Below are 113,160 nucleotides of genomic sequence, written 5' to 3'. Positions count from 1 at the left end.
GTCTGTGAGCCGGGAAACCGGCCGTAGTGGCCGAAACTGAGGAATCCAAAAGCCTTCATAGAAGTTTCAACTACCTGGGGCGGCGATCTGTTCCGGTACCAGGCCCTCTCGATACCTCGGAAGCACGGTCACGGGGCGCCCGCCAGGCCCTTCCTCGATCGCCGCAGCGAGCCGGCCCGTCTGGGCGGTCAGGATGGATGACGGTTGTTCACCGAACCGGTCGCGGAATGCGCGGGCGAAATGTCCCAGATGATGCAATCCGGTGGCGCGGGCCACACTGGTAACCGTGACTTCTTGGCCGGGGACCGCCCGGCTCAGCAGGCCGTGCGCCGCATCCAGGCGCCGATCGCGCAGCCATCGCATGGGCGTCTGGTTCAGCTCACGTTGGAACGCCAGTTGTAGACCGCGCGCGGTCACGCCCACCTGCGTTGCTACCTCGGAGATGGTCAGTGGCTCGGCCAGGTGGTCGTCCATGTAGGCCATCGCCGCGCCCACTTTCCGCGAAGGGACGAAGGCCGCCGAAGGTAGTTGTCGGCGGAAATCCGGCAGGGCCAGCAGGATCGACTCGATCAGCAGATCTTCCAGTCTCAGGAGCACGTCACGCGACTGTGCGTTGAGATCCTCGGTCGCCATGAGAACGACGGTTTCCACCTGGGCGATCACGGAGGCCGGCACGCGAACGTTGGCCAGCGCCGGTTCTACTTCTTCACGTCCACGCCCCAGGAGGCGGGCGGCCAGGATCTCCAACCGGGACCGCGGGATGGTCACGATGATCTGCTCGTGATCGGCCCGGATCTCAGAGCGGAACACCCGGTACGGCGCGATCACAGTGGCGGTCTGGCTTTTCGCGATCAAGGTGTCGTCGCCGTAGGTCAGCCGTGCGGAGCCCGACAACGAGACGGGGAACAGAAAGGTCTCAACGTCGACGTCGGCCGGCGTCACAATGACGTCGGCGCCGTAGCTCACGTGCGAAAGACTGATGTTCGCGGCGACGACCGACTCGACCCGGGCATCGAGGACGGCGGTCGCCTGCACCGGCACGACTCGATGGGGCCTGGTCAGCGGCGTGAGGATGTCGACGAGTTCCTCCGCGTCCTGCACACCCGAGGCCACCGACACACCGCGCGCCTGGATCAAGTCAACGAGCCTGCCGGAGTCCATTGACGCCCCTTCGTGAAGTGGGACCGACGATGCCCGACCCCTCTTCGATCGTAGAGTCCCGAAGCAGGAGTACTGCGCATTTGCGACGACGCTTCTTCGTTCTTGGGATTGCCCAGCACGCGAGGAAACGCGACCATGTATCCGATCAGGGATTGCCTGGACAAATAGGGGTTTTTGGACCATGGCACAAGAGGACTCGTCAAGAATTTGGCCCCGCTGCGGCGCCACGTCCATTGCCGCAATCAGGTGTAAGAATGTCGGCAGCGGCCCCCCAAGGCCGCGATCTCATAGCCTCTCTATCTCCGGATGCGATAGCGGGCAGCCGGGATCACGTCGCACTTCCCCCGATCAGAGGACAGCATGACAGCCACCGACGCTTCGACAGCCGCCCCGACGACAAACGGCGCCAACTTGCTGGTCGACGCATTGCAAAACAATGGAATAGAAACAATCTATGGGCTGGTCGGTATCCCGGTAACTGATTTCGCCCGGTTGGCGCAATCCCGCGGGATGCGCTACATCGGTTTCCGGCATGAGGCGTCGGCCGGAAACGCCGCCGCCATTGCGGGATTCCTGACTGGGAAGCCGGGAGTCTGCCTCACGGTGTCGGCGCCGGGCTTCTTGAACGGCCTGGTGTCCCTGGCTGCGGCCACCGTCAACTGCTTTCCCATGATCCAGATCTCCGGTTCCTCCGATCGGCACATCATCGACCTGCAGCGCGGCGACTACGAGGAACTGGACCAACTGGCCACCGCCAAACCGCTGGTCAAGGCGGCCTATCGGATCGACCGCCCGGAAGACGTCGGGCTCGGTGTGGCCCGGGCCATCAGAACTGCGGTGTCCGGTCGACCGGGTGGCGTCTACCTCGACGTTCCCGCCGATGTCCTGTCCGCGGCACTCGACGCCGACCAGGGCGCCCGCTCGATCATCACTCTCGTCGACCCGGCGCCGGCCCAGTTGCCGGCCCCCTCCGCCGTGGACCGGGCCCTCGAGGTGCTGCGCAGCGCCGAGAAACCGTTGCTGGTGATCGGCAAGGGCGCGGCCTACGCGCAGGCCGATGAGGCCATCACCACCTTCGTGGAGTCCACCGGTATCCCCTTCCTGCCCATGTCGATGGCCAAGGGCCTCATCCCGGACGGACATCCGCAATCCGCTGCAGCAGCCCGATCGCTGGCGATGACCAACGCCGACGTCGTCGTGCTGCTCGGTGCGCGACTGAATTGGTTGTTGTCCCATGGCAATTCGCCCAAGTGGAACGCAGACGCCACCTTCGTCCAGGTGGACATCTCCGCGACGGAGATCGACTCCAACCAGCCCATCGCCGCGCCGCTCGTGGGTGACATCGCTTCGGTGGTCGGGCTGCTGAACGACCGGTTGGCCAAAGAACCGTGGACCGTGCCGCAACAGTGGCGGGACCAGCTGGCGGAGAAGACCGCCACGAACGTGGCCAAGATGGCCACCCGGCTCGACGCACCGCACTCTCCGATGGGGTTCTACGGCGCGCTCAAGGTGCTCAAACAGGTTTTCCAGGACTTCCCGGAGACCTACCTGGTCAACGAGGGCGCCAACACGCTGGACATGACCCGCGACATCGTCGACATGCACAAGCCGCGGCACCGGCTCGACACCGGCACGTGGGGGGTCATGGGCGTGGGCATGGGATACGCCATCGCGGCGGCTGTCGAGACCGGTCAACCGGTCATCGCCGTCGAAGGCGACTCGGCGTTTGGCTTCTCCGGCATGGAGTTGGAGACGATCTGCCGCTACAAGCTGCCGATCATCACCATCATCTTCAACAACGGCGGCATCTACAAAGGCGACTACGTCAACAACGCCTCCAGCGACCCGGGCCCGACGGTCCTCGATGCCAGTGCTCACTACGAGAAGCTGATCGAAGCGTTCGACGGGACCGGCTATTACGCGACCACGCCGCAGGAATTGGATGACGCCGTGCGCGCAGCGCTCGCGGCCGGCACACCGGCCGTCATCAATGCGGTCATCGACCCGACGGTGGGCACCGAGTCCGGTCACCTGACCAGCCTCAACCCCTCGGTCACCATCGCGGCACCGCCCCACCAGTGAGTAATTGTCCATATCGGCACAGCTAAGGGAGCTACGCATGTCAACAGCCGAACCCGAGTACGAGAATCTCGAACTCAAGAACGCCCACCTCGACCGCAGCAAGCCCTATCCGCTGGACGGAATCCTCGTGGTCGACCTGACCCGGGTGCTATCCGGACCCACCTGCGCCCGGATGCTGGCCGACGGTGGCGCCCGGGTGATCCACGTCGAACGACCGCCCAAAGGCGACGACACCCGTGCGATGGGTCCCTACCTGCCGGACGGTTCGAGCGAGTACTTCCGGCTCGCCAACGTGGGCAAGGAGTCCATCGCCCTGGACTTCACCGACGCCGACGACTTCGCCTTTCTGAAGAAGCTCATCAGCCAGGCCGACGTGGTCGTCGAGAACTTCCGCCCGGGGGTGATGGCCAAACTGGGCATCGACCCCGTTGACCTGGTCAAGGAGCACCCCCGGTTGATCGTGGCCTCGATCTCGGGCTTCGGTCAGTACGGCCCGATGCACCAGCAGGCGGCGTACGACACCATCATCCAGGCGCTGTCGGGAGTGATGGCCTCGACTGGCTTCCCGGACGGCCCTGCGACCCGCGTGGGGACGTCGCTGTCCGACATCGCTGCAGGAATCTTCGGTTACTGCGGCATCGTCACCGCTCTGGTCGCCCGCGAGCGCACCGGCAAGGGCAGCACCGTCGACATCGCCATGCTCGACTCCACCTTCGCATTGCTCGAGCATGGGCTGATGGACGCGCTCGGCGTGCACGAGCGCCCGGAACGGATCGGCAACCGCCACCCGTTCATGTATCCCTTCGACACGTTCGAGTGCTCCGACCAGCCGCTGGCTGTCTGCGTCGGCAACAACCACCTCTGGCAGCTCTTCTCCGAGGCGCTGGGCCACCCCGAGTGGCCGACCCAGGAGGGCTTCGTCGAGAACTCCGACCGCGCGACCAACTGGGCCCAGGTGAAGGCCGCGATCGAGTCGGTGACCACGACCGATGTCGCGGAGACGTGGCGCGCGAAGTTGGAGGCGGCCGGGGTTCCCGTCGGCATCGTGCTGAACGTCGACGACACGCGGCGGCTTCCGCAGATCATCGAGCGCGGAATGGTCAAGGTCGTGGACGGCCAGGAGGTCCCGGGAAGTCCGATGAAGTACAGCACCTGGAATTCCTATGGTGCCCAACATGATGCGCCGGTCTACAACGCGAACGGCGACAGTATCCGAGCCGAGTTCGATTCGTAACGAAGGGATCCATCATGTCGACAGTCGAAGAGGTCGAGGACCGCTCAGAGGCCGGTCCCCATCCGTTCACCGAATGGCCCTGGGTGGGCGCAGCCATGGCCTTCGTGGCCGGCAGCTGCAACGCCTGGACGCTTTTCAACGCCTCCACGTTCGCCACGGTCCAGTCGGGCAACGTGGCCTCCAGCGGCATCTTCCTGGCCGACGGGAACTGGCCGAAGTTCTGGTTCGCGTGGTGCTCGGTCCTGTCGTTCGGACTGGGATCGCTGATCTGCGGCATCCTGATGACCAAGTTCAAGGACCGGGGCCGGAGCTTCTCGGTCGCCGTCCTGCTGTCCGAGGCGGTGATCCTGCTGATCCTCGCCCTGGTGGTGATCGTCTCGGATGCATCCAACAACCACGACACCGTCGGGCTGTTCGGTCAGCAGACGTCCTGGCACGGGCACTACATCGCGCTCGGCATCTCCTTCGTGGCCGGCGCCCAAGGCAACGCATTCCACAAGGTGCACGGGATGCTCTACGGCAACGTCGCGGTGACCTTCGTTGTGCAGATGGCCTTCAACTTCCTGATCCAGGCCAGGTTCAAGCGGGACGGCATCCACGGTGAGCCGAACATCATGTGGTCGGGGATCTTCTTCTTCGTCCTCTTCGGTTTCGCATCGGGCGGGTTCGTCGGATCCCTTCTGGTGCATTGGCTCGGCGGGTCCGGATCGAAGTCCGGCTGGGAACTCCTCCTGCCGATCGTGGTCCTGATCGGACTGGCCGGCATGGCTGCCTCGCAGCGGACGAACGCCGACCCCAGCCCCGGCGGCAGCTTCGCCTGAGCTCGGTACCTTCGCCACATCTCGTCCCCCGGTCGATCCTGACCGGGGGACGAGATGTCGTGGCAGCCACACGCAAATCTCAATCAATTGGCGGCAGTTATGGTGAAGCCGAACGACCCGTTCGGGAGTAGGCAAGGAGTGGCGTGATGCCTCAAGGGATCCGAGTATTGCCCCGACCCGACTCGGTCGGACCGGCGCTGGGTCTGCCCGGACCAGACTCGCGGACCCTGTCGTACGACGAGTTGAGGAGTCAGATCGCCACGACCAGTGCGGCGCTGATCACCAGCGGCGTGCCCGAGGGCAGCGTCATCGGACTGGGGATCGCCAACCGTCTCGAATTCGTACTGGGTCTGCTGGGCGCCGCCAACGCGGGCGCGGTGGTGGCCGTCATCGACCCCGGTCTGGCGGTCGATGACATCCGTGCCCGGCTGCACGACGCGGGAGCGGTCGCCTGGCTCACGACGTCCGACGGCCCCGAGGTCGACACCCTCCCCCGCTGGTGATCGATGCGACGGGATCCGGTGAACCCACGATCGCCGGCACGGTGGACGCGGCCGCAGCGCACGAGTCCGTGCCGTTGCCCGACGACACGCAACTGATCATGTTCACGTCCGGGACCACCGGGCGCGCCAAGGCCGTGCCGCTGACGGCAGCCAACGTGCAGGCCTCGATCGACGGCATCGCGACCACCCTCGAGCTGGGCCCCACCGACCGGACCCTCGCGGTCATGCCGCTCTTCCACGGCCACGGGCTGTTCACCACCTTGTTGGCCACCTTGGCCACTGGTGGCCTGGTCCAGCTGCCCGCGAAGTACCGCTTCTCCGCGAGCACGTTCTGGCCGCAGATGCAGCAGGCCGGCGCGACGTGGTTCACGGCCGTCCCGACCATGCACCAGATCCTGTTGATGAGAGCGCAGGAGGAGTTCCCGGGCGCTTCGGTGGTGCCCCTGCGTTTCATCCGCAGCTGCAGCGCGCCGCTGGCTGCCCCTGTGGCGACCGAACTGGAGACCACCTTCGGCGCGCCCGTCGTCTCCGCGTACGGCATGACCGAGACGGCGCACCAGACCGCCTCGACGACGCTGCCGGATCGTGGACCGCGGGTCCCGCAGTCGGTGGGCAAGCCCGTCGGCGTGACCGTCCGCGTGATCGCCGACGACGGATCCGACCTGCCGCCGGAGACCGACGGTGAGGTAGTACTCAAGGGCGCGACCCTGACCCCCGGCTACCTCGGTGGGGTCGGGTCATCGAGCTTCGAGGACGGCTGGTTCCACACCGGTGACGTCGGCCGACTGGACAAGGACGGCAACCTCTTCATCACCGGCCGGATCAAAGACCTGATCAACCGCGGCGGTGAGAAGATCGCCCCCGCGGCGGTGCAGCAGGTGCTGCTGTCGCACTCCGCCATCGAAGAGGCAGTGGTCTTCGGGCAACCTGACCCGCTCTACGGCGAGACCGTGGCGGCCGCCATCGTGCCGGCCGACGGCGCCGAGATCGACGTGGACGAAATCCGAAGCTTCTGCGCCGCGCACCTGGCCGCGTTCGCCGTGCCAGCGCACATCTTCCTGGTGACCAGCATCCCGCACACGGCCAAAGGGGCGCCGGACCGAACGGCGCTGGCTGAGCAACTGGCGAGCCGGAGCAGCTGAGCTGTCACCCCCGCGTGAGCCTGCTCAGCGCCAGGGCCGCAACCGGTAGATACGGCAGTACGACGATCGCGGGACCGTCCGCGATCAGCGTGGCGACGCTTCGGTCGCCGTCCGTGCCCAGCAGGTGAGTCATCGTGACCTTCGCCCCGCCCATGTTGACCCGCCACTTCCATTGTCTGGCAGCGGTATCCACGGCCAGAACCTCGAACGCCACCTGGATCCCGACCGGCCCGACCACCGTCCCGCGCAGACCCTCAACCAGCCGCCGCGACGAGGCACGCACCTCGCGGATCTGCGGGGACCACGTCTGCCACTGGTCCAGATCGGCGTACCGCTGCCAGCAGTCCTCCACCGTGAGCCGGCCCCGCGCGGCGACGCTTCGTTGCACCACTTCTAAACCACCTGCCAACGCCCGTCGGCGTCCCTGCCCGCGAGGCCACGGCTCGCGAAGGCGTCGAGCCAGCCATGCATCGGCCACCAGCCCCATCGGTCATGGAAGAGGTTGGCGTTGCGCACAATGTCGACCAGGTGGCCGACGGGTGGCGACTGGCTGTCATGCCACTGGTGATGTGCGATCGCTCCGCCCAGCCACACCATCGACCCACCGGCGCGCCCCAGGCGCTGCGCAAAGTCGGTGTCCTCTCCCCCGTATCCGACGTACGCCTCGTCGAAGCCACCGGTAGCACACCAATCACTTTGTCCCAGAGCAAAATTCAGCGACCAGAACCTGGTCAGATCGGGCTCGACCCGCGCCTGGCCCGGGTCAAGCACGGGCCGACCGGCATCGGGAACCGCCATCGCCGACAGGACCTCCGGCGCGGCGATCGGGTAGTCACCCGGACCGTCCAGTCGAGGCAGCCGAGCCGTCGCGCCACACCACACCGCCGGCGACCGGCCGGCGCCATCGCGCGCCCGGACCGACCCGGCATACTGACCGATCAGCGACGGTGTCGGCACACAGTCGACGTCAAGGAACACCAGAACGTCAGCGCCGGCGGCGAGCGCCACCTCGGCCGCCCGATTCCTGGCCGCCGCCAGGGGCAGTCGACCCGGATCGGTCACCAACTCCTCCAGCAGGATCGGTGGGCCGTAGCCCTCGACGTCAGTCAGCGCACGGCGTACCTGCGGATCGCCCATGGCGACCACGACGTGCAGATCGGCGGCGCTGGTACTGGTCAGCAACCCCCGGCGCTGATTACGCAGATGGTCATGGCGGCCGTGAACGATCGTCAGCACGGCGATCACGCCGCCACCTCCCGCAGCACCCGTGCCGCCCCCGCAGCGCCGCTACCGAGCCAGGCTGACCAGCGCCGGCCGCCGAGGTTGGCCGCCTCCGACAACAAGCCCGGCCAGTCCTCATCGCGCGGCCACCGCTGCACCCCGATGGCCAGGCCCAACCGCCGTAACTCCTGGGCAGTGGCTCGTTGCTCACCGTGCGGACGATCGGCGGCCACGACCACCGCCGGGGCGCCCGCGATAGCGAGGTCGGCGATGGCACCCTGCCCGGCGTGGGAGACGACCACCCGGGCCTGCTGCAACTCCTGCCATAGCCGCTCCGCCGGCAGCTCCGTCGCAAAGACCCAGTCCCACCCGGGCATCGCCGTGGTCATCGCGTTTCGTTGCGACACAGACAGATCCGCGCCTCCAGAACCCCACAGCACCACGCCGCGCCGGAGCTCACGCAGACCCGGGTCCGGGTAGCGACCGGCAAACCGGGAGATACCCCCGACGTACGTCGTGCGCTCACCTCGCGCGGCAGACCCCGGGTGCGCCGCGGACGGCCAAGGGGCGATGACGGCGCTGGCCAGGTCGTACCCCAGCCGGTGGACGCGGTCGTTTCGATCACCTGGCATCGCGGTGACCACGACCGGTACGGCCAACAAGCGGAACAGGGCCGCCACCTCGACGGATACGTCCACCAGGACCGCACGCGGTGCCGCAGCGCTGACCCACTGGGCGATTGCGCGTTGCCGGTCCCGGAAGCCGGGGCGCAGCGGCGCGAAGTGCAACGCCCCTCCGGCGTCGGCCTGTGCGGCAGGGTCCCCCGGGTTATCCCCGGGTGAATCATCGGGCGGCAGTTGAAGCCACTGACCGGGCCAGTCGTGCGGCCGCGGCAGCGTGCTCAATCCGGTGACGGGCACGTCCAGTTCGCCGGCGATCTGGAGCGCCCGGGTCACGTGCCCGCCGCCCACGTGGTGAACGTAGAAGCCGATCATGTCACCGACGCCCGCGCCCGTTCGGCGACGATCTGTGCGGGTACGGGCTCGGTGGCCTGCGGCGGCAGCGCCCGCACCTGTCGCGGGGTGAGGCCCAGGAGTGCCAATGCACGGTCGCGGCTGTGCTCCACCGTGACCGGCGCGGTCTCCCGGTGGCCGCTAGCGGCGATGGCGTCGCGCCAGCTGGTCAGCAACCGGACCGGCGAATCGACTCGCACCCGGAAGCGGCACCGGGCGGTGACGTGCTGCGGTGGCGGGCCGGCGTGGACCCGCGGATCAGCACCCAGAGCTCGCAGCGACGCCGCGTCGGCGGTGTCGTCGAACCACACGCCGGCGTCGTTGGCGCCGAGCCAGCTGGGCACGGCCACCAAGATCTGACCCAACGACCACTGACCGACGTCCGCCTCGATCACCACGTCCGGGATGGCATGCACCAGACCGTTGCCGCGGATCAGCGGGTGGGTCAATCTCGTCGCGAGATGGGCGGTTTCGTAGTTCTTCAATGCCACCAGGTCATTGCCTCGGCCGCCCGCGTCGGGCCCGTCGTGCCAGGCCACTGCACCCGGAAGGTGCCGCAGGGTGGCGCCGGCCAACCAACAGCGCTGTGCCAACTCCCAGTCCTCGCCCCCGTAGGCCACAAAGGTCTCGTCGAAACCCCCGACGCGGCAAAGGAATTGACGATCGGCACTCATCACGGCACTGATGACGAAACGGAACGACAGGTCATCGGCGGACCTCAGGTCGTCGGTCTCGTGATAACCCCACTCCAGCCAGTCCGGATCGGTCAACCGCGCTGGCGCCGGACCGTCGCTGAGCAGCCACGCCCGGACCTGCCGTGGCGACCAGTCCGTCAGGTCGACGTGCCGACGAGCGCCCACGACGACGCAGCGCTCCTGGGTTGCGGCGGCCATCTGCTCCAGGTAGTCCGGCGCCGGCACCAGATCCGCGTCGAGGAAGCAGACCACCGCACCGGTCGCCGCCCGCAGTCCGAGGTTGCGGGCCGCGGCCGCCCGGAAGCCGCGGCGGGCCTGGCGCACCACCTGACCGTCGAGCTCACCCCAATCGATGTGCGGTGTGTGCGGGGATCCGTCGTCGGCGACGATCACCTCGAAGCGGTCGGTGCCGAGGGTTTGCTGACGCAAGCCCTCCAACAACCGCTCGAGCCGCGCCGGCGCGTCGTAGTACGGCACCACCACACTCACCAGAGGCCCGCTCACGCCGTTTCCTCTCCTGCCAGTTCTTCTCTTGCCAGTTCTTCGAGTTGCCGTGCCACCTGAGCGCTCGAGGGCCCGATGTGCGCCACGTCCAGCCGGCTCAGCTCCGGCTGGGCAAGGGCCGCCACGACGGCACCCCTCAGCTGGTGTGATCCGGCAACGACGGTCAGCGCCCCGGGTATCCGATCGACCAGCTCATCGACGTACGGCGATGTGATGACGATCGGTCGGCGGCCGGCCGCGAGCCAGGAGTTGATGGATCCGGACGCCGAGATGTGCTGATGCGCCGCGACCGGCACGTCGACCGCCGCGATGGCCCCGGCGAACTCGGCATCGTCCAACCATCCGGTGATGCTCAGGGTCACACCGAGCGCTCGCGCCCGGGCCTGCAGGGTCGCGACCTGGTCTTCGTGCCCGGCGGCCGCAGTTCCCACGTTGACGACCCTGACCGGTAGCCCCGCGACCGCGTCGAGGACCTGTTCCAGGCCCTTACCCGGGTAGAGATACCCGAGCACGCCGACAACCGCCTCGCCGGGCGCCGGGGCGGCGGTTGGCACGGGAGGCAACCCATCGGCGTACGGCGATGGGTCGATGGGCAGCGGGATGACGACGGGACGTACGCCGGGTGCTGCGTCGGTCAGCAAACCCGCCTCGTGCGCGCTGCTGACCACGACGACGTCGGCTTGCGCTGCCACGCGGGCGTATCCGGCCCGGCGCCGCTGCCAAGCGGCACCGTCGCTGGCCTGGGGCAGATCGTGCAGCACCACCACGCGACGCTCCGCCCGCGCCAGCATCCGCTCGAGCGTTGCGGCGGCGTGCAGAGCGTCGGTGCCGAAGATCCGGTCGGTGAACTGCACGATCACCCTGCGCCCGCTCAACACACCCGGATCGAGGGGCTCGGCGCTGGTCTGTAGCCGCCCGGTGCCGGCACCTGCCACCACGGCGCCGTGCCGCACGACGCCGTGGCGGGCCGGACCGATCACCACGTGCACCGGTCGGTCGTTCACGAGGCCACCGAGTACTGTCCGGACCAGCCGACGGCGGCTCGGATTGCCAACTCCAGGGCCTGCGGCTGGGAACGCAGCCAGCTCAGATGCGTCTGCGCCACCTCTTCGTCGTCGACCGGCTCGCCGCCCACAATCCAGTGCGTCCGGGGTGCACCAGCCAGCGCCAACGCGTCAAGGGTCTCGGCCTCCATGGGTGCGTAGACCGACCGCAGGAGTTCCCGGCCGGGGTCGGCGACCTGCTCCGCGGCGCCCAGCCGGTGCAGGATCCGGCGCGCGACGCCCATGAGCACGCTGTTGCCGGGGTGATTGATCGTGTTGGTCGCCCCCGCCCCGGCCGCAGCGAAAAGGTCATCGGCGCGGATGGTCCGCGAACGCGCCTGGCGCACAGCTAGTTCCGCGCGACTGCGGGTGGCCACCTGGCGGATGCCGCGCACGGTCAACCGCGGCTGCGGCAATCCGGCGGCCCGTGCGATCGTCCGGACGTCGTAGTAGGGCACCAACGGTGGATCGCTCACCTCGGCGGATCGCGCGAGCAGGTGATAGGGATGCAGAGCACTCCATCGCAGCACCGGGAACATCACCAGCGCAGCGTCCGTGGGCAACAAGGCATGCACCTGCGCTGTGCCGATCGGCAGACCCCGGTAGCCGTCCCGCACGGGCTGAGCAACCAGGGCCCGCGCCGCGCGGTAGGTGCGTTCGAGATATGACAGATCGTCCGCGGTGAGTTCGTGCACCGGCGGGACCCGCACCGTCGCCGCAAGAGCGCCGTCCAACAACACCCTGATCGCCTCGGCCTGGCAGTTGCCATGCACCACGACAAAGTTATCCGGCAGCGGTGTCAGTCGGTAGAACGTGCCGTAGTGCGCAGTCCGCGCATCGGGGGCCACGAGTGCGCTCACCCTCGTCCCGCGATCGTGGTCAGGCTCTGATAGATCCGGCGATGCACCTGCTGGCTGCCCCGATCGGTGCGCTCCCGGTGCCCAGCCCAGGTGGTGGCCGCCGTGACACTCCGTCCGCGGGCGGCTTCAGCCACAGCAGCGGACAAGGCGTGGTGCAGGGAATTGCGGTCCGGGGCGTCACCGTCCCAACAGAAGGTGTGGGCTCCGGACTGTTCGGCCAGGTAGCCGACGTCCCCGACGACCGGCACCACCCCGAGGTCACGACATTCCTCCAACCATCCGGAGTGGGTTCCCCACCGGTGGGGCAGTACCGACACCTGCAAACCGCGCAGGTAGTCCCACAGCTCGCGGTCGGTGAACCGCTCGTGCCACACGACCCCGACGCCATCGTGGGCGGCGACCCGATCCAGCATTTCCAGGGTGGGCGCGTCGTACCGCGGGAACGTCACGTCACGCAGCTCCGGGTGGGCGTGAATGGTCAGCTCCACAGGCTGTCCGCTCGCCCTCAGCCGCCCGACGACGTCCGCCACCGCTGGCACGCACGCGCGAGCGACATTGGCGCGCAAGCTCTTCAGATGGATGCCTACCCGGATGCGTTCAGGGGCGGTGCGAGCAGCTGCCTGGATCATGGCCAGCGGAACCATCCGGGGATGCGGCACCACCCAGGCCTCGCGGCCGAACTCCCAACGGATCTGTCGGGCCGCGCCGGGCGTCAGGGTCAGGACGGCGTCCGCGGCAGGGAGGATGGCGCCCAACTGCTGCCGGTAGCGACGTTGGTCCTGCGCGTGCGGCAGCTGGAGGTCGTGGACGGTGAGCACCAGCGGGACCTGCAAATCACGCAGGGTTGCCACCCACTCGGCAAGCTCCTGCGGGGAGCGACCCTCGAAACCGAAGTGCACGTGGACCACATCGAACTCATCCCGGTGCGCGCGCAGCCACTGTGGGGTCAACGCGGGCGAGGGTGACCATTGGTCTTCATCGCCACCACGATCGGCGCGCAGCCGCGCAGCGCGATCGGTGATGGCAAAACGGACGTACCGATGCTCTCCCGGGATCATCACGACGCGCGGGAGCTGGCCGCGATCAGGCCGAATAGGTGTGCGCTCCAGCAGACGCAAAGTCACTGCCTCCCAACAGAATCCGCCGATAGATACGCAGATAGTCGGTACTCATCCGCTGCACGGAGAAGTAGCGCTCGGCCCGGTGCCGGATTCGGATCCGGGACAGGGTCCGCGCCTCGGACACCGCCCTGGCTGCCGCTGAGAGGTCCTCAGCGGGAACCGCGATGCCGCCCTCGGATCCGAGGATCTCGGGCAGCCCGCCTCGAGCGAACGCCACCACCGGGGTGCCGCACGCCATGGCTTCGGCCGCCACCAGCCCGAACGGCTCGTCCCACACCGGGGTCACGAGCGCGGCGGCGCAGCGACCGACCAACTCAGCAAGCTCCTCCTCGGCGAGATGACCCGCGTACCGGATCGGGCCGCCCAGGAGCGGCATCACCTGCTCGGTGAAGTAGCGCCGGTCACTGATCGGACCGGCGAGGTGCAGCGCCCGACCCGCACGACGAGCGATCTCCACGGCCAGATGTGGCGCCTTCTCCGGGACCATCCGCCCGGACCACACCAGGTCGTCACCGCCGGGACCCGGTCGCCACACGTTGGTGTCGACGCCGTTGTGAACCACGTCGGCGCTGACGGCGTGCTGCCAAGAACTTGCCGTGAAACCACTTACTGCGCAGGCGTGTTGGCCCATCGTGGGGGCCAGTTGGAAGGCGGACTCCATCCACGCGATCGGTGGGGTGTGCAACGTGGTCAGCATGGGTACGTCGAGCAGCCCGCTCAGCGCGATCGGCAGGTAATGCAGGCTGTGGTTGTGCACGATGTCGAACGGTTCGGAGCGTTGTAACCGCAGCATCAACTGCAGGTACGCATGATGAACGACAACATGGTCGCCGCTGCCCATCGATTCCACCGAGCGCGATTCCGGCTGCGGGGCAACGGGATTGATGACCGTGACCGACGGCCCACAGCGGGTACCCGGTGCAGCAAAGACCGTGACGTCGTGTCCGTCCGCCGCCAACTGGTCGGCCAGGTGCCAGGTCGCACTCTCCAACCCGCCAGCGAACGGAGCACCGAGCGCGAAGCGCGTGTGACCGATCAGCAGGATGCGCACTCACACCTCCGACCCGTCGATAACAAGCCGACCGTCGGCCCTCTGGCAAGTTACCCAGCCAAAGACCCGATCAGGGATCGATAAGCCGCCAGCGCATCCTTTGGCATATCACCCGCACGGGTGAGTTGGTCCAGGCAGCGCAGCGCCAGGCCGACCGACCGGTAGACGCCATGGGCAATGAGGGCAAGGGAATTCAGCTGGTGCACGCTCCACTCAGGCATCGTGGTGAGGTCTCGGACGTAGAGCAGGTCCGCCTCGACCAGTTGCCGTGCGTCCGCCTCCCAGGGGTCAGCCCACTGGGTCGGGGCCAGCGGCCAGGTCCGAACACTGACGAAGGCAGCGGGTCGCATGCCCAATCCGCGCAGCACGCGATCAACGTCGCCGAACGTCGGGGCACCCTCGTAGAGACGGTGGAACCCGACCTCTGTCTGCACCGCCACGCAGTCGCGCAGGCGTTCCTGGCCCCCGTCAAGCACCGCCAGCTCTCCGCCCTGCAGGTCCATCTTGAGCAGGTCCACCCCGTCGATCTCGGCGATGTCGTCCAGTCGCGCGGTCGGGACCGGCTGCCGGTCGACCACCTGCGCCAGGCGGGGGAAGTCGGTGAGCAGGTCCAGTTGGCGGGGATCGGGTTCGAAGAGACTGCTGAAGCCGTCGGAGGCGCAGATCCGCAGCTCGTGACTGGCGCCGTCGCCCACGGCGTACGGCAGATAGGTCTCCTGGGGCCCGGCCAATTCGTGCAGCCGCGCCAGGGCATCGCGTTGCGGTTCGAAGCCGACCACGCGCCCGAGTCCGGTGGCCAGCAGGGTCGCGTACTGCGGCCGGTCGTCGATCGGATTGGCGCCGATGTCCACGATCCGCACCGGGTCCGGATCGGTCAGCAGGCCAGCCAGGGTCCGCAGGCTGTCGGCGTCACTGGCGGTGCGGTGCTCCTCCAACGCCGGCCGCGGTCGGTCCGTCACGCGACACCGTCTTCCGACCCGCGCAACGCCATCCAGCCGCCCACGATCCAGTCCGCGCCCCACAGCGAGCCGATGACCTGCCCATCGAGGTACTCCCGCAACAGGGTGACCCGCGCCTGACCGTCCAACCGAGCGATCTTGGCGTCGGACGATATCTGGGACAGGTACGGCGCGTGGTCGTCCACCAGCCAGATCGAGCGACCTGTGCGGGATCGGATCGCGACCTCGAGCGACGGCAGCTGAGGGCCCAGGTCCGAACCGAAGACGACCGGGACTGCTCCGTCCATCGGTCGTAAGCGTTGCACGACTCCGACCGCATCGGCCTGTCCCACAACGACTTCCAACGCCATCGCCCGGTCGACGGACTCGTGGATCCGATCCCAGCGTTCGGCGTCGTCCGGCGGACAGTGCGCGATCAGCCAGTCCCGCAGCCGGGGATCGGCGAGCCGCTGCGGCGCCGGATCGAAGCATCGGCGGCGTACGACACGGTGCGGTGAGAGCAGTGATCCGCCAGCCGGCTGCCCCACCAGGTCGGTGACCACTTCCACCCCGGCGCGAGCGTGCACGTTCAGCAGGTCCAGATCCATCGGTGCCCGCTCGGCGTAGGCGGCGAGCACGTTGAGCATCCGCCAGCCCGGCTCCGGGTCGTTGGCCTCGCGCGGCAACAGCCGGGTGTCCAGCAGGAGCGTCCGGTGATCGCGCACGAACTCGATGAAGAGCTGTTGGGCGCGCGCGTCCGGGCCGAGTCGGCCGCCGACGGAGGCGTAGTAATGCGCGAGTTCGTCACGACCCCGCCGTTGCAGCAGTGTGTAATGAACCGCGCGGAACAACTCGTCCACATCGACTGGGTCCTCTACCGGCCAGCCACGGGCGGCGAGGGACTCGAAGGCTTCGCGCTCGGCGTACGAGCCCTGCGCAATCCCCCGGCACAGCGCACGGTAGAGCGCACTGGTGGGGTAGTCCGGCGTCGCGGCAGCGAACGCCCGCAGGGTCGCGGACGCGTCGTACCAACCGGTCATCCACCCAGCCTACGGTGGCAGGATGTGAGCGTGATCTCATCGAACCAAGCCCTGTCCGATCTGCTCGGTGTCGACGACCAGTTGACCGAGTCCGAGCGTGACTTGATCGCTCTCGTACGCCGATTCGCGGACGACCGCCTGCGACCGCACCTGGCGCAGTGGTTCGAGGAGGGGACCGTTCCCGCGCGCGATCTGGCCAAGGAACTCGGTGCGCTGGGGCTGCTCGGCATGCACCTGGAAGGGTATGGCTGCGCGGGATCGACGGCCACCGAGTACGGCCTGGCCTGCCTGGAGATGGAGGCTGCCGACTCCGGTCTGCGCAGTCTGGTGTCGGTGCAGGGATCGTTGGCGATGAAGGCGATTCACGCGTTCGGCAGTGAGGAGCAGAAACAGGAGTGGCTGCCGCGGATGGCGGCGGGAGAGGCGCTCGGCTGTTTCGGTCTGACCGAGCCGGACTTCGGCTCCGACCCCGGCGGTATGCGCACTCGGGCCACCCGCGACGGCGACGACTGGATCCTCAACGGGTCGAAGATGTGGATCACCAACGGGTCGGTCGCCGACGTGGCCGTTGTGTGGGCGCAGACCGACGACAAGATCCGCGGCTTCGTGGTCCCCACGGACACAAAGGGTTTCGAGGCTCACCCGATCAAGCACAAGATGTCCCTGCGGGCGTCGGTGACCGCGGAGCTGTCGTTCAGTGACCTGCGGCTGCCGGCGGATGCGGTCCTGCCCGAGGTGAAGGGTTTGCGTGGCCCGCTGACCTGTCTGTCCGAAGCGCGGTTCGGGATCGTCTTCGGCTCGATCGGCGCGGCCCGCGACTGTTTGGAGACGGCGATCGACTACGCCCAGACGCGGATCGTCTTCGACAAGTCTCTTGCGAGTTACCAACTGACACAGGCGAAGCTGGCCGACATGGCCGTCGAATTGCAGAAGGGGATCCTGCTCGCGCTGCACCTTGGCCGGGCCAAGGACAACGGCGGTGTCAGCAATGAGCAGGTCAGCGTGGGCAAGCTGAACAACACCCGCGAGGCCATCCAGATCGCCCGCACCTGTCGCACGATCCTGGCCGCCAACGGCATCACGCTGGACTACCCGGTGATCCGGCACGAGAACAACCTGGAGTCCGTGCTGACCTACGAAGGCACGCCCGAGGTGCACCAGCTGATCATCGGCCAGGCGTTGACCGGAGCGAACGCCTTCCGCTGATGACCTCGTAGGGTTGGAGCATGTTCAAGGTCATGCTCTTCCTGCACCTGCTGACGGCCATCTTCGCGATCGGCCCGCTCGTCCACGCGGTCACCACCGCGTCCCGAGGGTTGCGCCGCTCCGACCCGGAAGCGATCGCCGCGTCCTCGCGCATGACCAAGATCTACGCCGGTGCGTCGATCCTGACCGTGATCTTCGGCTTCGGCCTGATGTCGTCGACGTCGCCGTACACCGGCAAGAAGGTTGCGTCGTTCAGTGAGCCGTGGATCTGGATCTCCTTGCTGCTGTGGCTGATTGCTGCAGCGGTCTCGATCGCAGTGGTCGTTCCGGCGCTCGACAAAGCCAGCGACACCTTCGCTCTGACCGGTGGCGAATCTGCTGCCGGCACCGAAACCACGCCTTCCTCAGCAGTCGCCCGAGTGGCTGCCAGTGGCGGCGTGGTCGGAATCTTGATGGCCGTGGTGGTCGCACTGATGGTCTGGCAACCAGGTCACTGAACAACCACCACCACCGACCTTTGAACCGGTAGTCACGCCGATCCGACGATCGGCGTGGCTACCGCTTCATAGTTGGGCAGGGAACGACCCGCCCGCTCAGGCGCGCGCAGCCAGGATGTGCTCGGCGATCTGCACGGTGTTCAGTGCCGCGCCCTTGCGCAGGTTGTCGTTGCTGACGAAGAGCACCAGCCCCTTGCCGTCCGCGACCGCCTGGTCCTGACGGATCCGTCCGACGTACGACGGGTCGGCGCCTGCCGCTTCCAGCGGAGTGGGCACGTCGACGACTTCCACTCCTGTTGCAGCGATGAGGATCTCGGTCGCACGCTCCGGCGAGATCGGTGAGGAGAACTCGGCGTGGATCGACAGCGAGTGGCCGCTGAAGACCGGCACCCGCACGCAGGTCCCGGAGACCAGCAAATCCGGCAGTCCGAGGATCTTGCGCGACTCGTTGCGCAGCTTCTGCTCCTCGTCAGTTTCGCCGGAGCCGTCCTCGACGATCGAACCGGCGAGCGCCAGCACGTTGAAGGCGATCGGCGCGACGTACTTCTTGGCCGGTCCGAGATCAACGGCTGACCCGTCGTACGTCAATCCTTCGAGGTTGCCCGCCACACCCTGGCGGACCTGACCGGCCAACTCCTCGACCCCGGCCAACCCGGAGCCGGACACGGCCTGGTAGCTGGAGATGAACAGGCGCACCAGCCCGGCCTCGTCGGCCAGCGGCTTCAGCACCGGCATCGCGGCCATGGTGGTGCAATTCGGGTTGGCGATGATGCCCTTGGGCGGGTCCGCGATCTCGGCGGCGTTGACCTCGGTGACCACCAGCGGCACTTCGGGATCCTTGCGCCACGCAGAGGAGTTGTCGATCACGGTGACGCCGGCAGCGGCGAACCGGGGCGCTTGCGCCAGCGATGTCGCCCCGCCGGCGGAGAAGATCGCGATGTCCAGACCACTCGGGTCGGCAGTCGCGGCATCTTCGACGACCAGCCGGTTCGAGCCGAACTCGATCTCGCGGCCGGCCGAACGCGCCGACGCGAACAACCGCAGTGAGGCCAGCGGGAAGTCGCGGTCCTGCAGCAGCTGCAGCACCACCCCGCCCACCTGACCGGTGGCGCCGACGACGCCGACGTGCAGACCGTTCTCGTCTCCCAGGCTCATCGCCCGCTCCCTCCGTAGACGACGGCTTCTCCGTCAGTGGAGTCCAGCCCGAAGGCGGAGTGCACTGCGCGGACGGCGTCGTCGAGTTGGTCATCACGCGTCACGACGGACACGCGGATCTCCGAGGAGGAGATCATTTCGATGTTGATGCCGGCGTCGGCGAGCGCCTGGAAGAGCGTCGCGGAGACACCGGGGTGGCTGCGCATCCCCGAACCGATCAGCGACAGCTTGCCGACCTGGTCATCGAATTGCAGTGTGTCGAAACCGATTTCGTCACGGTGCGCCTGCAGCGCCTGCACGGCGAGCTGCCCGTCGGTCTTCGGCAACGTGAAGGAGATGTCAGTGCGGTTGGTGTCCAGCGCGGACACGTTCTGCACGATCATGTCGACGTTGATCTGCTCCTGGGCGATGATCTGGAAGACCTGGGCGGCCTTGCCCGGCTCATCCTTCAAACCAACCATGGTGATCTTGGCTTCGCTGCGGTCGTGTGCGACACCGGCGATGATCGGGTCTTCCACTCCAGATTCTCCTTCGTTGTCGATGACCCAGGTGCCTTCGTGGTGGCTGAACGAGCTGCGTACGTGGATCGGCACGCCGAACCGGCGGGCGTACTCCACACAACGCAGCATCAGCACCTTGGCTCCCGAGGCCGCCATCTCCTGCATCTCCTCGTTGGTGATGCGATCGATCTTGTGAGCGGTGGGCACGATGCGCGGGTCGGCGGTGAAGATGCCGTCGACGTCGGTGTAGATCTCGCAGACGTCGGCCTTCAGCGCCGCGGCCAGCGCGACGGCGGTGGTGTCGGAGCCGCCACGACCCAGCGTGGTGATCTCCTTGGTGTTCTGGCTGACGCCCTGGAAGCCCGCGACGATGACGATGTCGCCGGCGTCGAGCGCCTCGACGATCCGGCCGGGGGTGACGTCGATGATCCGCGCCTTGCCGTGCACATCCTCGGTGATCACACCGGCCTGCGACCCGGTGAAGGAGCGCGCGCGGTCGCCCAGGTTGGCGATCGCCATCGCCACCAGCGCCATCGAGATCCGCTCGCCGGCGGTCAGCAGCATGTCGAGTTCGCGCTCCGGCGGCGCCGGGGAGACGGCATCGGCGAGATCGAGAAGGTCGTCGGTGGTGTCACCCATGGCCGAGACCACGACGCACACCTGGTTGCCCGCTTTGCGGGTGTCGACGATGCGCCGCGCGACACGCTTGATGCTGTCGGCGTCGGACAGGGATGAGCCGCCGTACTTCTGGACAACAAGGCTCACGAGATGGGGCACTTTCGGATCAGGACACGCACGGACACCCCGTGCACCGAAGATTTTACGGCCCTCTGACCAGTGCCTTTTCCGCCGGACCAGATGACGGGACCGGGCGGAAGTCTTACACCTGGATCGCGCGGCGGCCTTCGAATGCCCGTCCCAGGGTCACCTCGTCGGCAAATTCCAGATCGCTGCCCACCGGCAGCCCCGAGGCCGGGCGGCTGACCGTCAGACCCATCCCCTGCACCTGGCGCATCAGGTACGTCGCGGTGGCCTCTCCCGTGATCGTCGGGTTGGTGGCGATGATGAGTTCCGCGACGGGTTCGCTGCCCAGCCGGCGCATCAGCTCCGTCAGATGCAGATCGTTCGGGCCGATGCCGTCGATCGGATTGATCGCGCCGCCGAGCACGTGATACCGCCCCTTGAACTCACCGGTGCGCTCGATCGCCACGATGTCCTTGGGCTCCTCCACCACGCACAGCAGCGTGTCGTCGCGGCGCGGGTCGATGCAGATCCGGCACAGCGGGCCCTCGGCGATGTTGAAGCAGCGCTCGCAGAACCGCACCTCTTTGACGGTGCCGAGCACGTCGATCAGCCGCTGCACATCGGCCGGTTCGGCCTGCAGCAGGTGGAAGGCGATGCGTCCCGCGGACTTCGGGCCGACGCCGGGCAACCGGCCGAGTTCGTCGATCAAGTCCTGCAGAACGCCTTCATACACACCCGCCAGCGTAATGCGCTCAGGTTTCGACCGGGTGCTCGTTGTACTCCGCGACCCGTTCCTGGCTGGTCAGCGCCGCGATGGCGTCCATCACGTCGTCCGTCGCCAGGCGCCGGGCCTTGCCAGCCGGCAGATCGGCGTACGTCGTGTGCGGCGTCTGCGGGGCACCGAACCGGACCGTCACCGGGGCTCGGTGCAGTCGGTTGGAGCCGACGGGCTGGACCTGCGGGGTTCCGATCAGGCCGACCGGCACGATCGGGACCTGCGCGGTGATCGCCAGATATGCGACTCCGGTGTGGCCGCGGTACAGCCGGCCGTCGCGGGACCGGGTGCCTTCGGGGTAGATGCCGAACGCATCGCCGTCCTGCAGGATCTTCAGGCCCACTTCCAGCGACTCGATCGCAGCGCGCGAGTCGTCACGATTGACCGGGACCATGCCCATGCTGGTGAAGAAGACGCGTGACGCGGTCCCTTTGACGCCGGTGCCGGTGAAATAGGCGTCCTTGGCGAGGAAATGCACCTGGCGGGGCGCGGCGAGCGGGATCACGACCGAGTCGATGAACGACAGGTGATTGCTGGCCAGGATGACCCCGCCGCTCGTCGGGACGTTCTCGCGGCCTTCGACCGTGGGTCGCCAGATGGCTTTGATCAGCGGCGCAACAACCGCCCGGGAGGTGAGGTAGAGCATTACGGTCGCCCATCGACCTGTTCGTCGATGATCTTGGCACCCAGCAGGCTCTGCACGACCGGAATCCCCAGTTCACCTTGTACGTCGATGTTTTCGTCGTCGAGGGATTCGATCGGATCGGGATCGGGGACCGGCTCGCCGTCCTTCGCGCCGCGGTCTCGCTGGCGGGCCATCGCTTCGCGAGCTGCAGAGCGGGCCTTGTCAGCGCCGCTGGCGGCACTGGCCCGACGAGCGTCGGCGTCTGTCCCGCCGGGAGCCCACGGGCCAGTGCCAACGTTAGTGGCGGGGACGTCGCTGGCCGGAACCAGATCGGCTTCGCCGGCCGTGTCCTGCGCCCAGTCAGGGGCGGCGGCGGTATTGGCCGACCATTCGGGCGACTGCGGCTGGGCGGGTCGAGCGTCCCTCGCGGGCGGGGCGGGTGAGGTCGAGGGTGCTGGTTGAGCGGGCCGAGTGTCCCGGTCTTGTGGGGGCGGGCTGGTGTCCGTGCGCGAAGCCGGGTCGAGGGTCCCGGTGTCGTCGGGCGCGGTGGTGCCGGGCGCCGCGTGGCCGGCGGTTTCGAAGCGCGCGGTCACGCGGACGTCGGCGCCGAGTTCGTCGCGGATCGCCTGCTGGATCAGCGCCGCGTGCGAACCGCCGTCGAAGCCGCTCGCCAGGCCCTGGTTGCTGATTCCGAGGACGACCGTGCGGCCGTCGAATTCACTGACCCGCGCGTGCTGGGTCACCATCGACCAGGTCACGCGGCGCATTCCCTTGACTCGCTCCACGACATCGGGCCAGGCGCGGCGCACCATGTCCACGGTCACCGCTCCCGGATCCGCGGCCTGTGCGACAGCCGGTTCCGGGGCCTTGGCGGCGGGCGCGGCCGGTTCGGGCGCCACCGCAGGCCGAGGGGGTGCGGCTGCTCGTGCGGACTCGGCCGGTGGCTGCGTGACCGGCGCGGCCGTCGCGGCTGTCGGTGCGGGTGCTTGTGTCGGCGCCGGTGTCGGTGCTGGGCCGGCTGGGACGGTCGCTGCTGGCGTATTCGCCGGGGTCGAAGCGGCGGTGGCTCCGGCCATGTCGAGGCGACGCTCGACGCGATCCAGACGCGCGGCGTACCCCTGCTCCCCGGACACGGCCGGCAGCAGGACGCGAGCGCAGATCAACTCCAGCTGCAGACGAGGACTGGTGGCGCCGGTCATTTCGGTCAGCCCGGTGTTGACCACGTCCGCGGCCCGCGAGAGGGAGGCCGCGCCGTACGCCGCTGCCTGCTCCCGCATCCGCGCCAACTGGTCCTCGGGCACTTCGCGCAACACCTGCGCGGCGTCCTGCGGAGCAGCCGCGACCACGATCAGGTCGCGCAGGCGCTCGAGCAGGTCTTCGACGAAGCGGCGAGGGTCGTGCCCGGACTCGATGACCTTGTCGACCTGGCCGAAGACCGCTCCCCCGTCGCCGGCGATGAACGCGTCGATGGTCGCATCAAGCAGTTCGGAGTCGGTGAAACCCAGCAGGCTCGCCGCCCCGGCGTACGTCAGCCCCTCGGGACCGGACCCGGCGATCAACTGGTCGAGCACGGACAGGGAGTCACGTACCGAGCCGCCGCCGGCGCGGGTCACGAAGGACAGCACGCCGGGCTCGACCGCGATGCCCTCGGCTTCGCAGAGAGCGGCGAGGTACTCGGCCAGCCGCGCGGGCGGCACGAGTCGGAAGGGGTAGTGGTGGGTCCGGGACCGGATGGTGCCGATGACCTTTTCCGGCTCGGTCGTCGCGAAGACGAACTTCACGTGCTCCGGCGGCTCCTCGACGACCTTGAGCAGCGCGTTGAAACCCGCGGAGGTCACCATGTGCGCTTCGTCGATGATGTAGACCTTGTAGCGGCTCTGCGCGGGCCCGAAGGCGGCACGTTCGCGCAGGTCACGGGCATCATCGACGCCACCATGGCTGGCTGCGTCGATCTCGATGACATCGACTGTGCCCGGACCTCCGCGGGCCAGAGCCACACACGATTCGCAGACACCGCAGGGCGTCGGCGTCGGGCCCTGTTCGCAGTTCAGGCAGCGGGCCAGGATCCGGGCGCTGGTGGTCTTGCCGCAGCCGCGCGGACCGCTGAAGAGGTAGGCGTGGTTGACCCGGCCGGTCTCGAGAGCACGCATCAGCGGCACCGTGACGTGCTCCTGGCCGATCACGTCCGCGAAGGTCTCGGGACGGTAGCGGCGGTACAGGGCGATGCTCACCCCGCCAATCTAGTAGCGGTCACCGACAGGCTGGGAGCGCGGACGTGAAGATCCCTCACGCACCTGGAAGAGCTCACCTGCCCTTGCTGCATTCCTGCCCTGGGGGAGTTCAGTGAGGTACCACCGCGTGAGGGACCACTTGCAGAGTAATGCTCGGGGTGACGCGGTTCCAACTCCACCGCCGATTCGGCGCATCGCCCCGCGACGGGTAGCATCGTGCGTCGCCTGGAGGATTCGCATAGTGGCCTAGTGCGCACGCTTGGAAAGCGTGTTGAGTGAAAGCTCTCGGGGGTTCGAATCCCCCATCCTCCGCCAACGCTCAGAGGACCAGACACGTCTTTCCGTCTGGTCCTCTGAGCGTTTCTCGGGCGCTGTGGATTCGGGAGGAGCGACGGTTCCTCCATCCTGCGCCCATGCAACGAACTGCAACTCTTCTGCCGCGTCGTCACCGCTCCTAGCGTGAAACTCCCAGATCACTCAATGAGGAGTTCGTCATGACTGTCGCTCACGTCACCGGTGCCGCACGAGGAATCGGTCAAGCCATCGCCTTCCGCCTGGCCGAGGACGGCCACGATGTTGCCGTCTCCGACCTCGCTTCCATGAGTGAGGAACTCGAAGCGACCCGCGCCAAGATCGAATCGACCGGCGTGCGGTCGATCGCGCTGACCGGGGACGTCTCCGAGCACGACTCAGTGCGATCTCTCGTGAGCGACACTGCCGCACAGTTGGGTTCGCTGGATGTCATGGTCGCGAACGCCGGCATCGCGCAGACCAAAGCGCTGCTCGATGTCACGCCCGAGGAGTTCGACAAGGTGCTGGCGGTCAATGCTCGCGGAGCGTTCCTGTGTTACACCGAGGCGGCGCGGCAGATGATCGAGCAAGGTTCGGGCGGCAAAATCATCGGCGCCGCATCCATCGCCGCCCACAAGGGCTTTCCGCTGCTCGGGGTCTACTGCTCCTCGAAGTTCGCGTTGCGCGCTCTGACTCAGGCCGCCGCACAGGAGTGGGCACCGCACAAGATCACCGTCAACGCCTACTGCCCCGGGATCGTCGACACCACTATGTGGGAGGAAATCGATCACGACCTGGGTGAGATCAACCAGGTGGGTAAGGGCGAGTCCATGAAGGCGATGGCCGCCGGCATCACCCTCGGTCGGGTCTCGACCGGAGACGACGTCGCGAAACTCGTCTCGTTCCTGGCCGGGCCCGACTCGGACTACATCACCGGTCAGTCAATTCTTGTGGATGGCGGCATGATCTTCGTCTGAGCAGCCCAGCACAACGTACGGCGTTCGCTCACCAGCCGAATCCGGCGCCGTCGTTGCGGACTACCCGATCAGCCCGCTCCGCAGCGGCGGCAATTCGCTGCGCATTGGGTTGATCGACGTTGGCAACCCATTCCCGTGCTTGCGCAGGCGTTTTGCCGAACTCAACGTGCCGGGACACCAGCCGTTCGAGCCGGACGCGATCGTCTCCAGCGACGTACCAAACCTCATCCAACTGCGCGCGAGCGGCGACCCAACGACCCTCCTGCAACAACAGGTAGTTGCCCTCGGTCACGACCAGCCGCGCTTCGGCCGGGACCACCATGTCCGCGGCGATCGGCTGCTCCAGCGCCCGGTCGAACCCGGGCACGAAGACCGGACCGGTCGCCGTACGCACTCGGCCAAGGGTCGCGGCGTAGCCGTCGGCATCAAAGGTGTCCGGCGCCCCCTTGCGGTCCAGAAAACCGAGGCGCGCCAACTGTCGATCACCGATGTGAAACCCATCCATGGGCAGATGCGCTGCCCACCCCGGGCCGCGCAGGTCACATAGCCGCTGCACGAGAAGTTGAGCGAACGTCGTCTTCCCCGCACCCGGCGTCCCAGCCACTCCGAGGACCACGCGGCGGTCACCGACCAGGTCGGTGACCGCCGCGAGAATCTCGTCGGCGACCGTCAGCGACGTGTCGCCAGAGGAAGTCATCGGGTGTACGCCGCGTGCATCCCCTGGCGCATATAGCCCAGTGCGTGCCGCGCCAGATCGTCTCCGTCGTCCCACAAGTTGCGCCAGATCGCCAAGTCGTTGGAAAGACCGCTTGCGAGAACAGCAGACGAGAACGACTCGAAGGTCAGTGTCCCGGAATACCCGATCCGGGCGAGGGCGCCGAAGAAGCTGGTGAAGTCCAGGTGCCCGGATCCCATGTAACCACGGTGGTTTTCGCCGATGTGGACGTAGCCCAGTCGATCAGCAGCGTCGAGCACGGGCGTCACGAAATCGGACTCCTCGATGTTCATGTGATAGGTGTCGAGATGGATTACGACATTGTCAGACCCGATGTCGTCGGCAAGTCGGAGGGCGTCGCGGGTCGTGTTGACCACATTGGTCTCGTATCGGTTGCAGATTTCCAGACCAAGGGTCACCCCGGTCTGTTCCGCCTCCTTCGACAGGTCCTGCAGGACACTGACGACGTTCTCCCGGCCCTTGCGGGACAGCGGCGCTGGCGCCTTACCGAAGGCGCTGTAGAGGGCGCCAGTCAGCAGTTCGCCACCGATCGCCGCGGTGAGCTCCAAGGAGTCCGCCAACAGTTGAGCACCGCGTGACACGACCGCTGGGTCTTCGCTCGACACGTCGGCGTCGAGGGCGAGCCCACGTGAGCAAGTGACTCGTAGCCCATTGCTCTGCAGTGCTTTCCGCGCATGATCAACATCCATGTTGACCGAGTCATGCAGGGAGAACTCGACCAGGTCGTATCCAGCGGCGGCCGTTTGCTCGGCGATCGCTGTCACGTCGTCCGGCGTCGTCCCACCCCGCCATACGAGGGCGTGAACACCGAAGCTGTTGGTCGCGACACTCATGTCAGATCTCCTTGTAGTTTCTCCGCCGGCAGGTCACCGGGTCGTGCGCCCGTCACCAACCCGACAATCTCGTCGCCGTCGATTTCGGCTGTGCGTCTCCCAGCGACACATCGGCCAGCGCGCATGACCCAGACCGCATCACTGAGCCGCAACACCTGATCGAAGTTGTGGCTGATCAGGATGATTGCGTGCCCTTCGTCCCGCAGGCGTTGGATGAGCTCCTCGACGCGCGCGGTCTCTTGCACCCCCAGGGCCGCAGTGGGCTCATCCATGATGATCAGCTTGGAGGTGAAACCCGCTGCACGGCAGATAGATACAGCCTGACGCTGACCGCCGGACAGGCGGCGGACCCTCGATGCAACCGGCGGTACGTTCACCGCCAAGGAACTGACCATGGTTGCTGCCTCACGCTTCATGGCCCGTCGGTCAAGGAATTTGACCGGCCCGAATCCACGCATCAACTCCCGGTTCAGGAAGAGGTTCTGCCAGACGGTGAGGTCTTCGACCAGCGCCAGGTTCTGGTGGACCGTTTCGATGCCCTCCTCGCGCGCGTCCTCAGGGCTGCGGAAGTTGACAGGTGCTCCGTCGAACTCGATGACGCCCGAGTCCGGACGGTGCACCCCGCTGATGCAGCGCACGAGGGTTGACTTGCCGGCACCGTTGTCTCCGACGATGGCAGTCACCTCACCCCGCCGAGCGTGCATCGTGACGGTCTTCAGGGCACGTACCTGGCCGAACGAAAGGGCAACATCCTCGACCCGAAGCAGCGCGTCGGATGGGGCTTGGAACATCAGCGGAGCCGTCTCCGCAGTCGCGTTACTCATTTCTGGAACCTCGTCAGGAATGCGGCGAGCACCACGACGATGCCGACCGCGAGTGGCTGGTAGAACTGCGAAACACCAAGCAGGGTCAAACCATTGACCAGGGCGGTCAGCAGGAGAGCACCGATGACCGGACCGGCAATCGTTGCGCGGCCACCGAACAGGCTGACCCCACCGAGGACCACCGCTGCAACGGAGTTGAGCAGGAAGGATGTGTTCGCTGCCGGCTCAGCGGCGCCCACTCGTGCGACGAGCAGGATCGCCCCAACTCCGGCGAGTAGCCCACTGATGGCATAGACCGCGGTCTTGATTCGCTTGGTGTTGATGCCTGAGGCGTTGGCCGCCTCGCTATTGCCACCGGTGGCGAGCACGTAGGTGCCGAACCGGGTGTGGAAGAGGACTACGTGGGCGACCACCGCGATCGCCAGGGCGATCAGGAAGCTGTACCCGAAGATGCCGACGGTCCCGGTGGATAGTCGGAGCAACGGCTCGCTGATGATGGTCACCGGTTTACCGTTCGCGATCACCAGAGCGAGCCCGGACGCGGCCGACAAGGTACCCAGCGTCACGATGAAGTCCGTGATCTTTCCACGGGAGATCAAGGTGCCGTTGAGAATGCCGACGAACGCCCCTGCGCAAATGGCCAGCAGGATCGCTGCGACAAGACCCCAACCGTGAACGAATGCGAACCCGAAAACGACCGCGGCAAGCGTCATCGTCGAGGCGATCGACAGGTCGATACCGGCGGTGGCGATCACGAACGTCTGCCCAACGGACAGCACGATCAGGATCGCGGAGGCGACCAGCATCGCTTGGATGTTGGTGCTGCTCAGGAAGGTCGAATTCAGCGACTGGAAGACGATGACAAGGACGACGAGACCGATGAGCGCAGCCCAGTCGGCCCACCGACCGGGATCACGCAACGCTTCGGAGACCCGCGTTCCGAGGGAAGGTCCACCCAGCGCCAACTCGGCACCGGCTCGGTCGGTGGGCAACGACGGCTGCTGCATGACTGCCTTCTCAGGGTGGAGGGTCGATGGGGATGAAGTCATTGCGTGCTCACTTCAACAGGTCAGCGATCGGGTCCGCGTAGGACTCGGCTGGCTTGGGCGCGGACGACAGAGCTTTGTCCACATTGGCTGAGGTGACGACCTGCACGGGTGCGGTCACCTTGGTCGGCAGAGTCTTTCCCTCGTGGGCCGCCTTGCAGGCTTCAGCGCCCATCTGCCCGATCACGAAGGGGTACTGCGCAACGACAGCGGAGATGTCGCCCGACTTCACGCCCTCAAGGCCGTCCTTGATGCCGTCGACGGAGATGACCTTGATCTGACCCTTCTTGTTCGCATTGGCGATGGCCTTCGCGACGCCCAGCCCCATGTCGTCGTTGGCCACGAAGAAGGCCTTGAGGTTGGGCTGTGCCGTGATGAGATCGGTCGCCTTGGTCAAGGCGGTCTGGCGGTCCCAGTCGGCGGCAACGGTCTGAACGACGTTGATGTTCGCGGGGATCCCCTTCTTGAACCCATCAAGGCGCGCCGCCGACGTGACGTCGCCGCTGGTGCCGCCGATGAGGGCGACATCCCCGCCGGAGGGCAACAACTTGGCCATCTCCGCACCACCCATTTCGCCGGCCGCCGTGTTATCGGTTCCGATGTACGTCGCGATGTTCGCCCCGGCTGCCTTGGCCGCAGCTGCATCGATCGGGCTGTCGATGTTGATCAACGGCACCTTCTTGGTCGACAACTGTGCCAACCCCTGCACCAGGTTCGTGCCAGTGATGGGGTTGATGATGAAGCAGTTGTAGTCCTGGCCGGCCATGCTGCTGAGCTTGTCTGCCTGTCCGGTGGTGTCACTGATGGACGCAGCCGCCTGCACGCTCACCGACGCGTTCTCGGTCTTGCTGCCCTCTTGGATCCCCGACTCCATGGCCTGGAAGAACGGGTTGTCCAGCCCCTTGATGACCGCGCCGATCTTGAGCGAGTCCGTCGCCGACCCACCGCCGGAGGAGCCGGTGCTGCTGGTGCTGCCACAAGCGGCGACCGTCAAGAGCGCGACGGTGCTGCCCGCGGCGAGAACGGACCGGCCAAGCAACGTGTGATTCATGGGTGCCTCTTCGCTGAGCGGAGCCGGCCCTATGCCGGTCTCGATGTGACACCGATTACAGTCCTATTTATGACTGATGTCAAGCAAAATTACGTCTAGCATCATGCAGAAATTTGTGAAAGCGTGTCCCCGTAGTTCGGACCATGGACTTTGGGAGGGTGAACTCGTGGCTGATCAAAGCCCTGTGACGAGCGGACTGCCGGACGCCGGAGGGAGCAGCACGCCGCCACGATCTGCCGCATCAGCTCGCGTGATCGACATGGGCTCCGCAGGTCACGTGTTGGCGTTGATCAGGCACTTCGGCAGCCTTACCCGCGCCGACATCCTGCGCAGTACGGGCCTGGCCCGCTCCACGGTGACGTCCCGGATCGATGCCCTCGAGGGCGCCGGCCTGATCACCACCAAGGAAGCTGTTGCGCACGGCCGCGGCCGACCAGCAGAGCGGTTTTCGTTCAACCGAGCTGGTGGCGTGTTCCTCATCGCCCATGCTGGCGCTACCGGCGTACAGGTAGCTGCCACCGACCTTGAGGGCACCGAGTTATGGCGCGAACACGTCAATGCGGCGGTCACCGAACTGAGTCCCACCCAATGGTTGAGCCAGGTCTCCCGGCGCTTTACCGCTGCTCTACAGGCCACGGGCCACAACGCCTCCGCGGTGCGTGGGATCGGGCTCGCCCTGCCCGGACCCGTCGATTTCGAGGCGCGCACCCTGGTGCGCCCGCCGATCATGTCCGGATGGGACAGCTACCCACTGGCGGACTGGTTCGCTGATGCATACGAGGCGCCCGTCGTGGTGGAGAACGACGTCAACGCGATGGCCCTGGGCGAGCAACGGGTGAGATTCCGACAGGACCAGGCTCTGGTCATGGTCAAGTTGGCTACCGGCGTCGGGGCTGGGATCGTCATCGGCGGCGAGATCTACCGGGGCGCGGACGGTGCCGCAGGCGACATCGGTCATATTCAGCTGGCCGATAGTGGCGAAGACCCGCCACTGTGTCGTTGCGGGAACTTCGGATGCATCGAGGCGTACGCCGGGGGGTGGGCACTCATCCGCGACCTGCGTGCCGCCGGACGCCAGATCGATACCGTCGCAGAGGCAGTGTCGCTGATCCATTCCGGCGACCAGGAGGCAATGCGGCTGTCACGACGGGCCGGACGCATCCTGGGGGTGGCGCTTTCGGATGTCGTGAGCCTGCTCAACCCCGGTCGATTGGTCATCGGCGGCGAGCTTGCAGATGCCGCGTCGCACCTGTTCGCGGGAATCAGGGAACAGATCTACGCGCGGTCCTTGCCGCTGGCGACGCGCCAACTGGACATCGTCCCCTCCACTCTCGGCCCGAGCGCTGGGCTCAGCGGTCTGGCCGCGGCGATCGCCGACCAGGTGTTCGCGCCGAGCCGGATAGACGCCCGTCTCGGCGATCACTGAGCGGCAGCCACCCCAGGACGACGCGAATAACGACTGCGTCACGTTCATCCTTTCGCCATATGGATGTGGCATGGATTCGTCAGGTGGCCTATCTACGATGAGCGCGGAGGTCCGGTATGCGGTTGAGAGGCACAGGGGCGGCGTCGGCCGTGCTCGTTGCGCTGCTCGGATGCTCCGCCGTGACGGCGTGCGGGTCTTCCGATGAACCCAAGGCCTCCACGAAGGCGACCAACTCCTGCACACCGCTGCCGAAACCGACCGCAGCCATCGCCGCGAACACCATCCCCGTTCGCGTCTTCAATGCCAGCGACACCGGCGGCCTGGCCCAGGACATCGCGATCGAGCTGCGGGCCCGCCAGTTCCGGGTGCTGAGCGCGGGCAACTACACCGGGGACGCGACGCCTGCGCCGTACGCCATGATCATCTACGGATCGGTCGGCAAGCAGGTGGCACTCACGCTCGCCCAGCAGGTCAAGAATCCACAACTGGTCGAGGACAACCGGGTGGATCCGTCGGTGGATCTGGTCCTCGGGGCGAAGTTCGCGCTGATCCCCGTTCCCCCGCCGCCCGCCGCCAAGGTTCAGTTGAACGTCTACAACACGACGGCCGTCACAGGACTGGCCAGCGACGTCGCGAACCAACTCAAGGCGCGCGGATTCAAAGTGCTCGACACCGGCAACGACCCGGCCGGTCGCTTCTGGCCGACGGACACAGCCGTCATCCTCTACGGCAAGGAGGGCGAGCCCTACGCCCGCCGAGTTGCTTTGCAGATCAAGGGATCACGGATGGTGGAGGACGACCGTTCAGGAACCGTCGTCGACCTTGACCTAGCCGCCAAATGGACCGGTCTGGTGCCGGTTGCCCAAGCAACCCCGGCCCCCAGCCCGAGCAACTCCTCCTGCTGAGCGGACTACTTCCGCAACAACGTCCCGAAGATGGTCCGCGACAGTTCGCGGCCGATGACGGTGCCCGCGGAACGCATCGCTGACTTCATCGGCGCGGAGTTCAACACCTGGTCCAGCGCCGACGGCTCCGGTTTCGGCTCCTTCTTGGGCGCCGGCTGTCGGGGCGCCGCCGGCTGCGCCGGGGCGGTGGGGGTCACGGACTGATCCGGAACCGGGGCAGCTTGACCTCCAGCGGCCGCGCGCCCCGACAGGATCTCGTACGCCGATTCCCGGTCTACCGCGTCGCGGTACTTGGGTGCCAGCTGGGAGGCCGAGACGACTGCATCGATGGTGCTGTCCGGTGAGGGCGCCATCAACGACTGCGGCGCGATCATCCGGGTCCACGCGACCGGGGTCGGCGCACCCTTCTCCGACAACACGGTCACGACGGCCTCACCGGTGCCCAGCTCGGTCAGCAGCTTCCCCAGGTCGTAATCGCTGTGCGGGAACGTGCTGACGGTCGCCTTGAGCGCCTTCGCATCGTCCGGAGTGAAGGCACGCATCGCGTGTTGCACCCGACTACCCAACTGCGCCAACACATTTGCCGGAACATCCTTGGGCACCTGCGTCACGAAGAAAATGCCGACACCCTTGGACCGGATCAGCTTCACAGTCTGCTCGATCGAGGCGAGGAACGCCTTGGACGCGTCGTTGAAGAGCAGGTGCGCTTCGTCGAAGAAGAACACCAGTTTCGGCTTGTCGACGTCACCCACCTCGGGCAGTTCCTGGAACAGATCGGCCAGCAGCCACATCAGGAAGGTCGAGAAGAGCGCCGGTTTGTCGCCAACCGCTGGCAACTCCAGCACGTTGATGAGCCCACGCCCGTCCGGCGACAGCCTCAGCAGGTCCGCGGTCTGGAACTGCGGCTCACCGAAGAACACGTCGGCGCCCTGGTCGGTGAAGGCGATCAGATTGCGCAGGATCACCCCGGCCGTCGCCGACGACAGACCACCGAGCCCCTTGAGTTCCGCCTTGCCCTCATCTGACAGCAGGTACTGGATCACCGCCGTCAGGTCCTTGATGTCCAGCAGCAGCCAGCCCTTGCTGTCCGCGAAGTGGAAAATGAGCCCGAGGCTTGACTCCTGAGTCGCGTTGAGCCCCAAAACCTTTGACAGCAACGTCGGCCCGAAGTCGCTGACCGTAGCCCGCATCGGGATGCCCTTGCCCTGACCGCCGAGGGAGAAGAATTCGGTCGGGTACGCCGTGGGCGTCCATTTCTGCCCGAGCGCAGCGGTGCGAGCCAAAATCTTCTCGTTCGACTCGCCGGGGCTGGCGACGCCCGAAACGTCCCCTTTGATGTCGGCGATGAAGGTGGGTACGCCGTGCAGGGACAACTGCTCGGCCATCACCTGAAGCGTCTTGGTCTTGCCGGTGCCCGTCGCACCGGCCACCAGACCGTGCCGGTTCAGTGTGGACAGCGGAATCCGCACGATGGCCTCGGGATAGATCGTCCCGTCGAACAGGGCCGGACCGAGCCCGAGGGCCGCTCCATCAGTCTTGTAGCCAGCAGCGACGGTAGCGATCCACTCCGGCTGCTGCGTGGGCGTCTCCGGCGCGCTGGTTGCCTCGGCCGCGGCAGGTGCGTCCGACGTCGCCGCAGGAGCAGCTGGAGCCTCGGGCGAAGCGGCCGTCTCTGCAGCCTCCGGCTGAGCGGCCGGCTGTGCAACCTCCGGCTGAGCGGCTGGTTCTGCAGCGTCCGGGCCCGTGTCAGGAGTTGAATCGTTGGTCACGCTGACGAGACTAGCGATCGCGTCTGCGTGTCACCCCGGACAACGCCGGGTGAGGTTCGTACAATCTGGCAGTGATCTTCAAGGCTGTCGGGGAGGGCCGCCCCTACCCACCGCACGACCTCGTGACCCCGCGGGACTGGCGGGACATCACGCCTCGCATGGTCCGCCTCGATGAGTTGATCACCACCAAGCGAACCCTTGACCTCGGCGCGCTGCTGTCCGAGGACTCCACCTTCTACGGCGACATCTTCGCCCACGTCGTGCAGTGGAACGGTGACCTCTACCTCGAAGACGGACTGCACCGGGCGCTGCGGGCGGCGCTGCACCAGCGACCCGTGCTGCACGCCCGGGTGCTCGTCCTCTGACGCCGGGGATCGTTGATGCCCGCCAACCGACCGACCACGGGTCTGGAGCGCGCTCGCCGACGCCGCGAGCGCCGTACGCTCATTGCCATCGTCGGTGCCCTGATCCTGGTGGGCGTTGCGGTGACGTACGCCGCGGCGTACGTCACGGGGCTGGCCCCCGGTAGTAAGCCGCCGGCCCCGCCGGCCAGTTGTGTGCGGACAACCCCGCCCCCCGCGCCGCAGTCGCTCTTCACGCTGAACGTCTACAACGCCTCGAAGGATCAGGGTGTGGCGAAGCGGACCGCCGCAGCACTGCGCTCCCGGGACTTCACGGTGGGTGCGGTGAGTAATGACCCGTACGGCGAGCAGCTCGACGGCGTGGGTGAGTTGCGATTCGGGGCTGCGGGCGCGGCGTACGCCAAGCAGTACGTGTTGCCGCTCTTCCCCGGGGCGACGCTGCAGCAGGACGGACGCACGGGCACCTCGGTGGACGTGGTGTTGGGTGGCGACGCGCCGTCGGTCAGCGAAGGTACGCCGACCCCCACCCAGACCTTGCCGGCCGACTGCGCACAGTACGAGTAGGCGAGTCCAACTCGGGCCCGAGAGCACCAGGACACTCGACCCACGTTTTGGGCGGCACGGCGCCGGTCGGGTACCCTCGTCGGCGGTGGCGTGTCCGAGCGGCCTAAGGAGAACGCCTCGAAAGCGTTTGTGGGTGAAAGTCCACCGAGGGTTCAAATCCCTCCGCCACCGCCAAACGAAGTAGGCAGGCTCCCAAGCGAAGCGAGGGTGCCTGCCTACTTCGTTTTATTGGAGTCGGGGATTTGGGAGGAGGGAGCGCAGCGACCGACGGTTCCCTCCGCCACCGCAGCATCACCAGCGGCCCCGACTGTCGTCGAACAATCGACGAAACCGCCACGAATCGCTGCGTCCCCGCGACGGAGCACCTCGATATGTGACGAGATCGCCACGAGTGCGACATGGTCGCTTGAGACGGCCTTCCGGATCCGGCTACGCGCTGACTGACTCAGCCCGCCTGGGGCTGGCCGGTGCGTGCAGCCTGGACCCGCGCCGTACGTTCCCGGCGCATGCGCTCCCGCGGATCGCGGTGCAACGGCATCTGCGCCGGACCACCCCAGGCGAGCAACGTGTACTGCAAGCGCCAGACGAACCGATAGCCCAACGACAACCCGGCCTTGTCGGTCGGGATCGGTGTCGGTCGCGCCTCGCTCATGGGTAGGAGTTTACACCAATTGTTGGTGCACCAACTATCGCTAGACTCATCGCGTGACCGACGACCCGCTCGCCCTGGAGAACCAGGTCTGTTACGGCTTGGCCCTCGCTGCCCGCGGCATCATCGGTGCCTATCGCCCGGTGCTGGAGCCGCTCGGTCTGACCCATCCGCAGTACCTGGTGATGCTCGCGCTGTGGGAGCACCATCCGCAGTCCAACCGGCAGCTCAGCGATGCCCTGCGACTGGATCCGGGCACGATCACTCCGCTGATCAAACGGCTGGAGCGGGAGGGGTACGTGACCCGGCAGCGCCAACCGGGCAACGAGCGCACCTTGGACATCGACCTCACCGAGCGCGGAATCGCCCTGCGAGAGCGAGCAATACACGTCCCCAGCATCATGATTCGGCGCCTCGGCCTTCAGCAGGCGGAGCTGCCCGCCCTCGCCGAAACCCTCCACGGCCTGATCGCGGCCGCCGATGACCCGCTGCCCCTCACCGACGACGAGCAGGCCGCGCTCACTCCACCTCGCTGATCGGGGCGGCAATGTCCTCCAACGACTTCTGCGCCGCATCCACCGACAAGAAGAGCGCCAGGATCCCGCCGACCACCATCAAGGCCGCGCCCAGGTAGTAACCGGGGGCGATACCCGTGATGTCCTTGGCCGCCGACGCGTTGTCGATCAGTTTGCCGAAGAGCAGCGGACCGCTGATGCCGCCGGCCGCCGTACCGATCGCATAGAAGAACGCGATGCACAGCGCCCGCGTCTCCATCGGGAAGATCTCCGACGCCGTCAAGTACGCCGAGCTGGCACCCGCCGAGGCTACGAAGAAGGCGACCATGCCGAAGATCGTCAGCGTGACTGCGGTGAGATTGCCGAGCAGGAGACCGGCGATCGCCAGGATGACGCCCGAGACGATGTACGTCGCGGAGATCATGATCTTGCGCCCCACCTTGTCGAAGAGTGGACCGAGGATCAATGCGCCGGCGAAGTTACTGATCGCGAACGCCGCCAGGTACCAACCGGTTTGACCGACTCCGAGGAAGGTTTGGAGCGTGTCGCCGAAGGTGAAGAAGAACGCGTTGTAGAGGAACGCCTGACCGATGAACATGCCCAGGCACAAGATGGTGCGGCGGGGGTACTCGGTGAAGACGGTCCGAGCGATGGTCGTCAGCCCGATGGTGTGCCGCTGCCGGATTTTGAGCGTCTTGTCGACGTCCGGCAACGACACGTGATCCTCGTGCTCGACCCGCTTCTCGATCCCGCCGACGATCTCCTCGGCCTCGTCCTCGCGACCGTGGATGAACAACCAGCGTGGCGACTCGGGCACGTTGCGCCGCACGAAGAGCACCCCGACCCCGAGGATCGCGCCGAGTGCGAAGCAGAACCGCCAGCCGAATTCCGGGTTCACCAACTGCGGGTCCAGCAATGGGATCGTCAGAAGCGAACCAGCCGCCGCCCCAAGCCAATACGACCCGTTGATGGTGATGTCGATCCGTCCCCGGAAGGCCGCCGGGATGAGTTCGTCGATCGCGGAGTTCACCGCGGCGTACTCCCCTCCGATACCCAACCCGGTGATGAAGCGGCAGGCGAAGTACCACGCCGGGTTCATCGACGCAGCGGTGAGCACGGTGCCCACCAGGTAGACCAGGAGCGTGATGATGAACAGCTTCTTGCGGCCGAACCGGTCGGTGAGCTGACCGAAGAAGAGCGCGCCGATGCACGATCCGGCGACGTACACCGCACCGGCCAGACCGATCTGCGAACTGCTCAGCCCGAGCCCGTGCGTCGAGTCCTTGAGGACGTCGGACAGGTTGCCGACGATGGTGACTTCGAGCCCGTCGAGCACCCATACGGTGCCCAATCCGATGACGATGATCCAATGCCATCGGGCCCACGGCAGCCGGTCCAATCGAGCCGGTATGTCCGTGGTGATCGTGCCGAGTTCCTGGTCCCCCTGCGTTTGTGCCATTGCCCCCTTCTACTCCTGCCAGGGGTAGCTGGCACCACCCGTCAGTGGCGACCCTGGAAATCAGCCAAGCGCGGCGAGATCAGCCTTCAGCTCAGCCATGTTGAAGCCTTCCGGCGAATGACCCTGCCGTAGATACTCTTTCGAGACGTAGGCGTAGCTCTCGTCGTTGTACTCCTGCAGGAACGCATCGGTCATCGGCTGCTCCCGACCCCAGGTCACGATGATGAAGCGACCGTTGCGTCGTGCCACGGCCGGGATGTAGTGACCACCTTCGATCCGCGACCCGGGCACGACGTCCCAGGGCTGGTGGTCACGGAACTGTTGCATCGCCGACTCCGGGAAACGCACGCCCACCCCGATCGCACCGAACAGGTAGATCGCGAGCAGGTGCTCCTGCACGTCCCCTGGTGTCAACGCCAGGTACGCCGCGATCTTGTGCCGGTGGCCGCTGGCGTCCACGAGACCGGTGTGTCGGCGGTACGACGCCGCCACCGCCATGTCCGTGCCGCGGTCAGTGTCCGGCTGCCCCGGGACGTACCCGGTGATCGCTGAGTAGTTGTTGATCGCGGCGTCAGTGCTCACTGCGACCTCCTGGGATCCGTTCTTGGTCCAGAGCATCGTCTCGTGCAGGCCACCGGCGATGACGCAGTCCCCTACCCGGTCGTTGCCCAACATCTGCCACGGCGCCACGCCCGTGTCGTGGCCGAAATGAGCCGGTGGGGTCGGCAGGCGCCGGGGTTCGAGGTACTTCGACAGTTTGAAGCTGACGGCGTCAGGACGCGCCGGAAGTTTGCCGAGTTTGAAGTCGCCGACGGCGGCGGATGTGGTGCTCATGGTGACCTCCTTGGATGGGACCTGCATCTATGACGAGATCCGTTGCGCGAGAGGAATACACGAGCGCCGAGATCTCAGCGAACTCCCAGGATCAGGCCAGCGCCGACCGCGCTGCACCGGCCACCAACTCGGTCACGGTGTCCAGCAGCGTCGAGGCAACCTTCCAGCGTTGCCAGTGCAACGGGACGTCGAGGGTGCGACCGGGCGTCAGGTCCACCAACGCACCCTCCGCCAGCAACGACGAGCAGAAGATCTCCGGGATCATGCCCCAGCCAAGTCCCAGCAGGACCGCCGTGCGGTGCTCCGTCGTCGACGGGATGTAGTGCCGTGGAGCACCCAGAGCATTGCCGGTACTAGTACGGAAGTAGTTGTGCTGCAGGTCATCTGACCGATCGAAGGTCACGATCGGGGCGCCCTGCGCGAGGTGCGGGCGCCCGGAGAGCCAATCATCGACGTACGCCGGGCTGGCCACTGCGCGGTACCGCATCACTCCCAGCCGGGTACTTCGGCAGCCGACCACGGGGCGACGATCGGCGGTCACGGCGGCCATCACGCGCCCCGCCCGCAGCATCGCTGCCTTGGATTGCTCATCCTCACGATGCAGCTCGAGCGTGATCGCGTGCTCGCGAGTTACCCGGTCGAACGCGGGAAGGAACCAGGTCGCCAGTGAATCCGCGTTGACCGAGATGCTCACGACGCGAATCCCGACGGACGCGGCGTCCAGATCGCCCTCGAGGTCATCGTGAAGCACCTGCACCTGGCGTGCGTAGCGCAGCAAGCGTTCGCCTGCGGCGGTCGCTCGAGCCGGCAGGGCCCGCTCGACCAACGTCTGCCCCAGGGCGTTCTCCAGACCACGAATACGTTGAGATACCGCCGACGGCGTGACGTTGAGTACCCGCGCCGCCGCATCGAAACTTCCGTGATCGACCACGGCGACGAAGGTCTGCACCTGGACGGCATCGGGGGTCATGAAGCGATTCTAATGTTTCTGAAGAATCATTCGCTGGACTTCATTACGGGCAGCGCCCACGCTGGAGCGGTGAGTTCCTATCTGATCGGGCTGGTGACCGGCCTCAGCCTCATCGTGGCGATCGGCGCGCAGAACGCCTACGTCTGCGCCTCGGGCTCAGCCAGCCCGCTCGCATTGTGGTGCCGGCGGTCATCCTCTGTATCGCGTCGGACGCCGCGCTCATCGTCGCCGGGGTCGCCGGACTCGGCGCACTGACGGCCCGCGCGCCCTGGCTGCTCACGGTGCTGCAGTGGCTCGGGGTCACCTGGCTGATCGGCTACGCAGTGCTGTCCGCCCGGCGGTGCCTACACGGCGTACGCGCACCGGCCAGCCTGGAGGCGACGGCGGTCGCCCCCGCCGCACTGCGCACGGTGCTGCTGACCACCGCCGCGTTCACCTGGCTGAACCCGCACGTCTACCTCGACACGATGTTGCTGATCGGATCGCTGGCCAACGCCCACCCGGGCGGCCGCTGGTGGGTCGCCGCCGGCGCGATCACCGCCAGCGCGGTGTGGTTCGCGGCACTGGGCGGCGGCGCTCGGTTGCTGCGCCCGCTCTTCCGTCGCCCGTTCACCTGGCCGGTGATCGACGGCACCATCGCGGCCACCATGGGCGTCTTGGCGCTGAAACTCGCCTTCCACTGAAGGCGTTACGGAAGGATGCCGAGGGACCGGGCGCGAGCGACGGCAGCGGTCCGCGACGTCACATCGAGCTTCGAAAAGACATGCACCAGATGGGATTTGACCGTCGCCTCGGAGATGAACAGCGCCGCGGCGATCTCGCCGTTTGACGCACCGTCGGCCACCTTGCCCAGGACGTCGATCTCCCTGGCCGACAAGCTCACCGCCGGCGACCGTAGCCGCGACAGCAACCGCGCCGCGACCGCCGGGGCAAGTGCGCTCTCACCACTGGCCGCCGCCCGGATCGCCGCGAGCAACTCCTGCGGCGGCGCATCCTTGAGCAGGTAGCCACTCGCGCCCGCCTCAACGGCACCGAGAATGTCCCCGTCGGTGTCGTAGTTGGTCAGCACCAGCACGTACGGCGCCGCCTCCTGTGCTCGGATCTGCCGGGTCGCGTCGGCGCCAGTGGCTTCTTCGCCGAACCGCAGATCCATCAACACCAGCTCCGGGGACAACTGCTGCGCCAGGAACACCGCTTCCTGCGGCGTGCCCGCCTCACCGACGACCTCCAGGTCTGGTTCGCCCGCCAGCATCGCGCGCAAGCCAGTACGCACCACCGGATGGTCGTCGGCGATCAGGATCCGAATCATGCTGCGGCCCGTGGAATCCGCGCCGTCACCGTGGTCCCCCGGCCCGGAGCCGAGGTGACGTTGAGCGTGCCACCCCACTGGTCGACCCGCTCCTGGATCGCGTGCAGCCCAAAGGAGTCGCTGCTTCCTGCCTTGCGAGCAGCCGGGTCGAATCCGGTTCCGTCGTCGCTGATCTCGAGCGCGAGTTCCTGCTCGCTCAGCCCGAGGCGGACGCGAGCGTGGGCCGCGCCCGCGTGCTGGACGACGTTGGCCATCGCGCCCTGGACGATGCGCAGGACGGTCGTCTGCAGATCCATCGGCAGGTCGACGATCTCCGGCGCATCAACCGTGACGGACACACCGGGCGTCGACTCGGCGATGCGGCGCAACGCACTGGGCAGGCCATCGTCGAGGGCCTGCGGGGTCAGTTCGCGGACGATACCGCGGGTCTCGGCGAGCGCCGTACCCGCGGTTTCCCTTGCGGTGCGGATGTATTCGGCTCCTGGATGGTCGGGGTCCACTCGCTCCGCGGCGTGCAGGAGCATCCCGATACTCGACAGGTCTTGCGCGACCGTGTCGTGGATCTCGCGAGCCAGCCGCGCACGCTCGGCCAGCATGCCCTGCTCGCGCTCGCTGGCGGCCAACTGGTTCTGCGCCGCAACCAACTCGGCCAGCAGCCGTTCGCGGTCGACGGCTTCGCGTTGCAGGGCCTGGTAGCCCAGGCCGATGAGCAGAGCGACACCGGCTCCGATGACCGGTCCGATGACTCCCCCGGGTGTAAATCCTGAATGCCAGCCGATACCCAGCACAGCAGCGGCGGTGGCAACCAGCACCGCGAGCGGCGCTGCGATACCAGGCAACAGATGCAGATAGAGGAAAAACATCGGGAAGGCGAGGTAGGCAGCTTCCGGCACCAGGACGAGCTGGCCGAGCCAGCACACCGTCAAGGCGGCAAGCCAGCAATAGGTCAGCGCCGCGCTACGCAGCCTGGCCACCTGCGCACCCGCGAGATAGATCAGCGCGAAGAGCAGCCACAGCCCCATCGCCAGCGCCGGGTGGCCCGGCGGCTGCGCCACGATTCGCACCACGACCACCGCCAACAGCGCGGCGGTCAGGACGTGCAGGCCGAACCGCAAACCGGTGAAGACCGGAGTGAGCTGGTGATCTGCCATCGTCCTCAGCCTAGGCGCGTTCCATCGGGACGCCATCCATCGAAAGTTCGATTCCACAACCCAACCGAAGAGCGATGTTCGCGGACGCAAGAACCGACACTCTTGGAGGGTGGCTGGTGGACCGTCCGGCAGCCTGAAGGGATCACCTCATGTTTGTCGCGTGGCGCGAACTTCGTTTCGCACGCGGACGTTTCGTCCTCATCGGGTCGGTGGTGGCACTGATCACCGTGCTCGTCGGCTTCCTGACCGGACTGACCGGCGGCCTGGCCGCCCAGAACGTCTCGGCTCTGTTGGGTCTGCCGGGTGACCGGATCGTGTTGCAGGAACAACCCTCGGGTACGGCGACCTTCAGTGAGTCGGCCATCTCACCGTCCGTCCAGGAGCAGTGGCGCTCCGCTGCTGGCGTGCACGCGGTGACACCGATCGGCATCGCGCAGACCCGCGCGACCCACGGATCGACGGGGGCCGGGGTGGCGATTTTCAGCGTCCCGGCGGGTGCCCCGGCCAGCACCGTGACGGACCTCGCGCCAACGAAGGACGACGAGATCGGGCTGTCTGCGGGCGCCGCCGATGCTCTCCACGCGAGAACCGGGGACACCATCTCGCTGGGTGGATCGACCTACCGGGTCAGTCGGATCGGCGGCGATGCCTGGTACAGCCACACCCCGGTGATCGCGATGACTCCTGACGCCTGGGGGTCGCTGGACAAGAAGACTGGTGGTGACGGGCTGGCGACTCTGCTTGCCGTGCAAGGAGATCCGGACTGGACGGCCGTGGCCACGAGCACTCACACCGTCGCGCAACCACCGCTGTCCGCGTTGCCGCACCTGGAGACGTTCCGCTCGGAGATCGGCTCGCTGGCCCTGATGGTGGCGATGCTCTTCGGTATCTCCGCACTGGTCGTCGGCGCCTTCTTCACGGTGTGGACCATGCAGCGCGCCAGCGACGTTGCGGTGCTCAAAGCACTGGGCGCGAGCACCAACACCCTGATGCGGGACGCACTCGGCCAGGCACTCGTCGTACTGGCCGCAGGGGTCGGTGCCGGGCTACTCGTGGTGGTCGGGCTCGGACTCCTGGTCAGCGGCAAGCTGCCGTTCATGGTCAACGTCTTCACCACCCTGGTGCCGGCCCTCGCGATGGTGGTCCTCGGCCTCGCCGGCGCCGCCGTCGCACTGCGCACCATCACCAAAGCCGACCCCCTCACTGCGTTGGGAAGTAACCGATGATCACCCTCGACGACGTCACTCTCACCTTCCCCGACGGTGACCAGCGGATCACCGCGGTCGACCACGTCAGCCTGCGCGGAGACGCCGGGGTGGTCACCGGGATCACCGGCCCGTCGGGCTCGGGTAAGTCCAGTCTGCTGGCCGTCGCCGCCACCCTCATCCGGCCGGACTCCGGGCGGGTCCTCATCGGCGACACCGACGTGACGTCCTTGACCCGCTCCCAGGCGACCACCGTGCGCCGCCACCGCATCGGCATCGTCTTCCAACAGTCCAACCTGCTGCCGTCGTTGACCGCGCGGGAGCAGTTGGAGGTGATGGGCGAACTGGGTCATCGCCCCAGCCACCAGCAGCGCAAACTGCTCGCCGAGCGCGCCGACGAGTTGCTGGACAGCGTCGGCCTGGCCGAGCACGCCGGCAAGCGACCGGCGCAACTGTCCGGCGGTCAGCGGCAGCGGGTCGCGATCGCCCGGGCGCTCGTCAATCAACCTGAAGTGCTGCTGGTCGACGAACCCACCAGTGCGCTCGACCAGGAACGGGGCGCCGCCGTCATGACGCTGATCCAGCAACTCACGCACGAGCGCGACACCGCGACCTTGCTGGTCACCCACGACCTCCAGCATCGGGCGGCCCTGGACCGGCTCGTCACCGTCGTCGACGGACGGATCATCGACCACCCGTGACTGCGGGCCCGCCGCCCGAGATCACATCGCGAGACCGGCGTCCCACATAACGGTCGATTTGGCGTACCATCCGGTGCGTGTCACAGATAGATAGTCTTTCAAATAACACCGCGCAGAATCGCCAGGACCGCAGCGCGCTCATCGCCGTCACGATCTTCCCGCTGCTGGTGCTCGCCGCGGGCGCCGCCGGCTATCTCTTCCCGGACACCTTCACCCCGTTCACCCCGCAGGTGCCGTACCTGCTGGGGATCGTGATGCTCTGCATGGGGGTCACGCTCACCCCGCCGGACTTCGCGCGGATCGCCAAACGGCCGTGGGTGGTGCTGCTCGGCCTGGTGGCGCACTACGTGATCATGCCGCTCGCCGGCTGGGCGATCGCGCACGCCCTCGGCCTGAATCCGGCGCTCGCGGTCGGCGTCATCCTGGTCGGCTGCGCCCCGAGCGGCACGGCCTCGAACGTGATGACGTACCTCGCGAAGGGTGACGTCGCCCTGTCGGTCTCCGTGGCCACCTTGTCGACCCTGGTCGCCCCGGTCTTGACCCCGCTGCTCACCCTGTGGCTGGCCGGCTCCTACCTGCACGTGGCGGCCGGGTCGATGTTCCTCGACATCGTCAAGACCGTGCTGATCCCGGTGATCCTCGGCGTCGTGATCCGTCTGGTGGCCGGGCGGTGGGTCGATCGCATTGCGGGCGTCTTCCCCTGGGTCTCGGTCGCGGCGATCTCACTGATCGTCGCGATCGTGATGGGCCACAGCGCCGCCGCCTTCCGGACCTCCGGACTGCTGGTGTTCGTGGCCGTCGTCCTGCACAACGGTTTCGGACTCTTCCTGGGCTACCTGTCCGGCAAAGCGGCCCGGCTCGACCACCGCGCCCGCCGGGCGCTGGCCTTCGAGGTCGGCATGCAGAACTCCGGCCTGGCCGCGTCGCTGGCCGCCGGGCACTTCGCCTCGATGCCGGCGGCGGCGCTCCCGCCGGCCATCTTCTCGGTGTGGCACAACGTCTCCGGTGCCGTCACCGCGGCCTTCTTCCGACGGCGCCCGCTGCCGGAGGCTGAACTCGCGGCCACCGAGCCCGACCGCGTCGGTGCCACCCAGGCGGGCTGAGTTCAGCTCGAGATCCCCGCTGCCTCCGGGGCCCGCAACCCGGGGACTCAGTCGCGCGAATGCACGGCGTCGCCGCCGATCCAGACCTTCGCCACGTCGTACGCCGTGCCGAGGACGAACATCTTGGCCAGCGCATCGCTGGGGTCGGCTGCGTTCTTCAGGCACACGTCGAGCGTGGATCCCGTTGCCGGCTGGACAAGTACGGCGTCGAAGGACTTTCCGACGGACAGGTCACCGACCGTCTCGGCCAGGTCGAGCGCCTGTGCTCCCGCTGCGGTGGCCAGGTAGAGCAGGTGAGCGGGCGTCAGCTGTACGCCCTTGTCGCCCAGGAGTTGCTGCACGAAGTAGGCCTGCAGCCCCTCTTTGAACAGACTGAACCCGGTGCCACCCCCGACGTCGCTGCCCAGCGCCACTCGCACACCGGCGTCGAGGTGCTCACGCAACGGGAAGAAGCCGCTGCCGAGAGAAGCGTTGCTGGTCGGGCAGTGCGATACCGATGCAGAGGCGGACGCAAGTGCAGCCAGCTCCGCCGGCTTCGGGTGCACGTTGTGCGCCAGAATCGTCCGCCGGCCGAGTAGTCCGTATTGGTCGTAGCAGTCGACGTAGTCCCGGGAGTCCGGGAACAACGCTGCCACCTCTGCGATCTCCCGGTTGTTCTCGTTGACGTGCGAGGTGACGAACAGATCCGGGGTGTCCTTCACCAGTTGCTGGCAGGACTCCAGCATCGGACCCGACGCCGAGAGCGCGAACCGTGGTGTGACGGCGTACCGCAACCGACCGCGGCCGTGCCAGGTGTCGATCAGGGCCCGGCTCTCCTCGTAGGCCCGCGTCGGGCTGGTCAGCAGATCCGAGCGCAGGATCCGATCGCTGACGACCAGACCCGCGGTGGCCCGCATACCGACGCGCGCTGCCTCGCCGAAGAACGCGTCCATCGCCGTGGCGAAGTGTGCCCCGAACACCATGGCCGAGGTCGTACCCGCGGCCAGCACCCCGGACAGGAACTCCCGGGCGATCTGCTCGGCGTACGCCCGGTCGGCCAGGCGCGCCTCCTCGGGCAACGCGCAGCGCTCCAACCAGTCCAACAGGGGCATACCCAGGCCACCGATGACGTGCACCTGTGGGAAGTGGACATGCGTGTCGACCAGTCCGGGGATGAGCACACCGTCGCGCAGGTCGACCACCTGGGCATCGGGTGCGTCGATCCGGACAGCGGCGAATTCGCCACGGGCGGTGATGATTCCGTTGTCCACCAACAGTCCGACGTCATCACCGGAGCGCAGCGAACCTCCGGCGAACGGGTCATCCGGCGTGTCCAGCACGCGGGCCCGGAAGATCACGCTCACGCCGGCACCACCGCGAACTGGGACGCCAACTGCGCAGCCACACTCAGCGCGATCACCGCGGGCTCCTTGCCGGTGATCGACGGCAGCCCGATCGGGCAACTGATGGCGGCCACCGCCTGCGGTGAATGCCCCTCAGCCAGAAGCCTTTTCTCGAAGCGCCGCCACTTGGACCGCGATCCGATGAGGCCGACGCTGCCCAGATGACCACAGCGCAGGGCGGCATCGCACAGCGCCATGTCTTCGGCGTGGTCGTGCGTGATGATCAACACGTGAGTTCCCCGCGGGATCTGCCCGAGGACGAGTTCCGGCACCGGCGCGTGATGCACGGTGAGTGTGCCGACCGGATCCTCCAGACAGGTCAACCGATCGGCAGCGAGTTCTCCTGCCCGTGAGTCGATCAGATGCAGGTCGAGATCGTGCCGCACCAGGATCCGGGAAAGCTCCAGCCCCACGTGGCCGGCGCCGAAGATCGCAATCGCCGGCACCGGCAGGATCGGCTCCAGCAGCAACGTGACCTCCCCGCCGCAGCACTGGGTGCCGTGCTCGACCGGGGCGTGCTCGTTGAGGGCGAATTCCAAAGCCGTCGGCGCGGACTCACCGGAGGCAATCAACTCCCGTGCCTTCTCGATGGCCGACTGCTCGAGATTGCCGCCACCCACACTGCCGCTCTCCCGCGTCGCCGTCACGAGCATCTTGGCCCCCGCGTCGCGGGGGACGTGCCCGCGTGAGGCCGTCACCGTCACCAGGACGGCAGGCTCTCGTCGGGCCCGCGCGGCAGCGACGTCCGAGACCCAACTCACGGCCGACTACCCGCTGGCTGGGGCTGCTCTGCCGCAGCTACTCGTTCGGATTCCGGGCGCATCGGGTGACCACCCGGAATCCGTTCGGGCTCAACGGCAGCCGAGTCGCGGCGTACGTTGCCGTCGGCTTCACCTGACCGCGCCGCTTCCAGAGCCCAGTAGACAGCCTCGGGAGTGGCCGGCAACGCAAGATCCACGCTCGCGCCCGCCGGCCCGAAGGCAGCGGCCGCCTGTCGCAACGCCTCCCGGACGGCGAAAGCCAGCATCAGCGGCGGTTCACCCACCGCTTTGGACCCGTAGACAGCGCCTTCCTCGTGCGCCTGCTCGAGCAGTGACACGTGGAACTCCTGCGGCATCTCCGAGAAGCTCGGCAGCTTGTAGGTACTCGCCGCCTGCGTCGCCAGACGCCCGCGGCGCGGGCCATCCGACTCGTCCCAGACCAACTCCTCCAGGGTCATCCAACCGGCGCCCTGCACGAAACCGCCCTCGATCTGGCCGATGTCGACCAACGGCGAGAGGCTGTCGCCGACGTCGTGCACGATGTCGACCCGACGCGTTTGGTAGGCACCGGTGAAACCGTCCACCTCCACCTCGCAGACGGCGACGCCGTTGGCGAAGTACTTGAACGGCGATCCGGTCATCGTCGAGGAGTCCCAGTGCAGACCCTCGGTGCGGTAGTAGCCCGCCGCCGAGAGCTGAACCCGTTGGAAATAGGCGCGTTTGGTCAGCTCGGCCCACGGCAATGGCTCCGCGGTGCTGCCGATCGCGCTGACGACTCCGTGGTCGAAGCGCACGTCCGCGGGGTTGACGCCGAAGTGCTGGGCCGCCACCGGACGGAGTCGCTCGATGATCTGCTCACAGGCGTTCTTGACCGCACCTCCGTTGAGGTCCGCGCCCGAACTGGCCGCGGTGGCCGAGGTGTTCGGCACCTTGTCGGTCCGGGTCGGTGCCAGGCGAACCGTGGACAACGGTACCCCCAGAGCCGTGGCGGCGACCTGCAGCATCTTCGTGTGCAGTCCCTGACCCATCTCGGTGCCGCCGTGGTTGATCAGCACCGAGCCGTCTTTGTAGACCAGGACGAGCGCGCCGCCCTGGTTGAACGCGGTCAGGTTGAAGGAGATGCCGAACTTCACCGGAGTCGCCGCGATGGCTCGCTTCGTGTGATCGTGCGCGGCATTGAACTTCTCGATCTCCTGCTGGCGCTCGGCGAATCCGGCCTGGTTGCAGGCCTGTTGCCAGGCCCGGCCGAGCCGGTCCCACTGAGTGACTTCCTGCCCGTACGGCGTGGTCTGCCCTGGCCCGTAGAGGTTGCGTGCGCGCAGCGCGGCCGGGTCGATCCCTAGCAGCGGTGCGCACCGACCCAGGATGTCTTCGATCACCAGCATCCCCTGCGGCCCACCGAAGCCACGGAACGCGGTCTGCGAGGTCTTGTTCGTGCGGGCGATCCGGCCGTCGACACAGACGTTGGGAATCCAGTAGGCGTTCTCGATGTGGCACACCGCCCGAGCCAGCACCGGCTCGGACAGGTCAAGGCTCCATCCGGCATCGGAGGTGATCGTGGCCTCGAGAGCCAGGAGGTGACCGTCGTCGTCGAAGCCGACCTTCCACTCGGAGTGGAATCCGTGCCGCTTGCCGGACATCGTCATGTCCAGAGTTCGGTTGAGCCGCAGCCGGACTGGCCGCCCGGTCAGGATCGAGCCCAGGGCAGCGATCGCCGCGAATCCGTGCGGTTGCATTTCCTTGCCGCCGAACCCGCCACCCATCCGCAGACACTGCACCGTGACCTCGTGCGAGGCCAGACCGAGCACGTGCGCGACGATCTCCTGGGTCTCACTGGGGTGCTGGGTGCTGGACTGGATGAAGATCTGACCGTTCTCGTCCACCTGGGCGAGCGCGGCATGGGTCTCCAGGTAGAAGTGCTCCTGGCCCTTGAACTCGAACTCACCGCTGAAAACGTGCGCGGCCTCGGCGAATCCGGCTGTGACGTCGCCCCGCTCCATGTGCGGTCGCGCGCCTTGGAAGCTCTCCGCAGCGATCGCCTCGGTGACGGTCATGATCGCCGGTAGCGGCTCGTAGTCGACTTCGACCTTGCCGGCGGCCACCCGGGCCGCGTCCAGCGTGTCCGCGAGAACCCAGCAGATGGCGTGCCCGTGGAACATCACTTCACTGGGGAAGAGCGGCTCGTCGTGCTTGACACCTGCATCGTTCACGCCGGGTACGTCGTCGGCCGTGAGGACCCGTACGACGCCCGGCACTGCGAGCGCCTCGTCCAGTCGCACGGCTGTCACCCGGGCGTGCGCGTGGGTGGACTGTACCGGCCAGGCGTGCAGCACATCCTTGGTCCGGATGACCAGGTCGTCGGTGTAGAGGGCCTTCCCCGTCACGTGCAGACTCGCTGCTTCGTGCGGAATTGACTCTCCCACAATGGGATTGGTCGGCCGCTGGGACAACGAACTCATGCCGAGACCTCCTGCACGGACGTGGTTTCCACGTAGAACTTGTGCAACGCAGTACGCAGCATCGCCGTGCGGTAGGCGCTGCTCGCGCGGTGGTCGCTCATCGGCGTACCTGCATCAGCCAACGCGGCAGCTGCTTCCCGCACGGTCCCGGCCGTCCACGGACGGCCCTCCAGCACGGCTTCCGCAGCGGTTGCTCGCAACGGTGTTGCCGCGACACCACCTAGCCCGATCCGGGCCCTGCTGACCACTCCGTCGCTCAGGTCGATCGCCAGCCCGACGGCGACACTCGAGATGTCGTCGAACCGGCGCTTGGCGATCTTGTGGAAGGCGGTGTGTGCGGCCAGTGGCTTGGGAATGACGACCGCCTTGATGATCTCGGCCTTCTCCCGCACGGACTGGCGGTAGCCGGTGAAGTACTCAGCCAGCGGCACGCTGCGCTCGCCGTCGGGTCCGGCCAGGAGCAGCGATGCCTCCAACGCGAGCAGTGCGGGCGGGCTGTCCCCGATCGGGGAGCCGGTGCCGAGGTTGCCCCCGAAGGTGCCACCGTTGCGGATCAGTCGGGAGGCGAACTGCGGGAACAGCTTGTCCAGCAACGGGATCCGGCCCGCCAGCCGCCGCTCGATCTCGGAGAGCGTCAACGCAGCGCCGATGGTGAAGCCGGTCTCATCCTCGGTCAGGTCACGCAGTTCCGCGAGTCGGTCGATCGCGACGAGCGTTGTCGCCCGGGACATCATCAGGTTGGCGGCGACCCCCCAGTCGGTGGACCCGGCCACCAACTGCGCCTGGTCGTCGGAGGCAAGAAGGTCGATCGCCTCGGCCAGCGATTGCGGTCGCACATACCGGGCACCGGCAACCGTCACGTCGGTGTGCGCCGGCGCAGGGGCGGGTTGCGAGTGCTGCTGCACGAGTTCGTCGGTGTCCTCGGGAATGCCCAGGGCGTACGCCGCGTCGCGGATCGGGCGATAGCCGGTGCAGCGACACAGGTTGCCACTGAGGGCGTGCAGGTCGAAGCCGTTCGGGCCGCACTCATGCGCACCGTGCTCATCGGCTTCACTACCGGCATCGGATGCCGGGACACGGTCCTTGCGGTAGTACTCCGCGGCCATGCTGCACACGAAACCCGGGGTGCAGTAGCCACACTGCGATCCACCGCGGACCGCCATCTCCTGCTGGACCGGGTGCAGGTCACCGGGTTCGCCGAGGCCCTCGGCCGTGATGACCGTCTGCTCTTCGAGGGACAGCGCCGGGATCAGGCACGCGTTGATCGCGGTCCAGGTGGTGCTGCCATCGGCGTCCGGACGAGCCACCAGCACCGAGCAGGCGCCGCACTCCCCTTCGGCGCAGCCCTCCTTGGCGCCGGTCAAGCCCTGGTCGCGCAACCAATCCAGCGCGTTGGTGTGGGCGGTCACCTCATCCAGTGAGGCGGTGCTCCCGTTGACCGTGGCTCGCATCGCGGCCTCCTTCGAATCTCGCGTCCGTCCCCGCCGCGCTGCGGATCCACTTCCTAGGGGACCACAGCAGCCGGGGACATGGTTGGTCTGATCGAGGAAGTCGCCCGGTTATCCATGTCGAACGAGCAACGACCTTGTGAGGCGGATCACACCTTACCGCATGGTGCGACTACTTTGGAATACAAATTCCACCATACGGATTCCCCCGCCGAGGCTCCCGAGCGGATTTGGATGCGGTGCGTGTGTTGCGACAGCAATCCAGCACACCGCATCCAAACCCGGGAAGTCCGCCCCCGGCTACCGGTCGCGCGGGGTGTTCAGGTGGCTCAGTGCGGCCGCCTGCAGCGGGTTGGCTTCGGCCACCAGATCGTCGAAGCGGTACCCGGCGATCTTAGCGATCTCGACCATCGCGCTGTTGTGCTCCTGGACCACCGAGTTGTGCAGTCGGCGTTCACCGTGCTCGATGATCTGGTCGAAGCTGCCCTCATCGCGCAGCGACACCACCAACGGGAAGCCGAACCGCTCCCGGTAGGCCGAGGTCAACGCGTCCAGCCGCTCCTGGTCGGCGCCGTTGAGGTGGGTCAGGCCGCGCAGGGACTGCTCCTCCTGCGAAGCAGCACCCGTCGTGCCCTCGATGACCTCATCGGAGCCGAGGCGCGGATAGCCGGCGATCAGTTCCGCTTGCTCCTGCGGGGTCGCTGCGAACAGCGCCTCCTGGAACGAGCGCCGCAGATCGGCGGTGTCACTGAACGGCCGCTGCGCGTACGCGCGGTGCACCACCCAGTCCGGGCCCTGGAAGAGACTGCCGAAGGTCTGGGCGAACTCGTCCTCGGACATCTGGTTGACCTGCTCGAGGCGGATCAGATTGCCCGGCGAACCCGCGACAGCCGGCCCTCGATCACTGCCCACGTGGTAGAAGATCATGTAGAGCACGAAGGCCGCGATGCTACCGATCGTGATGCCGCTGCCCAGCAGCACCTGCAGCTTGTCCGGCAGCGCTTTGGCGATGTCGGGCTGCGCGGTCACCATCATGGCCAGCGCCAGGCTGGTCGCCACGATGATCACGTTGCGGTGGTCGTTGAAGTCGACCTTCGACAGGGTCTGGATACCCACGACCGCCACAGTCGCGAACATCGCCAGACCGGCACCACCCAGCACCGGCTTGGGGATGCCCGCCACCAGAGCGCCCGCCTTCGGCAGGAGGCCGAGGATGATCATGAACAGACCAGCGGTCGCCACGACGTACCTGCTCTTGACCCGGGTCAGTCGCACCAGGCCGACGTTCTCGGCGAAGCAGGTGTAGGGGAAGGAGTTCAGGATGCCGCCGATGAAGGTGGCCACACCGTCGGCGCGCAGCGCACGGGTCACATCGGTGGAATCGACTCGCTTCTCGACGATTTCGGCGGTCGCGAAGACGTCACCGGTGGTCTCCACCGCGGTGATCATCATGACGATGATCATCGAGATGATCGCGACCAGACTGAACTTCGGGATGCCGAAGTAGAACGGAGTCGTCACGCCCACCCACGAGGAACTGCTGACCTCGCTGAAGGCAGCGTCGCCGAGCATCCAGGCGATCACGGTGCCACCGACCAGGCCGATCAGCACCGCGATGGTGGCGATGAAGCCGCGGAAGACCCGTTGCAGCGCGACGATGACCAGGATGGTGCCGATCGCGTAGCACAGGTTGCGCCCGTTGGTCGGGTCCGCCTTGCCGTTGGCGTCCATGACCGCGTCGCCCGCAGCGACCGGAAGCAGCGATAGACCGATCACGGTGATGACGGTGCCGGTCACGACCGGTGGGAAGTACCGCACCAGTTTGCCGAAGTACGGCGCCACCAGGAAGGTGACCAGACCGGCGACGATGACCGAGCCGTAGATGGTGAGCAGACCGTCGGTACCGCCACCGGCCGCCAGACCGATCGTGATCATCGGCGCGACGGCGGTGAAGGTGACGCCCTGCAGCAACGGCAGCCGGACACCGACCTTCCAGAAGCCGATCGACTGGATGATCGAGGCGATACCGCAGGTGAACAGGTCCGCGTTGATCAGGTGGATCAGTTGCTTGGTGTCCAGACCGATGCCGCTGGCCAGCAGGATCGGGACGATGACGGCGCCGGCGTAGAACGCCAGCAGGTGTTGCAAGCCGTAGATCGCCAGCTTCGGTGCGGGGAGCACCTCGTCAACGGGGTGCACGGCTTTGCGTGGAGGCGCGGCCACTGTGGTCATAGCGGACCTTTCCGCTCGAGAGCCGGCGGCGCGGATGCCACCGGCAGACATGGTTTTGCTGACCGAGTATCCGCGGCTGGTTATCCATGCCAAACACCCGCGGGGACTCTGTGAGCCTAGTCACAAAATCGGCCGCGTCAAGCAAAAAACGAAAACTAAATTCCGCTGAGTGGAGATTTGCGGTTGCGGGGCCGCACAACGAACGGCGCCGTCACCCGGGAAGGGGGACGGCGCCGTACGTCGATCGCTGGATCAGGCGTCAGCCGGCACCTTGGCGACGGCCTCGGACCAGGCCTGGCCCGGGTCGTACGCCGCGGAGGCGTCCACGTCCGCGGTCCGCTTGATCGTGGCCTCGATCAGCCCGTAGGGCCGGTCGTCGGCGTGGAAGACCTCGTTGTTGTTCTCCAGGTCGAAGGAGGACAGGTCGAGCACGAAGTGGTGCTTGTTGGGGCAGCTCATCCGGATCTCGGCGATCGTGGCGTCAGCATCGAGCGCAGCCTGGCCCATCTCCCAGATGGTGTGCTGCAGCGCGTAGCTGTAGGCGTTCGCGAAGGCCAGGGTCACTGCATCGAAGACCGCGTCGAACGAAGCGCCCCAGTCCTTGTCGTTGCTGGAGTGCGCCCACTGCGCCTTGATCGCGGTCGCCATGACGCGGTCGTTGGTCGGCTGCAGCGTCGTGTACTTCTCCTGGTAGAACCCGTGGAACTCCGAGTCGGTGGTCTTCAGGACGGTGAGGTCCTTCAGGCCGCTGACCACGGTCGCCGGAGCAGACCCGCGCCGGGTCACGGTCACGGTCCGCACGTAGTCACCGTTCTTGACGAAGGCGTGCGGGTTGTCGTGCGAGCGCACCCACGGAAAGGCCTCGACGTTGATCCGGGCACTTTCGACCTGCGGTACGTCGTCGACGAAGTGGTTGGCCAGGGCCAGCGCGAACGATTCCGGGTGGCGGACCGCGTCCCCGGCCTCCTTGGCGAAGGCGTTGACCGTGTTCTTGCAGGCATCGGTGGTCAGCACCTTGGCCTGGTCGCCGGTCTGGTGGGCCTCGTCGAAGTCACCGGTCAGCGCGACGCTGACGTTGTAGTCGACCAGGTCGTGCGGCGCGGCGGGGTCGTCGCGGAAAACGCGCACGACGTGTACTTCGGCCTTGCCGTATTGGTTGTATCCCAGGACGTAGGACATCGTTGTCAGCTCCCTCGGTAGGTGGAAAAGGCGAACGGGCTCAGTAGGACTGGCACGTGGTAATGACGGTCGTCGGTGACCGTGAATGTGATGTCGACCTTCGGATAGAAGGCCGCGACGCCGATCCGGTCGAAGTACTCACCGGTGGCGAAGCTGATGGTGTAGATCCCCTGCGGCAGACCGCTGGGTGCGAGGTCGGCGATCCGGCCGTCCTCGTTGGTGACGCCCGCGCCGACCGCTGCGCCAGCGGGTCCGGTCACGGTGACCGCGATGGCGGGGGCAGGGCTGCCGCTGACCGCATCGAGGACGTGGGTGGAAAGGCTGCTCATAGTGCTCCTTGGAGTCGCAGGCGGGTGATCTGGCGCAGTTGCTCGCGCACTTCGGCGATCTCTGTGTCGTCGTCGTTATCGAGCCGTCGCTGGAGTTCGGCGAGCATCTCGTGCGGTGAGCGACCGGCGGCGCGGATCAGGAAGACCCGGTCGAACCGCCGCTCGTAGGCGATGTTCCCCTCGCGCAACGCCGCCTTCACCTGGTCGTCGGCCGAGCCCATCGAGGACTGCTCGGCGCGGGACAGGTCGGCGCTGTGCCCCTGCGCGGACACCGTTGCGCCGATCCGCGGATGACCGGCGAGCGCGGCATCCAGGTCGGCAGGACCCAACCCCGCGAACACGGCATCGGAGGCTTCCAGCACCGCCGCCCGATCGGCGTACGGGCGCCCGGCTGCCACCTCGGCCGCCCATCGCGGCGAGGAGCACAGGTGCTCCAGCCAGGCGCTGGCTTCGGCGGCAGGCAGCGCATTGAATGCGCCGAGCTCGAGGGACTCGCTCATCGGATTCCGTTCTGCGAAATTATTATTCCGTATGAAGAAACTAAAGAGTGATGCGCGTCACTGTCAAGAGGTTGGCGACAACTCTGTCGCCGAAGGTCAGGCGGAGGCGACGTCGAGCTGAGTGGCCAGATCGGCGGCGACCTGGGCCAACAGAGGTACGGCGCGTGCCCGCACCCGCTCATCCACCCGGACCGCCGGGCCCGAGATGGAGACTGCGAGCAGGGCGGTCGTACTGGGCACGGGGACGGCGAGGCAGACGACTCCGTCCTCGAGTTCACCCTCGTCGACCGCCCAGCCCCGCTCGCGCACCACGGCGAGCTGGGCGAGCAGTTCCTCCGGCGAGGTGATCGTGCGCGAGGTGAAGGCCGGCATCCCGGCGCGCCGCAGAACAGCGCGCACCTGGTCATCGGACAGCTGCGACAGCAACGCTTTGCCGGTCGCCCGCGGGTGGGCGTGCACGTGCCGTCCGAGGTCGGTGAACATCCGCATCGCGTGCGGCGAGGGCACCTGGCCGACGTAGACCACCTGATCACCGTCGAGGGTGGCCAGGTTGGCGGTTTCGCCGAGTTCGCCGACCAACCGGCGCAATTCGGGCGTACTGCGCGATCCGAACGCGGTCAGCGCGGAACTGCCCAGCGGGATCAGCCGCGAGCCCAGGGCGTAGCGCCGGTCGGGCAGCTGCCGCAGGTAGCCCCGGTCGACCAGGGTGCGCACCAGCCGATGGATGGTCGGCGTCGGCAGCCCGCTGGCCGCAGCGATCTCGATCAATGCCTGCTCGCCGCCCGCTGCATCGATAGCCTCGAGGATGTCCAGGGCGCGGGTCACCGACTGCACGCCACCCGGTTTGCTCTGCGCCATCTGTCCTTGTCCTGATCGCTCGCGCCGATCGTGGGCCTAGCGTAGAGCGCCCAGCGGCATTGACAGCCATAGTACCGTCGAGTGGAAATCAATTTCCGTATTTCGGAAACTATCCAGGAGGCCTCATGGACCCGTCCGCCACGATCACCGCTCTGCAGCGCCAACTGGATGCGACCCTGCACGAGGCTGACGCCGACCTGGCCGCCCGCTACCCCGGCGATCGCACCGACCGGCAGCCGATCCACACCGTGTACGTACCTGCGGACCGCGTCAGCTCCGACCTGCCCCGGGCCTGGGGTGACGAGGCGCTACGCCTGCTGGCCGACTACGCACCCGACGCTGCACACCTGGCCGCCGCCCTCGGCGAACCCGTGGCGGACATCGAGCCGATCTACCCACTGATCGCCGCGAAACTGCAGCGCGAACCGATCGAGGACCTGCGCATCGACTTCGAGGACGGCTACGGGCGCCGGCCCGACGCGGTCGAGGACGCTGACCTCGAACGCTGCCTCTCGGCGTACGCCGATCAACGGGCGGAGGGGATCCGCCCACCCTGGTGGGGTATCCGGTTCAAGTCCTTCGAAGCACCCACCCGTGACCGCGGCATCGCCACGCTGGTCGGCTTCCTGGCCGGAGTCGTCGACAACGGCCAGGTCCCCACCGGTCTCACGCTCACGTTGCCGAAGGTCACCTCCGTGCCACAGGTGTCCGCCATGGCCGACGCCCTGGACGCCCTCGAGGAGGCGCTCGGTGCGCCGGCCGGCAGCATCGGTTTCGAGGTCCAGGTGGAGACCGCGCAGGCGATCATGGCCCCGGATGGCACCGCAGCCGTCGCGGCGATGGTGCACGCCGGGCGCGGCCGGGTGACCTCGCTGCACTACGGGACCTTCGACTACTCGGCCGGACTCGGCATCGCCGCCGCGTACCAATCGCTGGATCACCCGGTCGCCGACCACGCCAAGAACGTCATGCAGGTCGCCGCCGCGCAGACCGGAGTTCGCCTCTCCGACGGCTCCACCAACGTGGTGGCGTTCGGCACTGCCGAGCAGGCGTTCGCAACCTGGCGACTGCACGCGGGACTGGTGCAGCGCTCGCTGATGCGGGGCATCTACCAGGGCTGGGACATGGCACCCGGGCACCTGGTCTCCCGCTACGCCGCGACCTACCTGTTCTTCCGGCGGGCCTTCGATCCCGCATGTGCCCGGCTCGCGGCGTACGTGCAACGCATCGAAGGTGACGTGATGGATGAACCCGCGACCGCCCGGATGTTGTCCAGCGCGCTGCTGCGCGGCATCGCCTGCGGCGCGTTCAGCCAGGACGACGTGACCTCCAAAACGGGCCTCGATGAGGCCGCTTTGACCGGACTGACCCGATGAACGGGGATACTGACGTGGTGACCTTCGATCTCGTCCTGCGGGCGCACGACAGCGTGCTCGGCGCCGGCGACGACGTGCGGACCGGGCCGGTGAGCGTGGCCGTGCAAGACGGTCGCATCGCACGACTCGGACCCTTCGACGCCGACTGGGACGCAACCGAATTCGTCGAACTCGAGCCCGACGAGGTCCTCATCCCCGGTGGCGTGGACACGCACGTGCACGTCAACGAGCCAGGCCGCACCGACTGGGAGGGCTTCACGACGGCCACCCGGGCGGCGCTGTCGGGTGGCACGACCAGCATCATCGACATGCCGCTGAACAGCCTGCCCTCCACGGTCACCGTTGATGCGCTGCGCACCAAGCAGGATGCAGCGGCCGGGCAGTGCTACGTCGACGTCGGCTTCTGGGGCGGAGCGATCCCGGGCAACCTGGACGATCTGGAAAAGCTCGACAGCGCAGGGGTTTTCGGTTTCAAGTGCTTCCTCGTGGACTCGGGTGTACCGGAGTTCCCGCCATTGTCGACCGCGGAGCTCAACACCTACCTGGCGCGCACCGCCGAGCTCGGGGCGTTGCTGATCGTGCACGCCGAAGACGGCGACGAGTTGGCGAAGGCCCCTGTCGCACACGGTCCGCACTACACCGACTTCACCGCGTCCCGCCCGGATGCCAGTGAGGTCACCGCGATCCGCACGGTCATCGAGGCAGTGCGGGCCACCGGCGGCCGTGCACACATCCTGCACCTGTCCAGCGCCGCGGCGTTGCCGGAGATCCGGGCCGCCAGGGCCGAGGGTCTGCCGATCACCGTCGAGACCTGCCCGCACTACCTGACCTTCGCCGCCGAAACCATCCGGGACGGATCGACGGCGCACAAGTGCTGCCCGCCGATCCGCAGCGAGGCCAACCGCGATGCCCTGTGGGAAGCGTTGGCGGACGGCACGATCGACATCGTCGTGAGCGACCACTCCCCGTGCACGGTCGATCTGAAACTGATCGAGTCCGGCGACCTGGGCGCTGCGTGGGGCGGAGTGGCCTCGGTCCAGTTGGCCCTGGGTGCGGTCTGGACGGAGGCCCAGCGGCGCGGTTTCACCCTCGCCGACGTGGTGCGCTGGATGAGCACCTCGCCCGCAGCGCTGATGGGTCTCACCGGCAAAGGAGCGATCGAGGTGGGCCGCGATGCGGATCTGGTCGCGTGGGCGCCGTCGCAGGCGTTCACCGTGCACGCCGCCGAGCTGCAGCACAAGAACAAACTGACTGCCTACGAAGGCGTTTCGCTGTCCGGAGTCGCCCGCCGGGTCTGGCTGCGCGGCGTACCGGCGACCATTGAACGCCCCGACGGGCAGTTCCTGATCCGAGGAGAACGATGACCCCACCCAATCGCCGCAGTCGGCGTCTGGCCACCGAGGCGGACCTGCCCGACTTCGTGGTCCTGCCCGATCTGGCCTCGCGCGCAATGGGTTCGGGGGTTGTCGCCGCCAACGATGAGTTGTTCGCCGAGAAGGAGAACCTCATCAAGCCCGAGGAGCCGACGTACTCCACCTACACCTTCGGCCACAAGGGCCAGGTGTACGACGGGTGGGAGACCCGCCGTCGACGCGAGCCCGGATTCGACTGGGCCATCGTGCGATTGGGCGCTCCCGGTGTCGTGCGCGGCATCATCGTCGACACCGCCTACTTCAAGGGCAACTACCCACCGGAGGTGTCCGTGCAGGGCGCGGTCATCGACGGGTACCCCTCGGTCGAGGAACTCGAAGGCACCGACTGGTTCGACCTGGTGCCACGCTCGGCCGTCAAGGGCGATGACCTGAACTCCTTCGACGTGGACTGTGACCGGCTGGTCACCCACGTGCGGTTGTGCATGCACCCCGACGGTGGGATCGCCCGGCTGCGCGTGCACGGCGAAGTCGTCGCCGATCCGCAGTTCATCGGCCGGGTGAACGTCAACCTGGCGGCGCTGGACTGCGGCGCCGGGATCTCCGGCTGCTCCAACATGTTCTATTCCTCACCGACCAACCTGATCATGCCCGGCAACGCGCGGCTGATGGGTGAGGGATGGGAGACCTCGCGGCGGCGCGACGATGGCAACGACTGGGTCGAGGTGCGCCTGGCCGGACCGGGAACCGTGGGCGTCGTGGAGTTGGACACCCGCTACTTCCTGGGCAATTCCCCCGGGTGGGCCCGCGTCACCGGATGGTCGGCCGACCGGTCGCACGAGGTGGAAATCCTGCCGAAGACCCGTCTGCAGCCCGACACCCGACACCGTTTCCGGGTGGACAGCACCGATGAGATCGCGTTCGCTCGTCTGGACGTCTACCCCGACGGTGGGATGGCCCGGCTGCGGCTGCTCGGCGAACTGTCCCAAGCCGGCCGCCAGGCCCTGCACGAGCGGTGGACGAACGCGGGCGGCCCGCCGCGCTAACTCCTGCGCGCTGCGTCCCGTCCCGTCCAATCAGTCAGCGGGATCAGCGGATTTCGAACTGCGCCAACGCCCCGGTCATCGCCTTGACCGGCGGCGCGGCGTACTCACCGCGGCGGCTGGTGGTGACGCCCATGCGGATCAGCCCCTGCAGCATCCCCGTCGCGGCGACCACACCGTCGATCACCGGCACACCGACCACCTGGCTGATCTGCGGGCAGAAGTCCGCCATCCCAGCGCAGCCCAGGACAACCGCGTCGGAATCATCCCGCTCGATCGCTTCACGGCAGGCTTTGGCGATCGCGTAGATGCCGTCTTCGCCCAGCGTCTCGAGCTCCAGCACGGGGATATCGCAGGCGTGGATACCCGCGCACTGGTGAGCGAACCCGTAGCGGTCCATCAACTCCTGCGCACGACCACGGGTCCGACTCAGCGTGGTCATCACACTGAACCGTCGCCCGACCATCGACGCCGCGTGGAACGCAGCCTCGGCGATGCCGAGCACCGGGCCGTCACTCAGCTCGCGGGCCGCATCCAACCCTGGATCGCCGAAGCAGGCGATGGCGAACCCGTCGACACCGTCAGCGTTTCCGAGCGCGATCTGCTCCAGGAGACCAGGTACGGCGAGGGCCTCCTCGTAATGGGACTCGATCGATGCCGGGCCCATCGAGGGATTGACGGCATCCACGGTGACGCCCTCCCCCGCGACGCGGGAGGCTGACCGGCCGATCAGTTGGGTCATCGCGGTGGTGGTGTTGGGATTGATCAGACGGATGTGCATCAGTGGCACCTTCCTGCTCGTCGTTGAGCATTGGTGATCCGGGACCGAGGCGAGCGCACTCCCGCCTCGGTCCCGGAGGTCATCAGTGACCGGCGGACAGACCGACACCCTTCTTGGCGGCGATGTCCTCGGCGCAATCGGAGATGTGGTGGACGCGGTCGGGGTGCCCGGCGCCATCGCTGACCTTGGGGTCGTCGCCGGACAGCACCGGCAGCTGCGGGTGCGCCCGCTCGAGGGCGACCATGATGACGAAGCCGAGCGCGCAGCCGATGAACCAGGAGTAGTCGCTGATCTTGGTCACGTCGAACCAACCCAGATCCGCGAAGGTCTTGGGCAGGACCGCACAGGCGATCGAAATGACACCGGCAACGGCGACGGTGATGACCGCGTTGGGGTTGTACCCGTTCTTGAACCAGTACTTGCCCTTCGGCGACATGGTGAACATGTCGTCGACGAGGACCTTCTGCTTGGAGCAGATGTAGTAGCCCGCGATCAGGATGCCGAAGAGTGGCCCGATCAGCGCACCGAGAACACCCAGCGTGTAGTGGATGGCGGTGTCGTTGTTGTACCAGTTCCACGGCGTGAGCAGCACCGAACCAACGGCCGCGATCATGCCGCCCATCCGCCAGCTGATCTTCTGCGGCGACACGTTCGAGAAGTCGAACGCCGGGGAGATGAAGTTGGCGACGATGTTGATACCGACGGTTGCGGTGACGAAGGTCAGACCTCCCAGCAGGATCGCGAACCACGAGTCGATGGCCTGCACGGTCTGGATCGGGTCGGTGAGCAGTTTGCCGAAGACCGGCACCGTGGCCGACGCACAGATCACGGTCAGAATCGAGAAAAACAGGAAGTTGACCGGCAGCCCCCAGAAGTTGCCCTTCCGCACCGCCGTGAACGACTTCCCGTAGCGCGCGAAGTCACCGAAGTTCAGCATCGGCCCGGAGAAGTAGGACACAACGAGCGCGATCGCCGACAACATGACCGGGATCGAGGCCGCGAAGGACAACTGCGGACCGGTGGACAGGTTCAGCGAGATGTGACTCCAGCCGGCCTTGCTGACCAAGTAGATCGCCAGCGCGATCATCACCACGTAGACGGCGGGGCCGGCGTAGTCGATGAACTTGCGGATGGTGTCCATCCTGGTCATGAACAGCGCCGCCTGGGCGACCCACAAGATGGCGTAGGAGATCCAACCCAGCGCGCTCAATCCCAGGAAACTGTGGTTGAGCAGGTTGGCCGAGCTCGGGATGAACTTCAAGAAGATGATGTTCAGCGACTCCGCCGCCAGGAAGGTCTGCACGCCGTACCACGCGACGGCGATGAAGCCGCGGATGATCGCCGGGATATTGGCCCCTTTGACTCCGAAGACCGCCCGGTTGATGACCGGGTACGGCACCGCCGTACGTTGGCTGGGCTTGGCTACCAGGTTGCAGAAGAAGAAGACGATGGTGATGCCGATCAGCAACGACGCCAGCACCTGCCAACTGGCGATGCCCAGGGCGAAGAGGCTGCCGGCCGTGACGTAGCCGCCGACGCTGTGCACGTCGGACATCCAGAAGGCGAAGATGTTGTACGTCGACCAGGTCTGTTTGCGTAACGGTGCCAGATCCTCGTTGGTGAGGGCCGGATCGTAGGCGGATTTCACCACGCCGGCGCCGGGTGGAAGGCCGGCGGCTTCGGCGAGGTCGTGGGGAAGTTCCTCCCAGCTGACTGCTTCAGTGGCCATAACTGCTCCAAGTGATTCATGGGGGGATGGGGAGCGCGGCGCTGCGCCGGGATGATCAGGCCACCGGAGGGTCGCCGATCGGACTGGTACCGTGCGGATCGACGGCTCACACCGTCGGCACTGCTGTTAAGTTATTGCTTAACGACGTGACGTAGGTTACGAGCGGGTTAACAAATCCGTCAAGGGGGTTCGCAAGCGTGGCGATAGACGAGCTGGCTGCTGGCGATGCAGGCACATCCAGCGATACGGGGGCACTGGAGGAGTTCGATGCGCAGTTGACCGGAATGCGGATCCGCGAGGTGCGGGAGCGCAAGGGCCTGTCGTTGCGTGAGGTCGCTCGCCGGATGGACATTTCCGCCAGCGCGTTGTCCCAGATCGAACGCGGCCTCCTACGACCGTCGGTCAACCGGCTGTTCGCCATCGCCAACGCGTTGGATGTGACGGTCCTCGAGGTGTTCGGCGAAAGCGAGGCAACAGGTTCCGACTCGGTGAATATGTCTACTGCCCAGTCGTATTCGCTGCGTCGTAGTCTGGAAATGGAGACCGTCACGTTGGAGGGCGGCGTCAGTTACCGTCGCCTGTCCCCAGGGCGGACGCACGGCGTTGACTTCTTCGAATCAACCTATCCGCCGCACAGCACCGCGGGCGACATGCACGAACTCAACACCCACACCGGTTTCGAGGTGGGCACCGTCGTCAGCGGTGAACTCACCATCGACTTCCCCAAGGAGCGCGTCCTGCTCCGGGCAGGCGACTCCATCTCCTACAGCTGCGCGCTGCCCCACCGGTTGTCCAACCAGTCCGATGAACCGGCTGTCGCGACCTGGTTGGTCGTCACCCAGTCCTAGACGCGTACACCCTCGGGTGCACACCGATCGCGTGTCGTAACGGTTACACGGCTGCACAATCTCTTACACGGTGTTAACCCAGGGCCCCCGGGCGCGCCCTAGCGTCAGAACATGACGACCGTTGACACCGTCCGCCCCGAGGACGAGAAGCTCGGGTGGCTACCTTCGCTGGGCTACGGCGTCCAGCACATCCTGGCGATGTTCGGTGGGGTGATCGCCGTCCCGTTGATCATTGGCGGTGCCGCCGGCCTATCGGGTGCGGAGAAGGGGCTGCTGGTCTCCTGCGCACTGCTGATCAGTGGCCTGGCGACGTTGCTGCAGACCCTCGGTGTGCCCTACTTCGGAGCGCAATTGCCGCTGGTGCAGGGCATCTCGTTCGCTTCGGTGTCGACGTTGCTGACCATCGTGCTCGGCAAGGGTGGCGGCCATGCCGGCATGCAGGCGGCGTTCGGCGCGATCCTGATCGCCGGTCTGATCGGCCTGGTGATCGCGCCGTTCTTCTCGATGGTCGTCAAACTCTTCCCACCGGTCGTGACCGGTTCGATCATCACGATCATCGGTCTGTCCTTGATGCCGGTGGCCGCCGGCTGGATCACCGGACAGGCGACGATCAACGGCAAACCGAACCCCGATTTCGCCAGCGTCGGCAACATCCTGCTGGCAGGCTTCACCCTGCTGGTCATCCTGGTCCTGATGAAGGTCGCAGTCCTGTCTCGGACCGCGATCCTGCTCGGCCTCGTGATCGGGACGATCGCCGCATTCATCGTCGGCAAGGGCAGTACCGACTCGATCAAGGGCACCAGCGCCTTCGCGTTCCCCAGCCTGTTCCACTTCGGCGCACCCACGTTCCAGGTGGGTGCGATCGTGTCGATGACGGTCGTGATCCTGGTGATCATGGTCGAGACCACCGCCGACATCATCGCCGTGGCCGAGGTCGTCGGCACGAAGGTCGATTCCAAGCGGGTGGCCAACGGGCTGCGGGCCGACATGGTCTCCACGACCGTGGCCCCCGTCTTCAACTCTTTCCCGGCGACCGCCTTCGCGCAGAACGTCGGTCTGGTTGCCATCAGTGGGATCAAGAGCCGGTTCGCGGTGGCCCTCGGCGGCGGCGTCCTGGTGGTCCTTGGCCTCTCGCCCTTCCTCGCCGGCGTGGTCAACATGATCCCGCAGCCGGTCCTGGGCGGTGCTGGCATCGTCCTGTTCGGCACCGTCGCCGCGTCGGGCATCCGGTCCCTGTCCAAGGTCGACTACCAGGGCAACAACAACCTCGTCATCGTGGCCACCTCGTTGGGGTTCGGCCTGATCCCGGTGGTCTCGAGCGGGTTCTTCGAGAACTTCCCCAGCTGGGTCGACACGATTTTCGGCTCCGGTATCTCGGCGTGCGCCATCATGGCGGTCCTGCTGAACCTGTTCTTCAACTGGTTCCAGCCCGATGAGCCGGAATCACCCTCCGGACTCTCCGAGGCGCCGCCGTTGCTCGTCACCGACGATGAACTCGAGACCCTCGACAGGGGCGGCTCGCTCTGACCGGGCCTACCCGGCCGGAGCCTGCACCGCCCCGAACTCCGCAGCGCGCCGCAACCGGAATCCGAGGGACTCGTACAGCCTGATGGCGGTCACGTTCTGCCGACCCGTATGCAGGAAGGCGCGGTCGCCGCGGGCTTGGATGTTCGCCACGACCGCCAGCACCAACCGTCCACCAAGGCCCTGACCGCGGAATCGCTCATCGGTGCAAACGGCCGAAACCTCAGTCCAGCCAGGCGGTTTCATCCGCTCACCGGCCATTGCAACCAGCTCACCGTCGCGGCGGATACCGAGGTAGGTGCCCAACTCGATGGTGCGGGGCAGGAACGGTCCCGGTTTGGTCCGCTCGACCAGGGCGAGCATCTCGGGCACATCCGCACTCGTGAGAACGACCGCTTCTTCGTCGGGTCGGCCCACCACCTGCGCCCCGGACAACTGGACACCTTCGACGGGAGGGTGCAGCCGCCATTGCCTTGGCGCACCCCACTCGACACCGGCGGACACTCCGACCCGACCATCGACCAGTTCGCGCAGATCCGCCCAATTCTCTTGTGTAGCAGGCAATGGCACCGCAGCGAACGGGCTGACGTCACTGGGGTAACGCACCGCCGTACCCGAGCGTTCAGCCACGTGCGCCTGCGGCCCGTTCAACGCGAAGTACGCCGGGTTGTCCAGCACCGCATCGGTCACCGGCACCGCGGTGGTGGGGTGTTCGGTCACCGTCATCAGGAACCTTTCGTCACAACCGTTTTCAAGGACTGGCGATCCAGGGAGAACACCGGGAGTGGTTCGCGGCCCTCGATCAGGTCAACCGCTAGCGCCCCCAACACGGACCCGAACTTGAAGCCGTGCCCGGAGAACCCGGCCAGCACCGTGACCGGTCCACGACGGTCAGCGATGAAGTCGTGGTCGGGGGTGAGGGTGTAGAGACAGGTCTGCGCGCTGGCCCGGTCGGCATCGACACCCGGAAGCCATTGCCGTGCATACGCCTTCACCTTCTGCAGCGCGATCTCGTCGATGCTCCTGTCCCGCTCCTCGGGCACCTCGACCCGGTGGCCGACCGCGTGGAACCCCACCTTCACCCCGTCCACGCTACCCAGGCCGTAGGTGCCACCCCCGGCCGGGAGGCCCGCCCCGCCGTGATGGATGAAGCTCGGCCAGGACAACGGGTCCTGCGCGGCGAAGTGCACCGGCTGCTCCTGGGTCACCCGCAGCGGCGGGAGGTGGACGAGCCCGTCGAGCAAGCTCCCCGCCGCCCAGGCGCCGGGCGCGACCACAACCTGATCCACGACGTACGCCGAGTCATCGGTTTTCAGGTCGACTCGCCCGTCCGCGCGCACCAGCAGGCGCCGTACGGGCGTCCGGAACCGCAACCGCGCACCTCGTCCGGTGGCGGCCGTCTGCAGGGCCGCCACGGCACGGTCGGCATGTAGGCGACCCGCATCGGGATGGTGCAGCGCCGTGGTGTCGACCCGCAACCCCGGCCATCGATCGGCTACGTCCTGACCCGACCAGTACTCCACGCGCTGACCAGCGGCCCGCAGCGCGGCATGGACCGGTTCGAGAGCGTCAGCCGGGCCGTGGTCGATCGCACCGGTCAGATCCAACAGCGGGCTGCCAACCTCTTCCTCGAGCCGGCGCCACTCCAGCAGCGCGCGCACCGCCAGCGCGACGTACGTCGGATGCGGGTACGCCAGCCGGAAGATCCGTGACGATCCGTGCGAACTGCCCTGGTCGTGACCGGCGTCGTACTGCTCGAAGACCTCGACGTCGTACCCGGCGCGGGTCAGGTGCCAGGCGGCGGAAGAGCCCGCCACCCCGGCACCCACGACCCCGATCCGGCCTCGGGTCACGAGTTGTCCAGCGGCAGTCCGGGCGGGTTGACCTGGGAGGTCTTGACCGCCTCGTTGGACAGGTTCCACACCTTGAGCCAGGTCGCGTAGGTGCCGTCCTCGATCAGGTGGTTGATCGCGGCGGCCAACGGCTTGGCCAGGCCGGAGTCCTTCTTGGTGGTCGCGGCGATCAGCCCCTGCAGGGTCGAGCCGGCACCGGAGAACGTCCCGGCGATGCGGACTGCGTTCGGCGACTTCTCGGTCTGACGGACCTGGTAGGCCGCGCCCGGGTTCGGGCCGAAGTAGGCATCGATCTTGCCGGCCGCCAACGCCACGAAGGTGTCGTTGTTGCTCGGGAAGTACTTCACCTGCAGATCCTTGCCCTCGCCTTGCAGCTTCTTCTTCCACTCCAACAGGATTCGCTCCTGATTGGTGCCCGAGCCGACCGCGATCGTCTTCCCGGCCAGGCTCTGGTAGTCGGTGAAGTTCCACGAGTCGGACTTCGGCACCACGAAGGCGAGGTTGTCCTGCCGGTAGCTGGCGAAGTCGTATTTGCGCTTGCGCTCCTCGGTGTCGGTGATGTTCGAGACGCCGACGTCGGTCTTGCCGCTGTCGATCCCGACGAAGAGGTTCTCCCAGGTGGAGTTCTTGATGTCCGGCTCCAACCCGAAGACGGCCGCGATCAATCGGCCCAGATCAGGTTCGGAACCGGTGAGGGTCTGCTGGTCGTCGCCGACGAAGGCCAGCGGCGGGAAGCCGGCGGGCAGTGCGCCAAGGCCGATGACCAGCGTGCCACTGTCCAGAACCTCCTTGGGCAACGTGCTTCGGATCGAATCGACCTGCGCAACAGTCACTTTCGCAGGCACAGCCGCGCCGTTGGAGTGCTCACCCAACGTGAGCTCGGTCTTGCCGTCCTTGCTGGTGGACTCTGCCGCGTCGGAGGAGGAGCAGGCGGTGGCGAAGCTGGCGAGGCCGAGGGCGGCGGCGCCACCGACGACTCCGCGGAGCAGCGTGCGGCGGTCGGGCTGGGGAAGGTGGGTCATGACGGTTCCTTTCGAGGGGGTGCTAGCTGGTCGGATTTGGACAGCAGTGGCGGGTTTGCGCGCGGCAGACCAGCACCTGGCGTCCAGAGCCGGGGGAAGGTGGGGGTGGTGAGGGGATCGTGCGCGGTCTACAGCACCGCGGACAGGAAGGCTCGGGTGCGCTCGTGCGACGGCTTGTCGAGTACGTCGCTCGGCGGCCCTTGCTCCAACAGCACCCCGTGGTCGAGAAAGACGATGCGATCGGCGACCTCACGGGCGAATCCGATTTCGTGCGTGACGATCACCAGGGTGCGACCGCTACGAGCGAGGTCGCGGATGACCGCGAGCACCTCACCGACCAGCTCCGGATCCAGGGCCGAGGTGGGTCGTCGAAGAGGATCACCCCGGGATCCAGAGCCAACGCGCGCGCGATCGCGACCCGTTGCTGCTGCCCACCGGACAGTTGCCGCGGGTAGGCATCGACCTTCTCGGCGAGGCCGACCTGGGCGAGCAGTTCTTCAGCCCGCCGCCGCGCGGTCGCCGCATCGGTCTGACCTGTCGCGACCGGAGCGGCCGCGACGTTCTCCAGCACCGTCAGATGCGGGAAGAGGTTGAAGGACTGGAAGACGAAGCCGATCCGGGCCCGTTGTTGCAAGATGTCGCGCTCGCTGAGTTCCTTCAGATCAGAACCGTGTTCGCGGACACCGATCAGTTCATCACCCACCTGCACGTAACCCAGGTCCGGCTTCTCCAGGTGGTTGATCGTGCGCAACAGCGTCGACTTCCCGGACCCGGAAGGGCCGATGATGACGACGACCTCACCCGGCCGGACGGTCAGGTGGACGTTGTCGAGAACCACGTTGTCGGCGTACTTCTTGGTCACGCCTTCGACCTGGATCCCGGCGGAGGCGACGGTTGCCGTGCTCATGCCGCCACCGCCTTGCGACCGAGGAACGCCCGCAGCCGTTGTAGCGGTGTCGGCGGCAGGGTCCGGACGGCTCCGCGGGCGTAGTGCCGCTCGACGTAGAACTGCACCACCGACAGCACACTGGTGAGGATGACGTACCAGACGGTCGCGACCAGCAACAGCGGGATGATGTCGCCCGGGTAGGTGCTCCCCAGCGTCTGAACTTGCCCGAAGAGGTCGAGCAGCGAGACGTAGAAGACCAGCGAACTGGCCTTGATCAAGCCGATCAGTTGGTTGACGAAGTTCGGCACGATCGAGCGAAGCGCCTGTGGCAGAACGATTTTGCGGAACTGGTAGCTCTTCGGCAGACCCAGCGCCGCTGCCGCTTCGTGCTGCCCCTGGTCGACCGACAGGATGCCGGCACGCACGACCTCCGAGCCGTAGGCGGCCTCGGCCAGGGACAGACCGATGATCGCGAGCGCCAGGTCGGTGGCCAGCCGGGACTCATCGAAGCGGAAGAACTCCGGCCCGAACGGAACGCCCAGACTGATCGTCTTGTAGAGCGCGCCGAAGTTGACCAGGAAGAGCAGGATCACGATCAGCGGGATCGACCGGAACAACCAGGTGTAGGTCCAACTCACCGCGCGCAGTAGCGGGTTGCTGGACAACCTGGCCACTGCGAGGACCAGCGCACCGAGAAAGCCAAGCACCGCTGCAGCGAAGGTCACTTTGATGGTGATCCAAAGCCCCTGCAGCACAACGGGCCTGGTGAACCAGTAGCCGAAGCGGTCCCACTGGAAGAACGGGTTGGTGATCAGGGCGTTGAGCGCCATGGCGACGAGGACTGCCACGACGGCCGCGGCCACCCAGCGCAACGGATGGCGTTGCGGGATGACACGGCGCGGGGCATCAGCGGTCGGCGGCGCGTCATCGGCGACCTGCGCGACCGCCGTTTTGGCGTAGCCGGGAGGTGAGGACATGGACGACTCCAACGGGTTCACCGAAGGCCACGGCCTCAGCCGACGACCTTCGTGACGCGGGCCGGGGCCAGCGTCAATGCGCTTGCCCGCGCGGGGTTCGCTAACGGGCCGGGCTTTCACCTGGAGCACCCCACCGCGGAACGAGGGTTGCTGGTCGACCAGCCAGGGCTTGTCGTCGACGCTCAATGCCTATCGGGAGAGTAGACATTGATTCCGTGGCCCGTCAACTCCGCAGGTCAGCCGTGCGCGATGATCGATCCGTGAGCGATTACGAAACCCTGGACTACAGCGTCGTGGACGGGATCTGCACGCTGACCCTCAACCGGCCCGAGCAGTTGAACTCCTTCACCGTCACGATGGCGAACGAGCTGGTCGACGCCTTCACCCGCGCCAGCACCGACGATGAGACCCGCGTCGTGGTGGTCACCGGCGCCGGCCGGGCGTTCTGCGCCGGCATGGACCTGACCAAGGAGGGCAACGTCTTCGGCCTCACCCCGGGGCTTGCGCCGACCGTGCAGGACCTGACCGAGCGCCTGGACGACCCGGTGATCTTCGAAGGTGTCCGCGACACCGGCGGCCGCGTCTCGCTGGCGATCTACGCGTGCACCAAACCCGTGATCGCCGCGATCAACGGCGCCGCCGTCGGCATCGGCGCGACCATGACGCTGCCGATGGACATCCGCCTGGCCTCCACCAAGGCGCGGATCGGATTCGTCTTCGGTCGCCTGGGGATCGTGCCCGAGGCCACCTCGTCGTGGTTCCTGCCGCGCATCGTGGGCATCTCCCGCGCCCTGGAATGGACGTACGCCGCGGACATCCTCTCCCCCGACGAAGCCTTGGCGGGTGGCTTGGTCCGCTCCCTGCACGAACCCGACCAACTGCTGCCCGCGGCGTACGCCCTGGCGCGCACGTTCATCGACGGCCGCTCGCCGGTCGGTATCGCGTTGACCCGGCAGATGATGTACCGCAACAGTGCGCAGCCGCACCCGATCGAAGCGCACCGGATCGACTCCCTGGCGATGTACTACACCAGTTTCGCCGACGGCGAGGAAGGCGTGCGCGCGTTCTTGGAGAAGCGCGACACCGAGTTCACCGGTCGCACGTCCAGCGACATGCCGCCGTTCTACCCCTGGCAGGAGTAGGGCCTCACCTGCGCCGCGCGCGGAAGAAATCGGTGAGAATCTGCGCGCACTCGGCCTGCCGGATCCCACCGACTGCGTCCACCCGGTGCGGTGACGGGTTCTGCGCGATGACGTCCCAGGCGCTGCCACACGCGCCGGCCTTGGGATCCCACGCACCGAAGACGATGTGCGAGATCCGCGACTGCATGATCGCCCCGGCGCACATCAGGCATGGTTCGAGCGTGACCGCGATCGTGCAGTCATCGAGCCGGTAATGCCCCAGTGTCGCAGCCGCTGCCCGGATCGCAACGATCTCGGCATGCGCCAGCGGATCCGCGTCTGCCACACGGCGATTCGGGCCCACTCCGATGACGCCACCGCCGGCGTCGACGATGACCGCGCCCACCGGGACGTCATCGGTGGTGAGCGCGACGCGAGCCTGGTCCAATGCGAGACCCAGCCAATCGGCGTACGGCGACACGTCCACAAGTCCTCGGGTCGCGCCTCTACCCTCCCCTCGCACTGACGACGCGCGGCGTCCGCTCCGCTCGGCTTCCTCGGCTCGGTCGGCGCTCACAAGTAGAGTCTCAGGCATGCGCGTCCTCGTCGCCAATCACCCGCTGATCGCCCACAAACTGACCTACTTGCGCGACAAGGAGACCGACAGCCCGACGTTCCGTCGGCTGGCCGACGAACTGGTCACGCTGCTGGCCTACGAAGCCACCCGCGAGGTGCGCGTCGAACCCAAGGACATCGTGACTCCGGTCGCCCCGACCACCGGGATCAAGCTGAGCAACCCCAAGCCGCTGGTCGTGCCGGTGTTGCGCGCCGGCCTGGGCATGCTCGATGGCATGGTGCGACTGCTGCCGTCGGCCGAGGTCGGCTTCCTGGGGATGCAGCGCGACGAGGAGACGTTGCAGGCGATCACCTACGCCAACCGGCTGCCCGATGTGCTGACCGGGCGGCAGTGTTACGTGCTCGACCCGATGCTGGCGACCGGCGGCACGCTGGCGATGGCGATCCGATACCTGGCCGAGCGCGGCGCGGACGACATCACTGCCGTGACGTTGCTGTCCGCGCCAGAAGGGATCGATGCCGTCGCGGAGGAGTTGGCCGACCTGACGATCCCGATCACGTTGGTGACCGGGGCGGTGGATGAGCGCCTCAACGAGCACGGCTACATCGTGCCGGGGCTGGGTGACGCGGGCGACCGGCTTTACGGCGTGGTCGACTGATCGAGCGCCTGCTCCACGTCCTGAGTGATGCGGCGGCGGCGGAGCGCGTCGTTCCAGCGCCGCTTCTCGACCTCGCTGACCGGCTCGAAGGGCGGTACGGCGATCGGTCGCCTGTCCGCGTCCAGCGCCACCATCGTGAAGTAGCAGGTGTTCGTGTGCCGGATGCTCTGTGTCGCAACGTTTTCCGTGGTCACCCGGATGCCGACCTCCATTGAGGTGCGACCGACGTAGTTGATCCCGGCGTCGAAGGTGACGAGTTCACCCACGTGGATCGGTTCGCGGAAGACCACCCGATCGACCGACAACGTGACCACGTACTGCCGCGCGTATTTGCTCGCGCACGCATAGGCGACCTCGTCGAGCATCTTGAGGATGTGGCCGCCGTGCACGTTGCCGCTGAAGTTGGCGTACTGCGGAGTCATCAGCACCGTCATCGACAACGCATGTCGCGGCGCTTCGGGCTGGCTCACTTCGGGCATAGCGGTCAGTCTGGCAGGCTGAGCGCGGCTTGCGTGGCTGACTCGTCGCTGCGCTGGCGAAGGTTTCGCACCGACGGCACCAGCAGCGTGCTCAGCGCCACTGCGGCATAGACGATTCCGGCGACGACCAGGACGGTTTCGGTCGGCGCGACCGTCGCCAACCAGCCGAAGAGCAACATGCCGACCGGCATCGCAACGAACGAGCCGAGCATGTCGTAGCTGACGACCCGGGAGAGTACGTCGCCCGGCACGTTCTGCATCATCGCCACGTTCCAGCCGGTGCCGAAGGTCTCGATCCCCGCTCCGCCGATGAAGGCGACCGCCATCAACGGGATCGTCATCGGGTCCAGCCCGAGCATCAGGATGACAACGCTGAAGAGACTGATGCCGAGCATGCCGCTGAGCAGCGGCCGGTTCAGCCGAATCCTCAACAGCACCAACGACATCAGCAACATGCCGACAGCTTCGGCACTCAGGACCAGACCCCAGCCTTTGATCCCCAGCGAGTCGTGGTTCTTGGCGATGACCGGGCCCAGCACCCCGATGGCACCGGACTGGATGGCGTTGAGGACGGAGAACGCCAGCACGATCACCCACAGCCAGGTGCGAGAGCGGAACTCACCCCACCCGGTGCGCAGGTCGGCGATGAAGCTGGTGGCGCCCTTGGCCGGTGGCGGCAGGCTCACCGGGAGCAACAGCAGGCTGCTGGCCACGAAGGTCAGCGCGTCGATCACGAACGCCCACTGCGGACCGCCCGCCACGACCAGAGCACTGCCGAGCGCTGGGCCGAGGAAGTTGGACCCGTTGCGCACGAAGGACATCAGCGCGTTGGCTTCCTGCAGCTCTCCTGCGGGCACCAGTTGCGGGACGATCCCCTGCAGTGCAGGCATCGAGAAGGCGCTGATGCCGCCGGCAAGTCCGCCCAGCAGCATGAACCAGCCGATGGTCGCGTGCCCGGTGAACATCAGTGCCGCCAGGGCACCCAGCACGATGGCCATCGCGATCCGGCAGGTCTGCAGCACCAGACGCCGCGGCAGCCGGTCGGAGACGACTCCCCCGAACAGAACGAAGATGATGTTGGCGGTCATCTCCACCGCCAGCACCTTCGCCAGTGCACCCGCCGAGTTGTCGATCGACAGCACCGCGAACGCCAGCGCGATCGGCGTCATCATGCTGCCGAGGGTGTTGGTCACCCCCGAGGCGAAGAACCAGCGGAACTGCCGATGTCGCAGTACGCCGAGTTTTGCGCTGCCCCTCACGACGTCATCTCGAAGAGGATCGCCATGAAGTTGACGCGCTTGGTGCCCTCGCTGCGCGGCGGCTTGGCCTGCTGGTGCACCAACAGCGAGGCCTGCTGCACCAGTTCGCGGGCGCGCTCCCAGTCACCGGGGTCGAGCCATACCTCGGCGTCCGCGTCGAAGATGGCCGCGGAGCGCTCCAGCAACCGCCGCCGCAACTCGGCCTGGTGTGCCGCGAGCCAGAGTTCGAAGTCTGCCTCGGTCGGCTCGTGGCGGCGACGGTCCGCCGGCATCTCACCGGCGATATAGCGGTACTTCTTGGCCACCCCACCGCGGACCTTCTGTGTGCCGGCCTCGATCAGATAACCCGCTTTGACGAGGGCTCTCAGGTGGTAGCTGGCGTTGGCCTGGGTGATCTCGAGTTCTCGGGCGACCTCGCTGGCACTGAGTTCGGCCCCGGTGAGCAACGACAGCATCCGCAATCGCAGCGGATGAGCCATCGCGCGCAATGACGATCGCTGCCGCTCGTCGCCAGCATCTCCCAAAGACATGTTTGAGAGTCTGCCCCCAGCCAGGCGGAACTGTCAAACACTTCTTTGGGACCAAGCTCAGACGAAGTTGTCGCCCCAGTCCACGTCGCGAGCCGCGCGATACCGAGGTCCCTGCTTCTTCGACACGATCTCGCGACCGGCAGAGCCGTCCGGCCGGCACAACGTCAACTCCACCAAGCCCTTGCGTTTCACCGGATGCCGCAGCACGCGAGCCGACGGCTCCGGCACCGCGACATCGCGCGCAACGGCCAGCAGGTAGCTGAACTTCTCGTCCTCGTAGGACAACTCGCCGCCCTTGACCTGCCGGTGTAGCGACGATCGGGGCACCCGCACCGCGAAGTGACACCAGTCGGGTGCGACCAGTGGGCAGCCCAGAGCATGCGGACACGGCGCCGCGATCTGCCACCCGGCTTGCAGCACCTGCGAGCGCGCCCGCAGGATCCGTTGATAGCCACCGGGCGTCCCAGGCTCGATCAGCAGCACGGCCCATCGGGCGTGAGACAACGCCACCGAAACCAACGAATCCTGTTGCACATCAGTCAATTCCGATAGCACGTAGGAGGCCGTCACCAGGTCCGCGCTCACCGCGAGCGACTCCCCCAAGCGCCACGGCACCGCCGCGACCGCCGGGCCGCCGGCTGCCAAGTCCAACGCCAACGAGCGAGCGGCGGGCACCTGCTCAGCGATCGTCGTACGCGCACCAGGCCAGAGCGAGTCCACCGCCCAGGCCGCGGCGCCGGTCCCGCCACCGAGATCGAGGACGGACGAGACGACCACCTCGGTAGGCAGGGAAGACAACGCAGCGTGGCACGCGGCGTACGTCGCGGGCATCCGGTACGCCGCGTAGGCCACGACGTCGATCGCGGACGCCATCAGCGGCGCGGACGCGGGTGACTCCTGTCGGTAGCGGTCGCTCAACCGGCGCACGGCGGCGGTCAACTGCGCCACCGGAACCCCGCGGGTTGCCGCCTCCAGGGCATCACTCAACGATGATTCCGACACTCCGAAGCCCTTTCACAGCAGTCACAGGCGTCACTTCTGGCACACTGAGCGGTGGCGCAACCGCGCTTATTCTTGCTGCACCCGTCAACCCGGAGATCACTATGGCCGTCGCGAACGCCAAGAAGTTGCTGGTGCTGCTGGTGGTTGCCTTCGTGATCTACGCGATCGTGCAGAGTCCGCAGCAGGCCGCCGACGTCGTCCACACGGTGCGGAACATGATCGTGGCAGGGTTCCACGGCATCGTGGACTTCTTCAACAAAGTCCTGCACGGCTGAGCGGTCCGGGCCATGTCGCTCGTCGACCCGCGGGCCCAGCGCCAGCTGAAAGACGTCCTGCTACCCACCGAGCACGTGGTTGTCGCCACCCACGAACACTGGAGCCGCTGGATCAGCATGGTCGGCGGCATCCTGACCGCGATCGTGCTCACGTTCCTGATCGACAGCCTCGCGCCGGCCAATTGGGGCGGTCTGGTCAACGTCTGCTGGATCCTGCTCTACACCGTCATCTTCTACGCGATGTGGCAGGTCCTTGCTCGACGCTTCGACTGGTTCGTGGCGACCGACAAACGGTTGATCCTGCGCCAGGGTGTGTTGTTCCGGCGCACGATGATGATGCCGATGGGCAAGGTCACCGACATGTCGTTCGTCCGCTCACCGCTGGGCCGCACCCTGGGCTACGGCACCTTCATCATGGAGAGCGCCGGCCAGGACCAGGCCCTGCACCGCATCGAGTGGGTGCCGCAACCGCAGGCGGTCTATCAGACGTTGTGCAACCAGATCTTCACCTCCCACGACCCTGATGACGACCCGCGGCCGCAGTTCCTCGCCGACGATCCCGACATCACCAGCCCCGGGATCCGGCCGCCGGAACTCGTCCCGGTGACGGTTCGGGTGCGTGGCGACCGGGCGACGGACAGTCGGCCGCAGGCGCGCGTCCCTGCCGATCGTTACGACTCGACCCAGGTGCCCGTACGCCGATCGCCGGACTACCGACCCCGCCCCGCCACCGAGCCGAAGGGCTCACTGCGACAGCGAATCCTGCGCGGTCCGCAGCCGTTGGAGACACACGAGTTCAGCCCCGAGGTACAGGCGTGGAACGTCAGCCGCGAGGATGCCCCGCCGCGGCAGGCGGTGCGAAATCCTTGGTGGGACCCGAGCGAGCCCGACGAGCGTGATTGACTAGCGCCGAATCGTTCACCAGCAGGAGGCACGACCCGCATGGCAGTCCGGCCCATCACGATTATCGGGCACAAGGCGTTGCACCAACCGACCAAGAAGGTCCGCGAAGTCACTCCGGAGATTCGCACCTTGGTCGCCGACATGTTCGACACCATGGACGCCGCCAACGGAGTCGGGCTCGCCGCCAACCAGGTCGGCGTGCGCTGGCGGATCTTCGTCTTCGACTGTGAGGACGGTGACGACGTGCAGCATCGCGGCGTCGTGATCAACCCCGTGCTGGAGAAGGGCGCTGTGCCGCCCGGCGATCCCGACCCGCGCGAAGGTCTCGAAGGATGCCTGTCGGTGCCCGGTGAGCACTACCCCACAGCTCGCTCGGACTGGGCGCGGGTGACCGGCACCGACCTCGATGGGAATCCCGTCGTGCTCGAGTCGACCGGTGGCACGCTGGCGAGGGCGTTGCAGCACGAAACCGACCACCTCGACGGCCACCTCTACGTCGAACGTCTCTCGCCCCGCTACCGCGACGAAGCGCGACGGGACATCAAACGGCGTGCGTGGGCCGAGCGCGGTCTGTCCAAATGGGACCCGGCGGCCGGCGAAGCCGAGGACGTCTGAGCCGTGCGCGCCGAACCCGTCGGGCCACCGCAGGCGTTCCACGCCGAGGGTCCGGTGTGGTGGCCGGAGTGGGATTCGGGCTTCGGGCGGGATGGGTTTTCTGCCCTCAAGTACGTCGACCTGCTGGCCGGCGACGTCCTCACCCTTTCGCCGTCCGGGTCGGTGTCCCGTGTCCACGTGGGTCGCGTAGCCGCAGCACTGCGACCGCGATCGCTGGGTGGGGCGGTCGTGGCGACGGAACGCGGATTCAGTCTGGGGCGGTCCTCGGCACTGGTGGATCTCGCACCGATGCCTGATCTGTGGGCCGACCCCGGCCTGCGCTTCAACGACGGCGGCTGCGACCCGGACGGCAACTTCTACTGCGGCACGATGGCCTACTCGCAGGCTCCCGGAGCAGGCACGCTGTGGCGATTGGGTACCGATGGGGCCGCGCGCGCCGTACTCGAAGGGGTCACGATCTCCAACGGGTTGTGCTGGTCCCCGGAGGGCGAATTCGCTTACTACAACGACACTCCCACCGGTCAGGTCGACGTGTTCGACTGGTCCTCGGCTGGTGGGCTCACCCGACGTCGGCGGTTCGTGTCGGTCGGTGGCTTCCCGGACGGCTTGTGCGTCGATGAGCAAGGCGGCGTGTGGGTCGCGCTCTACGGCGGCTCGGCAGTGCACCGTTATACAGCCGCTGGTGTGCTGGACGAGGTCGTCGAACTTCCGGTCACCAATGTCACGGCGTGCACGTTCGGCGGCGTCGACCTGCGCACGTTGTTCATCACCACGACCCGCGAGAACGTGCCCGATGGTGAGCAGCCCCTGGCCGGAGCGGTTTTCACCTACCGGCCCGGCGTCGGCGGCATCGCGACGCGCCCCTACGCCGCCTGACTCGTGCCGCTGCTTCCCGCCAAGGTTTGGAGGCTGGTGGCTAACCTGCCGCAGCAACGTTGACCATCAGCCGCCAAACCCTCCTTCCACGACGCTCACCGACGCGGCCGCCGCTGCATCTGCCACCACTGCTGCATGTCGAATTGAGGCGGTGGACCGTCGTACCCGTGGTCGGCGAGCGCCTGCCATACGCGCCACACCAGCTGCCGTGGTTGCGCATGGTCGGCAGCGGTGAGCGCCACCCGGAAGAGACCAGCCCGCGCGAACTTCTCCGATCGCAGGATGTCCGCGTGGCGCTGCTTGGCGTCCCGCTCGTGATACCACCCGTCGTACTCTGCGGTGACGCCGAACTTCTGCCATAGGAAGTCTGGCCGCCCGATGAAGCAGCCGTCGCTGTCGTACACCGGGAGGTTCAGCACCGGCTCGGGCAATCCCCCAAGAGCGAATATGACGCGGGTCGAACTCTCCCGCGGGGACTCGACACCACGTCGCATCCAGCGTGACCAGGTGCGCAGCCGCTGCACGCCGTATGCCGAGTTCAGCCCCTGCAGGTCGGCGAGCGTGATCTTCTTCGTGGCCAACAACGCATCACCAGCACGGATGAGGGTCAGCGGGCTGACTATCAGCGCGGCATCGAGCAAGCAGCGCAACGGCAGGAGCACTGGCAGATCATCGATGTCGCAGACCGCCTCCATCTGGCGGCGATGCAGCACCGCTCCCTTCATCTCCACACGCACCGGTTGCGTGGTGGTCCAGTGCCGCAGATTGTCGTCGATCGGTGCACCATGAAGTTTCAGCCCCGTCTGGTAACTGACAGCTGCATCACGGGGAAGCGCGAGCCGATCCGCGGCGAGCCAGAAGGTCAAATCGCGCGGACCGCGGTCTCGCACGGCCCACACTCCGCGGCCGTTGTGCAGCGATTCGAATCGAGCACCACGCAACATGGTGCGCGACACGCCGACCTGCGCCGCTTCGGCGGTCGAGAACGGCCGACCCCGAAGCACTGCGGGGATGGGAGTTGCTACCGGCATGAAGTGGATGTTGACCTACCTGCATCCCACCCCGCAGAACTGCTTGTGGATAACGCGCTGGCCGCAGATAGGGTTTGAAGGCTGATGGCCAACCTGCCGAAGCAACGTTGACCATCAGTCGCCAAACCTCGCCCCGCCAGCCGCCAGATCGTCCGCCCCGGCCCCACGACAGCCTCGATTTAGCGACTGGCGCTCCGACCGGCTAGAGTAGGGCGTCGCATGACAAGCACCCGTAGCTCAACGGATAGAGCATCTGACTACGGATCAGAAGGTTTGGGGTTCGAATCCCTACGGGTGCACGTACTGAGTTGAGACAGTGCACGAAGGTCCCGGGCGGATGCGTCCGGGACCTTTCTCATGCCGTCGCTACGCACTCAGCTTGCCTCTCAACAGACTGTCCCCGGAGTGCGCCGGGTTGTTGTCGTACTGCTCCTGGGAAATGTCCACGATCAGATAGCCACTCTTCACCAGACTCGCGCTCATCGGGAAGGTCTCGACGCCCTCACCCCGCAACACACCCACCGGGACCATGCGTTTGCCGTCGGTGTTGAGCAGCCACACCTGCAGATATCCACTGCCGGCGTCCAACGGCTTGGTCGTGTCGATGCGCAGGGCCATCCCGGAGCGGGAGTCGATGAGTTGGGCCGAGCCACCCTGCTGCCCGGTGTCCAAGGCGTCCAAGGCGACTTGGCTGACCGTCGTCGACCCCGGGGTGTCTCCCCAGAACAACCGTCCCGCGCCCAACCCGATCACGACGCCCACCGCGGCAACCGCAGCCGCCACGGCCAGTCTGCGCGGCCACGACCGACGCTTGCCTGAAGCAGTCTGCGCCCGGATCGCCGGCAACACCGACGCCGGCGGCGCGATCCACTCCACCTCAGCTGGCGTCCGCCGCGCCAGGTCGACCGTCGCCTGCAACTCCGCAACGGTCGCTCGGCACTGTTCGCACGCCGCGACGTGTTCCGGCAGCCCGTCGATGGACTCGCCGAGCGCGAAGGCGGCTAACGCTTCGTCGCCAGGGTGAGCCATCGCTACTCTCCTTCAGCCGCCTGCGTAGTTCGAGCAATCCGCGTCGGACGTGACTCTTGACCGTACCCAGCGGGATCCCGAGCCGTTCACTGATCTCGGCGTACGGCCGATCCTCGATGATCGCCAACCGCAGGATCACTGCTCGCGGATCTCCCAGACGCTCTACCTCGTGCAGCAGGAACAACCGATCAGCCAGGTCCGCGTCGTCGACCTGCGGGTCGGATGCATCGACAACCGCCGCGTCCAGATCGCGCCGGGCACGGTGTCGCTGGTGGCGCAGATCGGCGATCCGATGTTTGGTGATCGCCACCAGCCAGGCGGCCGGTGAGCCGCGTCCGGGGACCAGCGTGTGCCGGCTGCGCCACGCCGACAAGAACACCTGCTGGGTTACGTCCTCGGCGTCCTGGGCATCCTCGAGTGCCCGGCGAGCAATGGTGTGCACCAGCGCTCCCCACCGGTTGAACATCTCGGCCAGCGCGTCCGGATCCCCGGCCACCAACCGTGCGGACAGGTCGGCGTCCGCGAGCGAGTCCCCCTCTGCCGACACGCCGTTCAGCCAACCACATCGACGGGCGGGGTGGGGCAGAGGAAGGTACGCCGAGGGGCTGGCGAGCGCTCTCGACGCACCTTCCTCAGAGGTGTCGCTCAGAGGTCTGCCGGACGCAACACCGCGGTGATGCCATGGGCGATCTGCTTGTTGCCGTAGTTGAGATTGAGTTGGAAGAGGTTGACGTACGGGTCAGCCGCGTTCGGGTCGTTGTCTTTCAGCCGGATCAACGGCAAGGGCTTGAGCACATCGACGGTGAACGTCTTACCGGCCAGCGCCGTGGGCAGGACCGCGTTGTCCGAGCGCAGCGCCGTCAACGCATCGATCGTCTTCCCCGGCACGACGTGGTACTCCAGGATCTGCTCGATCGTGTCGATTCCGAGGCTGCCCACGACGTTGAAGACCTGCTGCTCGGAACGCACCCATTTGCCGGTCAGATCATGGACCAGGTTCCGGAAGGCGAAGTCCTCCGGGAGGAACGCCGTCAGCGGCACATTCCCTTGCGCCAGCAGGGCAACGGGACTGCTCGGTTTGGCCTTGACCACGGCAAGGACCGCAGCCGTCACGATGTCGTAGTCGAACGGGTTGTTGTCGAAACCGACGCCGCCCGCGGTCAGATAGGCCGCAAGGCTGCGGCTGCCGGCGGGTGCGGCGGCCTTGCTCTGTGCCGAAGCCGGAGCCGAATCGGCCGAAGCCGGAGCGACCGCGAGGGCCGGGACCGCAAGGGTGATAGCAACGGCAACAGGTACGAGATGACGCTTTTGCATGAGTGGACCTCTCGGAATAGTCGGCGAGTGCCAAACGGCACCCACCCACTTCTCCGGTGCAGAGGTCCCGCAGGATGCACCAGGCGTCAACCGATCAGGTCGCTCCGACCGGGTCCCGCGGCGGACTTGGATCCGGCGTGCGCTGCGCAGCACGCCGCTGGTTGAGGAAGTGCAGGAAGATGATGATGCTCAAGAAGGCCGCGAAGGTGCACCAGATCGAGGCGTAATCGTTGACGTTCATCCATGCGGCGATGGCCATCGCGATGAAATTACCGACACCCACGACGATCACGTAGCGATAGCTGCTCATCGCCGGTGCGATACACGTGGCGAAAACGTAGGGATAGGCGAGTGTCCCGGGACTGAATCCCGGCAGCACATAATCGAGGTTGCCGCCGTTCACCGACACTTGGATGGCTGGCTGCACGACTTGATACATCATGTAGGCGAAAAGGATCGTGCCCACCCACGAGGGGAACAACAGCAGTTTTCGCCGCTTCGGGTTCGGTTCCATGAACCACACCGACCAGGGCACGATCAGCGGGAAGAGCGCCCAGGCGATCAGTACCCACAGGTGCACGTCATAGCCGGTCAGGCACTGCACCTGACCGTGGCGCGCCTGGTTGTCCAACTTCAACCACGTGACGCCTTCCATGAACTGGTGCGCGCCGAAGATCAGCGGCAGGCACGCGAAGGGAATCTGCTTCTTGTCCCGGACCAGGGCCAATGTGCCGACCCCGGCTGTCAGCACAATTCCTGCACCAACAAAACTTGCCGTTGCGTTGAAGCACATAGATTTCCTAATCTCGCTGTGACCGCCTATTGCCCGATAAGAGTACGGACCGCGTACAACTCCGGAAAGAACGTCAGGTCTAGGGCGCGTCGCAGGAAGTCGACGCCAGAGCTACCGCCTGTGCCGGTCTTGAATCCAATGGTGCGTTGCACGGTGCGCAAATGCCGGAACCGCCAGAACTGGAACGCGTCCTCCAGATCGACCAGGTCCTCACAGGTGGCGTACTCCGCCCAGAACGTGGCGGTGTCCTGGTAGATCCGTTCGAAGACCGGCAGCAACGCGTCGTCCTGGACCCATGCCCGCGTCACGTCCCGGGTCAGGACCGATGCGGGTACGTCGTGCCCTCCTCGTGCGAGGAAGGCCAGGAACGCGTCGTACACCGTGGGCCCCTCGAGCAACTCGGTCAGTTCCGCGTGCGCTGCCGGTTGACTGGCGAACACCCGCAGCATGCCGGCGTTCTTGTTCCCCAGAATGAATTCGACCGCCCGGTATTGGTAGGACTGGAACCCGGAGGACGCACCGAGCGCACCACGGAACTCGGCGTACTCGCTGGGCGTGAGCGTCGCCAACACCGACCATTGCTCGGCCAGCGTGCGGAAGATGTGCTTCACGCGCGCCAGGGCTTTCCGAGCCCGGCTGACGTCATCCGCATCCAAGTACGTTCGCACCGCGCGCAATTCGTGCAGGACGAGCTTGAACCACAGTTCCGTCGTCTGGTGTTGCACGATGAACAACAACTCGTCCGGGTGCTCGGGGCGACTGACCGGATGCTGCGCGGACAGCAGACGGTCAAGGGCCAGGTAACTGCCGTAGGACATCTGAGAGCTGAAATCGGTGCGGATGCCCGGCTCGATCGGCCGCACCCCATCGTTCGTCGTCATCGTCGTCCTCTCCGTCGGCTCGATGGTCCCACGATGCCGGATTCACCGTGCTCGAAGGCCACACGGCTGGTGATCGTCGTAATAGCGTCGGAAGGTCCGTCTCAATCGACCCCGGAAAGTGGTGCGCCACCCATGCCCCGATCCACCTCAGCCGCGACAGCGCTTATCGTCGCTGCGACCCTGCCGTTGCTCAGTCTCACCGGCACCGCCGAAGCCCGCACGACCCCGCGGGTCCCGGACGGCGTCGCGAAGAGTCTGAGTCAGTTCACCGACCGATTCCTGACCCCACAGACTCACTTCACCATGCAGGCCGATGGTTCGAGCGGGAAAACAGTTGGTGGAGAAGGGATTCCGAATATCGACTCGGTGAAGTCGACGATCCGGACCTACTACAACGCGGACTCGACGGGCATCGCGAACAAGACCAGCTCGCCGTACATCAATCAGATGTCCTCGCTCCTGGGCAAGACCGCCAAACAACTGAAGGCGATGTACGCCAAGAGCGCGAAGTCGGGCAAGAAACCCGCGATCGTGCTGGACGCAGACGACACCACGTTGTGGACCTATGACATGGAAGACAACGCCATGCACTTCAACTTCGACCCCGCCCTGCAGGACGTGTGGGTGCAGGGCGAGAAGTTCCCGGCAACCCCGGGCATGGTGGCCTTCGTCAAGGCCGCGCAGAACGCCGGCTTCGCGATCTTCGGCCTGACCGGCCGCGGCGACAGTCAGAAGGCTGCGACCCTCGGCAACCTGTCCAAGGTCGGTTACACCGCGTTCAACTCAACCAACTTCTACACCAAATGGGCTGGGGCACAGCCGGATTACATCACCTGTGCCGCGGCTAAGTGCACCACCGTCGAGTACAAGTCGGGCACCCGTAAGCACATCGAGTCCCTCGGCTACGACATTGCGCTGAACGTCGGCGACCAGTTCTCCGACCTGCAGGGCGGGTACGCCGATCGGACGCTGAAATTGCCGAACCCCACCTACTATCTGCCCTCCCCTGACCTGCCGGGGCTGAGCGAGCCGTCTCTCTCGCCGCGCACCCACTTCACCATGAAGGCGGATGGCTCGAGTGGCAAAACCGTTGGTGGAGAAGGCATCCCGAACATCGACTCGGTGAAGTCGACGATCCGGACCTACTACAACGCGGACTCCACGGGCATCGCGAACAAGACCAGCTCGCCGTACATCACGCAGATGAACCGGCTGACCGCCACGATCAGCCCGGTCCTGAACGCCGCGTGCTCCCTGAGCTCGCGGTTCGGGGTCAAGCCGGCCATCGTCCTGGATGCTGACGACACCACGCTGTGGACGTATGACATGGAAGACAACGCCATGCACTTCAACTTCGACCCCGCCCTGCAGGACGTGTGGGTGCAAGGCCAGAAGTTCCCGGCGACGCCCGCGATGACCACCCTGGTCAACGCGGCCAGCAAGGCCGGCTGCACGCTGATCGGATTGACCGGCCGCGGCGCCGCGCAGAAGGACGCCACGCTCGGCAACCTTGCCAAGGTCGGCTACACCGGCTTCACCGCCGCGAACTACTACACCAAGTGGGCTACGGGTGAGCAGCCGAGCTACATCACCTGCGCAGCCGCCAAGTGCACGACGATCGAGTACAAGTCGCAGACCCGCGCCTACGTGCAGTCGCAGGGATACACGATCCTGGCGAACTTCGGCGACCAGTTCAGCGACCTGATCGGCGGAAGCGCTCTGGTCCCGGTGAAGCTGCCGAACCCGACGTATTACCTGCCCTGAGGACGGCCCCCACCCACGGGTTTGGTCACCGATTGCTGCTTTCAGCCCGCTGACTGCGCAATCGGTGACCCGACCCGCGACCCAGCCCCTGCTTGACGCGACTCCCAACCGATGATTTAGGTTAGCCTTGCCTGCTTACAGGCCCCTGTCACCGTTACTCAGGAGATCGCATCAGCATGACCGTCTCTCGCCGCGCCGTCCTCGGCGCCTTCGGTGCACTCAGCACCACTGCGGCCCTTGCCGCCTGCTCAACCGGATCGACCAGCAGCAGTTCGCCGTCCGCCACCGGCAGCAGCACCGGGACCTCGGACGCGGGAGCCTTCCCGGTCACGATCAAGAACTCGTTCGGAAACGCCGTCATCCCCAAAGAGCCGACCCGCATTGCGACGCTGCCCTTCGCCAACGAGGACTACCTGGCCGTGCTGGGCGTCGTCCCGGTGCTGGTCCCCAAGTGGGAAGCACCCGCCGGCAACTCCCGCGGATCGACCGACTGGTTCGACGCAGCCGTCAAGAAACTCGGCAAGGACTACCCCCCGCAGTACAGCTTCACCGACTCGACGCCGATCGATGAGATCGCCAAGTCCACTCCGGATCTGCTCTTCGGGCCCTACTCGGGGCTGACCGAGCAGGAGTACGCCAAGGCCAGCAAGTTGGCGCCGACCGTCGCTGCTCCGGGCGCACCCTACGGCGCGACCTGGCAGCAGATCCTCGAGATCGCCGGTCAGGCGACGGGCAAAGAGGCGCAGGCCGCAACGGCCAAGACCGACCTTGAGAAGCAGATCGCCGACGCCGTCGCAAAGTATCCCGCGATCAAGGGCAAGACGATCGCGGTCCTGCGGTTCCTGCCGACCGACACCTCCAAGATCTTTTCGACCACGACCCTGGATCCGCGCACTGCGCTGATGCTCGAGTTCGGTTTCACCACACCGCAATTCGTGACCGACCTGAGCAAGGCCAACCCGCAGTCCTACGGCGCGGCGATCTCCGCGGAGAAGGCGGCAAGCACCATCGACGCCGACGTCGCGATCATCTTCAGCGAGAAGGACTCCGACTTCGACGCCCTGAAGTCGAACGCACTGCTCAGCAAGATCCCGAACATTCAGAACGACACGGCGATCTACCTCGCCAACAACTCCGACACCAACGCGCTCAACACCCCGACGGTGTTGTCGATCCCGGTGGTCCTGGAGAAGTACCTGCCGCAGCTCGGCGCGGCGGCGGAGAAGGCGAAGTGAGCGACCTCAGCGTCTCCCGGCGCACTCTCCTCGGCATCTTCGGTGCGGGTGCGGCCGGTGCCGCGCTCGCCGCCTGCTCAACCGGCTCGACCAGCGGCAGCCCGACGACCGGTGCTGGGGCGAGTAGCGCGGATGCGAGCGCCTACCCGGTGACCATCAAGCATGCGTTGGGCACGACGACCATCAGCAAACCGCCAACCCGCATCGCCACCGTTGCCGAGACCGACCAGGACATGCTGGTCAGCCTGGGTGTCGTCCCGATCCTGGTGCCGGCAACCAGCTGGGGCGGCAACGCTCGCAAGTCGACCGACTGGTTCGACGCTGCGGTCAAGAAATTGGGCAAGGACTACCCGCAGCAGTACAGCGCGGCGGACAACCTGCCCGTCGACGAGATCGCCAAGGCGACCCCCGACCTGATCCTGGCCACCAACTCCGGTCTGACGGCCGAGGAGTACGCCAAGTTGTCCAAGATCGCCCCGACCGTCGCCTATCCGGGTGATGCGTGGGGTACGACGTGGCAACAGTCCCTGGAGATGGTCGGCAAGGCGGTGGGCAAGGAGGCGGAGGCCGCCACGTTGAAGACCCAGACGCAGCAGCTCATCGACGACGCCAAGGCGAAGTACCCGGCCATCCAGGGCAAGACCGCCACGTGGCTCTACCTCGACCCGACGAGCAACGCCAGCTTCAGCGTCTACCTCCCGCTGGACAACCGTCCCCGAATGTTGAACGAATTCGGTTTCACCACACCGGCGTTCGTCGACACGCTGCAGACCGCCAACAAGGGCAAGTTCTACGCCGACGTATCCGCTGAGAAGGCCAGCACAGCCGACGCCGATGTCGCCGTCTTCTACGTCACCGCTGCTGGGGACGTCGCGAAGTTGAAGTCGGACAAGCTGCTGAGCCAGATCCCGTCGTTGAAGTCCGACACCTACGTGGCCGCAGCCGACAACACCATCTCCCTGACGATGGGCGTGCCCACGACGCTGAGCATCCCGGTCGCCATCGAGAAGTTCGTCCCCGACCTGGCGAAGGCGGCGGCGAAGGTCTCGTGACCAAGCGTTCCACCGTGGCCGTGACGGTCAGCATCCTGATGCTGACCGTCACCGTCATGTTGTCCCTAGCCATCGGCGCGCAGTCGTTGTCCCCGATCGAGGTCCTCAAAGCGGTCTTCGGCGGCAGTACGCCGGAGGTGCAGGCGATCGTGCAGTCCCGCGCATCGCGCACCCTGATCGGGCTCGTCGTCGGGATCTGCATTGCGCTGTCCGGCGCTGCCATGCAAGGCATCACGCGCAATCCCCTGGCCGACCCCGGGTTGCTCGGCGTGGACTCCGGCGCTGCCCTCGCCGTCGTGATCGGCCTCACGACCGGGATCGCGAGCAGTCAGCTGTCGTTCGTGCTGTTGGCCCTGGTCGGTGCCTCGATCGCCGCGGTCCTGGTCTATCTGATCTCCTCGGCCGGCGCCCGCGGGCCGGATCCCGTGACGATGGTGCTGGCCGGCGCCGCGATGGGCGCCGCCGCGACCGGTCTGGTCGCGGGTCTGCTGATCACCCACCAGGGGGCGCTGGACGTCTACCGCTTCTGGTCCGTGGGCTCGATCGGTGGCCGCGAGGTAGCCACGGTGCTGCCTGCGACGTTGCCCTTCCTGATCCTCGGTGCGTTGATCGTGTTCGTCGGAGCACCTGCCCTGAACGCGCTGGCCCTGGGTGATGAGATGGCGACGACGCTTGGACACAACGTGCTGCGCGCCCGGGCCCTCATCGCCCTGGGCGCCGTGCTGCTGGCCGCCGGTGCGACATCGATCGCCGGGCCGATCGCCTTCGTGGGACTGGTCATTCCGCATTTCGCCCGGATCCTGCGGGGTCCGGACTACAGATCGATCCTGCCGCTGTGCGTGATCCTCGGACCGGTGCTGCTATTGATCGCCGACATCGTCGGCCGGGTTATCTCGCCCCCCGGTGAAGTGTCCGCCGGCATCCTGACCGCCGTGGTCGGCGTACCGGTGTTGATCTACCTGGTCCGACGCCCCGGGGTGGTGGTGGCGTGAGCACGCTTCTGTCCCAGGAGATCCGGCCCGAGTCGATCGAGAAGGTGCGCTCGACGCGCAAACGGGTGGCTCGGCGTACATCGATCGTCCTGATCGCGGTCGTCCTCCTCTGGTTCGGGCTGTTCGCCGCGCGCGTCCTACTCGGGGACTTCACGATCACTATCCCCGACTTCTTCCGGATCGCGTTCGGTGGCGTGCAGATGCCGCCAGCGACGTTCATCCTGATGGAATCCAAACTGCCTGCGGCCGTGGCGGGTACGTTGGCCGGTCTCGCGTTCGGCGCCAGCGGGGCCGCGTTCCAGACGATGCTGCGCAACCCGCTGGCCAGCCCTGACGTCCTCGGGGTGACGCTCGGCTCCTCTGCTGCAGCGGTTTTCGCCCTTGTCGTACTCGGCTGGTCCGGGCTGAGCATGTCACTGGCGGCACTCGTCGGCGGCATGGTCGTCGCTGCCGCGATCAACCTGCTGGCCGGGCGGGACTCGGCCGCGACGTACCGGATGATCCTGATCGGGATCGGCGTCTCGGCCGGACTGTCCTCCTTCATCCAGTGGATGTTGCAGCGCACCAGCATCTACCAGGCACAGGACGCGATGGTCTGGCTGACCGGCAGCCTCGCGGTGATCCCCTGGGACGGGGTGGCCCGCCTGGCCATCACCGTTGCGGTTTTGCTACCACTGCTGGCGGCGGCCCTGAACGGTCTGCGGTTGCTCGAACTGGGTGACGACACGGCACTTGCTTTGGGGCTCAACGCGGCTCGGCTGCGGCTCACCGTGAGTGTGCTGGTGGTGATCCTGTGCGCGATGGCGACCTCGGTGACCGGGCCGATCGCCTTCATCGGGTTGCTGTCCGGTCCGATCGCCCGCCGACTGTGTGGCGGGCGGCCGAATATCCTGGTGGCGGCGTTCGTGGGAGCCGCGACCGTGGTGGGTGCCGACTACATCGGCACTTACCTGATCCCCAATACCAACCTGCCAGTGGGCGTCATCACGGGTATCGCAGGCGCTCCCGTGCTGATCTTCCTGCTGCTGAAGTCGAGAGCGACGATCAAGGATGGCTGAGTTGACTGCCCTTCCCGTGACCACCAACCGGTTGTCGGCGTCCGGGGTGAGCCTCGGGTACGACGATCGGCGGGTCATCGAGGACCTCACCTTCGCGTTACCCGACGGTGAGATCACTGCCATCGTGGGAGCCAACGGCTGCGGTAAGTCGACGCTGCTGCGCGGACTGACCCGGCTGCTGAAACCGACTGCTGGCTCAGTTGTCCTGGACGGCAAGGACATTCACGCCATGTCCGGCAAAGAGGTGGCCCGTATCGTGGCGCTCTTGCCGCAGTCACCGCTAGCCCCTGAAGGCATCACGGTGACCGAGTTGGTCAGCCGGGGCAGGCATCCGTACCATGGCATGTTCAAGCAGTGGTCCACAACGGACGAGCGAGCGGTGACGGAGGCGTTGGAGGTCACCGGCACGATCGACATGGCCGACCGGGCGGTCGCGGAGTTGTCCGGTGGGCAACGTCAACGGGTCTGGATCGCCATGGTGCTGGCCCAGCAGACCGACCTGCTCCTGCTGGACGAACCGACCTCGGCGCTGGACATCGCGCACGCGGTCGACGTCCTGGACCTGGTCACCGAGCTCAACCGGGATCGTGGGACCACCGTTGCGATGGTCTTGCACGACCTCAATCTGGCCGCGCGCTACGCAACCCACCTGGTCGCCGTACACCGAGGCACGATCGTCGCCCAAGGCGCACCTGCGGACGTCGTCAATCCAGAGGTCGTCGAACAGGTCTTCGGCATCGCCGCGCAGGTCATCTCCGACCCCGTCTCCGGCACCCCGCTGATCATCCCGATCGGCCGCCACCACCGACGCTGACCGGCCCGTTCCGCTCCCGCCATCCCCAAGCTTTGGATGCGCTTGCACGGCTTATCTCGGCCACATGGTGCAACCGCATCCAAACCCACTGACGGGTCACGTCAGGAAAAGTTGACAGTCGCTCGTCGCGTCAAGTAACCTTCACACCGTGAGCGACCACGAGACACCGAGTGAGCAGCTTTCCGAAGCGGCCACGGACGCGACCAGCCTCGACCCACGGACCGGTCTGACCGCCGTACGGGCCCTGCGCGAACTCGCCGACCGACTCGAAGCCATCCAGGTCGCCAACGCCCGCTCCCAGCAGTGGAGCTGGCAGGCCATCGCCGACGTGCTGCAGGTCAGCCGCCAGGCGGTGCACCAAAAGCACTCGCAGTAGCGAGACCACAACTTTCAAGGAGAACCACATGTTCAACCGTTTCGATACTGAAACCCGGATCGCCGTCATGCAGGCGATCGACGAGGCCCGCGAACTGGGTCACGACCAGGTGGGCACCGACCACCTGTTGCTCGGCCTGTTGGCCAACGCCCGCGGCGACGCGGCGCGCGCCTTGACCCAGGCCGGTCTGGATTTCCCGACTGCTGAGGCAGCCGTGATCGCCTACCACGAAGCGAACCCCGCCACCGAGCCGGAAGCCGAATCTGCTTCGGCGGACGAAGAATTGGACGACGACCTCGCGGCCGACCGTGAAGCGCTGGCTGCGGTGGGTATTGACCTGGACTCGGTCCGGGACGCCGTACGCCGACGCTTCGGCACCGATATCGCCGACGGCTGGGGCGGTGGCCGACGGGGCGACGGTTTCGGCCCGCGAGGTCGTGGCCGCGGACGCCGCGGGCCGCGCAGCGAGCGCCTCGGCCCGATGCGCCGGTTCAGCCCCGAGCTTCGTGAGGTGATCACCTCGCTGATGCACGAGGCCAAGATGGACTTCGCGCAGAGCCGGCTCGATGAGGCGCAGGAGCGTCTGAACGAGCAGCGCGAGGCCGGTCCCCGCGACTTCGCCGACTCCCCCGACGGCGGTCCGCGTGGTTTCGAGGGCCGTGGTCCTCGGGGCCGGGGACGCGGGCACCACACCCATCACCGCTTCGCGCCCGGTGGCCCGCGGGAGGGCATGCGCCCCGGCCCGGGCGAGTGGGGCTTCGGCCCCGGCGAGTTCGACGGACGCGGACCCGGCCGAGGCGAAGGTCGTGGCGAAGGTCGTGGCGAAGGTCGCGGCGCACGTCGCGGATTCGGTGGCGGCCCACGACTCAGCGCCGACAAGGCGCTCGTCGCCTTGCTGCAGTCCGACGACCCGGCCCTGGCCGCCGTACTCGGTCAGGTCGACCGCGCGGCGATCATCGCTGCGGTCAGCGTCGACGCCTGACCAGCCACCCGTCGTTCGGGGGCTTCATGACTCGCAGTCATGAAGCCCCCGAACTCATGTGCTCAGGAGCGGCGCCGACGCGGCGTGAACCGCTCGATCGCCAAACTCACAACCACTTCTTCCGTTTGAACACCACGAAGAGCGTTCCGCACACCAGGACCATGAGCGCCAGACTGAACGGATACCCCTCGGCCCAACTCAACTCCGGCATCTTGGCGAAGTTCATCCCGTAGATCCCCGAGATCAGCGACGGCGCGAAGAGGATCGCCGCCCACGCCGAGATCTTCTTGACCTCGTCGTTCTGGGCCATCCCAGCCTCGGTCAGCCGGCGCATCTCCTCGTTCTGGGTCTGCGCCACCATGGTCGCGTTCAACGTCAGGATGTTCGCCAGCGATTCGCGGAATCCGCTGACCCGCTCCGCGACGATCGTGGCGTGGTCGGCGACGTCCCGGAAGTTGTTCTGCAGTTCTTCCTTGGTGCCGTATTTCGCGAAACCGTCCTCGATGTGGTGCAGCACGTCCAACAGCGGCCGCACTGCACGTTGGAATCCGAGGACTTCTTGGGACAACTCGTAGATCCGCCGCGACACCGTCGGATCGGATTCGAAGACCTGCGCTTCGATCTCATCGATGTCGTTCTCCAGGCCGGCGACGACCGGGCCATAGCCGTCCACGACGTAGTCCGCGACGGCGTACAGCACCGCCTCCGGTCCCAGCGCCAACAGTTCCGGGTTGGCCTCGAGACGGTCGCGCACCGGCTTGAGCGACGGGTCCGGACTGTGCCGCACGGTGATGACGAAGTCGGGGCCGAGGAAGACGTGGATCTCCCCGAAGGCCACTGTCTCCGTGCGGTCCTCGTAGGTCGCGGCGCGCAACACCACGAAGAGGGTGTCTCCGTAGCGTTCGATCTTGGGTCGTTGGTGGGCCAGGATCGCATCCTCCACCGCGAGCGGGTGCAGGTTGAACGTCGCCGCCAACTCGTGGATCTGATCTTCACTGGCACCGTGTACGCCGATCCACGCCATCGGCGCGCTGCTCGCCTCCGTCTCGTGCAGCGACAGACAGTCGCGGACTTCACCGATCGTCTCCGGCCGATCGACTCGGTGCCCATCCAGGTAGACCGCGCGCTCCACGACCGATGAATCAACCGGCCGTGCGGCTTCGACCGGCTCGGCGGAACCGGGTTGGGGCGCAGGTCGGGCAGACCCCAGCGCACGCAACACCTCGGGGATGTCGTCGTTCCCCCAGCGCTTCCAGGTCGGCACGCGCCCAGCCTACGGTTCGCAGGGATCAACCCGGCGACGGCGGACCCTATTACGGGTTCGCGGCCAGGAAGATGAATGCGAACAAGATCCACAGGTGCAGGGCGCCTTGCATCCGCGTCGCCCGGCCGGGCACGACGGTCAGGATTCCCACTGCGACGGTCAGCGCCAGCATCACGATCTGCATCGATCCCAGGCCGAGGTGCAGGGGCACCGGCAGCCAGATCGAGGCCAGTGCGATCACCGGGATCGTCAGGCCGATCGAAGCCATCGAGGAGCCGTACGCCAGGTTGAGACTGATCTGCACCCGGTCGCGCCGCGCTGCGTTGATGGCCGACAGCGACTCCGGCAGCAGCACGAGCATCGCGATGATCACACCGACGAAGGAGTGCGGGAAGCCCAGCGCAGCGACGCCTTCTTCGATCGGCTTCGACTCCACCTTCGCTAGTCCCACCACGGCGACCAGCGACACCAGCAACAGACCAAAGCTCGCCCACGCCGACCGGGTCGACGGCGGCTCCGCGTGGTCCTCGGACATGTCGACCAACTCGTTGTTCTCATCGACCGGCAAGAAGAAATCCCGGTGCCGGGTCGTCTGCGTCAGCACGAACAGCCCGTAGATCACCAACGAACACACCGCGGCGAAGACCAGCTGCGACCCGGTGAATTCCGGTCCCGGCGCACCGAGGGTGAAGGTCGGCAGCACCAGGCACACGGTCGCGAGCGTTGCGACGGACGCGAGAGCGGTCGCCGTACCCTCGACGTTGAAGTTGACGGTGTCGTGCTTGATCGAGCCGGCGAGCAACGAGGCGCCCACGATCCCGTTACACGTGATCATCACGGCGGCGAAGACGGTGTCCCGAGCCAGCGTCGACGCGTCCTCACCACCACTGACCATCAAGGTCACGATCAAGGCGACCTCGATGACGGTGACCGCCACCGCCAGCACCAGCGAACCAAACGGTTCGCCAACTTTGTGCGCCACCGCTTCCGCGTGCTGCACAGCGGCGAGAACCGACCCGATCAGCAGCACCGCCACGATCGCGATCCACACCGGGCCCAGGTGCTGACCCCAGGTGAACGGCAACGGGATCAGGGCGAGGATGGGAGCTGCAGTGGTCCAACGCAACCAGAACGGGTGTCTCGGCGGTGCGGACTTCGCCACGTGGGAACTCTCCTGTGCGGGCTGTGCGGGTCGGGGCCCCATCCTCCCATGACACCAATTCCACCAAGGACAGCACGAAGAGCACCGAATCTGCACGACATCCGGGCGACCACGACCGTTTGCCGGTCGCGGGCGGCCAGGCTCCCCTAGCGTTACCCCGTGCCTACTCTCGCAACGGCGATCACGACACCTGACCCGGCCGCACTCGAGGAGTGGCTGGACGCCACTCCCGACCGCGGCGAGCGGGAACGGCAACTGCGTGACCTGGCCGCGCCCGACCGCGCCCGTCTCGTCGCCGGAATGCAACCGGAGCTCGCCGATCGACTCCTGGCCGTCATCGAACCGCGCACCGCTGCAACCCTGCTCACCTCGGCGAGCCCCGCGGCGGCAGCTGGATTGCTCGCCGCCCTGGACTCCGACATCGCTGCGGACATCCTGCGCGAGTTCCCCGCGACGACGGCCGCTTCGCTCATCGGGGCGCTGCCCCCGGCCCGCGCTCTGGTACTGAACGGATTGCTCTCCTGGCCCCCGGACAGTGCGGCCGCGCACATGGTCCCCGAGGCCCTCGTCATCTCCCAGGGCCAGGACGTCGAGAGCGCGTTGACCCAGTTGCGTCTTCAGACCGCCGCGGCCCCGGTGGACTCGCTCGCCGCGGCGTACGTCTATGTGGTCGACGACGATCGGCGGTTGCTCGGTGTGGTCTCCCTGCAACAGCTCGTGCTGGCCGCTCCGGGGACCCAGGTCGCAGAACTCACCGAGACCGACATCATCACGGTCGACGCCAACACCGACGACGAGGTCGCGGCGCGCACCCTGACCGACAACCGACTCGCGGCGCTGCCGGTGATCGACAAGGAGGATCGACTCCTTGGCGTCATCACCGCTGACGTCGCCGCCGACATCGTCGAGGACGAGAACACCGAAGACGCCGAACGACAGGGTGGTTCAGAGCCCCTGGAGGTTCCCTACCTGCAGGCTTCCCCGGTGCGTCTGTGGCGTAAGCGCGTGGTGTGGCTCCTGGTCCTGTTCATCGCCGAGGCCTACACCGGAACGGTGCTGCGCTACTTCGAGGACGAACTCGATGCCGTCGTCAGCCTGGCCTTCTTCATCCCGCTGCTGGTCGGCACCGGCGGCAACACCGGCACCCAGATCACCACGACGCTGGTCCGTGCCGCCTCGACCGGCGAAGTCCGGTTGCGCGACCTGGGCAAGGTGCTGCCCAAGGAACTGAGCGCCGCCATGATGATCTCGGCGACCATGGCAGCGGTCGGTCTGCTGCGGGCGTGGACCCTCGGGGTCGGCTGGCCGGTGATGGTCACCGTGTCGATCAGCCTCGCAGCGATCGTCCTGTGGTCGGCGTTCGTCGCCTCGATCCTGCCGCTGATCCTGACCAAGACGAAGATCGACCCGGCTGTGGTGTCGGCGCCGATGATCGCGACCATCGTCGACGGCACCGGCCTGCTGATCTACTTCATGATTGCCAAGTCGATCATCCCCGAGCTCAGTCACTAACGGTCACTCACGGCACGTCAGCCACAGAGCAGGCATAGACTTCTCACAGGTTGACCCTGGCGCACACATAGTGCCCGACCTAAGACTGGACACCATGAGCACATCCACGTTGAAGCGTCCCGACGGCACGCCCGTCCGCGTCCTGGTCGTCGATGACGAGAGCAACCTGACTGAGTTGCTGAGCATGGCCCTGCGTTACGAGGGCTGGGAGATCAAGAGCGCTGCCACCGGCACCAGCGCCGTGAAGACCTCCAAGGAGTTCAAACCGGACGCCGTCGTCCTGGACATGATGCTGCCCGACTTCGACGGGATGGAGGTGCTGCGTCGGTTGCGCGACGACGACCCGACGTTGCCCGTGCTCTTCCTGACCGCTCGCGACTCGGTGGAGGACCGCGTGGCCGGCCTCACCGCTGGTGGCGATGACTACGTCACCAAGCCGTTCAGTCTCGAGGAGGTCGTTGCCCGGGTGCGGGCCCTGCTGCGCCGTTCGGTGCAGTTGACCGAGGACTCCTCCTCCGTGCTGGTGGTCGGCGACCTCAAGCTCGACGAGGACAGTCACGAGGTCACCCGCGACGGTGAAGAGATCAGCCTGACCGCAACCGAGTTCGAGTTGCTGCGCTACATGATGCGCAACCCCAAGCGGGTGCTGTCCAAGGCTCAGATCCTCGACCGCGTGTGGCATTACGACTTCGGTGGCCAGGCCAACGTGGTCGAGCTGTACATCTCCTACCTGCGCAAGAAGATCGACGCCGGCCGTGCGCCGATGATCCACACCATGCGTGGCGCGGGGTACGTGCTCAAACCCGCCACCTCCTGATCCGGGGTCCTTCGTGACCTTCACCGCCAACCCCAGCCGATGGACGCTGCGCACCCAGTTGGTCGTGTCGCTGATCGCGCTCTTCCTGATCACGACGGCCGCTGTCGGCAGCCTCACCGTGGTGGCGTTGCGGAACACGTTGACCAACCAGGTCGACCAGCAGCTGACCTCCAGCGCGCAGATGCTGGCCAACGGCGGCCCTGGCAACGGCGGCGGACCCGCTGGCAGCCCGGGCAACGGTGGCTCGCTGCGGGTCGACCTCGGTCCCAATGACACCGTCGTCACCGCCTGGGACTACGAGACCCGCACTCGAGTGCCCCGCGCCTACGTGACCCGACTCGGTGGCGAGAACATCGCGCTCACCTCCGGTCAGGTGTCGCAGCTGCGCGAGGCCGGCATCGGCAGTAACCCCACGACCATCTCCCTGGGCGACCTGGGCCGCTACCGAGTGGTCGCCGTACAGAACCAGCAACTGGTCCGCACCGGAACGTCCGACTCGGACGTCTCGGTCGTCGAGGTCTCCAGCGTCATCGGTGTTCCGGTCGACTGGGTCACCAGCACAGTGGCCCGCACCGCCCTGGCGATCGCGCTGCTGTCCGGAGCCGGCGTACTCCTGGTTGCGGCCGGCGTCGCGTGGATCGTGCGCCGGACCCTTCAACCGCTCCGCCGGGTCGCCGCGACGGCGACTCGGGTGTCGCACCTGCCGCTGTCCGAGGGCAAGGTGGAGATGTCCGACCGGGTCGCCGAAGCGGACACCGATCCAGGCACCGAGGTCGGCCAGGTAGGTCTAGCGCTCAACGAGATGCTCGATCACGTCAATCACGCGCTGGACGCGCGCTACGCCAGTGAGTTGCAGGTGCGTCAGTTCGTGGCGGACGCCAGCCACGAATTGCGTACGCCGCTCGCGTCCATCCGTGGGTACGCCGAGTTGTCCCGCCGCGAGAAAGAGCCCGTCCCCCAGACGGTTTCGCACGCCCTCGGGCGGATCGAATCCGAAGCCGACCGGATGACCACCCTGGTCGAGGACCTGCTGCTGCTTGCCCGACTCGACGCCGGCCGGCCGCTGGAGCGCTCGGAGGTCGACGTCACACGGCTGCTGCTCGAAACGATCGGCGACGCGCACGCGGCCAGTCCCGACCACGACTGGCAACTGGACCTACCCGACGAACCGGTCGAGCTCGAGGGCGATGAAGCCCGTCTGCGACAGGTCATCATCAATCTGCTAGGCAACGCTCGACGGCACACTCCCGCCGGCACGAAGGTGGTCGCCAGCGCCCGGACGGTCGGCGATCAGGTCGAGATCAGCATCGCGGACAACGGACCGGGCATCGACCCCGAGCTGGTGCCACGGATCTTCGAGCGGTTCACCCGCGGCGACGAAGCCCGCACGCGCACCGAAGGATCCACCGGTCTCGGGCTGTCGATCGTCAGCGCCGTGGTGGCCGCGCACCACGGGACGGTCACCGTGTCCTCCGAACCGGGCAACACCGTCTTCCGCATCTCGCTGCCAGCGCGTCAGCCGGATGAAACAGCGGAGGAATCCGCCGACCGAGTGCTGGCCAACCGATGACCGTCACGGATTCTCCTCCCCGCCGGGTCCTGTCCGGTCAACTGGTTCGGTTCGCGATCATCGGCGTGGCCAGCACCGTTCTCAACCTGGTGCTCTTCGCGCTGCTCGACCAGATCATGGGTCGTCAGGTCGCGAATTTCGTGGCGCTGGTGCTGTGCACGGTGATCAACACGGCCGCCAACCGGTTCTTCACCTTCGGCGTCCGCGGCTCGCAGGGGCACGCCAAGGTCCAACTACAAAGTCTGGCGCTGCTCGCCGTGACCTGGGCGGCGACGGCGTTGGCGCTGGTCGTGCTGCATCACATCGCACCGGACGCCTCCACCTGGTGGGCCACTGTGACGGTCGCGGCCGGCAACGCGATCGCGACCGTGGTGCGCTTCGTGTTGCTACGACGCTGGATGAGCCCCGCCCCGACCGCGCAGGAAGCGGCGGAGGCTATCCCGACCGAACTCTGAGGCCGGCTCAGGCCAGTTTGGTCATCGACAACACGTCGAGCGCCTTGTCCAGCTGCTCCTCGGTCAGCGTGCCGTCCGTCAGGTGGCCGCGCTCGATCACGACTTCCCGGATCGTCTTGCGCTCCTTGAGCGACTGCTTGGCGATCGCGGCTGCTTCGTCGTATCCCACGAAGTGGTTCAGCGGCGTCACAATCGACGGCGAGGACTCCGCATAGGTGCGGCACTGGTCCACGTCAGCCTCGATGCCGTCGACACATCGGTCGGCGAAAACCGTTGTGACAGTAGACAACAGCCGAATCGACTCCAACACGTTGCGCGCGATCACCGGCAGCATCACGTTGAGTTCGAAGTTGCCGGCGGCACCACCCCACGCGACGGCGGCGTCGTTGCCGATCACCTGGGCGACGACCTGGCACATCGCTTCGGCCAGAACGGGGTTCACCTTGCCCGGCATGATCGAAGACCCCGGCTGCAGGTCCGGAAGGTGGATCTCGCCGAGGCCGGTGCGCGGCCCCGATCCCATCCATCGGATGTCGTTGCTGATCTTGTTCAGACCCACCGCGATCGTGCGCAGCACGCCCGACAGCTCGACCAGCCCGTCGCGAGCACCCTGCGCCTCGAAGTGGTTCCGCGCCTCGGTCAGCGGCAGACCGGTCTCCTCGGCGAGAAGACGGATGACCTCACCTGCGAAACCGGCGGGTGCGTTGATCCCGGTGCCGACCGCCGTACCTCCCAGGGGCAGCTCCGCGACCTGGGGCAGTACGCCGCGCAGCCGGTCAACGCCGTACCTCACCTGGGCGGCATAGCCGCTGAACTCCTGACCCAGGGTGACGGGCGTCGCGTCCATCAGGTGGGTGCGCCCCGACTTCACCACGGTCGCAAAGGCACTCGCCTTCGCCTCCAACGCGGTCGCCAGATGCTCCAACGCCGGGATCAGGTCGTTCACGACCGCCTTGGTCGCGGCCACGTGCATCGCCGACGGGAACTGGTCGTTGCTGGACAGCGGGTCGTTCACGTCGTCGTTCGGGTGGACCGGCTGACCCAACTTCTCCTGCGCCAGCGTGGCGATGACCTCGTTGGCGTTCATGTTGGAGGAGGTGCCCGAACCGGTCTGGAAGACATCGATCGGGAACTGGTCGTCCCAGTCGCCCTGCGCGACCTCGGCAGCGGCGGCGGCGATGGCGTCGGCCTTGTCCTGGGCCAAGACACCGCGAGCCGCACGCACCCGGGCGCCGGCACCCTTGATCAACGCCAGCCCCGCGATCAGCTCACGTTCGATGGGCTGGCCCGAGATCGGGAAGTTGGCCACCGCTCGCTGGGTCTGCGCCCGCCATTTTGCGTCGTAGGGGACCTCGACCTCTCCCATCGAGTCCCGTTCGATCCGTACCTTCACCGGTCCCACGTCAGTCGTCATAATTCAACGCTACGCCGGGTTAGGCGACCCTGACGGGCGGGTTCAGTCCAGCGGGTTTCCTTCGATATTGCTCACGATGCCGCGGATGATGCCGCTGCCGTCCTCAGCCCGCAGCTCGTCGTACCAGGCCTGCGTCGCGGCCGGATCCTTCGCATGCGTCACGTCGCACCGCTTGCGGGCCCGCAGCACCAGGTCACCCGCCCGCTCGGTCCGCTTCTTCTCGTATCGCTTCAACGCGTCCTCGACGCCGAGGGTGTTGACCCGCAACGCAATGGACAACGAGATCGCATCCTCCATCGCCGAGCAACCGCCCTGACCGATGTCGGGGGTCGTGTTGTGGCCGGCGTCTCCGACCAGCGTCACCCGGCCCTTGGACCAGGTGTGAAACGGCTCGACGTCGAAGATCTCCACCCGGTTGGTGGTCATCGGATCCAGCGTCTCGATCAGCGATTGCACGCCCGGCGCCCAGTGCCCGAAGTGCTCCGTCAGCACCTCTTTGGCGGTGGACCGGTCGTACTCCAGGCCGGCGGGCAGCGGGACGTCGAAGAAGAAGTAGAACCGGCCGTCGGAGACCGGCATGACCGAGACCCGTTTGCCCTCGCCGACGTACGTCGTCCACTGGTCGGCGGGGCCGAAGTCGGTGTTGACCGGGACCAAACCGTTCCAGTTCACGTAACCGGCGTAGCGACGCTGCGTCGGCTCACCCAGGACGTAGTCGCGGGTCATCGACTTGGCTCCGTCAGCGCCGATCAGCAGATCCCCGGTTGCGGTCGAACCGTCGGCGAACGTCGCCGTCACCTGGGTGCCGTCGTCGGTGATGTCGATCATCCGCATGCCGAAGTGAATGTCGTCGATCCCGTATTCCTGCATGAGCATCAGCTGCAATTCCGCGCGCGCGACCGGGAACGGCCGCTGCCCCACCTGGTCGATCAGGGGAGCCAACGAGAACTGGCACATCTCCTGCCCGGTCAGGCCATCGACGTACGCCATGGTGTCCATGACCCCGCCGAGCTTGACCATCTGCTCGTGCAGACCGAGGTAGTTCATGCACTTCACGCCGTTGGACCACACGGAGATCGCAGCGCCGACCGGTTTGTTCTCGGTGACCTGCTCGTAGACCGCGGTCTCGAAGCCGGCCTGTTTGAGTGCGATCGCCGCGCTCAGGCCGCCCATTCCCGCCCCGACGATGATGGCCTTCATCCCGCGCTCCGTCCGTAGCCGCCGTCTGGTCCTTCAACGCTAGGTTCGGCGTGATTCCGGCGTTGTTCGGCCAGATTGCGGGCGCGTTACAGGCTGGTCTCCGGGGCGTGTCCTGGCTCACAGTCCCCGGCGGTCCGTACGATGCGCCTCATGTCTGAGCCAGCCGATCGAGCACGGGGGTGGGGCGTCGGTTCCGTCGTGAGCGCGGCGCTCGCCGTGGTGCTGATCGCCCTGGTGATCTTTCTGTCGTGGGCCGTCGACCACGAGTGGGGCTACCTGATCTTTCCGGCGGTGCCGGTGTACCTCGCTCTGGCATTCATCGCTGTGGTCCTGGGAGTGATCGGCCTGGTCGTCGCTGCCCGTCAACGCCGCGCTGGTGGCGACTTCCGCCGGACCTGGGCGTTGGCCGCGATCGGTGTCACTCTCGGGGCCGCGGAGATCGTCGCCCTGGTCGCGATCCTGGCGGCTGCCGCGCGGTCTTCGTAGCGCCCGCTCCGCAGCCCACCGCGACAACACACGGACGCTCGACCCACCTCGGCGGCCACCGGCCACGGGTGCGGTTTGGAGCGCGCTGCTGCTGCCGGTAACCTTGCGGTCGCTCACCTGCTGCGGCTACGTGAGCGACTCGGCCCCAGGGCTGAGTGGGGAGGCGTCGCCTAGTCCGGTCTATGGCGCCCGCCTGCTAAGCGGGTTTGGGGCTAAACCCCCATCGAGGGTTCAAATCCCTCCGCCTCCGCCAACGAAGAGGGACCGTGCTCCGAGCGCCAGCGAGGGGTGCGGTCCCTCTTCGTTGAATGGGCACGGGGGATTTGGGAGGAGGGAGCGCAGCGACCGACGGTTCCCTCCGCCTCTTCCGCCGCCTCCCTGAGCATTCCCTGAGATCTGCCTGGCCAGCCTCTTTATCACCCAGATCGCATGGCATGCTCAGCCCGGGATGCAATGATCGGACGTTGCATAGGTGAGAATGCTGATGCATATCGTTTGAAAGAGAGACTCTTCGATGCCAGACAACCCTGGCACCCCTGGGGGGAACGGCGGGTTTACGGCACACCGGCTGCCAGGGCAGGGCGCAGCCAGTAGTCCAACCCCGCCAGCGCACGTCAAGGACGACGTCCCGGTCAGCCGGCACGCCGCGCGCACCGTGCACGCCTATGACGTACGCCGAGCGCTGACGTTGATCGCGATGAGCACCGTGATCCCGGGGCTGGGTCTGATCTTCACCAAAGCACGCCGGGTCGGCGTGATCCTTCTCGGCCTGTTCGCTGTCGCAGCCGTGGTCCTGGGTTTCATGCTGTTCAAGGGTGGCGTCGTGCAGGGCGCGGGGCGGCTCGGAACCGGCAAGGGTCTGTGGTTCCTGCTCTTCCTGTTCATCATCGGCGGCCTGCTGTGGTTGGCCGGCATCGTGCTCACGGCACGAGAGACGATGGATCTGCGGTGGCCGCAGCAAACGAAATGGTTGCAGCGCGGGTTCGCCTTCGTGATGTGCCTGCTGGTCGCGGCACCAGCGACGGCCGCCACCCGATACGTCCTGGTCACCCAGGACACCTTCAACACGATCTTCACCGATCACGGCACCACCACCGCACACCTGCCGAGCTCCGGTGATGACCCGTGGGCGGACACCCCGCGGGTCAATCTGCTGCTGATCGGCTCGGATGCGGGCGCGGACCGTTGGGCGGTGCGCACCGACTCCCTGATGGTGGCCAGCATCAATACCCGGACCGGTGACACCACCCTGATCAGCATTCCGCGCAACTTCGAAGGGGTCCCCTTCCCCGAGGACAACCCGCTGCACAAGATCTACCCCGATGGCTTCCGCTGCCCGCAGCACGCCTGCCTGATGGATGCAGTGTGGGTCGAGGCGGAGTACAACCACCGCAGCCTGTTCCCTGCTTCCGACACCCACCCGGGCTGGACCACCACCAAACAGGTCGTGGGTGAGATCACGGGGCTGCCGATCGATTACAGCGTCGTGGTGAACCTCGCTGGCTTCCAGCAGTTGGTCGACGCCATGGGCGGCGTCTGGATGAACGTGCCCAAGGGCGGCATCGCCATCGGCGGCAAGTTGACCGCGAGCGGCTACGTCATCCCGGGCAGCATCACCGGCCGGATCCCGGAGGGCTATCACAAGCTCGATGGCTACCAGGCGCTGTGGTACTCGCGCAGCCGCGTCGAGAACGGCGACGACGACCGCACGCGCCGCCAGCGCTGCATGGTCAACGCTCTCATCGGCCAGGCCAGCCCCGTGACCTTCCTGACGCATTTCGTCGACATCATGAACGTCGCCAAGAACAACATCTCGTTGGATATGCCGCAGGACGATCTGCCGGCCTTCGCCCAGCTGGCCGAAACGATGAAGAAGGGCAACGTGCGCACGGTCAACATCACGACCAAGAACAACGCGCACGTCGACTTCGACCACGTGCGCGAACTGGTCGCCGAAGGTATCGCCAAGCCGCACGACGCGAAGGCCCCGACGCCGACGACGTCCCAGTCGCCGACGACCACTTCCTCGTCGACCCCGACCACGACCACGGAGCCTTCGACGCCCTCCAGCTCGACCAGCACGGCCATCTCCGACACGGTCGACAGCTGCTGACCCACCCACAGCACACAGAAGGCCCCGGCAACCGTAAGGTTGCCGGGGCCTTCTGCTGAGACGACCTAGCGGTCGTTCATGAAGTCTGCGGTCAGACGGCGACGACGTTGGTCGCCTGCGGACCCTTGTCGCCCTGGGTGATCTCGAACTCGACGCGCTGTGCCTCGTCCAACGACCGGTAACCCTGGGTCTGGATTGCGGTGTAGTGGACGAAAACGTCCGGGCCGCCGCCATCCTGGGCGATGAAGCCGAAGCCCTTTTCAGCGTTGAACCACTTGACGGTTCCCTGTGCCATGCGGGGTAACTCTCTTCTGTGAAGCGTTGATTCCGGTGCCCCACCTTGTGCGGAACACCGAGCCGCACTCACGACCCCCGCAGGCACCCCACCGAAATGAGGCCCTGACGCAAAAATGCCCGCATCGGCGGGCACCTTCTCGTCGTGCGAGGAACTGCAACTGCAACTGCATTGAACTTAGCACGAACCCCCCGAACTCCTACCCTTGCGGCGTCGGTGAATTCCGGGTGAACTCCTCAACCGCCCTACTTCGCGCACGCGTCCAGTCCCGCAGGAGGCCAGCGAAAACGTCGACGGCAGGGGACGATTCGCCGGGTCGAGTGACCAGAAGCAGCTCCCACGGCGGCACTGCGCGCATCGGAATCGTCACCAACCCCGCCCCGTCCGCAACGGGTACTGGCACGACGGCCACGCCGAGTCCGGCCCGCACGAAAGCCGGCACCGTGCCGAGGTCAGGCACCTCCACCGAGACCCGACGCTGCCCACCCGCGAGATTCACCATGGCGTCCAGCTGGTCTCTGGTCCCGAAGCCGCGCGGCAGGTCGATGAACGGATCCCCGATCAGGTCGGTGATCTCCAGGCTGCGCCGCCTCGCCAGCGGATGCGTGAGCGGCAGCACCGCGACGTACGGCTGCCTGGTCAACCGCACCACATCCAGCCCGGACAACAAGTCCCGGCGTAATCCCACCAGTGCGATGTCCAGCCGCCCGCGACGCATATCCGCGGCCAGGCCGGTGGATCCGCGAGGCGACACCGACATCTGCACATCGACCATCGGGTTCTCCTGCTGGAACCGGGCGATCGCTGAAGGCAGTTGCAACCAGGCGAGATTCGTCATGACACCGAATCTCACCCGACCCCGCACCCCCGCCTTCGTCTGCGCCCCTTGCTCACCCAATCGACGTACGCCGAGCATCACCTCTCGCGCGATCGGCACCGACTGCTCGCCCAGGGGAGTCAGGGTGACGGTGCGGGTGGAGCGCTCGAAGAGCGCCCCGCCCAGCTGCCGCTCCAGCGCTGCGATGCCGGCCGACACCGTCGACTGGGCCGCCTGCACCCGGGCGGCGGCACGGGTGAAGTTGAGTTCCTCCGCGACGGCGACGAAGAACTCCAGGTGTCGGGTGTCCATCGCTCAATAATCGTCTATCACGATCACTGCGATCAAGATTGTCCGTTGGACACGATCAGTGGGTTGTTCCGACCATGGAGACATGACGACAACCACCCAGCCCGCGCAGAGTTCCGCTGGCACCGCTGCCTCGGCGCACGGCCGCGGTTTCTGGCTGCTGGCCGCGACCTTCATGACGTTGATGGCGTTCACGACCGTGCCGACCCCGATCTACCGGTACTACCAGGTGCGGGACGGCTTCCCGACCTTCGTGATCACGCTGATCTTCGCTGCGTACGGCATCGGCGTCATGATCGGTCTGTACTTCGCGGGTCATCTGAGCGATGTGCACGGCCGACGCCGAATGTTGTCCGTGGCAATCGGTCTGACCATGGTCAGCGCCGCGATCTTCGTCATCTCCCAGGACACGGCGGCGCTGCTGGTCGCCCGGTTGATCTCCGGCCTGGCGATCGGCGTCCTCACCCCGACGGCCACCGCCGCCCTCGGTGAACTCGCCGCCGCGCACCGGCCGGATCGCTCGCCGGCGTTCGCCTCGACCGTGGCGACCGTGGTCAACACCTGCGGCCTGGCGCTCGGACCGTTGATCGGTGGTCTGCTCGTCACCTTCCTGCCCGACCCGATGATCGTCCCGTACGTCGTGTTCCTGGCTCTCGCCGTCCTGACCGCCGTTGCGCTGTGGGCCACTCCCGAGACCGTGCAGCGCGTTCCGGCGCAGGAGCGCCCGGCCTACCGGCCGCAGAAGGTGGCGCTGCTGCCCGAGGGCCGCGCACCGTTCCGGGCAGCAGCGTTGGCGGCGGGCGCGGCGTTCTCGGTGCTGGGCTTCTTCACCTCACTCACCGGCACGTTCGTGGGTCGCGTCCTTGGTTACAGCGCTCCGCTGGTGACGGGTTCGATCGTGTTCGGGGTGCTCGGCGCCTCCGCTCTCGTGCAGGTGCTGCTGAGCGGCCTGCACCAACGCGCGCGGTTGATCACCGGGGTCTGGTCGATCCTCGCCGGTTTGGTGCTCGTCGCCGTGTCGGCCCTGGTCCGCAATCTGCCGCTCTTCGTGATCGCCAGCCTCGTCGCGGGTGCCGGTGTGGGCCTGATCTTCCAGGCTTCGGTGGCCACCGCGGTGCGCTTCAGCCAGCCCGAGTCGCGCGGTGGGACGCTCGCGGGACTGTTCCTCGCGGCGTACGTCGGCATCACCCTGCCGGTCATCGCGGTCGGCGTCGTCGCCACCTGGTGGTCGATCCCCACGGTGCTGGTGGTCTTTGCCGCCCTGGTGGCCGCGACGATCCTGGCGTGCGCTCCGGTCATGCTGCGCTCGGCGGCCCGCGCCTGACGCTCAGGCCGACAGCCATTCCTTGGCGGCGGAGTGCAGCGCAGCGGTCCCGATCTGCAGGGTCGGACTGATCACCGGCGCAAAGAACGGCGAGTGGTTCGAGGGCAGTTCACCCACGATGCGCACCAGGTCCTCGATCGAGGTGGCGTCCTTGAACAGCTCGGGGTCGGCGCCGCCGAGGATCCAGAAGACCAGCGGGGCCTGCGCTGCCTTGGCCAGGACGCTGACGTCCTCGCTGCCGGTCACGGAGCCGGGTGGCGCCTGGATCACCTGCGGCAGGTCCTTGGCGAAGGCGGCGCGCACGCGAGCCGCGGCTGCCGCGTCGTTCACGGCGGCAGGGAAGGACTCGACGTACTCGATGGTCGGCTTCTTGGTCGCCCCACTGGCGGCTGCCTCGGCGTGGGTGATCCGCTCGATGGCGGCGACAACGCGGTCGCGCACGCCGCGATCGTAGGTGCGCAGCGTCAACCGGAGCTCCGCGGTGTCCGGGATGACGTTGAACGCCGGACCGCCGGGGTTGACGGCGACCACGGACAGCACCGCCATCTCGGTGCCGGCCACCTCGCGGGAGACAATGCCCTGCAAGCGGAGCGTCAGCGACGCCGCCATCAGGACCGGGTCGATCGTGGTCTCGGGCCGGGAACCGTGCCCGCCGGCGCCGTAGAGCGTGATCAGGATGGCGTCGGACGCGGCGAAGGAAGCGCCGTCCTGCACGCCGATGAACCCGGTGGGTGCGGGCGCGACATGTTGCCCCAGCACGACGTCCGGCTTCGGAACGATGTCGAACAAACCCGCCTCGACCATGGCGCCGGCCCCCGCACCGACCTCCTCGGCCGGCTGGAAGACGGCGATCAGCGTCCCCGTCCAGGATGTGTCGGCAGCGAGCGCATGAACCGCCCCGATCAGGCAGGTGGTGTGTACGTCGTGTCCACAGGCGTGCATGACCGGCACCGTGTCGCCGTTGCTCGCCGTCGCCGTTTGGCTGCTCGCGTAGGCCAGTCCGGTCTCTTCTTTGACGGGAAGGGCGTCCATGTCGGCCCGCAAGAGGACCGTCGGACCGGTGCCCCGGCGCAGGATTCCGACCACACCCGTCTCGCCGACGCCCGTCGTGACCTCGAAGCCGGCGCGGGTCAGGTGATCCGCCGCGATCGCAGCGGTCCGTCCCTCCTGGAACGACAACTCCGGGTGCTGGTGCAGATCGCGGTAGATGTCGGCGAGTTGGGTGTCCGTGAGTTCGGTGTTGGTGAGGGCAGGCATCGTCGGCTCCTTCATTTCCTTGGTTTCGAAACGGCTCATGGCAGGTCGGGATAGCGGGCGAACAGTCGGCTCAGGGCGGCCGAGGTGGCGACGGCGATCACGGCGGCGATCACGGTGTAGCCGATGCGGTCGGCGCTGCTGTGGATCACCCGATCGGCGGGCATCGTCAGGACAACGAGGGCGAAGGTGAGCAGGCCGGCGAAGATCCAGTACCGGGCGCTGACGTAGGCGACGGCCGTCAGCAGCGCCGCAGCAATGCCGACCACCCTCAATGTGGTTCCGGTACCGAGCCACGTGACGACCAACGTCGCGACGAGCGCGCCGAGCACGGTGCCTCCGGCGCGTTCCAGGGAGCGGCTCATCGAGTGCTTCTGGTCCGGTGACAGCACGATGAGCGTGGTGAGCACCACCCACCACACGTGTGTGCCCGGCACCCAGGCGATCGCGGCGTACGTCTCGATCGCCACGAGGACCGCGAGGACCAGTCCGAAGGTCACCAAGTGCGTGGTCACCGGGGTCGCCGGTTGCTCGAGATCACCGAGCAGGAAGTACCCGACCACCGCCACCCACACACCGCCGAACAGCACGAATCCTGCGGCCGCAGCGGCGGCAGGTACGGCGTGCGCTGAGTAGTCCTGCAGCATCGACACGTGCGGGGCGGCGATGGTCGCTAGGGCGGCCTGGGTTGCGACGTACGTCGCCGGAACCTCCCAGCCGCGCCGATAGGACCAGGCGACCACGAGCGCCAACAGCGCCATGAAGGCTGCGGCCAGTGCCGCATGCGGGCTGACCAGGAGGCCGACGTAGACCGCTGCCGCAGTAGCGAACGCGACGGCAAGGGCGACCAGCGGTCCGCAGATCAGCGAAACGAAGGTCGGCAGCACGCCAACATAGACCAGAGTCGCGTCACCGCGGGCCGGGCTGGCAAAGACGATGAACAGCGGCGCGAGGCACAGCAGGATGCCCGCCGCGTATCGGATGACCGCACGCGGCGTTGTCGTCAGGGCCATCGATGCGCCTTGCTGGTCAGCTCCGACCGAGTCGTTGCTTCAAGGTCAGCCACGGCCAGAGCGACCCGGCGACGACCCCCGCCCCGAACAGGGTGATGAACCAGACCCAACCGGGCATCCCCCAGTGCAGGCCGAGGAAGCGCAGCGTTGCCGTCCCGGTGTTGGAAAAGATGAAGATCAGCGCAAGGACCACGATGATCCCTGCCGTGATCGTGCGGGCGTTGAGGTAGCTGTGGCCGGTCTTGCCGGAAGGGGCGGTGCTCATGACTCAGTTTCTTCGATCTGTGGGGTTGTCCGTGTCAATCCGCGAGCTTGTCTTCGACTGAGTCCTGGGCGGCGTCGACCGCACCGTCGGCCTTGTCGCCGGCCTCGGCGGTCAGATCGCTCAGCTTCTCTTTACCCTCGCCGACGAGCTCGCCGATCTTGTCCTTGCTGTCCTCGACGAAGTCACCGACCTTGCCCTTCACCTCGGAGAATTTGCCGCCCGACTTGTCATCGGCGAACTCTTCGGTGGCGTCGACCGCTTCGGAGAACTTCTCCTGGCCCGTCTTGAACAGCTGCTGAGCCTTGTCCTTCAGGTCTGCTAGGAATCCCACGAGGTCCTCATTTCGATTCGATGCTCCGGGCACACGCCCCTGCAGCAGCCAGCTGCGTTTGCACTCATGATACGGACCGTCCCGTAATTTCGCGGGGATACGCGGCAATCAGCCTCGCTTCGCTCGGCGGAGGGCGTGGGAGCGCCTGCGGCCTCGCTTCGCTCGGCGGAGGGCGTGGGATTCGAACCCACGATGGGCGCAAACCCATAGCGGTTTTCAAGACCGCCGCACTAGGCCACTATGCGAGCCCTCCATGCCGCCGCTCAACGGCAGCCCGGCCATCTTACGGCGGTTCCGGATCCAACTCATCGGCGATACTGGAACCGACCAGTCGCCTTCGCAGAGGACAACCATGAACAAGCTGACACTGCTCGCCGGCGCCGCGATCGGGTATGTGCTCGGTGCCCGCGCCGGCCGTGAGCGTTACGAGCAGATCAAGGTGTCCGCGGGGCGCGCCTGGCGCAGTGACCCCGTGCAGCAACAAGTCGGAAAGGCGACTGAGCAGATCAAGCAGAAGGGACCGGAGGTCGCCGCCGCTGCTGGCCAGGCTGCGGTCCGTGGAGCCGCGGATGCCGCCAAATCCGTTCTGGTAGCAGGCTTTTCGGCAGCGACCTCCAGCAAACCCAAGGGACCGCTCCTCAAGGGTGACCTCGCCGACGAAACGCCCCTGGTGCGGGGCACGGTCGCTGACGGATCGTCGTACGACGCGCCCGGTGAGGACGCACCGCACGAGGCGATCGGGGCGTCCGAGCGCGCTCGATAGAGAGAGCGCCACCGACCGAAATCCGCGAAATTCCGCCGATATATGGTGGACTGTCGTCAGGACCGCAGAGTCGCGACCCTGTGGTCCGTCGTCAGGTGCCCGGCCCACGGGCGCACCCGATAAAGAGACAGGACCATCCATGAACCGCACTGACCTCGCGAGCACGATCGCTCAGCGCACCGGTGTCACCGTCAAGGACGCCACCGCTGTGATCGCTGGCCTCAACGACGTCATCCTCGAGGCCATCGGCCGCGGCGAGAAGATCCAGCTGCCGGGTCTGCTGACCATTGAGCGCGTCGAGCGCTCCGCGCGCACCGGTCGCAACCCGCAGACCGGCGCCGAGATCCAGATCCCGGCCTCGCACGCTGCCAAGATCACCGCCGGTAGCAAGCTGAAGGCTGCCGCCAAGGGCTGAACCACCGTCACCCGAAGTGCCCCGCCGGATTCCGGCGGGGCACTTCGCATGCCCAACTGCCCGCGCGGCCGTCGTACTGCGCGTTGATGCGCGGGTCCGGGGCCGATCGGCCGACTCAGATGTAGACGGCCGGATCGGCGTACGGGTCAACGTCGTCTTTGGCGGGGAACCGCACGGTCGCCGGGATGCCCGTGGCGACAGCAGCAGGAGGTACGTCGCGGACCACGACGGCGTTCGCCCCGATCTGAGCTTCGTTCCCGACCCAGATCGGTCCAAGCACCCGCGCTCCCGCGCCGATGACCACGCCATCACCGACGGTGGGGTGTCGCTTGACCCGCTCCAAGGACCGGCCGCCCAGGGTCACACCGTGATAGATCATCACGTCGTCGCCGACTTCGGCGGTCTCGCCGATCACGACCCCCATGCCGTGGTCGATGAAGAAGCGGCGGCCGATGGTCGCACCCGGATGGATCTCGACCCCGGTCAGTGTCCGCGCCGTCTGCGCGGTGAGCCGGGCCGGAAGGCGCCAGCGCCCGCCGCGCTGCCACATGGAGTGCGCCACCCGGTGCGCCCAGATGGCCTGCAGGCCGGGCGAGGTCAGCGCCGTCTCGAGCCGCGACCCCGCCGCCGGATCCCGCACGATGGCGGCGTCGATGTCCTCCGTCACCGTCGAACGCACGGCAGCAAGCCGCCCGCGCAGCCCACGGGTAGTGGGCTGCGCGGTGCGGTTCAGGAACGAAAGACTCACGAAGATCAGTCGACCAGACCCTCGAAGAGGATCGTCGACAGGTAGCGCTCGCCGAAGGAGGGGATGATCACCACGATGGTCTTGCCGGCGTTCTCCGGACGCGTGGCGACCTGGTTGGCCGCCGCGAGCGCCGCACCGGAGGAGATACCGACCAGCAGGCCCTCCTCGGTGGCGGCCTTGCGGGCCCACTCGACCGCGGTCTCGGCGTTGACGTCGATGACCTCGTCGTAGATGTCGGTGTTCAGGATCTCCGGCACGAAGTTGGCGCCGATGCCCTGGATCTTGTGCGGGCCGGGCTGACCGCCGTTGAGGATCGGAGACTCCTCCGGCTCGACGGCGACGATCTGCACCGACGGCTTGCGGGCCTTGAGCACCTCGCCGACACCGGTGATGGTGCCGCCGGTACCGATACCGGAGATGACGATGTCGACCTCGCCGTCGGTGTCCTTCCAGATCTCCTCGGCCGTGGTCTGGCGGTGGATCTCCGGGTTGGCGGCGTTGGCGAACTGCCGGGCGAGTACGGCGCCACGCTCCTGCACGATCTCGTCCGCCTTGTTGACGGCGCCCTTCATACCCTCCGAACCCGGGGTCAGCACCAGTTCGGCACCGAAGGCCCGCAGCAACGCACGGCGCTCCTTGGACATGGTCTCCGGCATGGCCAGGACGACCTTGTAACCCTTGGCCGCGCCCACCATCGCCAACGCGATGCCGGTGTTGCCGGAGGTGGCCTCGACGATGGTGCCGCCTGGCTTCAGCTCGCCGCTGTCCTCGGCCGCCTTGATGATCGCCGCGCCGATGCGGTCCTTCACCGAGGCACCGGGGTTGCTGTACTCCAGCTTCGCCGCGACGATCGCGTCGGAGTCAATCAAGCGGTTGATCCGGACCAGTGGTGTGTTACCGATGGCCTGGGTCACGTCGTCGAGAATCGGCATCGCACGTCCTTCTTAGCTGAGGCGCGGCACAGAGCTCCGGCCGCGCAGGTTGGTTATAGACATTCCAACACTGCGTTATCCATCGCGCAAACCAATCCCGCACATCGGGCAGCCAACATCCAGTCGACGGCCAGCGATCGTCCAGCGCCAGCCGGTTGACTGCGGCGGTGCTGCAACAGCTACCGGCGGTCCGGCAGCGATCCTCATGTGCCGTCGCGATGGCCCTGACCCTCGTCCTCGGCGTCGCCCTGCGTGCAGCGTCCGCGCTGCTGATGACCCGCGCGGCCCTGCACCCTCTGCCGGTCGCGGGGATTAACGGCGGACCAGGGCATCCCAGGGCGCCGTTGCCGCCCAGCGCTCAGCGGGCGTACTGGCGGATGGCGACCTCGTGGGACGGCTGGTGGTTCCGGTCCATTGCGGCCCACGGCTATCCGGCCGCCCTGCCTACCCACGATGGTGCGATCCAGCACAACGAATGGGCCTTCCTGCCGGCGTACCCGATCGCGGTGCGCTGGACCATGCACCTGACTGGTGCGGGCTTCGCGGAGACGGGCGCAGCAATCGCGGTGGTCAGTTCCCTGGCGGCAGCGATCCTGATCGTCGTCCTGCTGACCCCGCGGGTAGGGCGGTGGGCCGCTGTCGCGTGCGCGGTTCTCGTCATGGCCGCGCCCGCCAGCCCCACCTTCCAAATGACCTACTCGGAAGGGCCGGCCCTGCTGATCCTCGTGGCCGTGTTGCTGGCACTGGATCACCAACGCTGGCTCACCGCGGCAGCGCTGATGCTCGTGGCGGGTCTGACCCGACCTATCGCGGCACCCCTGGCGGTAGTCGTCGCCGTCGTCGTGCTCGCACGATGGCGCAGCGCACGCCCGTTGCGGGCGAGGGAGTGGATCCGGATAGCCAGCCTCGTGGCTGCGTGCGCCGTCGCGACCGTCGCCTGGCAGGTGATTGCCTGGGTTCGCACCGGCGACTTCGGTGCCTACTCCCGCACCGAGGCGTCCTGGCACGACGCCGACCGGATCATCCCGTTTGTCACCTGGCTCGATGCCGCCCGACGCACCGTTGGCCACTCGTGGGGTCTGCCTTGGCTGGTTGGGCTGATCGCGGCGTACGTCGCCGTCCTGGTCAGCCCCGTGGCCAGCCGACTCGGCCTGGCCCTGCGCACCTGGTGCATCGCCTACCTGCTCTACATCGGCGCGTTCAGTGATTTCGTCACCTCAGACGTCCGGTTTGCCCTCCTGCTGTTCCCGTTGCCCGCGGTCTTGATCGGCGCCGCCGCGCGACATCGACCACCCCGGTCGGCGCAGATCGCCGCCGCCGTCATCGTCGCCGTGGCGTTCCTGACCCTGCAGGTCTTCTGGATCAACGATCTGCTGCGGCCCACGACGGTCATGCAGCCGGTGTAATACCGCCGCTCGGAAGTTACTGGCGGGTAACGGCCGTCTAGACTATCCCCATGTCAGCACTGCAGATCGTGGCAGCCGTCATCGCCCTGGGCCTGACCGTGGTCGCCGTAGGCCTGGTCACCCGCACGGTTCTGGAAATGCTCGCCACCTTCCGGGTCGGCAAGCCCGACTCCCGTTCGGATCACCCGGCCGCGCGCACCCAGACCCTGCTGCGGGAATTCCTCGGCCACACCCGGATGTCCCGGTTGCCGGTGGTCGCGGCCGCGCACTGGGTTAC

114 protein-coding genes, 5 tRNA genes, 1 other RNA gene, 1 pseudogene and 1 riboswitch (2 of these 122 running past the window's edge) are annotated in these 113,160 nt (G+C 66.8%); of the genes and pseudogenes, 51 read left to right on the top strand and 70 right to left on the bottom strand.

Going from position 1 to position 113,160, the window contains the following annotated elements; all coding sequences use genetic code 11:
- Positions 1-59, bottom strand: partial view of an LLM class flavin-dependent oxidoreductase gene (locus DR843_RS18125; protein ID WP_109688108.1) — the beginning only. It extends 1,006 nt beyond the left edge of the window; the window shows 59 of its 1,065 coding nt (coding positions 1-59); the start codon lies at positions 57-59; the stop codon falls past the left edge of the window.
- Positions 60-66: 7 nt separating this feature from the next.
- Positions 67-1,137 carry an AraC family transcriptional regulator gene (locus tag DR843_RS18120; RefSeq protein WP_170119924.1) on the bottom strand — a complete coding sequence of 357 codons (1,071 nt, stop codon included), beginning with the start codon at positions 1,135-1,137 and terminating at the stop codon, positions 67-69.
- A 384-nt stretch (positions 1,138-1,521) separates the two neighbouring features.
- On the opposite strand from DR843_RS18120, the gene oxc reads away from it, so the two are divergent.
- From oxc to DR843_RS18095, 5 genes are all read left to right on the top strand, one after another.
- Complete coding sequence (gene oxc, locus DR843_RS18115; protein WP_109688104.1) at positions 1,522-3,243, top strand: oxalyl-CoA decarboxylase; 1,722 nt, start codon at positions 1,522-1,524, stop codon at positions 3,241-3,243.
- A 37-nt stretch (positions 3,244-3,280) separates the two neighbouring features.
- Positions 3,281-4,477, top strand: coding sequence for a CaiB/BaiF CoA transferase family protein (locus tag DR843_RS18110; RefSeq protein WP_109688103.1), 1,197 nt, complete (start codon positions 3,281-3,283; stop codon positions 4,475-4,477).
- A 14-nt stretch (positions 4,478-4,491) separates the two neighbouring features.
- Positions 4,492-5,298, top strand: a complete 807-nt coding sequence (locus DR843_RS18105) for a YoaK family protein (RefSeq protein WP_109688101.1) — start codon at positions 4,492-4,494, stop codon at positions 5,296-5,298.
- A gap of 146 nt (positions 5,299-5,444) precedes the next feature.
- A complete protein-coding gene (locus DR843_RS18100; protein ID WP_109688098.1) occupies positions 5,445-5,801 on the top strand; it encodes an AMP-binding protein in 357 nt (118 codons plus the stop codon).
- Positions 5,798-6,943 carry an AMP-binding protein gene (locus DR843_RS18095; protein WP_109688096.1) on the top strand — a complete coding sequence of 382 codons (1,146 nt, stop codon included), beginning with the start codon at positions 5,798-5,800 and terminating at the stop codon, positions 6,941-6,943. Before DR843_RS18100 ends, DR843_RS18095 begins: the two co-directional genes overlap by 4 nt.
- A 4-nt stretch (positions 6,944-6,947) precedes the next feature.
- Here DR843_RS18095 and DR843_RS18090 read toward each other — a convergent pair whose 3' ends face one another.
- Genes DR843_RS18090 through DR843_RS18050 form a run of 10 tightly spaced genes read right to left on the bottom strand, consistent with a single transcriptional unit; the run spans position 6,948 to position 16,429 of the window.
- On the bottom strand, positions 6,948-7,334 hold the full coding sequence (locus DR843_RS18090; RefSeq protein WP_170119923.1) for an SRPBCC family protein: 387 nt from the start codon (positions 7,332-7,334) through the stop codon (positions 6,948-6,950).
- 2 nt (positions 7,335-7,336) lie between these two features.
- Positions 7,337-8,188, bottom strand: a complete 852-nt coding sequence (locus DR843_RS18085; protein ID WP_109688092.1) for a glycosyltransferase family 2 protein — start codon at positions 8,186-8,188, stop codon at positions 7,337-7,339.
- Positions 8,185-9,135, bottom strand: coding sequence for a glycosyltransferase (locus tag DR843_RS18080; RefSeq protein WP_211310282.1), 951 nt, complete (start codon positions 9,133-9,135; stop codon positions 8,185-8,187). Before DR843_RS18080 ends, DR843_RS18085 begins: the two co-directional genes overlap by 4 nt.
- Positions 9,136-9,155: 20 nt before the next feature.
- Positions 9,156-10,376 carry a glycosyltransferase family 2 protein gene (locus DR843_RS18075; RefSeq protein ID WP_170119922.1) on the bottom strand — a complete coding sequence of 407 codons (1,221 nt, stop codon included), beginning with the start codon at positions 10,374-10,376 and terminating at the stop codon, positions 9,156-9,158.
- Positions 10,373-11,380 carry a glycosyltransferase family protein gene (locus DR843_RS20180; RefSeq protein WP_170119921.1) on the bottom strand — a complete coding sequence of 336 codons (1,008 nt, stop codon included), beginning with the start codon at positions 11,378-11,380 and terminating at the stop codon, positions 10,373-10,375. The genes DR843_RS18075 and DR843_RS20180 overlap by 4 nt, the downstream gene beginning before the upstream one ends.
- A complete protein-coding gene (locus DR843_RS18070) occupies positions 11,377-12,279 on the bottom strand; it encodes a WcbI family polysaccharide biosynthesis putative acetyltransferase (protein WP_109688086.1) in 903 nt (300 codons plus the stop codon). The genes DR843_RS20180 and DR843_RS18070 overlap by 4 nt, the downstream gene beginning before the upstream one ends.
- Positions 12,276-13,403, bottom strand: coding sequence for a glycosyltransferase (locus DR843_RS18065; protein WP_146202625.1), 1,128 nt, complete (start codon positions 13,401-13,403; stop codon positions 12,276-12,278). The genes DR843_RS18070 and DR843_RS18065 overlap by 4 nt, the downstream gene beginning before the upstream one ends.
- Positions 13,363-14,451, bottom strand: a complete 1,089-nt coding sequence (locus tag DR843_RS18060; protein ID WP_109688082.1) for a glycosyltransferase family 4 protein — start codon at positions 14,449-14,451, stop codon at positions 13,363-13,365. The genes DR843_RS18065 and DR843_RS18060 overlap by 41 nt, the downstream gene beginning before the upstream one ends.
- 50 nt (positions 14,452-14,501) lie before the next feature.
- Positions 14,502-15,410: an FkbM family methyltransferase gene (locus DR843_RS18055; RefSeq protein ID WP_109688080.1), complete on the bottom strand. Its 909-nt coding sequence runs from the start codon at positions 15,408-15,410 to the stop codon at positions 14,502-14,504.
- Positions 15,407-16,429, bottom strand: coding sequence for a DUF2332 family protein (locus tag DR843_RS18050; protein ID WP_109688078.1), 1,023 nt, complete (start codon positions 16,427-16,429; stop codon positions 15,407-15,409). Before DR843_RS18050 ends, DR843_RS18055 begins: the two co-directional genes overlap by 4 nt.
- A 30-nt stretch (positions 16,430-16,459) precedes the next feature.
- Between DR843_RS18050 and DR843_RS18045 the strand changes: the two genes are divergently transcribed.
- Together DR843_RS18045 and DR843_RS18040 are read left to right on the top strand one after the other, a co-directional pair.
- Entirely contained in the window at positions 16,460-17,635 is a 1,176-nt protein-coding gene (locus DR843_RS18045) for an acyl-CoA dehydrogenase family protein (protein WP_245934189.1), read from the top strand.
- 20 nt (positions 17,636-17,655) lie between these two features.
- Positions 17,656-18,132 carry a DUF2269 family protein gene (locus tag DR843_RS18040; RefSeq protein WP_109688076.1) on the top strand — a complete coding sequence of 159 codons (477 nt, stop codon included), beginning with the start codon at positions 17,656-17,658 and terminating at the stop codon, positions 18,130-18,132.
- Between the two features lie 96 nt (positions 18,133-18,228).
- Here the strand turns inward: DR843_RS18040 and DR843_RS18035 are convergent, their stop codons facing one another.
- The 6 genes from DR843_RS18035 to ffs form a co-directional block, all read right to left on the bottom strand.
- Positions 18,229-19,287, bottom strand: coding sequence for an aspartate-semialdehyde dehydrogenase (locus tag DR843_RS18035; protein ID WP_109688074.1), 1,059 nt, complete (start codon positions 19,285-19,287; stop codon positions 18,229-18,231).
- Entirely contained in the window at positions 19,284-20,552 is a 1,269-nt protein-coding gene (locus tag DR843_RS18030) for an aspartate kinase (protein ID WP_109688072.1), read from the bottom strand. The genes DR843_RS18035 and DR843_RS18030 overlap by 4 nt, the downstream gene beginning before the upstream one ends.
- Before the next feature lie 115 nt (positions 20,553-20,667).
- A complete protein-coding gene (gene recR, locus DR843_RS18025) occupies positions 20,668-21,264 on the bottom strand; it encodes a recombination mediator RecR (protein WP_109688070.1) in 597 nt (198 codons plus the stop codon).
- A 19-nt stretch (positions 21,265-21,283) separates the two neighbouring features.
- On the bottom strand, positions 21,284-21,952 hold the full coding sequence (locus DR843_RS18020; RefSeq protein WP_109688068.1) for a lysophospholipid acyltransferase family protein: 669 nt from the start codon (positions 21,950-21,952) through the stop codon (positions 21,284-21,286).
- Entirely contained in the window at positions 21,952-24,162 is a 2,211-nt protein-coding gene (locus DR843_RS18015) for a DNA polymerase III subunit gamma and tau (RefSeq protein WP_109688066.1), read from the bottom strand. Before DR843_RS18015 ends, DR843_RS18020 begins: the two co-directional genes overlap by 1 nt.
- A gap of 43 nt (positions 24,163-24,205) precedes the next feature.
- An RNA gene (gene ffs / locus DR843_RS18010) (signal recognition particle sRNA small type) lies at positions 24,206-24,302 on the bottom strand.
- An 87-nt stretch (positions 24,303-24,389) separates the two neighbouring features.
- Here ffs and DR843_RS18005 point away from each other — a divergent pair.
- Positions 24,390-24,477, top strand: a tRNA-Ser gene (locus DR843_RS18005).
- A gap of 179 nt (positions 24,478-24,656) precedes the next feature.
- Positions 24,657-25,430, top strand: coding sequence for an acetoin reductase (locus tag DR843_RS18000; RefSeq protein ID WP_109688064.1), 774 nt, complete (start codon positions 24,657-24,659; stop codon positions 25,428-25,430).
- 28 nt (positions 25,431-25,458) lie between these two features.
- Here DR843_RS18000 and DR843_RS17995 read toward each other — a convergent pair whose 3' ends face one another.
- Genes DR843_RS17995 through DR843_RS17975 form a run of 5 tightly spaced genes read right to left on the bottom strand, consistent with a single transcriptional unit; the run spans position 25,459 to position 29,920 of the window.
- The gene (locus tag DR843_RS17995) at positions 25,459-26,127 is read right to left on the bottom strand and encodes a nucleoside/nucleotide kinase family protein (RefSeq protein WP_109688062.1); all 669 of its coding nucleotides are present in this window, start codon (positions 26,125-26,127) and stop codon (positions 25,459-25,461) included.
- Positions 26,124-26,999, bottom strand: a complete 876-nt coding sequence (locus tag DR843_RS17990; protein WP_109688061.1) for a sugar phosphate isomerase/epimerase family protein — start codon at positions 26,997-26,999, stop codon at positions 26,124-26,126. Before DR843_RS17990 ends, DR843_RS17995 begins: the two co-directional genes overlap by 4 nt.
- Positions 26,996-27,823 carry an ATP-binding cassette domain-containing protein gene (locus DR843_RS17985; RefSeq protein WP_245934188.1) on the bottom strand — a complete coding sequence of 276 codons (828 nt, stop codon included), beginning with the start codon at positions 27,821-27,823 and terminating at the stop codon, positions 26,996-26,998. The genes DR843_RS17990 and DR843_RS17985 overlap by 4 nt, the downstream gene beginning before the upstream one ends.
- On the bottom strand, positions 27,820-28,872 hold the full coding sequence (locus tag DR843_RS17980; RefSeq protein WP_211310281.1) for an ABC transporter permease: 1,053 nt from the start codon (positions 28,870-28,872) through the stop codon (positions 27,820-27,822). The genes DR843_RS17985 and DR843_RS17980 overlap by 4 nt, the downstream gene beginning before the upstream one ends.
- Before the next feature lie 7 nt (positions 28,873-28,879).
- Complete coding sequence (locus DR843_RS17975; protein WP_109688057.1) at positions 28,880-29,920, bottom strand: substrate-binding domain-containing protein; 1,041 nt, start codon at positions 29,918-29,920, stop codon at positions 28,880-28,882.
- Positions 29,921-30,086: 166 nt separating this feature from the next.
- On the opposite strand from DR843_RS17975, the gene DR843_RS17970 reads away from it, so the two are divergent.
- Together DR843_RS17970 and DR843_RS17965 are read left to right on the top strand one after the other, a co-directional pair.
- Positions 30,087-31,346 carry an ROK family transcriptional regulator gene (locus DR843_RS17970; RefSeq protein ID WP_170119920.1) on the top strand — a complete coding sequence of 420 codons (1,260 nt, stop codon included), beginning with the start codon at positions 30,087-30,089 and terminating at the stop codon, positions 31,344-31,346.
- Positions 31,347-31,462: 116 nt separating this feature from the next.
- Positions 31,463-32,251 (top strand): LytR C-terminal domain-containing protein, encoded by a 789-nt coding sequence (locus DR843_RS17965; RefSeq protein WP_109688054.1) that lies wholly within the window; start codon positions 31,463-31,465, stop codon positions 32,249-32,251.
- A gap of 5 nt (positions 32,252-32,256) precedes the next feature.
- Here the strand turns inward: DR843_RS17965 and DR843_RS17960 are convergent, their stop codons facing one another.
- Positions 32,257-34,020 carry a helicase HerA-like domain-containing protein gene (locus tag DR843_RS17960; protein ID WP_172461506.1) on the bottom strand — a complete coding sequence of 588 codons (1,764 nt, stop codon included), beginning with the start codon at positions 34,018-34,020 and terminating at the stop codon, positions 32,257-32,259.
- A 71-nt stretch (positions 34,021-34,091) separates the two neighbouring features.
- On the opposite strand from DR843_RS17960, the gene DR843_RS17955 reads away from it, so the two are divergent.
- The 3 genes from DR843_RS17955 to DR843_RS17945 all read left to right on the top strand — a co-directional run bounded on the left by DR843_RS17955 (position 34,092) and on the right by DR843_RS17945 (position 35,120).
- Positions 34,092-34,385, top strand: coding sequence for a type II toxin-antitoxin system VapB family antitoxin (locus DR843_RS17955; protein WP_109688050.1), 294 nt, complete (start codon positions 34,092-34,094; stop codon positions 34,383-34,385).
- A 15-nt stretch (positions 34,386-34,400) separates the two neighbouring features.
- On the top strand, positions 34,401-34,946 hold the full coding sequence (locus DR843_RS17950; RefSeq protein ID WP_109688048.1) for a LytR C-terminal domain-containing protein: 546 nt from the start codon (positions 34,401-34,403) through the stop codon (positions 34,944-34,946).
- 84 nt (positions 34,947-35,030) lie between these two features.
- Positions 35,031-35,120, top strand: a tRNA-Ser gene (locus DR843_RS17945).
- A gap of 271 nt (positions 35,121-35,391) precedes the next feature.
- Here DR843_RS17945 and DR843_RS17940 read toward each other — a convergent pair.
- The gene (locus tag DR843_RS17940) at positions 35,392-35,598 is read right to left on the bottom strand and encodes a hypothetical protein (RefSeq protein ID WP_109688046.1); all 207 of its coding nucleotides are present in this window, start codon (positions 35,596-35,598) and stop codon (positions 35,392-35,394) included.
- A gap of 53 nt (positions 35,599-35,651) precedes the next feature.
- On the opposite strand from DR843_RS17940, the gene DR843_RS17935 reads away from it, so the two are divergent.
- Positions 35,652-36,131, top strand: a complete 480-nt coding sequence (locus DR843_RS17935) for a MarR family winged helix-turn-helix transcriptional regulator (protein WP_109688044.1) — start codon at positions 35,652-35,654, stop codon at positions 36,129-36,131.
- Here the strand turns inward: DR843_RS17935 and DR843_RS17930 are convergent.
- The 3 genes from DR843_RS17930 to DR843_RS17920 form a co-directional block, all read right to left on the bottom strand.
- On the bottom strand, positions 36,115-37,569 hold the full coding sequence (locus tag DR843_RS17930) for an MFS transporter (protein WP_109688042.1): 1,455 nt from the start codon (positions 37,567-37,569) through the stop codon (positions 36,115-36,117). The genes DR843_RS17935 and DR843_RS17930 overlap by 17 nt on opposite strands.
- Before the next feature lie 60 nt (positions 37,570-37,629).
- A complete protein-coding gene (locus DR843_RS17925; protein ID WP_146202624.1) occupies positions 37,630-38,403 on the bottom strand; it encodes a hypothetical protein in 774 nt (257 codons plus the stop codon).
- Between the two features lie 91 nt (positions 38,404-38,494).
- Complete coding sequence (locus tag DR843_RS17920; protein WP_109688039.1) at positions 38,495-39,373, bottom strand: LysR family transcriptional regulator ArgP; 879 nt, start codon at positions 39,371-39,373, stop codon at positions 38,495-38,497.
- A gap of 176 nt (positions 39,374-39,549) precedes the next feature.
- On the opposite strand from DR843_RS17920, the gene DR843_RS17915 reads away from it, so the two are divergent.
- Positions 39,550-40,056, top strand: a complete 507-nt coding sequence (locus tag DR843_RS17915; protein WP_245934187.1) for a LysE/ArgO family amino acid transporter — start codon at positions 39,550-39,552, stop codon at positions 40,054-40,056.
- 5 nt (positions 40,057-40,061) lie between these two features.
- Here the strand turns inward: DR843_RS17915 and DR843_RS17910 are convergent, their stop codons facing one another.
- Complete coding sequence (locus DR843_RS17910; protein ID WP_109688036.1) at positions 40,062-40,682, bottom strand: response regulator; 621 nt, start codon at positions 40,680-40,682, stop codon at positions 40,062-40,064.
- The gene (locus DR843_RS17905; protein ID WP_109688034.1) at positions 40,679-41,833 is read right to left on the bottom strand and encodes a sensor histidine kinase; all 1,155 of its coding nucleotides are present in this window, start codon (positions 41,831-41,833) and stop codon (positions 40,679-40,681) included. The genes DR843_RS17910 and DR843_RS17905 overlap by 4 nt, the downstream gene beginning before the upstream one ends.
- A 149-nt stretch (positions 41,834-41,982) precedes the next feature.
- Between DR843_RS17905 and DR843_RS17900 the strand changes: the two genes are divergently transcribed.
- The 3 genes from DR843_RS17900 (at position 41,983) to DR843_RS17890 (ending at position 44,842) form a co-directional block, all read left to right on the top strand.
- Complete coding sequence (locus DR843_RS17900) at positions 41,983-43,059, top strand: FtsX-like permease family protein (RefSeq protein WP_109688032.1); 1,077 nt, start codon at positions 41,983-41,985, stop codon at positions 43,057-43,059.
- Positions 43,056-43,739, top strand: a complete 684-nt coding sequence (locus DR843_RS17895) for an ABC transporter ATP-binding protein (protein ID WP_109688030.1) — start codon at positions 43,056-43,058, stop codon at positions 43,737-43,739. Before DR843_RS17900 ends, DR843_RS17895 begins: the two co-directional genes overlap by 4 nt.
- 77 nt (positions 43,740-43,816) lie before the next feature.
- The gene (locus tag DR843_RS17890; protein WP_245934186.1) at positions 43,817-44,842 is read left to right on the top strand and encodes a bile acid:sodium symporter family protein; all 1,026 of its coding nucleotides are present in this window, start codon (positions 43,817-43,819) and stop codon (positions 44,840-44,842) included.
- A 47-nt stretch (positions 44,843-44,889) separates the two neighbouring features.
- Here the strand turns inward: DR843_RS17890 and guaD are convergent, their stop codons facing one another.
- From guaD to DR843_RS17845, 9 genes are all read right to left on the bottom strand, one after another.
- A complete protein-coding gene (guaD, locus tag DR843_RS17885) occupies positions 44,890-46,185 on the bottom strand; it encodes a guanine deaminase (protein WP_245934185.1) in 1,296 nt (431 codons plus the stop codon).
- Complete coding sequence (gene xdhC / locus DR843_RS17880; RefSeq protein WP_109688026.1) at positions 46,182-46,985, bottom strand: xanthine dehydrogenase accessory protein XdhC; 804 nt, start codon at positions 46,983-46,985, stop codon at positions 46,182-46,184. Before xdhC ends, guaD begins: the two co-directional genes overlap by 4 nt.
- A complete protein-coding gene (xdhB, locus tag DR843_RS17875) occupies positions 46,982-49,444 on the bottom strand; it encodes a xanthine dehydrogenase molybdopterin binding subunit (RefSeq protein ID WP_109688024.1) in 2,463 nt (820 codons plus the stop codon). The genes xdhC and xdhB overlap by 4 nt, the downstream gene beginning before the upstream one ends.
- Positions 49,441-50,895, bottom strand: coding sequence for a xanthine dehydrogenase small subunit (locus tag DR843_RS17870; RefSeq protein WP_109688022.1), 1,455 nt, complete (start codon positions 50,893-50,895; stop codon positions 49,441-49,443). Before DR843_RS17870 ends, xdhB begins: the two co-directional genes overlap by 4 nt.
- 297 nt (positions 50,896-51,192) lie before the next feature.
- On the bottom strand, positions 51,193-53,124 hold the full coding sequence (gene uraD / locus DR843_RS17865) for a 2-oxo-4-hydroxy-4-carboxy-5-ureidoimidazoline decarboxylase (protein ID WP_109688020.1): 1,932 nt from the start codon (positions 53,122-53,124) through the stop codon (positions 51,193-51,195).
- A 252-nt stretch (positions 53,125-53,376) separates the two neighbouring features.
- Positions 53,377-54,303 carry a factor-independent urate hydroxylase gene (pucL, locus tag DR843_RS17860; protein WP_109688018.1) on the bottom strand — a complete coding sequence of 309 codons (927 nt, stop codon included), beginning with the start codon at positions 54,301-54,303 and terminating at the stop codon, positions 53,377-53,379.
- A gap of 5 nt (positions 54,304-54,308) precedes the next feature.
- A complete protein-coding gene (gene uraH, locus DR843_RS17855; protein ID WP_109688016.1) occupies positions 54,309-54,632 on the bottom strand; it encodes a hydroxyisourate hydrolase in 324 nt (107 codons plus the stop codon).
- Positions 54,629-55,132 (bottom strand): 2-oxo-4-hydroxy-4-carboxy-5-ureidoimidazoline decarboxylase, encoded by a 504-nt coding sequence (gene uraD, locus DR843_RS17850; RefSeq protein ID WP_109688014.1) that lies wholly within the window; start codon positions 55,130-55,132, stop codon positions 54,629-54,631. The genes uraH and uraD (DR843_RS17850) overlap by 4 nt, the downstream gene beginning before the upstream one ends.
- Before the next feature lie 96 nt (positions 55,133-55,228).
- The gene (locus DR843_RS17845; RefSeq protein WP_109688012.1) at positions 55,229-55,990 is read right to left on the bottom strand and encodes an IclR family transcriptional regulator; all 762 of its coding nucleotides are present in this window, start codon (positions 55,988-55,990) and stop codon (positions 55,229-55,231) included.
- Positions 55,991-56,115: 125 nt separating this feature from the next.
- Here DR843_RS17845 and DR843_RS17840 point away from each other — a divergent pair, with 125 nt between their 5' ends.
- The 3 genes from DR843_RS17840 to alc are packed head-to-tail and all read left to right on the top strand — an operon-like array spanning position 56,116 to position 59,782.
- Positions 56,116-57,366: a DUF6986 family protein gene (locus DR843_RS17840; RefSeq protein ID WP_109688010.1), complete on the top strand. Its 1,251-nt coding sequence runs from the start codon at positions 56,116-56,118 to the stop codon at positions 57,364-57,366.
- Complete coding sequence (allB, locus tag DR843_RS17835; RefSeq protein ID WP_109688008.1) at positions 57,363-58,730, top strand: allantoinase AllB; 1,368 nt, start codon at positions 57,363-57,365, stop codon at positions 58,728-58,730. Before DR843_RS17840 ends, allB begins: the two co-directional genes overlap by 4 nt.
- Positions 58,727-59,782, top strand: a complete 1,056-nt coding sequence (gene alc, locus DR843_RS17830; protein WP_109688006.1) for an allantoicase — start codon at positions 58,727-58,729, stop codon at positions 59,780-59,782. Before allB ends, alc begins: the two co-directional genes overlap by 4 nt.
- A gap of 43 nt (positions 59,783-59,825) precedes the next feature.
- Here alc and DR843_RS17825 read toward each other — a convergent pair whose 3' ends face one another.
- Entirely contained in the window at positions 59,826-60,560 is a 735-nt protein-coding gene (locus DR843_RS17825) for an aspartate/glutamate racemase family protein (RefSeq protein WP_109688005.1), read from the bottom strand.
- A gap of 82 nt (positions 60,561-60,642) precedes the next feature.
- Positions 60,643-62,289 (bottom strand): NCS1 family nucleobase:cation symporter-1, encoded by a 1,647-nt coding sequence (locus DR843_RS17820; protein WP_109688003.1) that lies wholly within the window; start codon positions 62,287-62,289, stop codon positions 60,643-60,645.
- Between the two features lie 197 nt (positions 62,290-62,486).
- On the opposite strand from DR843_RS17820, the gene DR843_RS17815 reads away from it, so the two are divergent.
- Positions 62,487-63,137 carry a helix-turn-helix domain-containing protein gene (locus tag DR843_RS17815; protein ID WP_211310280.1) on the top strand — a complete coding sequence of 217 codons (651 nt, stop codon included), beginning with the start codon at positions 62,487-62,489 and terminating at the stop codon, positions 63,135-63,137.
- A gap of 111 nt (positions 63,138-63,248) precedes the next feature.
- Positions 63,249-64,664: a nucleobase:cation symporter-2 family protein gene (locus tag DR843_RS17810; protein WP_109688001.1), complete on the top strand. Its 1,416-nt coding sequence runs from the start codon at positions 63,249-63,251 to the stop codon at positions 64,662-64,664.
- Positions 64,665-64,670: 6 nt separating this feature from the next.
- On the opposite strand, the gene DR843_RS17805 is transcribed toward DR843_RS17810, so the two are convergent.
- From DR843_RS17805 to DR843_RS17785, 5 genes and pseudogenes are all read right to left on the bottom strand, one after another.
- Positions 64,671-65,387: a GNAT family N-acetyltransferase gene (locus tag DR843_RS17805; RefSeq protein WP_109687999.1), complete on the bottom strand. Its 717-nt coding sequence runs from the start codon at positions 65,385-65,387 to the stop codon at positions 64,671-64,673.
- Positions 65,387-66,514: an FAD-dependent oxidoreductase gene (locus DR843_RS17800; RefSeq protein WP_109687997.1), complete on the bottom strand. Its 1,128-nt coding sequence runs from the start codon at positions 66,512-66,514 to the stop codon at positions 65,387-65,389. Before DR843_RS17800 ends, DR843_RS17805 begins: the two co-directional genes overlap by 1 nt.
- On the bottom strand, positions 66,511-67,536 hold the full coding sequence (locus DR843_RS17795; RefSeq protein WP_109687995.1) for an ABC transporter substrate-binding protein: 1,026 nt from the start codon (positions 67,534-67,536) through the stop codon (positions 66,511-66,513). The genes DR843_RS17800 and DR843_RS17795 overlap by 4 nt, the downstream gene beginning before the upstream one ends.
- A 128-nt stretch (positions 67,537-67,664) precedes the next feature.
- Positions 67,665-68,443, bottom strand: a pseudogene (locus tag DR843_RS17790) (amino acid ABC transporter ATP-binding protein).
- Complete coding sequence (locus tag DR843_RS17785; RefSeq protein ID WP_109689160.1) at positions 68,440-69,402, bottom strand: amino acid ABC transporter permease; 963 nt, start codon at positions 69,400-69,402, stop codon at positions 68,440-68,442. Before DR843_RS17785 ends, DR843_RS17790 begins: the two are co-directional and overlap by 4 nt.
- A gap of 73 nt (positions 69,403-69,475) precedes the next feature.
- A riboswitch (SAM riboswitch) is annotated at positions 69,476-69,592 on the bottom strand.
- A gap of 70 nt (positions 69,593-69,662) precedes the next feature.
- Here DR843_RS17785 and DR843_RS17780 point away from each other — a divergent pair.
- On the top strand, positions 69,663-70,544 hold the full coding sequence (locus DR843_RS17780) for a crotonase/enoyl-CoA hydratase family protein (RefSeq protein WP_245934183.1): 882 nt from the start codon (positions 69,663-69,665) through the stop codon (positions 70,542-70,544).
- A gap of 4 nt (positions 70,545-70,548) precedes the next feature.
- Here DR843_RS17780 and tadA read toward each other — a convergent pair whose 3' ends face one another.
- Positions 70,549-71,004: a tRNA adenosine(34) deaminase TadA gene (tadA, locus tag DR843_RS17775; protein WP_245934182.1), complete on the bottom strand. Its 456-nt coding sequence runs from the start codon at positions 71,002-71,004 to the stop codon at positions 70,549-70,551.
- 112 nt (positions 71,005-71,116) lie between these two features.
- Here tadA and upp point away from each other — a divergent pair, with 112 nt between their 5' ends.
- Positions 71,117-71,758, top strand: a complete 642-nt coding sequence (gene upp / locus DR843_RS17770; RefSeq protein WP_109687989.1) for a uracil phosphoribosyltransferase — start codon at positions 71,117-71,119, stop codon at positions 71,756-71,758.
- Here the strand turns inward: upp and DR843_RS17765 are convergent.
- Genes DR843_RS17765 through DR843_RS17750 form a run of 4 tightly spaced genes read right to left on the bottom strand, consistent with a single transcriptional unit; the run spans position 71,740 to position 75,013 of the window.
- Positions 71,740-72,237 (bottom strand): acyl-CoA thioesterase, encoded by a 498-nt coding sequence (locus DR843_RS17765; RefSeq protein WP_109687987.1) that lies wholly within the window; start codon positions 72,235-72,237, stop codon positions 71,740-71,742. The genes upp and DR843_RS17765 overlap by 19 nt on opposite strands.
- Positions 72,238-72,242: 5 nt before the next feature.
- The gene (locus DR843_RS17760) at positions 72,243-73,496 is read right to left on the bottom strand and encodes an MFS transporter (RefSeq protein WP_109687985.1); all 1,254 of its coding nucleotides are present in this window, start codon (positions 73,494-73,496) and stop codon (positions 72,243-72,245) included.
- Positions 73,493-74,026 (bottom strand): ArsR/SmtB family transcription factor, encoded by a 534-nt coding sequence (locus DR843_RS17755; RefSeq protein ID WP_109687983.1) that lies wholly within the window; start codon positions 74,024-74,026, stop codon positions 73,493-73,495. The genes DR843_RS17760 and DR843_RS17755 overlap by 4 nt, the downstream gene beginning before the upstream one ends.
- A 57-nt stretch (positions 74,027-74,083) precedes the next feature.
- Complete coding sequence (locus tag DR843_RS17750) at positions 74,084-75,013, bottom strand: small ribosomal subunit Rsm22 family protein (RefSeq protein ID WP_245934181.1); 930 nt, start codon at positions 75,011-75,013, stop codon at positions 74,084-74,086.
- Between the two features lie 116 nt (positions 75,014-75,129).
- Between DR843_RS17750 and DR843_RS20175 the strand changes: the two genes are divergently transcribed.
- From DR843_RS20175 to DR843_RS17735, 4 genes are read left to right on the top strand one after another with little or no spacing between them, the layout of a single operon-like run.
- Complete coding sequence (locus tag DR843_RS20175) at positions 75,130-75,303, top strand: hypothetical protein (protein ID WP_170119919.1); 174 nt, start codon at positions 75,130-75,132, stop codon at positions 75,301-75,303.
- Between the two features lie 12 nt (positions 75,304-75,315).
- Positions 75,316-76,206 carry a PH domain-containing protein gene (locus DR843_RS17745; RefSeq protein WP_109687981.1) on the top strand — a complete coding sequence of 297 codons (891 nt, stop codon included), beginning with the start codon at positions 75,316-75,318 and terminating at the stop codon, positions 76,204-76,206.
- 39 nt (positions 76,207-76,245) lie between these two features.
- Positions 76,246-76,821 carry a peptide deformylase gene (def, locus tag DR843_RS17740; protein ID WP_109687979.1) on the top strand — a complete coding sequence of 192 codons (576 nt, stop codon included), beginning with the start codon at positions 76,246-76,248 and terminating at the stop codon, positions 76,819-76,821.
- 3 nt (positions 76,822-76,824) lie between these two features.
- On the top strand, positions 76,825-77,697 hold the full coding sequence (locus tag DR843_RS17735; protein WP_109687977.1) for an SMP-30/gluconolactonase/LRE family protein: 873 nt from the start codon (positions 76,825-76,827) through the stop codon (positions 77,695-77,697).
- Positions 77,698-77,792: 95 nt separating this feature from the next.
- On the opposite strand, the gene DR843_RS17730 is transcribed toward DR843_RS17735, so the two are convergent.
- Positions 77,793-78,728 carry a hypothetical protein gene (locus DR843_RS17730; protein WP_146202623.1) on the bottom strand — a complete coding sequence of 312 codons (936 nt, stop codon included), beginning with the start codon at positions 78,726-78,728 and terminating at the stop codon, positions 77,793-77,795.
- 226 nt (positions 78,729-78,954) lie between these two features.
- Here DR843_RS17730 and DR843_RS17725 point away from each other — a divergent pair.
- Positions 78,955-79,027: transfer RNA gene (locus DR843_RS17725), tRNA-Arg, on the top strand.
- 67 nt (positions 79,028-79,094) lie between these two features.
- Here the strand turns inward: DR843_RS17725 and DR843_RS17720 are convergent.
- The 5 genes from DR843_RS17720 to DR843_RS17700 form a co-directional block, all read right to left on the bottom strand.
- A complete protein-coding gene (locus DR843_RS17720) occupies positions 79,095-79,646 on the bottom strand; it encodes an anti-sigma factor (protein ID WP_170119918.1) in 552 nt (183 codons plus the stop codon).
- Positions 79,606-80,304, bottom strand: a complete 699-nt coding sequence (locus DR843_RS17715; RefSeq protein ID WP_245934180.1) for an RNA polymerase sigma factor — start codon at positions 80,302-80,304, stop codon at positions 79,606-79,608. The genes DR843_RS17720 and DR843_RS17715 overlap by 41 nt, the downstream gene beginning before the upstream one ends.
- A 98-nt stretch (positions 80,305-80,402) precedes the next feature.
- Positions 80,403-81,071 (bottom strand): fasciclin domain-containing protein, encoded by a 669-nt coding sequence (locus tag DR843_RS17710; protein WP_109687971.1) that lies wholly within the window; start codon positions 81,069-81,071, stop codon positions 80,403-80,405.
- Between the two features lie 94 nt (positions 81,072-81,165).
- Positions 81,166-81,864, bottom strand: a complete 699-nt coding sequence (locus tag DR843_RS17705) for a DUF6629 family protein (protein WP_109687969.1) — start codon at positions 81,862-81,864, stop codon at positions 81,166-81,168.
- 26 nt (positions 81,865-81,890) lie between these two features.
- Positions 81,891-82,745: a tryptophan 2,3-dioxygenase gene (locus DR843_RS17700; protein WP_109687967.1), complete on the bottom strand. Its 855-nt coding sequence runs from the start codon at positions 82,743-82,745 to the stop codon at positions 81,891-81,893.
- Positions 82,746-82,877: 132 nt separating this feature from the next.
- Here DR843_RS17700 and DR843_RS17695 point away from each other — a divergent pair, with 132 nt between their 5' ends.
- From DR843_RS17695 to DR843_RS17660, 8 genes are all read left to right on the top strand, one after another.
- Positions 82,878-84,509 (top strand): HAD family acid phosphatase, encoded by a 1,632-nt coding sequence (locus tag DR843_RS17695; protein WP_109687965.1) that lies wholly within the window; start codon positions 82,878-82,880, stop codon positions 84,507-84,509.
- Between the two features lie 176 nt (positions 84,510-84,685).
- On the top strand, positions 84,686-85,744 hold the full coding sequence (locus tag DR843_RS17690) for an ABC transporter substrate-binding protein (RefSeq protein WP_109687963.1): 1,059 nt from the start codon (positions 84,686-84,688) through the stop codon (positions 85,742-85,744).
- On the top strand, positions 85,741-86,796 hold the full coding sequence (locus DR843_RS17685) for an ABC transporter substrate-binding protein (RefSeq protein WP_109687961.1): 1,056 nt from the start codon (positions 85,741-85,743) through the stop codon (positions 86,794-86,796). The genes DR843_RS17690 and DR843_RS17685 overlap by 4 nt, the downstream gene beginning before the upstream one ends.
- On the top strand, positions 86,793-87,788 hold the full coding sequence (locus DR843_RS17680; RefSeq protein ID WP_109687959.1) for a FecCD family ABC transporter permease: 996 nt from the start codon (positions 86,793-86,795) through the stop codon (positions 87,786-87,788). The genes DR843_RS17685 and DR843_RS17680 overlap by 4 nt, the downstream gene beginning before the upstream one ends.
- A complete protein-coding gene (locus DR843_RS17675; protein WP_245934179.1) occupies positions 87,785-88,846 on the top strand; it encodes a FecCD family ABC transporter permease in 1,062 nt (353 codons plus the stop codon). The genes DR843_RS17680 and DR843_RS17675 overlap by 4 nt, the downstream gene beginning before the upstream one ends.
- Positions 88,839-89,660, top strand: a complete 822-nt coding sequence (locus tag DR843_RS17670; protein ID WP_109687957.1) for an ABC transporter ATP-binding protein — start codon at positions 88,839-88,841, stop codon at positions 89,658-89,660. Before DR843_RS17675 ends, DR843_RS17670 begins: the two co-directional genes overlap by 8 nt.
- Before the next feature lie 148 nt (positions 89,661-89,808).
- Positions 89,809-90,036 (top strand): hypothetical protein, encoded by a 228-nt coding sequence (locus DR843_RS17665; protein WP_109687955.1) that lies wholly within the window; start codon positions 89,809-89,811, stop codon positions 90,034-90,036.
- Positions 90,037-90,064: 28 nt separating this feature from the next.
- Positions 90,065-91,018 (top strand): Clp protease N-terminal domain-containing protein, encoded by a 954-nt coding sequence (locus DR843_RS17660; protein WP_109687953.1) that lies wholly within the window; start codon positions 90,065-90,067, stop codon positions 91,016-91,018.
- Positions 91,019-91,124: 106 nt separating this feature from the next.
- On the opposite strand, the gene DR843_RS17655 is transcribed toward DR843_RS17660, so the two are convergent.
- On the bottom strand, positions 91,125-92,282 hold the full coding sequence (locus tag DR843_RS17655; protein WP_245934178.1) for a magnesium and cobalt transport protein CorA: 1,158 nt from the start codon (positions 92,280-92,282) through the stop codon (positions 91,125-91,127).
- A gap of 49 nt (positions 92,283-92,331) precedes the next feature.
- Positions 92,332-93,444 carry a calcium:cation antiporter gene (locus DR843_RS17650; RefSeq protein WP_245934177.1) on the bottom strand — a complete coding sequence of 371 codons (1,113 nt, stop codon included), beginning with the start codon at positions 93,442-93,444 and terminating at the stop codon, positions 92,332-92,334.
- 159 nt (positions 93,445-93,603) lie between these two features.
- Between DR843_RS17650 and mgtE the strand changes: the two genes are divergently transcribed.
- The 4 genes from mgtE (at position 93,604) to DR843_RS17630 (ending at position 97,798) form a co-directional block, all read left to right on the top strand.
- On the top strand, positions 93,604-94,956 hold the full coding sequence (mgtE, locus tag DR843_RS17645; protein ID WP_109687949.1) for a magnesium transporter: 1,353 nt from the start codon (positions 93,604-93,606) through the stop codon (positions 94,954-94,956).
- Between the two features lie 94 nt (positions 94,957-95,050).
- Positions 95,051-95,773 carry a response regulator transcription factor gene (locus DR843_RS17640; RefSeq protein ID WP_109687948.1) on the top strand — a complete coding sequence of 241 codons (723 nt, stop codon included), beginning with the start codon at positions 95,051-95,053 and terminating at the stop codon, positions 95,771-95,773.
- Positions 95,774-95,786: 13 nt separating this feature from the next.
- Positions 95,787-97,343, top strand: a complete 1,557-nt coding sequence (locus DR843_RS17635; protein WP_109687946.1) for a sensor histidine kinase — start codon at positions 95,787-95,789, stop codon at positions 97,341-97,343.
- Complete coding sequence (locus DR843_RS17630; protein ID WP_109687944.1) at positions 97,340-97,798, top strand: GtrA family protein; 459 nt, start codon at positions 97,340-97,342, stop codon at positions 97,796-97,798. Before DR843_RS17635 ends, DR843_RS17630 begins: the two co-directional genes overlap by 4 nt.
- Before the next feature lie 7 nt (positions 97,799-97,805).
- Here the strand turns inward: DR843_RS17630 and DR843_RS17625 are convergent, their stop codons facing one another.
- Positions 97,806-99,212: a class II fumarate hydratase gene (locus tag DR843_RS17625; RefSeq protein WP_109687942.1), complete on the bottom strand. Its 1,407-nt coding sequence runs from the start codon at positions 99,210-99,212 to the stop codon at positions 97,806-97,808.
- Positions 99,213-99,254: 42 nt separating this feature from the next.
- Positions 99,255-100,412 (bottom strand): FAD-dependent urate hydroxylase HpxO, encoded by a 1,158-nt coding sequence (hpxO, locus tag DR843_RS17620; protein WP_109687940.1) that lies wholly within the window; start codon positions 100,410-100,412, stop codon positions 99,255-99,257.
- Positions 100,413-100,562: 150 nt separating this feature from the next.
- On the opposite strand from hpxO, the gene DR843_RS17615 reads away from it, so the two are divergent.
- The 3 genes from DR843_RS17615 to DR843_RS17605 all read left to right on the top strand — a co-directional run bounded on the left by DR843_RS17615 (position 100,563) and on the right by DR843_RS17605 (position 103,011).
- The gene (locus tag DR843_RS17615; RefSeq protein WP_109687938.1) at positions 100,563-100,898 is read left to right on the top strand and encodes a hypothetical protein; all 336 of its coding nucleotides are present in this window, start codon (positions 100,563-100,565) and stop codon (positions 100,896-100,898) included.
- 159 nt (positions 100,899-101,057) lie between these two features.
- Positions 101,058-101,151: transfer RNA gene (locus DR843_RS17610), tRNA-Ser, on the top strand.
- Positions 101,152-101,412: 261 nt separating this feature from the next.
- Entirely contained in the window at positions 101,413-103,011 is a 1,599-nt protein-coding gene (locus DR843_RS17605; protein WP_109687936.1) for an LCP family protein, read from the top strand.
- A gap of 91 nt (positions 103,012-103,102) precedes the next feature.
- On the opposite strand, the gene DR843_RS17600 is transcribed toward DR843_RS17605, so the two are convergent.
- The gene (locus DR843_RS17600) at positions 103,103-103,306 is read right to left on the bottom strand and encodes a cold-shock protein (RefSeq protein ID WP_109687934.1); all 204 of its coding nucleotides are present in this window, start codon (positions 103,304-103,306) and stop codon (positions 103,103-103,105) included.
- A 199-nt stretch (positions 103,307-103,505) separates the two neighbouring features.
- Complete coding sequence (locus DR843_RS17595; protein ID WP_109687932.1) at positions 103,506-104,435, bottom strand: LysR family transcriptional regulator; 930 nt, start codon at positions 104,433-104,435, stop codon at positions 103,506-103,508.
- An 82-nt stretch (positions 104,436-104,517) separates the two neighbouring features.
- Between DR843_RS17595 and DR843_RS17590 the strand changes: the two genes are divergently transcribed.
- Positions 104,518-105,756 carry an MFS transporter gene (locus DR843_RS17590; RefSeq protein ID WP_109687929.1) on the top strand — a complete coding sequence of 413 codons (1,239 nt, stop codon included), beginning with the start codon at positions 104,518-104,520 and terminating at the stop codon, positions 105,754-105,756.
- Between the two features lie 3 nt (positions 105,757-105,759).
- Here DR843_RS17590 and DR843_RS17585 read toward each other — a convergent pair whose 3' ends face one another.
- From DR843_RS17585 to DR843_RS17565, 5 genes are all read right to left on the bottom strand, one after another.
- On the bottom strand, positions 105,760-107,052 hold the full coding sequence (locus DR843_RS17585; protein WP_342767192.1) for an amidohydrolase: 1,293 nt from the start codon (positions 107,050-107,052) through the stop codon (positions 105,760-105,762).
- Complete coding sequence (locus DR843_RS17580; protein ID WP_109687927.1) at positions 107,049-108,023, bottom strand: FUSC family protein; 975 nt, start codon at positions 108,021-108,023, stop codon at positions 107,049-107,051. The genes DR843_RS17585 and DR843_RS17580 overlap by 4 nt, the downstream gene beginning before the upstream one ends.
- A gap of 16 nt (positions 108,024-108,039) precedes the next feature.
- Entirely contained in the window at positions 108,040-108,288 is a 249-nt protein-coding gene (locus DR843_RS17575; protein WP_109687926.1) for a LapA family protein, read from the bottom strand.
- 34 nt (positions 108,289-108,322) lie between these two features.
- Positions 108,323-108,619, bottom strand: coding sequence for an Rv0909 family putative TA system antitoxin (locus tag DR843_RS17570; protein ID WP_109687924.1), 297 nt, complete (start codon positions 108,617-108,619; stop codon positions 108,323-108,325).
- A 166-nt stretch (positions 108,620-108,785) separates the two neighbouring features.
- Positions 108,786-108,872: transfer RNA gene (locus DR843_RS17565), tRNA-Ser, on the bottom strand.
- A gap of 99 nt (positions 108,873-108,971) precedes the next feature.
- Here DR843_RS17565 and DR843_RS17560 point away from each other — a divergent pair.
- Both DR843_RS17560 and DR843_RS17555 read left to right on the top strand, forming a co-directional pair.
- Positions 108,972-109,382 carry a hypothetical protein gene (locus DR843_RS17560; RefSeq protein ID WP_109687922.1) on the top strand — a complete coding sequence of 137 codons (411 nt, stop codon included), beginning with the start codon at positions 108,972-108,974 and terminating at the stop codon, positions 109,380-109,382.
- 139 nt (positions 109,383-109,521) lie between these two features.
- The gene (locus DR843_RS17555; protein WP_109687920.1) at positions 109,522-109,797 is read left to right on the top strand and encodes an HU family DNA-binding protein; all 276 of its coding nucleotides are present in this window, start codon (positions 109,522-109,524) and stop codon (positions 109,795-109,797) included.
- Between the two features lie 115 nt (positions 109,798-109,912).
- On the opposite strand, the gene epsC is transcribed toward DR843_RS17555, so the two are convergent.
- Positions 109,913-110,497 carry a serine O-acetyltransferase EpsC gene (gene epsC / locus DR843_RS17550; RefSeq protein ID WP_109689147.1) on the bottom strand — a complete coding sequence of 195 codons (585 nt, stop codon included), beginning with the start codon at positions 110,495-110,497 and terminating at the stop codon, positions 109,913-109,915.
- A 53-nt stretch (positions 110,498-110,550) separates the two neighbouring features.
- Positions 110,551-111,477 carry a cysteine synthase A gene (gene cysK, locus DR843_RS17545; RefSeq protein WP_109687918.1) on the bottom strand — a complete coding sequence of 309 codons (927 nt, stop codon included), beginning with the start codon at positions 111,475-111,477 and terminating at the stop codon, positions 110,551-110,553.
- 167 nt (positions 111,478-111,644) lie between these two features.
- Here cysK and DR843_RS17540 point away from each other — a divergent pair, with 167 nt between their 5' ends.
- Complete coding sequence (locus tag DR843_RS17540; protein WP_109687916.1) at positions 111,645-112,883, top strand: hypothetical protein; 1,239 nt, start codon at positions 111,645-111,647, stop codon at positions 112,881-112,883.
- Positions 112,884-112,933: 50 nt separating this feature from the next.
- Positions 112,934-113,160, top strand: partial view of a (Fe-S)-binding protein gene (locus tag DR843_RS17535; RefSeq protein WP_109687914.1) — the 5' end (the start) only. The gene runs 2,056 nt beyond the window's last position; only the first 227 of its 2,283 coding nucleotides appear in the window; the start codon lies at positions 112,934-112,936; its stop codon lies beyond the right edge, outside the window.

Origin of the sequence: Branchiibius hedensis (assembly GCF_900108585.1) — a bacterium.
Lineage (GTDB): Bacteria > Actinomycetota > Actinomycetes > Actinomycetales > Dermatophilaceae > Branchiibius > Branchiibius hedensis.
Note: the sequence above shows the minus strand (reverse complement) of the source record. Positions and strands in the feature narration are given on the sequence as shown.

Bases quoted from the DNA above. Each gene is read 5' to 3' on its own strand.
- DR843_RS18100 (WP_109688098.1), top strand. From the start codon at position 5,445: ATGCCTCAAGGGATCCGAGTATTGCCCCGACCCGACTCGGTCGGACCG.
- uraD (WP_109688014.1), bottom strand. From the start codon at position 55,132: ATGAGCGAGTCCCTCGAGCTCGGCGCATTCAATGCGCTGCCTGCCGCC.
- DR843_RS18040 (WP_109688076.1), top strand. From the start codon at position 17,656: ATGTTCAAGGTCATGCTCTTCCTGCACCTGCTGACGGCCATCTTCGCG.
- cysK (WP_109687918.1), bottom strand. From the start codon at position 111,477: ATGCCGATTCTCGACGACGTGACCCAGGCCATCGGTAACACACCACTG.
- DR843_RS17580 (WP_109687927.1), bottom strand. From the start codon at position 108,023: ATGGCCCTGACGACAACGCCGCGTGCGGTCATCCGATACGCGGCGGGC.
- DR843_RS18000 (WP_109688064.1), top strand. From the start codon at position 24,657: ATGACTGTCGCTCACGTCACCGGTGCCGCACGAGGAATCGGTCAAGCC.
- allB (WP_109688008.1), top strand. From the start codon at position 57,363: ATGAACGGGGATACTGACGTGGTGACCTTCGATCTCGTCCTGCGGGCG.
- alc (WP_109688006.1), top strand. From the start codon at position 58,727: ATGACCCCACCCAATCGCCGCAGTCGGCGTCTGGCCACCGAGGCGGAC.
- DR843_RS17975 (WP_109688057.1), bottom strand. From the start codon at position 29,920: ATGAATCACACGTTGCTTGGCCGGTCCGTTCTCGCCGCGGGCAGCACC.
- DR843_RS17985 (WP_245934188.1), bottom strand. From the start codon at position 27,823: ATGAGTAACGCGACTGCGGAGACGGCTCCGCTGATGTTCCAAGCCCCA.
- DR843_RS17595 (WP_109687932.1), bottom strand. From the start codon at position 104,435: ATGGACACCCGACACCTGGAGTTCTTCGTCGCCGTCGCGGAGGAACTC.
- DR843_RS17920 (WP_109688039.1), bottom strand. From the start codon at position 39,373: ATGACCCCCGATGCCGTCCAGGTGCAGACCTTCGTCGCCGTGGTCGAT.
- DR843_RS17710 (WP_109687971.1), bottom strand. From the start codon at position 81,071: ATGCAAAAGCGTCATCTCGTACCTGTTGCCGTTGCTATCACCCTTGCG.
- DR843_RS17625 (WP_109687942.1), bottom strand. From the start codon at position 99,212: ATGACGACTGACGTGGGACCGGTGAAGGTACGGATCGAACGGGACTCG.
- DR843_RS17845 (WP_109688012.1), bottom strand. From the start codon at position 55,990: ATGGCGCAGAGCAAACCGGGTGGCGTGCAGTCGGTGACCCGCGCCCTG.
- upp (WP_109687989.1), top strand. From the start codon at position 71,117: ATGCGCGTCCTCGTCGCCAATCACCCGCTGATCGCCCACAAACTGACC.
- DR843_RS17695 (WP_109687965.1), top strand. From the start codon at position 82,878: ATGCCCCGATCCACCTCAGCCGCGACAGCGCTTATCGTCGCTGCGACC.
- DR843_RS17585 (WP_342767192.1), bottom strand. From the start codon at position 107,052: ATGAGCCGTTTCGAAACCAAGGAAATGAAGGAGCCGACGATGCCTGCC.
- xdhB (WP_109688024.1), bottom strand. From the start codon at position 49,444: ATGAGTTCGTTGTCCCAGCGGCCGACCAATCCCATTGTGGGAGAGTCA.
- DR843_RS17670 (WP_109687957.1), top strand. From the start codon at position 88,839: ATGGCTGAGTTGACTGCCCTTCCCGTGACCACCAACCGGTTGTCGGCG.
- hpxO (WP_109687940.1), bottom strand. From the start codon at position 100,412: ATGAAGGCCATCATCGTCGGGGCGGGAATGGGCGGCCTGAGCGCGGCG.
- DR843_RS18035 (WP_109688074.1), bottom strand. From the start codon at position 19,287: ATGAGCCTGGGAGACGAGAACGGTCTGCACGTCGGCGTCGTCGGCGCC.
- DR843_RS17785 (WP_109689160.1), bottom strand. From the start codon at position 69,402: ATGTCCTCACCTCCCGGCTACGCCAAAACGGCGGTCGCGCAGGTCGCC.
- DR843_RS18020 (WP_109688068.1), bottom strand. From the start codon at position 21,952: ATGCTCTACCTCACCTCCCGGGCGGTTGTTGCGCCGCTGATCAAAGCC.
- DR843_RS17755 (WP_109687983.1), bottom strand. From the start codon at position 74,026: ATGTCTTTGGGAGATGCTGGCGACGAGCGGCAGCGATCGTCATTGCGC.
- DR843_RS17660 (WP_109687953.1), top strand. From the start codon at position 90,065: ATGTTCAACCGTTTCGATACTGAAACCCGGATCGCCGTCATGCAGGCG.
- DR843_RS17990 (WP_109688061.1), bottom strand. From the start codon at position 26,999: ATGAGTGTCGCGACCAACAGCTTCGGTGTTCACGCCCTCGTATGGCGG.
- DR843_RS17820 (WP_109688003.1), bottom strand. From the start codon at position 62,289: ATGGCCACTGAAGCAGTCAGCTGGGAGGAACTTCCCCACGACCTCGCC.
- pucL (WP_109688018.1), bottom strand. From the start codon at position 54,303: ATGTCCTACGTCCTGGGATACAACCAATACGGCAAGGCCGAAGTACAC.
- DR843_RS17910 (WP_109688036.1), bottom strand. From the start codon at position 40,682: ATGATTCGGATCCTGATCGCCGACGACCATCCGGTGGTGCGTACTGGC.
- DR843_RS17640 (WP_109687948.1), top strand. From the start codon at position 95,051: ATGAGCACATCCACGTTGAAGCGTCCCGACGGCACGCCCGTCCGCGTC.
- DR843_RS17925 (WP_146202624.1), bottom strand. From the start codon at position 38,403: ATGAGCACCACATCCGCCGCCGTCGGCGACTTCAAACTCGGCAAACTT.
- DR843_RS17705 (WP_109687969.1), bottom strand. From the start codon at position 81,864: ATGTGCTTCAACGCAACGGCAAGTTTTGTTGGTGCAGGAATTGTGCTG.
- DR843_RS18105 (WP_109688101.1), top strand. From the start codon at position 4,492: ATGTCGACAGTCGAAGAGGTCGAGGACCGCTCAGAGGCCGGTCCCCAT.
- DR843_RS17765 (WP_109687987.1), bottom strand. From the start codon at position 72,237: ATGCCCGAAGTGAGCCAGCCCGAAGCGCCGCGACATGCGTTGTCGATG.
- DR843_RS17870 (WP_109688022.1), bottom strand. From the start codon at position 50,895: ATGCGAGCCACGGTCAACGGGAGCACCGCCTCACTGGATGAGGTGACC.
- oxc (WP_109688104.1), top strand. From the start codon at position 1,522: ATGACAGCCACCGACGCTTCGACAGCCGCCCCGACGACAAACGGCGCC.
- DR843_RS17980 (WP_211310281.1), bottom strand. From the start codon at position 28,872: ATGACTTCATCCCCATCGACCCTCCACCCTGAGAAGGCAGTCATGCAG.
- DR843_RS17555 (WP_109687920.1), top strand. From the start codon at position 109,522: ATGAACCGCACTGACCTCGCGAGCACGATCGCTCAGCGCACCGGTGTC.
- DR843_RS17825 (WP_109688005.1), bottom strand. From the start codon at position 60,560: ATGCACATCCGTCTGATCAATCCCAACACCACCACCGCGATGACCCAA.
- DR843_RS17745 (WP_109687981.1), top strand. From the start codon at position 75,316: ATGTCGCTCGTCGACCCGCGGGCCCAGCGCCAGCTGAAAGACGTCCTG.
- DR843_RS17615 (WP_109687938.1), top strand. From the start codon at position 100,563: ATGTCTGAGCCAGCCGATCGAGCACGGGGGTGGGGCGTCGGTTCCGTC.
- DR843_RS17895 (WP_109688030.1), top strand. From the start codon at position 43,056: ATGATCACCCTCGACGACGTCACTCTCACCTTCCCCGACGGTGACCAG.
- DR843_RS17950 (WP_109688048.1), top strand. From the start codon at position 34,401: ATGCCCGCCAACCGACCGACCACGGGTCTGGAGCGCGCTCGCCGACGC.
- DR843_RS17905 (WP_109688034.1), bottom strand. From the start codon at position 41,833: ATGGCAGATCACCAGCTCACTCCGGTCTTCACCGGTTTGCGGTTCGGC.
- DR843_RS20175 (WP_170119919.1), top strand. From the start codon at position 75,130: ATGGCCGTCGCGAACGCCAAGAAGTTGCTGGTGCTGCTGGTGGTTGCC.
- DR843_RS17730 (WP_146202623.1), bottom strand. From the start codon at position 78,728: ATGCCGGTAGCAACTCCCATCCCCGCAGTGCTTCGGGGTCGGCCGTTC.
- uraD (WP_109688020.1), bottom strand. From the start codon at position 53,124: ATGACCACAGTGGCCGCGCCTCCACGCAAAGCCGTGCACCCCGTTGAC.
- DR843_RS17995 (WP_109688062.1), bottom strand. From the start codon at position 26,127: ATGACTTCCTCTGGCGACACGTCGCTGACGGTCGCCGACGAGATTCTC.
- DR843_RS17600 (WP_109687934.1), bottom strand. From the start codon at position 103,306: ATGGCACAGGGAACCGTCAAGTGGTTCAACGCTGAAAAGGGCTTCGGC.
- DR843_RS17590 (WP_109687929.1), top strand. From the start codon at position 104,518: ATGACGACAACCACCCAGCCCGCGCAGAGTTCCGCTGGCACCGCTGCC.
- DR843_RS17795 (WP_109687995.1), bottom strand. From the start codon at position 67,536: ATGACCCACCTTCCCCAGCCCGACCGCCGCACGCTGCTCCGCGGAGTC.
- DR843_RS18050 (WP_109688078.1), bottom strand. From the start codon at position 16,429: ATGACCGGTTGGTACGACGCGTCCGCGACCCTGCGGGCGTTCGCTGCC.
- DR843_RS17575 (WP_109687926.1), bottom strand. From the start codon at position 108,288: ATGAGCACCGCCCCTTCCGGCAAGACCGGCCACAGCTACCTCAACGCC.
- DR843_RS17700 (WP_109687967.1), bottom strand. From the start codon at position 82,745: ATGACGACGAACGATGGGGTGCGGCCGATCGAGCCGGGCATCCGCACC.
- DR843_RS17940 (WP_109688046.1), bottom strand. From the start codon at position 35,598: ATGAGCGAGGCGCGACCGACACCGATCCCGACCGACAAGGCCGGGTTG.
- DR843_RS17930 (WP_109688042.1), bottom strand. From the start codon at position 37,569: ATGGCACAAACGCAGGGGGACCAGGAACTCGGCACGATCACCACGGAC.
- DR843_RS17840 (WP_109688010.1), top strand. From the start codon at position 56,116: ATGGACCCGTCCGCCACGATCACCGCTCTGCAGCGCCAACTGGATGCG.
- DR843_RS17605 (WP_109687936.1), top strand. From the start codon at position 101,413: ATGCCAGACAACCCTGGCACCCCTGGGGGGAACGGCGGGTTTACGGCA.
- DR843_RS17965 (WP_109688054.1), top strand. From the start codon at position 31,463: ATGCGGTTGAGAGGCACAGGGGCGGCGTCGGCCGTGCTCGTTGCGCTG.
- DR843_RS17560 (WP_109687922.1), top strand. From the start codon at position 108,972: ATGAACAAGCTGACACTGCTCGCCGGCGCCGCGATCGGGTATGTGCTC.
- DR843_RS17900 (WP_109688032.1), top strand. From the start codon at position 41,983: ATGTTTGTCGCGTGGCGCGAACTTCGTTTCGCACGCGGACGTTTCGTC.
- uraH (WP_109688016.1), bottom strand. From the start codon at position 54,632: ATGAGCAGCCTTTCCACCCACGTCCTCGATGCGGTCAGCGGCAGCCCT.
- def (WP_109687979.1), top strand. From the start codon at position 76,246: ATGGCAGTCCGGCCCATCACGATTATCGGGCACAAGGCGTTGCACCAA.
- DR843_RS17690 (WP_109687963.1), top strand. From the start codon at position 84,686: ATGACCGTCTCTCGCCGCGCCGTCCTCGGCGCCTTCGGTGCACTCAGC.
- DR843_RS18110 (WP_109688103.1), top strand. From the start codon at position 3,281: ATGTCAACAGCCGAACCCGAGTACGAGAATCTCGAACTCAAGAACGCC.
- DR843_RS17810 (WP_109688001.1), top strand. From the start codon at position 63,249: ATGACGACCGTTGACACCGTCCGCCCCGAGGACGAGAAGCTCGGGTGG.
- DR843_RS17805 (WP_109687999.1), bottom strand. From the start codon at position 65,387: ATGACGGTGACCGAACACCCCACCACCGCGGTGCCGGTGACCGATGCG.
- DR843_RS17630 (WP_109687944.1), top strand. From the start codon at position 97,340: ATGACCGTCACGGATTCTCCTCCCCGCCGGGTCCTGTCCGGTCAACTG.